Annotated in this window: 115 protein-coding genes and 1 pseudogene (1 of these 116 cut by a window edge); 82 read left to right on the top strand and 34 right to left on the bottom strand. The window is 54.5% G+C overall.

Annotated elements, in window-relative coordinates:
- Window positions 1-19: 19 nt before the first annotated feature.
- Window positions 20-1,477 (bottom strand): Asp-tRNA(Asn)/Glu-tRNA(Gln) amidotransferase subunit GatA, encoded by a 1,458-nt coding sequence (gene gatA, locus M8010_RS14735; RefSeq protein ID WP_250092654.1) that lies wholly within the window; start codon window positions 1,475-1,477, stop codon window positions 20-22.
- A gap of 50 nt (window positions 1,478-1,527) precedes the next feature.
- Entirely contained in the window at window positions 1,528-1,815 is a 288-nt protein-coding gene (gene gatC / locus M8010_RS14730; RefSeq protein ID WP_250092652.1) for an Asp-tRNA(Asn)/Glu-tRNA(Gln) amidotransferase subunit GatC, read from the bottom strand.
- 373 nt (window positions 1,816-2,188) lie between these two features.
- Here gatC and M8010_RS14725 point away from each other — a divergent pair, with 373 nt between their 5' ends.
- The 7 genes from M8010_RS14725 to M8010_RS14695 all read left to right on the top strand — a co-directional run bounded on the left by M8010_RS14725 (window position 2,189) and on the right by M8010_RS14695 (window position 11,488).
- Window positions 2,189-3,229, top strand: coding sequence for a rod shape-determining protein (locus tag M8010_RS14725; protein ID WP_250092645.1), 1,041 nt, complete (start codon window positions 2,189-2,191; stop codon window positions 3,227-3,229).
- 183 nt (window positions 3,230-3,412) lie between these two features.
- Window positions 3,413-4,243: a rod shape-determining protein MreC gene (gene mreC, locus M8010_RS14720; protein WP_250092745.1), complete on the top strand. Its 831-nt coding sequence runs from the start codon at window positions 3,413-3,415 to the stop codon at window positions 4,241-4,243.
- On the top strand, window positions 4,243-4,719 hold the full coding sequence (mreD, locus tag M8010_RS14715; protein WP_250092640.1) for a rod shape-determining protein MreD: 477 nt from the start codon (window positions 4,243-4,245) through the stop codon (window positions 4,717-4,719). The genes mreC and mreD overlap by 1 nt, the downstream gene beginning before the upstream one ends.
- 18 nt (window positions 4,720-4,737) lie before the next feature.
- Window positions 4,738-5,343 carry a Maf family protein gene (locus M8010_RS14710; protein ID WP_250092639.1) on the top strand — a complete coding sequence of 202 codons (606 nt, stop codon included), beginning with the start codon at window positions 4,738-4,740 and terminating at the stop codon, window positions 5,341-5,343.
- A complete protein-coding gene (rng, locus tag M8010_RS14705) occupies window positions 5,336-6,817 on the top strand; it encodes a ribonuclease G (protein WP_250092638.1) in 1,482 nt (493 codons plus the stop codon). Before M8010_RS14710 ends, rng begins: the two co-directional genes overlap by 8 nt.
- Window positions 6,818-6,860: 43 nt before the next feature.
- Window positions 6,861-10,604, top strand: a complete 3,744-nt coding sequence (locus M8010_RS14700) for a YhdP family phospholipid transporter (RefSeq protein ID WP_250092636.1) — start codon at window positions 6,861-6,863, stop codon at window positions 10,602-10,604.
- Window positions 10,605-10,627: 23 nt separating this feature from the next.
- Window positions 10,628-11,488, top strand: a complete 861-nt coding sequence (locus M8010_RS14695) for a carbon-nitrogen hydrolase family protein (RefSeq protein WP_250092635.1) — start codon at window positions 10,628-10,630, stop codon at window positions 11,486-11,488.
- A 16-nt stretch (window positions 11,489-11,504) separates the two neighbouring features.
- On the opposite strand, the gene yjgA is transcribed toward M8010_RS14695, so the two are convergent.
- The 12 genes from yjgA to M8010_RS14635 all read right to left on the bottom strand — a co-directional run bounded on the left by yjgA (window position 11,505) and on the right by M8010_RS14635 (window position 20,671).
- Window positions 11,505-12,035: a ribosome biogenesis factor YjgA gene (yjgA, locus tag M8010_RS14690; RefSeq protein ID WP_250092633.1), complete on the bottom strand. Its 531-nt coding sequence runs from the start codon at window positions 12,033-12,035 to the stop codon at window positions 11,505-11,507.
- Between the two features lie 15 nt (window positions 12,036-12,050).
- Complete coding sequence (gene mgtE / locus M8010_RS14685) at window positions 12,051-13,412, bottom strand: magnesium transporter (RefSeq protein WP_250092632.1); 1,362 nt, start codon at window positions 13,410-13,412, stop codon at window positions 12,051-12,053.
- Window positions 13,413-13,507: 95 nt separating this feature from the next.
- The gene (locus M8010_RS14680) at window positions 13,508-13,777 is read right to left on the bottom strand and encodes an HPr family phosphocarrier protein (protein WP_250092591.1); all 270 of its coding nucleotides are present in this window, start codon (window positions 13,775-13,777) and stop codon (window positions 13,508-13,510) included.
- A 7-nt stretch (window positions 13,778-13,784) separates the two neighbouring features.
- Window positions 13,785-14,666 carry an RNase adapter RapZ gene (rapZ, locus tag M8010_RS14675; RefSeq protein ID WP_250092587.1) on the bottom strand — a complete coding sequence of 294 codons (882 nt, stop codon included), beginning with the start codon at window positions 14,664-14,666 and terminating at the stop codon, window positions 13,785-13,787.
- A 28-nt stretch (window positions 14,667-14,694) separates the two neighbouring features.
- Window positions 14,695-15,165, bottom strand: a complete 471-nt coding sequence (ptsN, locus tag M8010_RS14670; RefSeq protein ID WP_250092585.1) for a PTS IIA-like nitrogen regulatory protein PtsN — start codon at window positions 15,163-15,165, stop codon at window positions 14,695-14,697.
- A 96-nt stretch (window positions 15,166-15,261) separates the two neighbouring features.
- Entirely contained in the window at window positions 15,262-15,570 is a 309-nt protein-coding gene (hpf, locus tag M8010_RS14665) for a ribosome hibernation promoting factor (RefSeq protein ID WP_250092578.1), read from the bottom strand.
- A gap of 26 nt (window positions 15,571-15,596) precedes the next feature.
- On the bottom strand, window positions 15,597-17,123 hold the full coding sequence (locus M8010_RS14660; protein ID WP_250092743.1) for an RNA polymerase factor sigma-54: 1,527 nt from the start codon (window positions 17,121-17,123) through the stop codon (window positions 15,597-15,599).
- 119 nt (window positions 17,124-17,242) lie between these two features.
- Window positions 17,243-17,968 carry an LPS export ABC transporter ATP-binding protein gene (gene lptB / locus M8010_RS14655; protein WP_250092570.1) on the bottom strand — a complete coding sequence of 242 codons (726 nt, stop codon included), beginning with the start codon at window positions 17,966-17,968 and terminating at the stop codon, window positions 17,243-17,245.
- Window positions 17,946-18,536, bottom strand: a complete 591-nt coding sequence (lptA, locus tag M8010_RS14650) for a lipopolysaccharide transport periplasmic protein LptA (RefSeq protein ID WP_250092569.1) — start codon at window positions 18,534-18,536, stop codon at window positions 17,946-17,948. Before lptA ends, lptB begins: the two co-directional genes overlap by 23 nt.
- On the bottom strand, window positions 18,520-19,110 hold the full coding sequence (gene lptC, locus M8010_RS14645; RefSeq protein ID WP_250092567.1) for an LPS export ABC transporter periplasmic protein LptC: 591 nt from the start codon (window positions 19,108-19,110) through the stop codon (window positions 18,520-18,522). The genes lptA and lptC overlap by 17 nt, the downstream gene beginning before the upstream one ends.
- Window positions 19,110-19,691, bottom strand: a complete 582-nt coding sequence (locus M8010_RS14640; RefSeq protein WP_250092566.1) for a KdsC family phosphatase — start codon at window positions 19,689-19,691, stop codon at window positions 19,110-19,112. The genes lptC and M8010_RS14640 overlap by 1 nt, the downstream gene beginning before the upstream one ends.
- Window positions 19,691-20,671, bottom strand: coding sequence for a KpsF/GutQ family sugar-phosphate isomerase (locus tag M8010_RS14635; RefSeq protein WP_250092564.1), 981 nt, complete (start codon window positions 20,669-20,671; stop codon window positions 19,691-19,693). The genes M8010_RS14640 and M8010_RS14635 overlap by 1 nt, the downstream gene beginning before the upstream one ends.
- Window positions 20,672-20,908: 237 nt before the next feature.
- On the opposite strand from M8010_RS14635, the gene M8010_RS14630 reads away from it, so the two are divergent.
- The 11 genes from M8010_RS14630 (at window position 20,909) to M8010_RS14580 (ending at window position 29,771) form a co-directional block, all read left to right on the top strand.
- A complete protein-coding gene (locus M8010_RS14630; protein WP_250092735.1) occupies window positions 20,909-21,721 on the top strand; it encodes an ABC transporter ATP-binding protein in 813 nt (270 codons plus the stop codon).
- Complete coding sequence (gene mlaE / locus M8010_RS14625; protein WP_250092562.1) at window positions 21,721-22,500, top strand: lipid asymmetry maintenance ABC transporter permease subunit MlaE; 780 nt, start codon at window positions 21,721-21,723, stop codon at window positions 22,498-22,500. Before M8010_RS14630 ends, mlaE begins: the two co-directional genes overlap by 1 nt.
- Before the next feature lie 39 nt (window positions 22,501-22,539).
- Complete coding sequence (gene mlaD / locus M8010_RS14620; protein ID WP_250092560.1) at window positions 22,540-22,989, top strand: outer membrane lipid asymmetry maintenance protein MlaD; 450 nt, start codon at window positions 22,540-22,542, stop codon at window positions 22,987-22,989.
- A gap of 40 nt (window positions 22,990-23,029) precedes the next feature.
- Complete coding sequence (locus M8010_RS14615; RefSeq protein WP_502846225.1) at window positions 23,030-23,674, top strand: MlaC/ttg2D family ABC transporter substrate-binding protein; 645 nt, start codon at window positions 23,030-23,032, stop codon at window positions 23,672-23,674.
- Window positions 23,671-24,024 (top strand): STAS domain-containing protein, encoded by a 354-nt coding sequence (locus M8010_RS14610; protein ID WP_250092556.1) that lies wholly within the window; start codon window positions 23,671-23,673, stop codon window positions 24,022-24,024. Before M8010_RS14615 ends, M8010_RS14610 begins: the two co-directional genes overlap by 4 nt.
- 60 nt (window positions 24,025-24,084) lie before the next feature.
- Window positions 24,085-24,327 (top strand): BolA family protein, encoded by a 243-nt coding sequence (locus tag M8010_RS14605; RefSeq protein ID WP_250092554.1) that lies wholly within the window; start codon window positions 24,085-24,087, stop codon window positions 24,325-24,327.
- A 27-nt stretch (window positions 24,328-24,354) separates the two neighbouring features.
- Entirely contained in the window at window positions 24,355-25,617 is a 1,263-nt protein-coding gene (gene murA, locus M8010_RS14600; protein WP_250092552.1) for a UDP-N-acetylglucosamine 1-carboxyvinyltransferase, read from the top strand.
- Window positions 25,618-25,639: 22 nt separating this feature from the next.
- Window positions 25,640-26,287 carry an ATP phosphoribosyltransferase gene (gene hisG / locus M8010_RS14595; RefSeq protein WP_250092551.1) on the top strand — a complete coding sequence of 216 codons (648 nt, stop codon included), beginning with the start codon at window positions 25,640-25,642 and terminating at the stop codon, window positions 26,285-26,287.
- Between the two features lie 172 nt (window positions 26,288-26,459).
- Window positions 26,460-27,767 (top strand): histidinol dehydrogenase, encoded by a 1,308-nt coding sequence (hisD, locus tag M8010_RS14590; protein WP_250092550.1) that lies wholly within the window; start codon window positions 26,460-26,462, stop codon window positions 27,765-27,767.
- Window positions 27,768-27,962: 195 nt separating this feature from the next.
- Window positions 27,963-29,018: a histidinol-phosphate transaminase gene (gene hisC / locus M8010_RS14585; RefSeq protein WP_250092548.1), complete on the top strand. Its 1,056-nt coding sequence runs from the start codon at window positions 27,963-27,965 to the stop codon at window positions 29,016-29,018.
- 9 nt (window positions 29,019-29,027) lie between these two features.
- Complete coding sequence (locus tag M8010_RS14580) at window positions 29,028-29,771, top strand: Nif3-like dinuclear metal center hexameric protein (protein WP_250092546.1); 744 nt, start codon at window positions 29,028-29,030, stop codon at window positions 29,769-29,771.
- A gap of 16 nt (window positions 29,772-29,787) precedes the next feature.
- On the opposite strand, the gene M8010_RS14575 is transcribed toward M8010_RS14580, so the two are convergent.
- Window positions 29,788-30,231: a Z-ring associated ZapG family protein gene (locus M8010_RS14575; RefSeq protein ID WP_250092531.1), complete on the bottom strand. Its 444-nt coding sequence runs from the start codon at window positions 30,229-30,231 to the stop codon at window positions 29,788-29,790.
- 323 nt (window positions 30,232-30,554) lie between these two features.
- On the opposite strand from M8010_RS14575, the gene zapE reads away from it, so the two are divergent.
- From zapE to M8010_RS14550, 5 genes are all read left to right on the top strand, one after another.
- A complete protein-coding gene (gene zapE / locus M8010_RS14570; RefSeq protein WP_250092727.1) occupies window positions 30,555-31,652 on the top strand; it encodes a cell division protein ZapE in 1,098 nt (365 codons plus the stop codon).
- Between the two features lie 44 nt (window positions 31,653-31,696).
- Window positions 31,697-32,881, top strand: a complete 1,185-nt coding sequence (locus tag M8010_RS14565) for a thiolase family protein (protein ID WP_250092529.1) — start codon at window positions 31,697-31,699, stop codon at window positions 32,879-32,881.
- A gap of 269 nt (window positions 32,882-33,150) precedes the next feature.
- On the top strand, window positions 33,151-35,052 hold the full coding sequence (locus tag M8010_RS14560; RefSeq protein WP_250092515.1) for a DUF1302 domain-containing protein: 1,902 nt from the start codon (window positions 33,151-33,153) through the stop codon (window positions 35,050-35,052).
- A gap of 33 nt (window positions 35,053-35,085) precedes the next feature.
- Complete coding sequence (locus M8010_RS14555; RefSeq protein ID WP_250092509.1) at window positions 35,086-36,447, top strand: DUF1329 domain-containing protein; 1,362 nt, start codon at window positions 35,086-35,088, stop codon at window positions 36,445-36,447.
- Window positions 36,448-36,668: 221 nt separating this feature from the next.
- The gene (locus tag M8010_RS14550; protein ID WP_250092505.1) at window positions 36,669-39,395 is read left to right on the top strand and encodes a LuxR C-terminal-related transcriptional regulator; all 2,727 of its coding nucleotides are present in this window, start codon (window positions 36,669-36,671) and stop codon (window positions 39,393-39,395) included.
- Window positions 39,396-39,398: 3 nt separating this feature from the next.
- Here the strand turns inward: M8010_RS14550 and yihG are convergent, their stop codons facing one another.
- The 12 genes from yihG to pilB form a co-directional block, all read right to left on the bottom strand.
- Window positions 39,399-40,295, bottom strand: coding sequence for a 1-acylglycerol-3-phosphate O-acyltransferase, YihG family (gene yihG, locus M8010_RS14545; protein WP_250092504.1), 897 nt, complete (start codon window positions 40,293-40,295; stop codon window positions 39,399-39,401).
- A 49-nt stretch (window positions 40,296-40,344) separates the two neighbouring features.
- On the bottom strand, window positions 40,345-41,271 hold the full coding sequence (locus tag M8010_RS14540; RefSeq protein ID WP_250092502.1) for a glucosaminidase domain-containing protein: 927 nt from the start codon (window positions 41,269-41,271) through the stop codon (window positions 40,345-40,347).
- Window positions 41,272-41,349: 78 nt separating this feature from the next.
- Window positions 41,350-43,557, bottom strand: coding sequence for a hypothetical protein (locus M8010_RS14535; protein WP_250092500.1), 2,208 nt, complete (start codon window positions 43,555-43,557; stop codon window positions 41,350-41,352).
- Between the two features lie 101 nt (window positions 43,558-43,658).
- Window positions 43,659-44,213 (bottom strand): YfaZ family outer membrane protein, encoded by a 555-nt coding sequence (locus M8010_RS14530; RefSeq protein ID WP_250092495.1) that lies wholly within the window; start codon window positions 44,211-44,213, stop codon window positions 43,659-43,661.
- Between the two features lie 118 nt (window positions 44,214-44,331).
- Entirely contained in the window at window positions 44,332-44,520 is a 189-nt protein-coding gene (yacG, locus tag M8010_RS14525; protein ID WP_250092493.1) for a DNA gyrase inhibitor YacG, read from the bottom strand.
- A gap of 18 nt (window positions 44,521-44,538) precedes the next feature.
- Entirely contained in the window at window positions 44,539-46,899 is a 2,361-nt protein-coding gene (locus tag M8010_RS14520) for a hybrid sensor histidine kinase/response regulator (RefSeq protein ID WP_502846223.1), read from the bottom strand.
- Between the two features lie 37 nt (window positions 46,900-46,936).
- A complete protein-coding gene (tsaA, locus tag M8010_RS14515; RefSeq protein WP_250092492.1) occupies window positions 46,937-47,683 on the bottom strand; it encodes a tRNA (N6-threonylcarbamoyladenosine(37)-N6)-methyltransferase TrmO in 747 nt (248 codons plus the stop codon).
- Between the two features lie 176 nt (window positions 47,684-47,859).
- The gene (locus tag M8010_RS14510; RefSeq protein WP_250092480.1) at window positions 47,860-48,882 is read right to left on the bottom strand and encodes a hypothetical protein; all 1,023 of its coding nucleotides are present in this window, start codon (window positions 48,880-48,882) and stop codon (window positions 47,860-47,862) included.
- A gap of 61 nt (window positions 48,883-48,943) precedes the next feature.
- Window positions 48,944-49,546 (bottom strand): dephospho-CoA kinase, encoded by a 603-nt coding sequence (gene coaE / locus M8010_RS14505; protein ID WP_250092477.1) that lies wholly within the window; start codon window positions 49,544-49,546, stop codon window positions 48,944-48,946.
- Window positions 49,546-50,421: a prepilin peptidase gene (locus tag M8010_RS14500; protein WP_250092475.1), complete on the bottom strand. Its 876-nt coding sequence runs from the start codon at window positions 50,419-50,421 to the stop codon at window positions 49,546-49,548. The genes coaE and M8010_RS14500 overlap by 1 nt, the downstream gene beginning before the upstream one ends.
- A gap of 100 nt (window positions 50,422-50,521) precedes the next feature.
- Window positions 50,522-51,742 (bottom strand): type II secretion system F family protein, encoded by a 1,221-nt coding sequence (locus M8010_RS14495; protein WP_250092469.1) that lies wholly within the window; start codon window positions 51,740-51,742, stop codon window positions 50,522-50,524.
- 5 nt (window positions 51,743-51,747) lie between these two features.
- Window positions 51,748-53,463 carry a type IV-A pilus assembly ATPase PilB gene (gene pilB / locus M8010_RS14490; RefSeq protein ID WP_250092468.1) on the bottom strand — a complete coding sequence of 572 codons (1,716 nt, stop codon included), beginning with the start codon at window positions 53,461-53,463 and terminating at the stop codon, window positions 51,748-51,750.
- 391 nt (window positions 53,464-53,854) lie between these two features.
- Between pilB and M8010_RS14480 the strand changes: the two genes are divergently transcribed.
- Window positions 53,855-54,319 carry a pilin gene (locus M8010_RS14480; protein ID WP_502846222.1) on the top strand — a complete coding sequence of 155 codons (465 nt, stop codon included), beginning with the start codon at window positions 53,855-53,857 and terminating at the stop codon, window positions 54,317-54,319.
- A gap of 314 nt (window positions 54,320-54,633) precedes the next feature.
- On the top strand, window positions 54,634-54,918 hold the full coding sequence (locus M8010_RS14475) for a hypothetical protein (protein WP_250092467.1): 285 nt from the start codon (window positions 54,634-54,636) through the stop codon (window positions 54,916-54,918).
- A 129-nt stretch (window positions 54,919-55,047) separates the two neighbouring features.
- On the opposite strand, the gene M8010_RS14470 is transcribed toward M8010_RS14475, so the two are convergent.
- Genes M8010_RS14470 through abiEi form a run of 6 tightly spaced genes read right to left on the bottom strand, consistent with a single transcriptional unit; the run spans window position 55,048 to window position 59,003 of the window.
- Complete coding sequence (locus tag M8010_RS14470) at window positions 55,048-56,409, bottom strand: MBL fold metallo-hydrolase (RefSeq protein WP_250092465.1); 1,362 nt, start codon at window positions 56,407-56,409, stop codon at window positions 55,048-55,050.
- 38 nt (window positions 56,410-56,447) lie between these two features.
- Entirely contained in the window at window positions 56,448-56,717 is a 270-nt protein-coding gene (locus tag M8010_RS14465) for a nucleotidyltransferase family protein (RefSeq protein WP_250092464.1), read from the bottom strand.
- Window positions 56,718-56,760: 43 nt separating this feature from the next.
- Window positions 56,761-57,189, bottom strand: a complete 429-nt coding sequence (locus M8010_RS14460) for a nucleotidyltransferase substrate binding protein (protein WP_250092462.1) — start codon at window positions 57,187-57,189, stop codon at window positions 56,761-56,763.
- Window positions 57,190-57,229: 40 nt separating this feature from the next.
- Window positions 57,230-57,523, bottom strand: coding sequence for a nucleotidyl transferase AbiEii/AbiGii toxin family protein (locus M8010_RS14455; protein WP_250092461.1), 294 nt, complete (start codon window positions 57,521-57,523; stop codon window positions 57,230-57,232).
- Window positions 57,524-57,559: 36 nt separating this feature from the next.
- Complete coding sequence (locus M8010_RS14450) at window positions 57,560-58,465, bottom strand: nucleotidyl transferase AbiEii/AbiGii toxin family protein (RefSeq protein WP_250092459.1); 906 nt, start codon at window positions 58,463-58,465, stop codon at window positions 57,560-57,562.
- A complete protein-coding gene (abiEi, locus tag M8010_RS14445; protein WP_250092458.1) occupies window positions 58,452-59,003 on the bottom strand; it encodes a type IV toxin-antitoxin system AbiEi family antitoxin in 552 nt (183 codons plus the stop codon). Before abiEi ends, M8010_RS14450 begins: the two co-directional genes overlap by 14 nt.
- A gap of 204 nt (window positions 59,004-59,207) precedes the next feature.
- Between abiEi and M8010_RS14440 the strand changes: the two genes are divergently transcribed.
- The 3 genes from M8010_RS14440 to M8010_RS14430 all read left to right on the top strand — a co-directional run bounded on the left by M8010_RS14440 (window position 59,208) and on the right by M8010_RS14430 (window position 60,220).
- Window positions 59,208-59,447, top strand: coding sequence for a type II toxin-antitoxin system ParD family antitoxin (locus M8010_RS14440; protein WP_250092457.1), 240 nt, complete (start codon window positions 59,208-59,210; stop codon window positions 59,445-59,447).
- A gap of 8 nt (window positions 59,448-59,455) precedes the next feature.
- Window positions 59,456-59,740, top strand: a complete 285-nt coding sequence (locus tag M8010_RS14435) for a type II toxin-antitoxin system RelE/ParE family toxin (RefSeq protein ID WP_250092455.1) — start codon at window positions 59,456-59,458, stop codon at window positions 59,738-59,740.
- Window positions 59,741-59,914: 174 nt separating this feature from the next.
- A complete protein-coding gene (locus tag M8010_RS14430; protein ID WP_250092453.1) occupies window positions 59,915-60,220 on the top strand; it encodes a BrnA antitoxin family protein in 306 nt (101 codons plus the stop codon).
- A 9-nt stretch (window positions 60,221-60,229) separates the two neighbouring features.
- Here the strand turns inward: M8010_RS14430 and M8010_RS14425 are convergent, their stop codons facing one another.
- A complete protein-coding gene (locus tag M8010_RS14425) occupies window positions 60,230-60,877 on the bottom strand; it encodes a transposase (protein ID WP_250092450.1) in 648 nt (215 codons plus the stop codon).
- Window positions 60,878-61,081: 204 nt separating this feature from the next.
- On the opposite strand from M8010_RS14425, the gene M8010_RS14420 reads away from it, so the two are divergent.
- The 54 genes and pseudogenes from M8010_RS14420 to M8010_RS14155 all read left to right on the top strand — a co-directional run.
- Window positions 61,082-61,306 (top strand): hypothetical protein, encoded by a 225-nt coding sequence (locus tag M8010_RS14420; protein WP_250092443.1) that lies wholly within the window; start codon window positions 61,082-61,084, stop codon window positions 61,304-61,306.
- Window positions 61,296-61,661: a type II toxin-antitoxin system VapC family toxin gene (locus M8010_RS14415; protein WP_250092441.1), complete on the top strand. Its 366-nt coding sequence runs from the start codon at window positions 61,296-61,298 to the stop codon at window positions 61,659-61,661. The genes M8010_RS14420 and M8010_RS14415 overlap by 11 nt, the downstream gene beginning before the upstream one ends.
- A 93-nt stretch (window positions 61,662-61,754) precedes the next feature.
- Window positions 61,755-62,519, top strand: coding sequence for a 3'(2'),5'-bisphosphate nucleotidase CysQ (gene cysQ, locus M8010_RS14410; RefSeq protein ID WP_250092436.1), 765 nt, complete (start codon window positions 61,755-61,757; stop codon window positions 62,517-62,519).
- Between the two features lie 135 nt (window positions 62,520-62,654).
- Window positions 62,655-63,062: a TA system antitoxin ParD family protein gene (locus M8010_RS14405; protein ID WP_250092430.1), complete on the top strand. Its 408-nt coding sequence runs from the start codon at window positions 62,655-62,657 to the stop codon at window positions 63,060-63,062.
- A complete protein-coding gene (locus M8010_RS14400; RefSeq protein WP_250092429.1) occupies window positions 63,052-63,624 on the top strand; it encodes an ATPase in 573 nt (190 codons plus the stop codon). Before M8010_RS14405 ends, M8010_RS14400 begins: the two co-directional genes overlap by 11 nt.
- A 52-nt stretch (window positions 63,625-63,676) precedes the next feature.
- Window positions 63,677-63,910 carry a hypothetical protein gene (locus M8010_RS14395; RefSeq protein ID WP_250092427.1) on the top strand — a complete coding sequence of 78 codons (234 nt, stop codon included), beginning with the start codon at window positions 63,677-63,679 and terminating at the stop codon, window positions 63,908-63,910.
- A gap of 4 nt (window positions 63,911-63,914) precedes the next feature.
- Complete coding sequence (locus tag M8010_RS14390) at window positions 63,915-64,133, top strand: hypothetical protein (RefSeq protein ID WP_250092426.1); 219 nt, start codon at window positions 63,915-63,917, stop codon at window positions 64,131-64,133.
- Between the two features lie 154 nt (window positions 64,134-64,287).
- The gene (locus tag M8010_RS14385; protein WP_250092424.1) at window positions 64,288-64,563 is read left to right on the top strand and encodes a type II toxin-antitoxin system prevent-host-death family antitoxin; all 276 of its coding nucleotides are present in this window, start codon (window positions 64,288-64,290) and stop codon (window positions 64,561-64,563) included.
- 14 nt (window positions 64,564-64,577) lie between these two features.
- Window positions 64,578-65,009: a putative toxin-antitoxin system toxin component, PIN family gene (locus M8010_RS14380; RefSeq protein WP_250092422.1), complete on the top strand. Its 432-nt coding sequence runs from the start codon at window positions 64,578-64,580 to the stop codon at window positions 65,007-65,009.
- A gap of 77 nt (window positions 65,010-65,086) precedes the next feature.
- Entirely contained in the window at window positions 65,087-65,587 is a 501-nt protein-coding gene (gene rfaH, locus M8010_RS14375; protein WP_250092421.1) for a transcription/translation regulatory transformer protein RfaH, read from the top strand.
- Between the two features lie 275 nt (window positions 65,588-65,862).
- Window positions 65,863-67,275 (top strand): capsule assembly Wzi family protein, encoded by a 1,413-nt coding sequence (locus M8010_RS14370; RefSeq protein WP_250092419.1) that lies wholly within the window; start codon window positions 65,863-65,865, stop codon window positions 67,273-67,275.
- 31 nt (window positions 67,276-67,306) lie between these two features.
- Window positions 67,307-67,717, top strand: coding sequence for an RT0821/Lpp0805 family surface protein (locus M8010_RS14365; RefSeq protein WP_250092417.1), 411 nt, complete (start codon window positions 67,307-67,309; stop codon window positions 67,715-67,717).
- Window positions 67,714-69,453 carry a polysaccharide biosynthesis/export family protein gene (locus M8010_RS14360; protein WP_250092415.1) on the top strand — a complete coding sequence of 580 codons (1,740 nt, stop codon included), beginning with the start codon at window positions 67,714-67,716 and terminating at the stop codon, window positions 69,451-69,453. Before M8010_RS14365 ends, M8010_RS14360 begins: the two co-directional genes overlap by 4 nt.
- Window positions 69,453-70,247 carry an ABC transporter permease gene (locus tag M8010_RS14355; RefSeq protein ID WP_250092414.1) on the top strand — a complete coding sequence of 265 codons (795 nt, stop codon included), beginning with the start codon at window positions 69,453-69,455 and terminating at the stop codon, window positions 70,245-70,247. Before M8010_RS14360 ends, M8010_RS14355 begins: the two co-directional genes overlap by 1 nt.
- The gene (locus tag M8010_RS14350) at window positions 70,244-70,906 is read left to right on the top strand and encodes an ABC transporter ATP-binding protein (protein ID WP_250092411.1); all 663 of its coding nucleotides are present in this window, start codon (window positions 70,244-70,246) and stop codon (window positions 70,904-70,906) included. Before M8010_RS14355 ends, M8010_RS14350 begins: the two co-directional genes overlap by 4 nt.
- The gene (locus M8010_RS14345; RefSeq protein WP_250092409.1) at window positions 70,903-71,988 is read left to right on the top strand and encodes a KpsE/RkpR family capsule polysaccharide export protein; all 1,086 of its coding nucleotides are present in this window, start codon (window positions 70,903-70,905) and stop codon (window positions 71,986-71,988) included. The genes M8010_RS14350 and M8010_RS14345 overlap by 4 nt, the downstream gene beginning before the upstream one ends.
- Window positions 71,989-72,000: 12 nt before the next feature.
- Complete coding sequence (locus tag M8010_RS14340) at window positions 72,001-73,086, top strand: capsular polysaccharide export protein, LipB/KpsS family (RefSeq protein WP_250092408.1); 1,086 nt, start codon at window positions 72,001-72,003, stop codon at window positions 73,084-73,086.
- Window positions 73,002-74,264, top strand: coding sequence for a glycosyltransferase family 4 protein (locus tag M8010_RS14335; protein ID WP_250092406.1), 1,263 nt, complete (start codon window positions 73,002-73,004; stop codon window positions 74,262-74,264). Before M8010_RS14340 ends, M8010_RS14335 begins: the two co-directional genes overlap by 85 nt.
- Before the next feature lie 4 nt (window positions 74,265-74,268).
- On the top strand, window positions 74,269-75,393 hold the full coding sequence (rfbB, locus tag M8010_RS14330) for a dTDP-glucose 4,6-dehydratase (protein ID WP_250092394.1): 1,125 nt from the start codon (window positions 74,269-74,271) through the stop codon (window positions 75,391-75,393).
- Between the two features lie 53 nt (window positions 75,394-75,446).
- Window positions 75,447-75,812, top strand: a complete 366-nt coding sequence (locus M8010_RS14325) for a GxxExxY protein (protein WP_250092393.1) — start codon at window positions 75,447-75,449, stop codon at window positions 75,810-75,812.
- 88 nt (window positions 75,813-75,900) lie between these two features.
- On the top strand, window positions 75,901-76,776 hold the full coding sequence (gene rfbD, locus M8010_RS14320) for a dTDP-4-dehydrorhamnose reductase (protein WP_250092392.1): 876 nt from the start codon (window positions 75,901-75,903) through the stop codon (window positions 76,774-76,776).
- Window positions 76,773-77,645, top strand: a complete 873-nt coding sequence (rfbA, locus tag M8010_RS14315; protein WP_250092390.1) for a glucose-1-phosphate thymidylyltransferase RfbA — start codon at window positions 76,773-76,775, stop codon at window positions 77,643-77,645. The genes rfbD (M8010_RS14320) and rfbA (M8010_RS14315) overlap by 4 nt, the downstream gene beginning before the upstream one ends.
- A gap of 47 nt (window positions 77,646-77,692) precedes the next feature.
- Window positions 77,693-80,482, top strand: coding sequence for a glycosyltransferase (locus M8010_RS14310; protein WP_250092389.1), 2,790 nt, complete (start codon window positions 77,693-77,695; stop codon window positions 80,480-80,482).
- Window positions 80,483-80,540: 58 nt separating this feature from the next.
- Window positions 80,541-81,290, top strand: a complete 750-nt coding sequence (locus M8010_RS14305; protein ID WP_250092387.1) for a sulfotransferase family 2 domain-containing protein — start codon at window positions 80,541-80,543, stop codon at window positions 81,288-81,290.
- Window positions 81,277-82,401, top strand: coding sequence for a DegT/DnrJ/EryC1/StrS family aminotransferase (locus M8010_RS14300; protein WP_250092386.1), 1,125 nt, complete (start codon window positions 81,277-81,279; stop codon window positions 82,399-82,401). Before M8010_RS14305 ends, M8010_RS14300 begins: the two co-directional genes overlap by 14 nt.
- Window positions 82,391-84,067, top strand: coding sequence for a hypothetical protein (locus M8010_RS14295; RefSeq protein WP_250092385.1), 1,677 nt, complete (start codon window positions 82,391-82,393; stop codon window positions 84,065-84,067). Before M8010_RS14300 ends, M8010_RS14295 begins: the two co-directional genes overlap by 11 nt.
- Window positions 84,068-84,165: 98 nt before the next feature.
- The gene (locus M8010_RS14290; protein ID WP_250092383.1) at window positions 84,166-85,026 is read left to right on the top strand and encodes a hypothetical protein; all 861 of its coding nucleotides are present in this window, start codon (window positions 84,166-84,168) and stop codon (window positions 85,024-85,026) included.
- Window positions 85,027-85,432: 406 nt separating this feature from the next.
- Window positions 85,433-86,161: a dTDP-4-amino-4,6-dideoxyglucose formyltransferase gene (locus M8010_RS14285; protein ID WP_250092381.1), complete on the top strand. Its 729-nt coding sequence runs from the start codon at window positions 85,433-85,435 to the stop codon at window positions 86,159-86,161.
- 81 nt (window positions 86,162-86,242) lie between these two features.
- Entirely contained in the window at window positions 86,243-87,211 is a 969-nt protein-coding gene (locus M8010_RS14280) for a hypothetical protein (protein WP_250092379.1), read from the top strand.
- A 150-nt stretch (window positions 87,212-87,361) separates the two neighbouring features.
- On the top strand, window positions 87,362-88,972 hold the full coding sequence (locus tag M8010_RS14275) for a tetratricopeptide repeat protein (RefSeq protein WP_250092372.1): 1,611 nt from the start codon (window positions 87,362-87,364) through the stop codon (window positions 88,970-88,972).
- Between the two features lie 27 nt (window positions 88,973-88,999).
- A complete protein-coding gene (locus tag M8010_RS14270) occupies window positions 89,000-90,406 on the top strand; it encodes a mannose-1-phosphate guanylyltransferase/mannose-6-phosphate isomerase (RefSeq protein WP_250092367.1) in 1,407 nt (468 codons plus the stop codon).
- A 135-nt stretch (window positions 90,407-90,541) separates the two neighbouring features.
- Window positions 90,542-91,519 carry a sulfotransferase family 2 domain-containing protein gene (locus tag M8010_RS14265; protein WP_250092366.1) on the top strand — a complete coding sequence of 326 codons (978 nt, stop codon included), beginning with the start codon at window positions 90,542-90,544 and terminating at the stop codon, window positions 91,517-91,519.
- Entirely contained in the window at window positions 91,512-92,426 is a 915-nt protein-coding gene (locus tag M8010_RS14260) for a glycosyltransferase family 2 protein (protein WP_250092364.1), read from the top strand. Before M8010_RS14265 ends, M8010_RS14260 begins: the two co-directional genes overlap by 8 nt.
- A 30-nt stretch (window positions 92,427-92,456) precedes the next feature.
- A complete protein-coding gene (locus M8010_RS14255; RefSeq protein WP_250092357.1) occupies window positions 92,457-94,751 on the top strand; it encodes a glycosyltransferase family 2 protein in 2,295 nt (764 codons plus the stop codon).
- Between the two features lie 23 nt (window positions 94,752-94,774).
- On the top strand, window positions 94,775-96,343 hold the full coding sequence (locus M8010_RS14250; RefSeq protein WP_250092355.1) for a phosphoglucomutase: 1,569 nt from the start codon (window positions 94,775-94,777) through the stop codon (window positions 96,341-96,343).
- 20 nt (window positions 96,344-96,363) lie between these two features.
- A complete protein-coding gene (gene rfbC / locus M8010_RS14245) occupies window positions 96,364-96,909 on the top strand; it encodes a dTDP-4-dehydrorhamnose 3,5-epimerase (RefSeq protein WP_250092353.1) in 546 nt (181 codons plus the stop codon).
- Between the two features lie 48 nt (window positions 96,910-96,957).
- A complete protein-coding gene (locus M8010_RS14240) occupies window positions 96,958-97,224 on the top strand; it encodes a type II toxin-antitoxin system ParD family antitoxin (RefSeq protein ID WP_250092352.1) in 267 nt (88 codons plus the stop codon).
- Window positions 97,202-97,489 carry a type II toxin-antitoxin system RelE/ParE family toxin gene (locus M8010_RS14235; protein WP_250092350.1) on the top strand — a complete coding sequence of 96 codons (288 nt, stop codon included), beginning with the start codon at window positions 97,202-97,204 and terminating at the stop codon, window positions 97,487-97,489. The genes M8010_RS14240 and M8010_RS14235 overlap by 23 nt, the downstream gene beginning before the upstream one ends.
- 256 nt (window positions 97,490-97,745) lie before the next feature.
- Window positions 97,746-99,302 carry a Fic family protein gene (locus tag M8010_RS14230; protein ID WP_250092349.1) on the top strand — a complete coding sequence of 519 codons (1,557 nt, stop codon included), beginning with the start codon at window positions 97,746-97,748 and terminating at the stop codon, window positions 99,300-99,302.
- Between the two features lie 115 nt (window positions 99,303-99,417).
- Complete coding sequence (locus M8010_RS14225; RefSeq protein WP_250092722.1) at window positions 99,418-99,684, top strand: XRE family transcriptional regulator; 267 nt, start codon at window positions 99,418-99,420, stop codon at window positions 99,682-99,684.
- Window positions 99,681-100,973, top strand: a complete 1,293-nt coding sequence (locus M8010_RS14220; protein ID WP_250092335.1) for a type II toxin-antitoxin system HipA family toxin — start codon at window positions 99,681-99,683, stop codon at window positions 100,971-100,973. The genes M8010_RS14225 and M8010_RS14220 overlap by 4 nt, the downstream gene beginning before the upstream one ends.
- Window positions 100,970-101,881, top strand: a complete 912-nt coding sequence (locus M8010_RS14215) for a glycosyltransferase family protein (RefSeq protein WP_250092334.1) — start codon at window positions 100,970-100,972, stop codon at window positions 101,879-101,881. The genes M8010_RS14220 and M8010_RS14215 overlap by 4 nt, the downstream gene beginning before the upstream one ends.
- Before the next feature lie 33 nt (window positions 101,882-101,914).
- On the top strand, window positions 101,915-103,915 hold the full coding sequence (locus M8010_RS14210) for a capsule polysaccharide biogenesis protein (RefSeq protein WP_250092333.1): 2,001 nt from the start codon (window positions 101,915-101,917) through the stop codon (window positions 103,913-103,915).
- Between the two features lie 10 nt (window positions 103,916-103,925).
- The gene (locus M8010_RS14205; RefSeq protein WP_250092332.1) at window positions 103,926-104,888 is read left to right on the top strand and encodes a DHH family phosphoesterase; all 963 of its coding nucleotides are present in this window, start codon (window positions 103,926-103,928) and stop codon (window positions 104,886-104,888) included.
- 95 nt (window positions 104,889-104,983) lie between these two features.
- Window positions 104,984-105,889 (top strand): sulfate adenylyltransferase subunit CysD, encoded by a 906-nt coding sequence (cysD, locus tag M8010_RS14200; RefSeq protein WP_250092720.1) that lies wholly within the window; start codon window positions 104,984-104,986, stop codon window positions 105,887-105,889.
- A complete protein-coding gene (gene cysN / locus M8010_RS14195; protein WP_250092329.1) occupies window positions 105,889-107,301 on the top strand; it encodes a sulfate adenylyltransferase subunit CysN in 1,413 nt (470 codons plus the stop codon). Before cysD ends, cysN begins: the two co-directional genes overlap by 1 nt.
- Window positions 107,302-107,315: 14 nt before the next feature.
- Window positions 107,316-107,921 (top strand): adenylyl-sulfate kinase, encoded by a 606-nt coding sequence (gene cysC, locus M8010_RS14190; RefSeq protein WP_250092317.1) that lies wholly within the window; start codon window positions 107,316-107,318, stop codon window positions 107,919-107,921.
- Window positions 107,922-107,925: 4 nt separating this feature from the next.
- Window positions 107,926-109,692, top strand: coding sequence for an SLC13 family permease (locus M8010_RS14185; RefSeq protein WP_250092315.1), 1,767 nt, complete (start codon window positions 107,926-107,928; stop codon window positions 109,690-109,692).
- 405 nt (window positions 109,693-110,097) lie between these two features.
- Window positions 110,098-110,865 carry a Wzz/FepE/Etk N-terminal domain-containing protein gene (locus tag M8010_RS14180; protein WP_250092314.1) on the top strand — a complete coding sequence of 256 codons (768 nt, stop codon included), beginning with the start codon at window positions 110,098-110,100 and terminating at the stop codon, window positions 110,863-110,865.
- 118 nt (window positions 110,866-110,983) lie between these two features.
- The gene (gene rfbB / locus M8010_RS14175; RefSeq protein WP_250092312.1) at window positions 110,984-112,036 is read left to right on the top strand and encodes a dTDP-glucose 4,6-dehydratase; all 1,053 of its coding nucleotides are present in this window, start codon (window positions 110,984-110,986) and stop codon (window positions 112,034-112,036) included.
- Complete coding sequence (gene rfbD / locus M8010_RS14170) at window positions 112,033-112,881, top strand: dTDP-4-dehydrorhamnose reductase (protein WP_250092311.1); 849 nt, start codon at window positions 112,033-112,035, stop codon at window positions 112,879-112,881. The genes rfbB (M8010_RS14175) and rfbD (M8010_RS14170) overlap by 4 nt, the downstream gene beginning before the upstream one ends.
- A complete protein-coding gene (rfbA, locus tag M8010_RS14165; RefSeq protein WP_250092306.1) occupies window positions 112,882-113,751 on the top strand; it encodes a glucose-1-phosphate thymidylyltransferase RfbA in 870 nt (289 codons plus the stop codon).
- Between the two features lie 9 nt (window positions 113,752-113,760).
- Window positions 113,761-114,321: pseudogene (gene rfbC, locus M8010_RS14160) on the top strand (dTDP-4-dehydrorhamnose 3,5-epimerase).
- Window positions 114,322-114,364: 43 nt separating this feature from the next.
- Window positions 114,365-115,343: the 5' portion of a flippase gene (locus tag M8010_RS14155; protein ID WP_250092292.1), read on the top strand. It continues 341 nt past the right edge of the window; 979 of the gene's 1,320 nt are visible here — the first part of the coding sequence; it begins with the start codon at window positions 114,365-114,367; its stop codon lies beyond the right edge, outside the window.

Here is a 115,343-nt window from a genome sequence, read left to right as displayed (position 1 = left end):
TCGTTCTCCTTTTTCGGGCTTACTGCGGTTCACGCTGGTGCCAGTCGGTCACCTGCTGGAACTGATGGGCGGCGTTCAATAATCTTGCTTCGGAGAAGTAGTCCCCGATAATCTGCAGGCCAACTGGCAGGCCGTCAATAAACCCCGCCGGCACCGACATGGCTGGTATGCCCGCCAGGTTGATAGCCACGGTAAACACGTCCTCCAGGTACATGGTGACCGGGTCGTTGGACTTCTCGCCCTGAACGAAGGCCGGAGAGGGCGTGGTCGGGCTCATCAGCACATCCACTTCCTTGAAGGCGTCAATGAAATCCTGCTGGATCAGCCTGCGTACTTTCTGGGCCTTGAGATAATAGGCATCAAAATAACCGGCGGACAGCGCGTAAGTGCCCACCAGGATCCGTCGCTTCACCTCGGCACCGAAGCCCTCTGCCCGGGTGCGGGTGTACATGTCCATCAGATCTTTCGGATCGTCGCAACGGTAGCCATAGCGAGCACCATCAAAGCGGGACAGGTTGGCGGAAGCCTCTGCCGGAGCAATCACGTAATAGGCGGCAATCGCAAGGTTGGCGTGGGGCAGGGACACTTCCTTCACCGTGGCGCCCAGCTTCTCGTATTCCCGGATAGCGCTGCGAACCTGCTGCTCCATGGCCGAGTCGAGGTTGCCGGCAAAGTATTCCTTCGGCAGGCCAATGCGCAGGCCTTTCAGCGGCTCATTGAGCGTTGCAGTGTAGTCCGGTACTTCCCGTTCAAGGGATGTGGAATCCTTCGGGTCGAACCCCGCCATGACATTCAGCATCAGCGCTGCATCTTCAGCGGAGCGCGCCAAGGCGCCACCCTGGTCCAGGCTGGAAGCAAACGCAATCATCCCGTACCGGGATACACGGCCGTAGGTCGGCTTCAGTCCGGTCACGCCACACAGCGCGGCCGGCTGGCGGATGGAGCCACCGGTATCCGTCGCCGTCGCCGCCGGTACCAGTCGCGCCGCAACTGCTGCTGCTGAACCACCGGAAGAGCCGCCCGGCACACGCTTCTCGCCCCGGCTCAGGCCCCAGGGGTTGGTGGTAGCACCGAAGTAGCTGGACTCGGTCGACGAGCCCATGGCGAACTCGTCCATGTTGGTCTTGCCCAGACATACTGCCCCCGCCTGGCGGAAGTTCTCCGTGACGGTGGCATCGTAGGGCGGCACAAAGTTGGCCAGCATCTTTGACCCGCAGGTCGTCGCCACGCCGTTGGTACAGAAAATGTCCTTGTGGGCAAACGGCACACCAGTCCACGGCGTGGCCTTGCCCGCTGCCCGTTGCTCGTCCGCCGCATGGGCATCCGCCAGGGCCTGCTCTTCGGTAATGGAAATGAAACTGTTGAGCTGCTCGTCCTCTTTCTTGAGGCGGCCCAGATACTCCCGGGTCAGCTCCACACTGGAAATCTTGCCGCTTTCCAGTTCGCGGGAAAGCTCTGCTACGGATTTGTTATGCATGACACGTCCTGGTTACGTCGCTGTTCGTCAGATCACTCGATGCGCTTTCTTTATTCAATAACTCGTGGCACGAGATAGAGGCCATTCTCGGTAGCCGGCGCAATCGCCTGGAAAGCCTCCCGCTGATCGGTCTCCGTCACCTCATCGGCACGCAGGCGCTGAACCGCATTCAACGGGTGGGCCATGGGCTCCACCGAATCGGTATCCGCCGCACTCAACTGGTCCACCAGATCTAGGATGTTGCCCAGATCCTTCTCCAGCGCCGAAACCTGCTCATCATCCACCCGAATGCGTGCGAGCACAGCGACTTTCTCAATGTCTTCACGGGAAATGGTCACATTGCCTCCCAGGTTTAACTATGTGAAATGTCTTTAATAATACGGTTTTTCAATGAGGGGCACTCACCTGTCCGGGGGCGTTCGTCAGGTACTTTCCAAAACTGTGCGGAGCCAAGGATGGCGGAGCCCAAGCGCCACAGGGAAGTGCTTGAGCGTGTTTTGGAAAGTACCTGACGAACGGCCCTTCACCGCAGCCAAACGAATAAAAGCGCTATGGTAACAGATTCGAACAATCGCGGGAGGGGCCAAAACAAAGGCGAAAAGCGTGAAAGGCCCCTCGGGAGCCCCGATGGTGCCTTGCCTGCAGGGGTGCTCGCTGCTAAAGTTGCCGCATAATTTTTGCGACTGCAACTCTCAGGTTGAAACTACACGAATGTTGAAAAGACTCCGAGGATTATTCTCCAGCGACCTGTCCATCGACCTGGGCACCGCCAACACCCTTATTTATGTGCGCGACCGCGGCATTGTACTGAATGAGCCCTCAGTGGTGGCCATACGAACCCACGGTTCCCAGAAAATGGTCGCCGCCGTCGGTGCCGAAGCCAAGCGCATGCTGGGTCGCACACCGGGCAATATTACCGCCATCCGCCCGATGAAAGACGGCGTGATCGCAGATTTTGTCGTCACCGAAAAAATGCTCCAGCACTTTATTCACAAAGTGCACGAGAACAGCTTTATTACGCCCAGCCCCCGGGTTCTGGTCTGCGTGCCCAGCAAATCCACCCAGGTGGAACGCAAGGCCATCCGCGAGTCCGCCCTGGGTGCAGGCGCACGGGAAGTATTCCTGATTGAGGAGCCCATGGCAGCAGCCATCGGCGCAGGTCTGCCGGTCGAGGAAGCCAGCGGCTCCATGATCGTGGACATCGGAGGTGGTACCACCGAAATTGCGATTATCTCCCTGAACGGCATCGTTTATGCCGAATCCGTTCGTACCGGTGGTGACAAGTTTGACGAAGCCATCGTCACGTATGTGCGCCGAAACTACGGCAGCCTGATTGGTGACTCCACCGCCGAGCGTATCAAGCACGAAATCGGCTGTGCCTATGAAGGCCTGGATATCCGCGAAATTGACGTTCGCGGTCGTAACCTGGCTGAAGGCGTGCCGCGGGCCTTCACCCTGAACAGCGAGGAAATCCTCGACGCCCTTCAGGAGTCCCTGGCGCAGATCGTCCAGACAGTGAAAAGCGCGCTGGAACAGTCACCACCTGAGCTGGCGTCCGACATAGCCGAGCGCGGCATTGTTCTGACCGGCGGTGGTGCGTTGCTGCGGGGCCTGGACAAACTGATCAGCGAGGAAACCGGCCTGCCGGTGATCATTGCCGAAGATCCGCTTACCTGTGTCGCCCGTGGTGGCGGCAAGGCGCTGGAAGTGATTGACCGCGGTGGAATCGGAATGTTCTCCCAGGAGGGCTGACCTTGACCCCGGCTTTACGCCCCGACATTGCCTCTACCCGGCCGCCGCTCGTGAAACCTCATGGCGGCGGTTGTCGTATGGATGCCTGCAGGGATTGCGGCAGGGGGAGCGTGCGCCATTAAAACCATCTTCGTACAGGGTCCCGTTCCCGGCTTCAGGTTGTTGCTCGTTATTGTGCTTTCAATGGCGCTGATTGTGGCTGACGACCGTTTTGACCAGCTCACACCGGTTCGCAGCGCTATAGGCACGGGCCTGGCACCGGTTCACTGGCTTGGCAACGCACCCTCTGAGCTGACCGCATGGGTCGCCAGTCTGTTTACCTCCAAGGAAGATCTTCAGGCAGAAAATGAGGAACTTCGTGCCCGCCTCCTGATTCTGGAGCGGCGGGCCCTGAAATACGCGGCTCTGGCTTCCGAGAACAATGAGCTGCGTCAGCTGATGAATTCCTCGGAAGTGCTGGACGATCGCGTTATTGTCGGTGAGGTGGTGGCCGTTTCCCCCGATCCTTTCTCCCATGAAATCGTTATCAACAAAGGCAGCCGCGACGGCGTTGAAGTGGGCCAGGCGATTCTGGATGCCAACGGCCTGATGGGGCAGGTTCAACAAACCAGCAGTTTTACCTCAAGGGTATTGCTGGTGTCTGATAGCAGCCATGCCGTACCGGTTGAGGTAGTTCGCAACGGCTTGCGGGCGATTCTTCTGGGCAATGGCGATACTGGCACTCTGGAGTTGGTGCATGTACCCGATACCGCGGATATCCGCGAGGGTGACCTGCTGGTCAGTTCCGGCCTTGGGGGGCGTTTTCCCAAAGGCTATCCGGTTGCGGAAGTGGACAGTATTACCAAAGAACCGGGCGAGCCGTTTGTGAAAATCGAGGCAACACCGCTCGCGGAACTGACCAAGAGCCGCTTGCTACTGGTTGTGTTCTCGCCGGAACAGGAAGCAACTGATGAAGGCGGGAATACTGCCACTGCGGCTGAGGCCAGCCCGGCACAACAGGACGAGGTGCGCTGATGCTGTCGGTGATCAGTTATCCCGTTTTCGCCATGAGCATTGTGCTGGCCCTGGTACTCAGCAGTTCCCTGTTCCCGGTCGGCTGGTTCGAGTTCCGGCCGGAATGGCTGGGGTTGATGGTGTTCTACTGGACCTTCCGGGCGCCCGCCCAGTTTGGCATCCTTCTGGCTTGGTGTCTGGGCCTGCTGCTGGATGTGCTGGAGGCGACACCGCTGGGTGTCAACGCCCTGGCCATGGGGGTTATTGCGTTTCTCGTGCTGACTATTCATCAGCGGTTGCGCATGTACCCTCTGCCCCAGCAGTGCCTTATGGTGTTCCTGTTGCTGGGTATCAACCAGATGCTGGTACATTTCATCAAGCAGACCCTGGGAGCGGATGACTCGGGCTTCAGTTATCTCTGGCCGGCACTGACCAGCGCAATAATATGGCCTGTCGTCTGCGTGCTCCTGGACAACCTCAATCGGAAACTGGGATAACGGAGGCCTGAAGGTTACATGGCATCGATCGTTCTCGCCTCCGCCTCGCCGCGGCGGGCCGAACTGCTGCGGCAGATCGGGCTGTCCTTTCATGTTCGCCCGGCTGATATTGATGAAACTCCGGGCACCGGTGAGTCACCAGTGCATTATGTTGAGCGGCTGGCACGGGGGAAAGCATTGGCGGTCCAGGCGGCGGAACCCAGTGCCACAGTGATCGGCTCGGACACATCCGTCGTTCTCGGGGGCCGGATTCTCGGTAAACCACAGAACAGTCAGGACGCCGCTGACATGCTGAGGCGACTGTCAGGCACGACCCATCAGGTGTTGACTGCCGTTGCCATTGCCAGTGTTAATGCCTGTGAGTCCAGGGTTTCGGTTACGGATGTTCGCTTTCGCGGGCTATCGGACGAAGAAATAAACGCCTATGTAGCGACCGGAGAACCTATGGATAAGGCTGGCGGCTATGGTATTCAGGGGCTGGGTGGTATTTTTGTAGAGGAACTCCGTGGCAGCTACAGCGCCGTGGTTGGTTTACCCCTTCAGGAAACCGCAGAATTACTTGCCGGCGCCGGATACCCGGTCTGGGAAAGCTGGAACAGCAGGCAGGAGAGCCGCAATGAGTGAAGAGATACTGATCAACGTTACTCCGGTGGAAACCCGGGTGGCTCTCGTGGAGAACGGCATGCTCCAGGAGGCCTACATTGAGCGCACAAGCCGCAAGGGCATTGTGGGCAATATCTACAGCGGCAAGGTGGTTCGTGTGCTGCCCGGCATGGAGGCTGCGTTTGTGGATATCGGTCTCGAGCGGGCTGCGTTCATTCACGCCTCTGATGTGGTGCCTGTTCAGCAGCCGCCCAATGAATCCTCCGATGGCCCGAAATCTGTCCCCGATATTCGCACTCTGCTTCGAGAAGGGCAGTCACTGGTGGTGCAGGTCACCAAGGACCCCATCGGCACCAAGGGAGCGCGGCTGACAACCCAGCTGTCTCTCCCCTCCCGTTATCTGGTGTTTATGCCTGGTGTCAGCCATGTGGGAATTTCCCAGCGAATCGAGGACGAAAACGAGCGCTCGCGTCTGAAAACCCTTCTGGAAGAGGGCGCTGCTGCCGACCCCGAGGTGAGCGGTGGCTACATAATCCGCACTGCCGCAGAGGGCGCGTCGGAGGAGGATCTGCTTGGTGATATGAATTATCTGCATCGCCTCAATCAGGCGATTGAGGAGCGTATTACCCGCAGCATGGCCCCGGCTGCGGCCTATCAGGACCTGCCGTTGTTTATCCGCACTATTCGTGACCTGATTCGCCCCCAGACTGAAAAAGTGCGCATCGACAGCCGGGAGAGTTACGAGCGGGTTATGGAATTTGTGAATGAATTCGTCACCGAGTTTTCCGATAAAGTGGAGTACTATCCCGGTGAGCGCCCCATTTTTGACCTCTATTCAGTTGAGGACGAAATTCAGAAAGCCCTGAGCCGCAAGGTTCAGCTGAAGTCGGGCGGGTATGTGATCATTGACCAGACCGAGGCAATGACCACAATTGATATCAACACGGGTGCCTTTGTGGGTCATCGCAACCTTGAAGAAACCATCTTCAAAACCAACCTGGAGGCGGCCCGCGCCATCAGCCGTCAGCTCCGGTTGCGCAACCTGGGTGGTATCATCATCATCGACTTTATCGATATGGAGGATGCCGAGCATCAGCGCCAGGTACACCGGATGCTGGAAAAGATGCTGGAGCGGGATCATGCCAAAACCAAGATTACCGGAGTCTCGGAGCTGGGCCTGGTGGAGATGACCCGAAAACGCACCACGGAAAGCCTCGGCCAGATACTCTGTGAGCCCTGTCCGATCTGTGATGGTCGTGGTTTCCTGAAAACCAGTGAGACGGTCTGTTACGAGGTGTTCCGGGAGATACTACGGGTCAATCGTGCCTATGATGCAGAAAGCTATCTCGTCATGGCCTCTCAGAGTGTGGTGGATCGCTTGCTGGATGAGGAATCCGATAACGTTGCAGACCTCGAGACGTTTATCAGTAAAACCATTCGCTTCCAGGTTGAGCCATTCTACAGTCAGGAGCAGTATGATGTGGTGCTGCTGTAACGCCGGATCGGCAGGTATTCACTAGGCGTGGCGGTTACCCCTGATGGCATCCAGTGTCGCTGATCAACAAAACAGACATATTATTGTTCGATTGCTTTCAGGCCTTGCCAGCCTGATCTGGTGGCTGTTGCTGGCGGTCATTGTCCTGCTCGCACTGTACGCCGGTCTTGGCCGGCAACTCACGCAGAATATAGACGATTACCGCGCCAATATCGAACAGGTGCTGTCTTCGGAGCTTGGCCAGGAAGTGCGTATCGGTTCCCTGTCGTCAAGCTGGAACTGGCTCAACCCGACCATCATTGCCCGCGAAATCGTGCTGCTGTCCGACGGCAAAGGCGATGATGCGGCGGGCTCGCTGCAGAGCGTTCGCATCGGCCTTGATTTTCTGGCATCCCTGAGCCGTTTGCGCATTGTGTTTACCAACTTTGAAGCGGACGGGCTCGAGCTGACGGTCAACCAGACCCGGCGCGGAGAAGTGATGGTTGAAGGCGTTGATATCCCCGGGCCGGTGGTCAACGACATTGAGCGCTGGCTTGACCTTGCCGGAACCTGGCTTTCCGACCCCTCCGTAAAAATAACCCGGGTTCATCTTGGTGTCCGGGATAACAATGACCAGTTGAGGCATGTGGAGATCCCCCAGTTGGATCTGGTCTATCAGCGTGGTCTGTTTCACGCATCAGGCCGGGCCATGAGCCCCGGTACTACCCAGCAGTTGGCCAGTTTCGGGCTGGTCGGCCGGCACTTTTTCCGCGGCGATTTTACCGGCCAGATCTACGCTGATATCAACTCCGGGCGGCTGTTCGACGGACTCATTGAAGAATATGCCTGGCGGAATATACGGGTGGAAGGGTTTGATCTGGGTGGCCAGGTCTGGTTGACCTTTCGTGACGGCGTGATGGAGCAGGTCAGCGGTAAGGTGGAAACGCCTTACCTCCAGATCGGTACTGGCAGCGAATCCCTGGCGCCCCTCGAGGATATCAGTGCAAGCTTTGGCTGGCGCCGGCAGGGTACATCAGGTGCTTCACAGGAAAATCCTGCAAACCAGCCCTGGTACGCTACCGGAGAATTCCACCTGAAAAAACTGCAGTGGCAATGGAATGGTGACGCCGTTCCTCCGTTCAGCGTGCGTTTCCGGCACGATCAGGCCGGCCCCAGAATCATCGCCGACGAACTCTCGCTGCAACCTGTTCGGCGGCTGGTAACTGGTCTGAACCTGCTACCAGCCAGGGCCACCACTGCTCTCGAAAACTACCGACCGGCCGGAAGGCTGAATCAACTTCTGCTCAACCTGCCTTCGGATGGGAGCCGACAGTTTGAGCTGACGGCGCTGTTGAACGATGTTGATGTCCGGGCTTATGGCGGAGCGCCGGAAGTGTCGGGTCTGGATGGCAGTCTGGTCGTCAATAACCAGGGCGGCTACGTAGAGGCCCGGAGCGATGAACTGACACTGGGCTTTCCTGATCTGTTCCGTGGCCCCTGGGATTTGCGGGATTTCCGCGCGGGCGTGGCCTGGCGTTTCGAGGGAGACATAACCCGGATCTACTCTGACGACATCGGTATGGTTTATGGCGATGCCACGGACCTGACTGGCGCGTTCGACTTGCGTATGGATCGTGAGGGGGAAGACAGTCTCGGCCTCAGGGTGGGGGTTCAGAACGGGACCGCTGAAATGCTTGCGGACTTCGTGCCTGTCAAGGCCGTGGATCCCGGCCTGTATGAGTGGTTGACCGCGGCGATAGAGGCTGCGGATGTGACCGACGGGGAATATTTTGGTCACGGGCTGGTTAACCGTAACGCCCCGCCCGGTTCGTTCGTGTCTTCCATGGTTTATCGCTTTCAGAATGCGACCGTTCGCTACGACGAACGCTGGCCGGAGGTCACTGACGCCTCTGGCACGGTTCATGTTCAGAATGGCCGTACTCGGGTTGATGTGGACTCCGGACGAACCGGCGGGCTGGAGCTTCAGCCGGGGCAGGTGAGAGTTGAGCCGGAAGGCAGCGATGTTCGCGTCTATGTGAATGTCGCCGCACCTTTTAAAGGTGAAGCGCTGGCTTACTGGCTGGAGAACAGTCCACTGGGCGAAATGACCGGGGAAGCGGGCAAAAGTATCCGGCTGGATGGCGATTATTATCTTGACCTGGGGCTTGGTCTGCTGCTGGATTCCGATTCGCCACCTGACATAAACGCGACCGTCCGCGCCAATGCCGGCACACTGAGTTACGCCCCGGCCGACCTGGAATGGACCCGGATCAGTGGTGATCTGAGCTTCAGTACCGACGATGGATTCTCCGACACGCCTGTTCAGGCGAGTTTCATGGGGGCTCCAGTGACGGTTCGGTTGCGGCGCGCTGAGGGTAGCGACGGACTCGATATCCGCCAGTATGGTCGCCTCGATATCGGCAATCTGTTGGCCCGGACCGCATTGCCGGAGGGAACAGATCTTGGGCTGAGTGGGGAGGTCAGCTACCTGGCCACTCTGGATGTCGCGCCCGGTAAAACTTCTGCAGTGAAGCTGTACTCGGATCTGTCCGGACTTGCGATCAACTGGCCGGAGCCATATGCAAAGGATGCCGACGAAGAGGCGCCTCTGACCGCAACAATAGAGCCCGCGAGCAACGCCGGAATGAAAGTCTCCGTTGACTGGCCGGATCGCCTGAACCTGGATTTGTTGTGGCAGCCGGGTGATCTGGAGCTGGCTTTCCGCAATCTCTTTATCGGCGACCAGCGGTTGACTGGCGTAGACGTTTCCGCGCAGCAGATCAACGGGCAGTGGTCTGTTGAATCGGAGTCGGAGTGGCTGACAGGCATTATTTACTGGCCAGTGGATGACGGCCCGGTCATTGTGGATCTGGAGCGTCTCAAGCTGGCCCGGGGCGGCGACGAAGTTCAGGATGCGGAGGCTCCGCTGCCTGGGCCGGAAGAACAAGTTCGCGCCTTCAGGGAGCTTGGAATGGAGAACTGGCCGGATATCGACCTTCGCATCACCAGCCTGCAGCTCGACGAAGACGACGCCGGAACCTGGTCCATGGCGATTCGCCCCGAAGCCACACGGCTCCAGGTTCGGGATATATCGGGCATCCTGAGAACACTGACTTTGAACGGACAACTGACCTGGAGCATCGCCGGAGACCGGGAAACCACTCGTTTCGTCGGCGATATCACCGGGGAGTCCCTGGCGGATCTGGGTAATCTGTTTGGCACCGAGATTCCGTTTCGCAGCCAGGGCACCGCTGTGAATATGGATATCGACTGGCCGGGGCGGCCCAATACGTTTGACCTGTCGGGGCTCAGCGGGTCAGTGAGTGTGCGCTTCGACGACGGAGTCATTCTCGAGGGCAACAACACTGCGCAGCTGTTCCGGGTTTTCAATCTGCTGAACTCTGACACCTTGTGGCGGCGGCTGAAGCTGGATTTCTCCGACCTGTACGAGGCCGGCGTGGCATTTGATGCAATATCCGGCAAGGCAACCATGATCAACGGCCTGCTGACGCTGGACCCGGAACTTCAGGTGGTTGGCCCGTCCGGAGCGTTCAAACTTACCGGTACCAGTAACATGATGGAAGAATCACTCGATATGAACATGGTGGTGGTTCTGCCTCTGACCCAGAACCTGCCTTTGGCGGCACTGCTGATGGGGGCGGGCGCGCCCATCGGCGGTGCACTGTTTGTGCTCGATAAAGTATTGGGCGACCCATTGAGTAAACTGACCAGTGCAACTTATAGTGTCAGTGGAAGCTGGGATGAGCCGGAAGTTCGGCTCAGGCGGGTATTTGATACCGGTCAGTAATGATTTTACCCGGAGGGCAGTAGATGTCAGCACAGGCGCATCAGGCGGTGAACAGGCAGGCAAACAGGGTAGCGGCCATTCAGATGGTAAGTACCCATGATATTGCTGCAAATCTCAGGGAAGCGGGGCGTTTGCTGGCAGAGGCCGCAGCTGCCGGCGCCAGCATGGCGGTGCTACCGGAGAACTTCGCCGTTCTGGCAACGCGGCAGATGATTGGTTGTGGTCGTCGCGAGGCGGACCCGGATAACCTGATTCGGCATTTTCTGGCAGAGCAATCCGCCGAACTGGGTATCTGGATTGTCGGCGGGTCACTGCCGATTGCTTCACGCCCGGACGGCTCTACCGTGAGGGATCGGGTCAGGGCCTGCTGTCTTGTCTATAACGACCAGGGCGAGGAAGTTGCCCGCTATGACAAGATCCACCTGTTTGATGCGATGGTGGAGGACGCCCAGGGCCAGTACCGGGAGTCAGATACCTTTGAGCCCGGCGAAGATGTGGTGGTGATTGACACCCCCGCCGGGCGCTTGGGGCTGGCCATCTGCTACGATCTTCGCTTCCCCGAGCTGTTCCGCAAGTTGCGCGAGCAGGGCGCCGAATGGGTGTCGCTGCCCAGTGCCTTTACCTGGAACACCGGCGATGCCCACTGGCATGTGCTGCTGCGGGCCCGTGCCATTGAAAACCAGCTCTGGATGGTGGCGCCGGGGCAGGGTGGCCAGAACAGTGAGCGCCGGCGCACCTACGGCCACAGCATGATTGTCGACCCCTGGGGGCGCGTAATGTCCGAGATCGGCGAAGGGTCCGGGGTAGTTACGGCTGACCTCGACATGGAGCGGCTTCGGGAGATACGGGCGCGAATGCCGGTCTGGGAGCACCGCAAGCTCTAGTGTCCGGTGACACTAGTCAGCTGTCGGCCGCCTCGACGTCGTCAATGCATTCCCGCAGGTAGCGGAACAGTTTTCTTGGCTGGCCGGTGTTCTTCTCGTTCTGCACATCCCGACGGGCATTCCGGGCCAGGTTGCGCAGGTGTTGGATGTCAGCCGTTGAGCAGTAATTCAGGAATTCACCCACGGCAGAATCACCCTCTTCGATCATCCGGTCGCGCCAGCGCTCGGCGAGGTGATGGCGGCGGGTATGCTCCTCGCTGCCGGCATCGAACGCATCAATGGCGCGGGTCAGACCTACAGGGTTGTCCTCCTGGCGAATGATCTTGCCGATGTACTGCAGGTGCCTCCGCCGGGCTTCGTTCTGGCGGATGCGGCGTGACTCCTCGATAGCCGCCCTGAGGGTCCCGCTGATGGGCAGTGTGTCGAGCTTTTCATTGCTCAGCTCCAGCATGCGCTTACCCAGATCCTGCAGCTGATGCATGTCCCGCTTCAGTTGGGATTTGCTGGGGCCTGAGTATTCAGGGGAGTCATCTTGGGTGTCGTTCATGAAGTGCCTGTGTTGTCAGCCATAAAATATCGTCGCCAGACCAAGGAACGCCATAAAGCCCACCACGTCCGTCACGGTTGTCAGTATAACGCTACCGGCCAGCGCCGGATCAATGTTGCGGGATTTGAGGAACAGGGGCAACACAGTGCCCACGAGAGCTGCGGCAATCAGGTTGATAATCAGCGCGGCGGCAATAATGGCACCGATCATGATGTCCTTGAACCAGAGCGTAGCAGCCGAGGCTACCACCACTGCCCAGAGCAAGCCATTCAGCACGCCGGCCACAAACTCACGGTTCAGCAGCCAGCCGACGTTGGCGCCACTGATCTGCCCCACGGCCATACCGCGGATGACCAGTGTCAGGGTCTGGCTGCCGGCTATACCGCCCATGGAAGCCACGATAGGCATCAGTACAGCCAGGGCGACGACTTTCTCGATGGTGGCTTCGAACAGACCGATCACAGCGGACGCCGTAAAGGCAGTAATCAGATTGATGCCCAACCAGACAGCCCGGCGCCGGGTGGTCTTGAAAATCGGCGCAAAGGTGTCTTCATCCTCGTCCAGGCCGGCCATGCTCATCAGGGAGTGATCCGCATCCTCGCGAATAACGTCAACCACGTCATCGATGGTGATGCGACCCAGCAGCTTGCCTTCCTCGCTGACCACCGGTGCCGAGATCAGGTCATAACGTTCGAACAGGGTGGCAACCTTGGTGTCGGACAGGGTGACCGGTATCGGCTCGATATCCGTGTCCATCACTTCCCGCACCGTCGCCGCCAGGTTGGATACCAGCATTTTGGTGATCGGCAGCATACCGATGAATTCGTCCCGCCGGCTTACCACGATCAGGCTGTCGGTCATTGGTGGCAGGTTGCGGTGACGGCGCAGGTAACGCAGAACCACGTCGATACTGATGTCCGGGCGCACCGTGATGGTGTCGGTGTTCATCAGGCCGCCGGCGGTGTCTTCCGGGTAGGAGAGCACTTCCTCAACCCGCTGGCGGTCCTGTTCGTCCATGGTGTCCAGGACTTCCTGGATCACCGTATCCGGCAGCTGTTGCAGCAAGTCGGCCAGGTCGTCCGACTCAAAATCTTCAATGATGTTCGCCAGTTCCTGGGCGTTCAGCTGGCTCAGGAAATAGCCACGGATATCATCACTGAGGTACTGGAGAACTTCGCCTTCCAGTTGTTTGTCCACCAGGTTCCAAAGCAGCGCCCTCTGGCGGGGTGGCGAGGACTCCAGCAGGTGGGCAATATCGCTGGGGCTCAGGCCGCCGTTGAGGATGCGGGCAACCTGTTTCAGGGCGCCACTGTCCAGCGCTTCGCTCAGAGAGCGAAGGCGTTGGCGAGCCTGGCTTTTTTCCAGAATATCGGTCATGGATCACCCACAGTCAGAAAACTCTCGTATTATAGCGGAGTTAGGTTACACAGGTGAGAAAGAGTTGTAGGTGAATGCCGTGGTCGTGCTGGCAGCTATTCGCCTTCGCCGAAATAATCGTCAACAAGCGCTGCCAGCGCTTCAATGGCTTCGGACTCGTCAGGCCCGTCTGCAATCAGTTCTACCTCTGTCCCCTGGCTGGCGGCCAGCATCATCACCGGCATGATGCTCTTGGCGTCCACCTTGCGATCGTTTCGGCTGATCTGAACGCTGCTCTCGAAGTCCGATGCCGTTGCAACCAGTTTGGCCGCAGCGCGGGCATGGAGTCCAAGTTTGTTGATGATGGTAACGGGGCGGCGAATCATAAACCGTTCAGCTTTCCCGGCTCTGCAAGTGTGGGAGTTCGGCGTGCCGAACCTGCACATTGTTGTATTTTTCCGAGAAATAACGGCCCAGCTGTTCGCAGACATAAACCGAACGGTGCTGGCCACCAGTACAGCCGATGGAAATCGTCATATAGCTGCGATTGCTGTCGGCAAAGGAGGGTAGCCAGCTTTCCAGGAAGCTGGTCAGGTCTTCCACCATTTTCCGACTCAGTGGTTCCTTTTCCAGGAAGTCGATCACCGGCTGATCGGTGCCGACAAACTGTCGCAGGCTGGTGTCCCAGTAAGGGTTGGGCAGACAGCGAACATCGAACACATAATCTGAATCCAGCGGTACGCCATGCTTGAAGCCGAAAGACTGGAATAACAGCGCCAGTTCCTGCTGGCGACGCCCTGCCACCCGCTGCTTGACCATGTCCCTCAGTTCGTACATGGACAGGCCGGTGGTATCGATATAGAGGTCGGCCAGTTTCGACAGAGGTTCCAGCAGCTTCTTCTCATTACCGATCGCTTCGCGCAGTGAGGTCTTGTCGTCGCTCAGCGGATGCTTTCGTCGTGTGGCGTGGAATCGCTGGAGCAGGGACTGTTCATCGGCATCCAGGTAAATTACCTCAATGGTGACGCCGGTTTCCTGAAGGCTGCTGTAGATGTCTTCGAAGTTGCTGAGTTCGCCGGACAGGTTGCGAGCGTCGATGCTGACCGCCATTTTGCCCAGCCGGCCCGGTGAGCTCTGGTTGGCGGCTTCCCGTGTCAGTGGAAACAGCAACCCGATGGGCAGGTTGTCGATGCAGTAGAAACCCAGGTCTTCCAGCACATGCAGCGCTGTACTTTTACCGGAGCCCGATCGGCCGCTGACGATGATCAGTTTCATAGCCCATTCACCTCGAATCTGTAGTGGTTCAGCTTCCTTCGGCCGTCATCCGGCGATAGAGAGAGTCCGCATCGGTGCACTGGCGGAGTTGATCGCAGAATGCCTTTTCATTGAACTTTTCGGCCAGCTGGCTCAGCAGTTCAAGGTGTTCACTGGTCGCTTCCTTGGGGACAATCAGGGCAAACACCAGATCCACCGGCTGATTGTCGATGGCATCGAAGGCCACGCCCTCTTCCAGTGTCAGCAGAACCCCCACAACGCGATCGAGCCCTTCCAGGCGACAGTGGGGGATGGCAATACCCTGGCCAATACCCGTACTCCCCAGTCGCTCCCGGGCCACCAGGTTGTTGAATATTTCGGTATCACTGAGCGACGGATCATGTTGCTGGATCTGCTCGGCGATGGTTTCCATAACCCGCTTTTTGCTGGAGCTGGGAGCCCTGCATAGGGTCAGTTCCGGCGCGAGAATGTTCTCGATAGTCAGGGATGTGTCGGTCATGAATCGACTGCAGTTCCGTAAAAAAAGGCTGCGGCACCTTTTATAATTTAACCAGCGCCGCAGCTCGATTAACTGTTATGCAGGAAGCTGGATTCCCTAGCGGGCTCCGTTTCCATGCATCCGGTCAACGTTCTTTTCCTTGTGCTTCAGGATCTGCCTGTCCAGCTTGTCCACCAGCGCATCAATGGCGGCATACATATCGCTGTCTTCGGCCTTTGCGTGAATCTCACCACCAATCACGTGAAGCGTAGCCTCCGCCATCTGGCGCACTTTTTCCACCTCAAGGGTGACCTGGCAATTGCTGATGTGGTCAAAGTGGCGTTCGAGCTTTTCAAACTTGCCTGTTATGTAATCTTTCAGCGCGGGGGTCAGTTCTACGTGATGGCCTGAAATATTGAGTTGCATAGGCTTCTCCTGTTATCGGATGTTTACTACACCAGTCGCTTTCTCTCGTTGGACGGAGGGATGTGCATTGCCTCACGGTACTTGGCCACGGTTCGTCTCGCTACCTTGATACCCTGTTCTCCTAGCATGGCTGCAATTTTGCTATCGCTCAATGGCTTTTTCGGGGTTTCCGTTGCAATCAGCTTTTTGATCATCGCCCTGATGGCCGTGGAAGAACACTCTCCGCCCTCGTCAGTACCGACATGGCTGGAGAAAAAATACTTGAGCTCGAAAATGCCCCGTGGCGTGTGCATGTATTTCTGGGTCGTTACCCTGGAAATGGTCGATTCATGCATTTCCACCGCCTGGGCAATGTCCGACAGAATCAGCGGCTTCATGTGCTCCTCGCCATGATCCAGAAACCCCTGTTGGTGCTCGACAATCCGCGTGGCCACCTTGAGCAGGGTTTCGTTACGGCTTTGCAGGCTTTTGATAAACCATTTCGCTTCCTGCAGCTGATCCCGCAGATAGGTGTTATCGGCACTGCTGTCCGCACGCTTTATCAGTGAAGCATAGCTGGCATTGACGCGAATGCGCGGTGCAATTTCCGGATTCAGCTCCACACGCCAGCGTTCATTGTGTTTGCGCACGATGACGTCCGGGATAACGTAGTCCGGTTCCGCCTGGTCCAGTGTGTCGCCCGGCCTGGGGTTCAGCCCGGTAATCAGTGCCAGCACGTCCCGCAACTGATCTTCCTTCAGGCGGCTGCGGCGCAGCAGCTGGGCGTAGTCGCGATTGCCCAGCAGGCTGATGTAGTGGGTGATAACCAGCCGCGCCTGAGCCAGCCAGGGTGTATCCGGGGGCAACTGGTTGAGCTGGATCAGCAGGCATTCCTGCAGGTCCCGGGCGAAGACGCCGGGCGGGTCGAAATGCTGCAGGCGGTGCAGTACCGCTTCCACTTCATCCAGTTCCAGTGGATCCTCATCGGACTCCTCCACCATCCCTGAATGGATCTCTTCGAGGGGCGAGGTCAGGTACCCGTGATTATCAACCGCATCCAACAGCGCGTGGGCGATAGCCTGGTCCCGTTCGCTCATGGGGGTCAGGTTGAGTTGCCACTCCAGATGATCGTGCAGGGTTTCCGTGGGCGAGTTGCGGGTTTCGAAATCGTTGTCGTTTTCGTCGTCGTTACGGGCCGATGATGCCGGGGCCGACTGGTAAATGTCGTCCCAGGCAGTATCAACCGGAAGATCATCGGGAATGGTGTCAGGGCTGTCGGTCTCCGACGACCAGTCGGGCCCGTTTTCGGATTCGTCCCAGTCAGGGGAGGATTCCGAGGCGGCGTTCGACTCTTCGGCCGATGATGATTCCTCGTTGTCATGTTCGTTTTCGGTCGATTCCGGATTCTGGTTATCGTCGTCTTCCGAGGTTTCCAGCATGGGGTTGGATTCCAGCGCCTGCTGGATTTCCTGCTGGAGGTCTAGGGTGGAGAGCTGCAGAAGCCTGATTGCCTGTTGCAGCTGGGGCGTCATGGTCAGGCTTTGACCCAGCTTTAACTGTAATGAGGCTTTCATAACCATGATTCAGAGTCCGTCACTCGGTATCTCTCGGTCTGATTCGGGAGTTGTGGTTGCAAAAAAACTCTTTGTATGCTGGCTACTTGCCGTGCCAAGCAAGTTCTTTGCCGAGTGTACTACAGGCGAAACTCGTTGCCCAGATACACTTCCTTGACCTGTTGGTTGGCCAGTATATCGTTTGAATTACCCGAGGCAATGATATGCCCTCCGCTGACGATATAGGCATTCTCGCAAATGTCGAGGGTTTCCCTCACATTGTGATCGGTGATCAGCACGCCAATGCCTTTATCCCGCAGGTGGCGGATAATGTGCTTGATATCGCTCACCGAGATCGGATCCACTCCCGCGAAAGGTTCATCCAGGAGAATAAATGCAGGCTCCATGGCCAGGGCCCGGGCGATTTCCACCCGCCGACGTTCGCCGCCAGACAAGGCCATGCCCAGGCTGTCGCGGATGTGAGTGATGTGAAACTCTTCCAGCAGTTCTTCCAGCTTGGCATCCCGGCTACTGCGGTTGAGCCCCTGGCGGGTCTCGAGGATGGCCATGATATTGTCGCGAACCGTCAGTTTGCGAAATACCGACGCTTCCTGGGGCAAATAGCCGATACCTTTGCGGGCTCTGCCATGCATTGGCAGCGGCGTGATGTCCTGGTTGTCGATGGTGATCCGGCCATTGTCGGCGGGAACCAGCCCCACGATCATATAGAAACAAGTGGTTTTGCCGGCCCCGTTGGGGCCTAACAGCCCGACAATCTCACCACTGCGGATTTCCAGGGAAACGTCGATAACAACCTTAATCTGTTTATAGCTTTTTGCCAGGTTACTGGCTCTGAGAACTGCCATCGGTATCCTGTCCGTCTGATTTCTTGCGTGGCTGTATGACCATTTCAACGCGACCACTACCTTCGCCGTCGTCATCGGCGCCTTCGGCAGTCACGATGCGCTCGGCGCTGTCATAGTGGATAATATCGCCGCGGAACAGGTTGCCGTCCTGTTCAATCACGGCCTCGCGCTCGAACGTGACCCGGCTTTCAGCGGCCGACCAGGTGATGTTGAGGGCGCGGGCGTCGGTTTCTCCCTGTCCTTCCGTCGCTGGCTGCCGGTAATGTGCGGGCTGGCCCGTTGCTTCTATCCGGCTGACACCAGTTTCGTCCCGGTACAATACAACCTTGTCTGCAGTCAGGTTTGTCCGGCCCTGAGTCATTTCCACTGCACCGGTGTAGGTGGCTACGCCCTGGCCGTCATCGAGCCGCGCGCTGTCAGCACTGACCCTGATGGGGGCGTCTGACTCAAGGTCGAACGCCAGAGATGCCGGCGCAAACAGCGCCAGACAAACGGCGGTCAAAACTACCGGGTTCGCGGCGAGCCAAAACGGCTTGCCACTGGGCAAAAATTCAGTTGCCAGGCTCATAGCGTCCTTCCACCTGCGATTCGAGTTCAAGAATGCGGTCATCAATCCAGGCCTTCATGCCGGTAGCCGTGGTCTGGCTGACGGCGTCGGTCAGTTCCACCGGCTTATCCGTGTACACAGTGCGATCACGGTTGTTCATCGTCAAAGCCGTTGTTGTCAGGGTCAGCGGGCGGCCACCTTCGGCTTCCCGGATTACCTTTACATCCCCGGTCAGATGAACCAGGTCGTCGGTTTCTAGAAAGCGCCCCTCAGTGGCCTCAACCTGCCAGGGTGGGTCGCCGCCTTGGCCATAAAGTGTCGCCCGGGGGGAGTCCATCACGGTTTCACTGCGGGACTCGAACTGTTCAATCCTCGGACTGCGGAACCGCGTTGTCAGGCGGCCGGTTTCGTCGTACGACAGATAATGGCCGTTAACCACGAATCCATCGGGCTCGGATTCGCCCCGCAGGGATGCCGCTTCTGTTGGCTCCGATGGCTCGTCACTTTGCCAGAGCAGAAAGAACAGCGCCACTATCGTGCCAGCCAGGCTCAGTGTTCTTACCCAGGGGCGGTGAAGTAAGGGCTGGGCGGACATCACTCCTGCTCCAGGTAGGGGTGCAGGCTGGCTTCGAGTTGGCCGTGGGCGCTCAACAGCAATTCGCAGGCTTCCCTGACGGCACCGCTGCCACCGGGGGCAGCGGTGCACACATCCGCGTGTTGGCGAACAAACCAGTAGCCATTGGGGACTGAAATACCAAGCCCGGCATAACGGATGGCGGGCAGATCCGGCAGGTCATCGCCCATATAGGCAATCTGCTGCGGGGAAAGGCCGAGCTGCCCGGCCAGCTCCACAAGTGCAACCTTTTTGTCCTCCCGACCCTGCATCAGGTGAGGAATGCCCAGGTCGTTCATTCGTTTCTCGGTGAGGGGTGAGCGTCGGCCGGTAATGACCGCAACATCAATGCCGGCAGCCATCACTTGCTTGAGCCCGAGGCCGTCGAGGATATTGAAGCCTTTAAGCTCGTCTCCAGAGGCGCTGAAAAACAGTTTGCCGTCGGTCATGATGCCGTCGACGTCCAGCGCCAGCAGGCGGATGGCAGCTGCTTTTTCCAGCAGATCGACCGGCCATTGTAGCCGCTGCGGGCCTGCCATCGGATCACTCATCAGATTACTCATTAGATAACCCCGGCCCGCAGCAGGTCATGCATGTTGATGGCGCCGGTCAGCTTGCCGTCACGGGCAATCACCGGCAGGGCGTTGATCTTCAGTTCTTCCATCATATTCAGGGCTTCGGCAGCCAGCTGGTCGTCGTGGATAATGCGACCGTTGCGGGTCATCACTTCGGCAATCGGAGTGTTGTGGATATCCACGGAGCGGTCCAGGGTGCGGCGCAGGTCACCATCCGTGAACACACCCACCAGGTCGCCACCGGCATTGATGACCGTGGTCATACCAAGGCCCTTGCGGGAGATTTCCAACAGAGCGCCGCTGAGGGGAGTGTCTTCCTGCACGCGAGGAATGCGGTCACCCGTGTGCATGATTTCGGAAACCCGCAGCAGAAGCTTGCGGCCCAGGCTGCCACCGGGGTGGGATAGTGCAAAGTCTTCAGTGCTGAAACCACGCGCTTCCAGCAGGGCGACCGCGAGAGCATCCCCCATCACCAGGGTCGCGGTGGTGCTGGAGGTAGGGGCCAGGCCGAGAGGACAGGCTTCCAGGGCAACACTGACATCCAGATTGGCAACTGCTTCCCGTGCCAGGGTGGAATTTTCGTTGCCGGTCATGCTGATCAGCGGGGCGCCCATACGTTTGATCAGCGGCAGAATGGTCAGCACTTCACTGGTGTTGCCACTGTTGGAGATGCCCAGAACCACGTCCTGGCTGGTTATCATACCCAGGTCACCATGGCTGGCTTCCCCCGGGTGTACAAAGAAAGAAGGCGTACCAGTGCTGGCCAGGGTAGCGGCAATCTTGTTGCCGATGTGGCCGGACTTACCCATGCCGGTCACCACCACGCGGCCCTTACAGGCCATAATGACTTCGCAGGCGCGAACGAAGTGATCATCGATTCTGTCGGTCAGTGCCTGAATGGCTTCAAGTTCGATCTCGATGGCCCGCAGGGCGGATTCTCTGAACTTATGGCTGGTTTCGGTGGTCATCGGCTACCCGGGTCTGGAATGTTGATGCGTTTCATCGTGGCGAGAGTATATCACTTCAAGGGCTTTGGCTGCCTTCATGACAAGAGGTTCAGCAAAACTGATCATTGACATCAGTTCATTTTGTGCAGGATGGATTGAGGTTGTCAGCAGGTTGGCATAATGTACGCACACATCGAGGGCCGCAGCCTGTTCCGCGAGGCAGGCCCTGTAACACCCGGGCGGTTACTGGAAACAGGTATGGACACTTCTCCCTACATTGAGCTCAGAGACGTGGTTTTCTCCCGCGGAGATCACCGTATTTTCGATGGTGTCAGCCTGGATATCCCCCGGGGTAAGATCACCGCTATCATGGGGCCGAGCGGCACCGGAAAAACCACCCTGCTGAGGCTGATCGGCGGCCAGCTACGGCCGGACTCGGGCACCATTACGGTGGCTGGCGAGGATGTGCCGGGGCTGAAACGCAAGGCTCTGTACCGCCTGAGGGAGAAAATGGGCATGCTGTTCCAGAGCGGAGCCCTGTTTACCGACATCAGCGTGTTCGAAAACGTCGCCTTCCCGTTGCGGGTGCATACCTCCCTGCCAGAAGACATGATCCGTGACATCGTTTTGATGAAGCTGGAGGCCGTTGGCCTGCGCGGAGCCCGCGATCTGATGCCGGCGGAGCTGTCCGGGGGAATGACCCGTCGGGTCGCTCTGGCCCGCAGCATCGCGCTGGACCCGGAACTGATCATGTACGACGAGCCCTTTACCGGGCAAGACCCGATAGCCATGGGGGTGTTGATCAAGCTGATACGGGATCTCAACAGCTCAATGGGCCTGACCAGCGTCATGGTTTCCCACGATGTGAAGGAGTCCCTCAGCATCTGCCACTACGCGTGCATCGTGGCGGATGGCCAGATCATCGGCGAGGGCACCCCGGAGGAGATTCAGGCGCATCCGTCGGAGCAGGTCCAGCAGTTCTTGCACGGCCATCCGGATGGCCCGGTGCCCTTCCATTACCCGGCCGTGGATGCCGGTCAGGACTGGGGTATTACCGGGAGGAGCCGTTAATGGAAAAACTGGCGGCAATTGGCCGGCTGGGGCTCGATATTTTTGCCTCGCTGGGGCGTTCTGGCCGTTTTCTGGCGGGAGTCCTGGGTGGTGTTTCGAAACCGTCGGTAGCCTTCCCGCTGCTGCTCAAACAGCTGTATTCGATCGGTGTGCTATCGCTGGCGATCATTGTGGTCTCCGGATTGTTCATCGGCATGGTGCTGGGGCTTCAGGGTTATACCATTCTCAGCGATTACGGCTCGGAAGCGGCCATCGGCCAGATGATTGCTCTGACGCTGGTGAGGGAGCTGGGACCGGTGGTGACAGCCCTGCTGTTCGCTGGCCGCGCTGGCTCGGCGCTGACCGCTGAAATCGGGCTAATGAAGACCACCGAACAGCTTTCCAGTATGGAAATGATGGGAGTGGACCCGCTTCGCCGGGTCATTGCCCCGAGGCTTTGGGCCGGATTCATTGCGGTGCCCATCCTGGCGGCCGTGTTCTCGGTGGTCGGGATCTGGGGCGGCATGCTGGTAGGCGTTGAGTGGCTCGGGGTGTTCGAGGGCTCGTTCTGGGGCAATATGCAGTCCTCGGTGAGCTTCACCAAGGACGTACTCAACGGCGTTATCAAAAGCGTGGTTTTCGGTTTTGTCTGCTCCTGGATTGCGGTCTACCAGGGCTATGACTGTGTACCCACGTCTGCCGGTATCAGCTCTGCCACCACCAAAACCGTGGTGTATTCGTCGCTGGCGGTGTTGGGGCTGGATTTTGTGCTCACCGCTGTCATGTTTGGCGACTTCTGATCGCGGTATACTGAATCAATAGAACACAGGGGGCCGCAAATGGCACAGAGAACGACAGAAGTCATCGTAGGGCTGTTTATGCTCGCCGGTATCGCGGCCATCATGTTTCTGGCGCTGCAGGTCAGCGGACTGACGCCAAAAGCACCGGAGAGCTCCTACACGCTCTACGCCAACTTTAACGACGCCGGAGGCCTGACGCCCCGTGCCAAGGTATCCATGGCCGGTGTAACGGTAGGCGAAATCAGGGAGATCACGCTGGACCGGGAAACCTTTCAGGCGCGGGTGGTCATTGATGTGAACCAGAGTGTGGACAACATCCCCGCCGACAGCTCCGCAGTAATACGTACATCCGGTCTGCTCGGTGAGCAGTACATTGATATTTCGGTGGGTGGCGACATGGAGTCACTGGGAGACGGAGATACCTTTTACTCCACACAGTCCGCCATGAACCTTGAACGAATGATATCCAACTTTGCCTCCGGGCAGTAAAACGACCGCAAGTGGTTAACAGGAGACAACCATGGTTCTGATGAGACGCAGCCTGCTGCTCGTTACATTACTGATGATCGCTCTGGCGCTGCCGGTCCATGCCAGCCCGGAGGAGGATCTGCGCGAGTATGTGGATGAGAACACTCAGCGGCTTGTCGACAAGCTAAACAACGAAAAAGGTTTGTATGAGGAAGATCCGCAGGCCTTTTACCGGAGCATGGACGAAGAGCTCAGGGACTTTGTGGATTTCCGCCGGATCGCAGCGCGGGTGATGGGTCGTTACGCGCGGCAGACATCTCCGGAGCAGCGCGACGAGTTCGTGGAAAAATTCAAGCGCAGCCTGTTCGACAGTTACGCTCAGGCCCTGGTGAGCACGGATGACTTCACCATCGAAGTGAAGGACGCCACCATCAATCCCGGCAATGACGAGCGTGCGTCTGTGCGCATGGAAGTCATCAGCGCCTCCGGCAACCGGTATCCGGTGACCTACTCCATGTACCAGGCAAAAGAAGGTCGCTGGATGATGGAGAATGTCATTGTCGAAGGGGTGAACATTGGCCTGGCGTTCCGTGATCGCTTTAGCCAGGAAATGGAGAAGAATGGCGGTCAGGTCCAGGTCGTGATCGACGGCTGGGGCGATGCTGTCGAATCCCTGAACCTGGAAGGCGAAGTCGACAACTCATGACGCCGGCTCAGGCAACAGTTACCCTGGATAATGACAGGCTGACGGTCAGTGGTGCGATCGATCCGCTGGCCGTGGTTGCCCTCAGAAAAGAGGGTGAGACACTGATTCTGAGCAGCAAAGCGGACCTGACCGTCGATCTCACGGCAATGACAACCGCACACAGCGTGGTGTTGTCCCTTCTGCTTTGCTGGCAGCGCCTGGCGCGGGGTCGCAGCCAAACGCTTTATTTTACCGGTGTCAGCGAACGCCTCGGCTCACTTGCGGCCCTGAGCGGCCTTGATGAACAGCTGCCGGGCTTCCCGTCGCAGGCACCGTTACAGGCGCCCCGTGAAAACCAGCACCAGAGCTGACCCGGGCGCCATAATTGGTTACAATCTCGCCCCTGATTCAAAAACGCCCGAGGATTATATATGGAAGCCACCGAAGTTGCCGAGCTGGTCAAAGAGGCATTGCCCGATTGCGAAGTTCAGGTGCAGATTGACGGCAATCATTATCTCGTCGTTGTGGTGGGTGACGTTTTTGAAGGGTTGCCGACCATCAAACGGCAACAAATGATCAATAAGGCGCTTTTCCAGCATATTCTTGACGGCACCATTCACGCCCTGCATCCGAAAGCCTTTACCCCGGCTGAATGGGCCGCGCGCCAAGGCTGATACGCCCGCAAACAACAGGACATAATTGTGGATAAACTTCTGATCAGGGGCCGCAAGCCTCTTGACGGCGAAATCCGGATTTCCGGCGCCAAAAACGCTGCGCTACCGATTCTGGCTGCCACTCTGCTGGCGGACGAACCGGTTACCGTGGGCAACCTGCCGCACCTGAACGACATCACCACGATGATCGAGCTGCTGGGCCGGATGGGCGTCGAACTGATGATCGACGAGAAGATGAGCGTTGAAGTTCACGCCAATACCATCAAGCAGTTCCATGCGCCCTACGAGCTGGTGAAAACCATGCGCGCCTCGATACTGGTGCTTGGTCCCCTGGTGGCGCACTTTGGTGAGGCAGAAGTGTCTCTGCCTGGTGGTTGTGCCATTGGCAGCCGGCCAGTGAACCTGCACATCCACGGCCTGGAAATGATGGGTGCCGAGATCAAGGTCGAAAACGGTTATATCAAGGCGAAAACCAATGGTCGCCTGAAGGGTGCCCATATTTTCCTCGACACTGTCACCGTAACCGGTACCGAAAACCTGATGATGGCCGCAGCGCTGGCGGATGGAAAAACCATCCTTGAAAACGCCGCGCGGGAACCGGAAGTGGTGGACCTGGCCGAATGCCTGATTGCCATGGGTGCGGACATCAAGGGCCATGGCACCGCTACTATCGAAATCAATGGTGTTGAGAGGCTCCACGGCTGCCATTACGACGTGTTGCCGGACCGTGTTGAAACCGGCACCTATCTGGTTGCTGCGGCCGCATCCCGGGGCCGGGTCAAGCTGAAGGATACCCGCGAGGAGCTACTGGAAGCTGTACTGCTGAAACTGGAAGAAGCTGGTGCCCATATCGATACCGGCAAGGACTGGATTTCCCTGGATATGAAGGGAAATCAGCCCAAGGCAGTCAGTATCCGGACTGCGCCATATCCGGCGTTCCCGACTGACATGCAGGCCCAGTTTGCGGCCATGAATGCGGTGGCAGAAGGTACCGGAACCATCGTGGAAACGGTCTTCGAAAACCGCTTCATGCATCTGCAGGAACTTATCCGCATGGGTGCGGACATCACCCTTGAAGGCAATGCCGCCATTATCAAGGGCGTCGACCACCTGACCGGTGCCCCGGTTATGGCAACGGACCTGCGGGCCTCGGCCAGCCTGGTTATTGCAGGGCTGGTGGCTGACGGCGATACCATCGTGGACCGTATTTACCACATCGACCGTGGTTACGAATGCATCGAAGAGAAGCTGCAGCTGCTGGGCGCCAGTATCCGCCGCCTGCCAGCCTGAATACATTAAACCGGAAGGACGCATGACCGAATCCATCACCATCGCACTGTCGAAGGGGCGAATCCTCGACGAGACTCTGCCGTTACTGAAAGAAGCGGGCATCGAGCTGGTCGACGACGTGAACAAGTCTCGGAAACTGGTGTTTCCCACTACCGATCCGAACGTGCGTGTGTTGATTCTGCGCGCAACCGATGTGCCTACCTATGTTCAGTATGGCGGCGCGGATCTGGGTGTCACCGGTAAGGATGTGTTGATGGAGCATGGCGGCGAGGGGCTTTATGAGCCGCTGGATCTGAATATTTCCCGCTGTCGGTTGATGACGGCGGGGAAGAAGGATACCAAGTCTCCGGAAGGTCGCCTGCGAGTCGCCACAAAGTTTGTGAACCTGGCGCGCCAATATTACGCGGCCCAGGGCCGTCAGGCTGACATCATTAAACTGTATGGTGCAATGGAGCTTGCTCCGATTCTTGGTCTTGCCGACGAGATTGTCGATATCGTGGATACCGGTAATACGTTGAAGGCTAATGGTCTCGAGGCAAGAGAGCTTATTGAGTACATAAGCAGTCGATTGGTTGTCAATCGGGCCTCGATGAAGATGAAACATGCGGGCATTAATCCCATAATTGAGATGATGTCCGCGGCTGTTGAGAAGCGACGGACTCTGGAGTAAGAAGCGCTCAGGGACGGCTTTCCAAAACACGCTCCTTCGGCACGTCCATGTGACGCTTGGACTCCGCCATCCATGGCTCCGTACAGTTTTGGAAAGCCGTCCCTGATCACTTCCCATACCAAGGCGTTGCCTTCAACAGACTTGAGTTAACAATTCGGAACAGGATTCAGTGATGACCGAGATCAGCATCAAACGATTGAATGCTTCCCAAAGTGACTTCGATAGTGAACTGGCCAGGCTGCTGGCGTGGGATGACAGTGTTGATCATCAGGTAAATGAGTCGGTGCGTCATATCCTGCATCAGGTGAAAACCCGTGGTGATGCAGCCGTCCTGGAATTTACCGAGAAGTTTGACCGGTTGAAGGTTGGCTCTGTGGCCGAGCTGGAGATGGGCCAGGACCGCTTGCAGAAGGCTTTGGGCGCTATTCTCCAGGATCAGCGGGTTGCCCTGGAAAAAGCCGCTGACCGGGTGCGGGACTATCATGAGCGCCAGAATCAGAAGTCCTGGCAGTATGAGGATGAAGACGGCACGGTGTTGGGGCAGAAAGTGACGCCGGTGGACCGGGCTGGCTTATATGTGCCTGGTGGAAAGGCGGCCTATCCGTCGTCCGTATTGATGAACGCCATTCCTGCTAAAGTTGCCGGTGTTGGTGAGGTGATTATGGTAGTTCCCACACCGGATGGTGTGGTTAACGATATGGTTTTAGCTTCGGCTGCAATTGCGGGTGTAGATCGCGTGTTCTGTGTGGGTGGTGCCCAGGCGGTTGGTGCGTTGGCTTATGGAACCGAAACCATTCCCGCTGTTGATAAAATTGTCGGTCCCGGCAATATTTTTGTCGCCACTGCCAAGCGCGAGGTCTTCGGTACCGTCGGCATCGATATGATCGCCGGTCCATCCGAGATACTGGTGATCTGCGACGGCCAGACCGATCCGGACTGGATTGCCATGGACCTGTTCTCGCAGGCCGAGCATGACGAGCAGGCGCAATCCATTCTGATTAGCCCGGATGCAGAGTTCCTGGATGCGGTGGAAGCCAGTATTAACAAACTGCTGCCAACCATGGAGCGGGCGGAGATTATTGCCACCTCAATGACCGACCGTGCTGCAATGATTCAAGTGGCTGATCTTTCCGAGGCGGCGAAGGTTTCCAATCGAATTGCGCCCGAGCACCTTGAGCTTTCCGTGGAAGATCCGGAAAGTCTGGTTGAAGAGATACGCCATGCTGGCGCCATTTTTATGGGCCGCTTCACCGCAGAAGCCCTGGGTGACTACTGCGCCGGCCCCAACCACGTGTTGCCGACGTCAGGTACTGCTCGTTTTTCCTCGCCGTTGGGGGTTTATGACTTCCAGAAGCGGTCCTCCATTATCGGGTTTTCCGCCGATGGCGCGGACCGGATGGGCCGGGTCGCTTCGGTTCTGGCCCGCGGTGAGGGCTTGACGGCTCATGCTCGATCGGCGGAGTACAGGATCAAAGAGTAGGCTTTGTTGTCGGATTACGCCTTTGGGTAATCCGACCTTGTGAATGCCATTGCCCAAGTTTGCGAGGGTGGTGTGGATGGGCTCCCGGGGATGTCTCCGGCCAAGGATGGCCGGAGTCAAGCGCACATGGATGTGCTTGTAGCGTGCCCCGGGAGCCCATCCGCACCGCCCGATCCCTCAGGAGTCAGGTAAAAAATGAGCAAGTTCTGGAGCCCGTTGGTCAAAAATCTGACCCCCTATGTACCGGGGGAACAGCCCAAAATGGCCAATCTGGTGAAGTTGAATACCAATGAAAATCCCTTTGGGCCGTCACCGAAAGTTGTTGAAGCCATTACTGCTGAGCTGAACGATAATCTGCGCCTCTACCCGGACCCCGAAGGCGATGCCCTGAAAAGCACCATTGCCCGATATTACGGAGTTCAGAGCGATCAGGTCTTCCTTGGTAACGGCTCTGATGAAGTGCTGGCGCATATCTTCTACGGCCTGTTCCAGCACGGACAGCCCGTTCTGTATCCGGACATTACCTACAGCTTCTACCCGGTTTACTGCGGCCTCTATAACATCGACGGCAAAACCGTACCGTTGACTGACAGCTTCGAAATAAACCCCGATGACTACAAACAGCCCAATGGCGGCATTATTTTCCCCAATCCTAATGCCCCCACGGGTCGTTACCTGGCATTGGACAAGGTTGAAGCCATCGTCGCCGCCAATCCGGAACATGTTGTCGTAGTGGACGAGGCTTACGTGGATTTTGGCGGCGAAAGCGCCATCAAACTGGTGGGGCAGTATCCCAATCTCCTGGTCACCCAGACGCTTTCCAAGGCTCGCTCACTGGCCGGACTAAGAGTTGGTTTTGCCGTCGGCAGCGCCGAGCTGATCGAAGCCTTGAACCGGGTGAAGAACAGCTTCAACTCCTACCCCCTGGATCGCCTTGCCCTGGCAGGCGCCATTGCCGCATTTGACGATGAAAACTGGTTCCGTGCGACCACTGAGGGTGTCATTGGCGAGCGGGACTGGGTCACGTCGAAGCTTGAGGCGCTGGGTTTCGAGGTGCTGCCTTCGAAAGCCAACTTTGTCTTTGCCCGTCATCCTGACCACGCCGGTGAAACCCTGGCCAAAGGGCTCAGAGAGCAGGGAGTGATTGTGCGCCATTTCAACAAACCCCGAATTTCCGACTTCCTGCGTATCACCACCGGCACAGCGGATCAGAACAAACGTCTGATCGAATGCCTCGTCACACTGGTGTAGTGAGAACCCATGGCGTCACGCAACGAGATCCTTCGCACTCTGAATGAATGGCTTGTCCCGGACAATTTCCAGGACTATTGCCCCAATGGCCTGCAGGTTGAAGGCACCGAAGAGGTCTCCACGATTATCAGTGGCGTGACCGCCTCGCAGGCGTTGATCGATGCGGCTATCGACGCGGGCGCTGATATGATCCTGGTACACCATGGCTACTTCTGGAAAGGCGAGGACCAGGCCATTCGCGGCATGAAACGCGAGCGGATCAAGCGCCTGCTGGACCACGATATCAATCTGGTGGCTTACCATCTGCCGCTGGATGATCACCCGGACTACGGTAACAATCGCCAACTGGCAGATGTGCTGGGCATTCGTGACCCTCGGCCGCTGGGCGGCCTGGTATGGCAAGGCGAGCTGGAAGCTCCCATGAGCCCGGATGCCTTTGCGGAACTGATTGGTGAGCGGCTTGCCCGCGTGCCCTTAAGGGTAGGAGAAGGGCCAGCACAGATATCTCGGGTTGGCTGGTGCACTGGCGCCGCGCAGGGATTCATTGGCAAGGCGTTAGAGGCCGGGCTCGACGCCTACATCAGTGGCGAGATTTCGGAACCGACAACTCATACCGCCCGCGAATGTGGCATTCACTACTACGCAGCAGGCCACCACGCCACGGAGCGCTACGGGGTTCAGGTCCTGGCGCGGGCCCTTGAGGAAACGTTCGGGGTGAGCCACCGGTTTATCGACTGCGACAACCCTGTCTAGAAACCCCGTTTAACCGTCAGGCTTTCTGCTCTTTCTCTTTGTCGGCCAGCCCGAAGTCCTCGGCCAGCGTGCCTTTTTCTTTCGGGTCGCTCTTGGGTGCGTAGTCTCGTGGTGGTTCTGCATCCTCATTATTGCCGGCGCCTTCCAGGCGTGCCCGCGCATTTTCCTTTTCCAGCTCAAGCAGCCAGTCTTCGTCATTGCACAGGCGGTTGGCGCCGCGGGCCATGTGTTGGTTGACGTCACGATAGGTGTCATTGAATCGGCGCAGCAGGTGAGCAGATTCCATGAAGTGCTCGTTAACCTGTGCCTGATAGCGGGTGTACTCGTTTCTCAGTTCTTCAATCTGCTGTTCAGCCCGGCGCTGCCGCAAGGTTGAGCCCTGGCCAGAGCGTCCAAACAGTACCCCGATGACAATGCCAACAATCAATGCGGCGATAGCTGCCAGAATCAGGTTTGTCATAAGCTGTGTCGTCCTTTTGATGAGTCTGCCATGCCGGTGCAGTGACTACGCCGACTGGTGCTGAATACGCCAGATCCGCTGGCTATTATCAATGCGGTTGTAATCCCTTCCCAGAGTATAACGCCCGAAAGCGTCTGCGCACACGAGTGGCACGTGCGCCAATCGTCGTATTGCATCGTATCTCTGGCCTGCAGTCACTGCTGAGGGAGCGCCGGAACCTTCCGGAACATGGCGAAAATAGCCAAAATCGGCCACAATACGCCGCCGTAATGAATGACCATACTTCGGGAAACGCATTAATGACACCCCAAAAGTGCATCCATATGACCCCATGGGAACGATATCAGCAGGACCTGGAACGGCCGGAATTCCAGCACGACCCGGCTCAGGAAGACGCAGTGCGCCGTTTGCAGTCACTGTACGACAAACTGGTGGCGGCGGAAAGGGATCGCGAAAAACCGATGGTTAAGCTCCGGCTCAAACTCAAGAAGGGCAAGGAGGCACCGGTCAAGGGCCTGTACTTCTGGGGCGGTGTTGGCCGCGGCAAGACTTACCTGATGGATACTTTCTACGAATCCCTTCCGTTTGATCGCAAGATGCGGGTGCACTTCCACCGTTTCATGCAGCGGGTTCACAAGGAGCTCAGAAGCCTGAAAGGCGAGAAGAACCCGCTGGAGCTCGTCGCAAAACAGTTTGCGGGCGAAACCCGGGTAATCTGCTTTGACGAGTTTTTTGTCTCGGATATTGGTGATGCCATGATACTGGCCACACTGATGGACGGTCTGTTCAGCCGGGGTGTCACCCTGGTCTGTACCTCCAATATTGTGCCGGACGGGCTTTATAAGGATGGTCTGCAGCGGGCCCGGTTCCTGCCAGCGATTGAGCTGGTGAAGAAGCACACCGATGTGGTCAACGTGGATGGTGGCGTGGACTATCGCCTGCGAAGTCTGGAGCAGGCGGAGCTTTACCACCACCCGCTGGACGAGGAGGCAGACAGCAGCCTGCAGAATAGCTACCACAGCCTCGCAGTGGAAGCCGGCAGCCACAGCCTGGAACTGGAAATCAATGGCCGCACGCTGAAGGCGGTCAATCATGCAGACGACGTGGTCTGGTTCGACTTCAAAACACTGTGCGATGGCCCCAGAAGCCAGAACGATTACATCGAACTGGCCCGGGAGTTTCATGCTGTGATCATCAGCAACGTACCCGTCCTCGGCAAAGACAGGGAGGACCAGGCGCGGCGGTTTATCAACATGATCGACGAGTTTTACGACCGCAACGTGAAAGTCATTATCTCCGCAGAAGCCGCCATTACCGACCTTTACGCCGGCGGCCGGCTTGAGTTCGAGTTCGAGCGTACCGAATCGCGATTATTGGAAATGCAGTCCCGGGAGTACCTGGAGGCGCCGCACAGGGCGTGACGGGGATCCGACAACCAGTTTTTACTTAACGCAGAGGCCAGAACATGACCACAGACAATGTTGTAATCGTAAGCGGTGTACGCACCCCCATGGGCGGCTTCCAGGGCAGCCTGGCAGCAGTTTCCGCGCCGGAGCTGGGCGCCATCAGCATCGCTGAAGCCATTCGCCGCGCCGGCCTTCAGCCAACTGATGTGCAGGAAGTCATTATGGGCAACGTTCTGCCCGCCGGCCTGAAGCAGGGCCCGGCGCGCCAGGCCATGCGGCAGGCTGGCCTGCCGGACAGCACCGGCGCCACCACCATTAACAAGCTCTGTGGTTCCGGCATGAAAGCCGCCATGTTCGCCCACGATGTCATCAAGGCTGGCAGCAACGACATCATGGTAGCCGGTGGCATGGAGAGCATGTCCAACGCCCCCTACATTCTTCAGGGTGCGCGCAGCGGCTATCGCATGGGGCCGGGCCAGGCGCCCCAGGACCACATGTTCCTTGACGGTCTCGAAGACGCGGAAACCGGCCGCCTGATGGGCGCGTTCGCCCAGGAGATGGCCGACAAAAAAGGCTACACCCGTGAGGAAATGGACGAGTATGCCATCACGTCTCTTACCCGGGCCAAGACAGCCATTGAAAAAGGCCTGCTCAAAGATGAAATCATCCCGGTTACCGTAAAAACCCGTAAAGGGGATGTGGTTGTTGAAGACGACGAGCAGCCTCACAACGCCAATATCGACAAGATCCCGAGCCTGCGTCCTGCGTTCAGTAAAGACGGCACGGTAACCGCAGCAAATGCCTCTTCAATTTCCGACGGCGCCTCTGCCCTGGTGTTGATGCGGGAATCCGAGGCCGAAAAGCGCGGCCTCAAACCCCTGGCGAGGATTGTTGCCCACAGCACCCAGTCCCAGCATCCATCGGAGTTCACCTCCGCCCCGGTGGGTGCCATCGAGACCCTGTTCAGCAAAACCGGCTGGACCAAAGATGACGTCGACCTGTTCGAGATCAACGAAGCCTTCGCCATGGTCGCGATGATGCCGACTCGCGAACTCGGCCTGGATCCGGAGAAGGTCAACATCCACGGCGGTGCCTGCGCCCAGGGCCACCCCGTTGGCTCCACCGGCTCCCGCCTTCTGGTAACGCTGATGCATTCCCTTAAGCATTACGGCAAGAAGAAGGGTGTTGCGGCGCTGTGTATCGGCGGTGGTGAGGCTACGGCTATGGCAATTGAAATGCTGTGATGTAGGCAACTCTCAGGTTTTGCGGCGAAGCTAAATCCGATAGGGGGCAGGCTGGTTGCAACCAAAAATGTTGACTATAGTGATTCTGTGCGAGGGAAGCCTGCCGCGGAGAGGGGTGTAATTCGTAAAATCATACTTTTGACTGATCAAAGCGTCCGATGGCGTTAGCTATAGTGCCAGCATCACGAGCACTGTGCATGAAGCCTCCAAACATCGTGAACACCAATAATCAGAGCAGCGACTCAGAACAACAATGGAGTAGCCTTCCAATGACAAGAAAAACACAGCAATGGCAGCAGTGGACCAAATTGCCGCTGGCCGTAGCAGTTGCCGCCGGAATGTCCGGCCAGGCAGCTGCCTATTCGTTTTATGTGGGGGACGTCGAAGCCTCTCTCGACACCACGCTTTCCGCTGGTGCCACCTGGCGGACCCAGGATTCGGACAAAAGGTTGATTGCCCAGGGTAATCTCGGCCCGGAGTACGCTCCAGGTGGGTCAAAGGCAAACATTGGTGCCTCTACCAACAACTACGACGACGGTAACCTGAATTTCGAAAAAGGGGATACTGTTTCCAAGATCGTAAAGGGCAACAGTGACCTGTTCCTGAACTACAACGTTGGTGGCGACTATCTGGATCGCGTTGGTGGTTTTATTCGCGGCCGTTACTGGTACGACTTTGAACTGAAAGACGAGAACCGGGCCGTAGACCCTGTGGGGCAGCGCCGGTCCTTGAACGAAGAGGCCAAAAAGGGCGCATCAGGCGGCGAGATTCTTGACGCCTACGTTTTCTCTGACTGGTGGCTGGGTGAAACACCTGTCAGTCTGCGCTACGGCAAACAGGTGGTCAGCTGGGGCGAGAGCACGTTTATCCAGGGTGGCATAAACACCGTCAACCCGATCGATGTGCAGGCTTTCCGGGCTCCCGGTTCAGAATTGAAAGATGCGTTGCTACCTGTTGAGATGCTCTACACGTCTGTGGGTCTCACTCAGGACGTGACGGTTGAAGCCTTTGTTCAGGCCGACTGGGAACCGGTGCGTCCGGATGATTGCGGCACCTTCTTCTCAACCAACGACTTTGCGCCTGACGGCTGTGGCCCGGTTTTGCTGGCTGGCACACTGCCTGATTCGCAAGCACTGGCCCAGGGTTTCGTAGCACCGCGTCTGGCCGATGAAGAGGCCGATGCCAAGGATCAGTTCGGTGTAGCTGTGCGCTGGTTTGTTCCTGAGCTGAACAATTCAGAAATTGGCTTCTACTACATCAAGTACAACAGCCGTCTGCCGTACGTCAGCGGTCTGGTGAACAATCCTTCATCGCCGAGTGCAACACAGCAGAGTGATCCCAACGAACCGAACGCTGCGTTCCCCAGCTACTTTATCGAGTATCCGGAGAACATAAATTTGTATGGCATCAGTATCAACACCACGACCCCAGGTGGCTGGTCTCTGGGCGCGGAGTACAGCTTCCGCGACAACGTCCCGCTGCAGTGGAACGCGTTTGAGCTGATCTTCGGTGGCCTGCAACAACGTGGCCCTGACGGTCAGATCCTGAGCAAGCTGGAAGCACAGCGTCTTGAAGAAAACCCGGGTGCAAACCTGGCCGGCAAGCCCGTCGATGGTTATGACCGCTTCAACGTGTCACAAGCGCAGTTCACACTGATCAAATTCTTCGACCAGGTGATGGGTGCCAGCCGTCTGTCTCTGATCACCGAATTTGGTGCGACCTACGTGCACGATCTTCCTGACGAAGATGAAGCCCGCTACGGCCGTTCCGGTACTTTTGGTATCGGCGAGCTCCCGCTTAATGGCGCGAACTTTACCGGTGATTTCTGTGCGGCCGGTGCCAACATCAATACCAACTACTGTAACAACGAAGGCTTTACCACTTCCTTCTCCTGGGGCTATCGTACGCGTCTGGTCTGGGACTATCCGAGCGCGATTGCCGGCATCAACCTGTCACCGCAGCTGGCCTGGAGCCATGATGTGCAGGGCTACGCACCGCAGCCGGGCGGTAACTTCAACGAAGGTAACAAGGCTATTGGGGTGTCGCTCCAGGGCGTATACCAGAACCGCATAACCGGCAACATCGGTTATACAAACTTTTTCGGTGGCAAGCCGTATAACGAGTTAACCGACCGCGATTTTGTGAGTGCGAGCGTTTCCTACTCATTCTGATTCGGCCTGAATTCGTTTAACGAGGTAATTTAAATGAAACTGAACAAGAAGCTACTGGCCACTGGCATCCTGTCCGCATCCATGTTTGCGGGCAACGCCTTCGGCGCGGTTTCCGCAGAGGAAGCGGCCAAGCTGGGCGATTCGCTCACGCCGATGGGCGCGGAGAAGGCTGGCAATGGTGATGAAATCCCGGCATGGGATGGCGGCCTGACCTCATCACCGGCGGGCTATAACAATGACGGAATCTATGTCCATCCGTTCCCGGATGAACAGCCGCTGTTTACCATCGATCAGAGTAACGTTGAGGAGTATTCAGACAAGCTGTCTCCGGGTCAGGTTGCCATGATCGAGCGGTACGATAACTACAAGATTCCGGTCTATAAGACGCATCGTACGGCCGCTTATCCGGACCAGGTGATGGAAGAGACGGTCGAGAATGCGACTACCGTTGAGCTGATCAAGGATGGTAACGGCCTGGGTAACTATCAGACGGCGACACCATTCCCGATCCCGCAAAATGGCCTGGAAGCAATCTGGAACCATATCACCCGTTATCGCGGTGGCTCTGTCCAGCGTAATGTTGGCCAGGTAACGCCGCAGGAAAATGGTAACTACAGTGTTGTGAAGTTCCAGGATGAACTGACATGGCGCACCTACCTGGAAGATTACGAGCCGGGTGAAGATGCCAACGTACTGTTCTATTTCAAGCAGGCCATTACCGCTCCGGCGCGTCTGGCCGGTAACGTGCTGCTGGTTCATGAGACCATCGACCAGGTCGCAGAGCCACGTCGCGCCTGGGTATACAACGCGGGTCAGCGTCGTGTGCGCCGGGCTCCGCAGGTAGCCTACGACGGGCCGGGTACTGCGGCAGACGGTATGCGTACCTCAGACAACTTCGATATGTTCAACGGGGCGCCTGACCGGTACAACTGGGAGTTGATCGGCAAGAAGGAAATGTACATTCCGTACAACTCCTACAAGCTGGTGGACCGCGACCTGAGCTACGACCAGATCATCAAGGCAGGGCATATCAACCAGGATCTGACTCGCTACGAGCTGCATCGTGTGTGGCATGTGCGTGCGACTCTGAAGGATGGTGAGCGCCATATCTATGCTCAGCGTGATTTCTACATCGATGAAGATTCCTGGCAGGCAGCAGTTATCGATCATTATGACGGACGCGGCGAGCTCTGGCGTGTGGCTGAGGCTCACAGCATGCAGTTTTATGATCAGATTGTTCCCTGGTATGCCATCGAGACCCTGTACGATCTGCTGTCTGGTCGCTACCTTGTTCTGGGCTTGACCAATGAAGAATCAAATCCCTATTCATTTGGTGTTGAGCGATCTTCCCGCGAATACACCCCGGCGGCTCTGCGCCGGGCTGGCACGCGGTAAAGCAAAGGGTTCCCCCGGAAGTTATTCCGGTTTTTGAGAACGGCGGGCTCTGGCCCGCCGTTTTTGTTTTTGCAGCCTACCCCTCCTTTAGTTTAATCTCTTCCTACTCATACTAAAGGCGTACCCACGCAGGTCGCCATGATTACCACAAGGCAGAGATCACATTTGCCGGACAATGGGCCGCCGCGCTCATGGATTCCGGGTTTTCAACGGGGCAAAGAGTGAAATCATTTGATGATGGCTGTGCGGCCAACGATGAATTCCAGTCGGCACTGGGTGGAGTACATCGTGGCGAGTTGATAAGGGATTTGTTGCGTCAGCGGGTGCGGATGCCAGAGCCCGTCCCCAACTACCTGAGAAGAAAGGCACTTACGGAAAAAATCACCTCGGTTATCAAGCCGGGGCAGGTGCTGTTCGTTGAAGCACCCTCAGGTTACGGTAAGTCCCACGCATTAAGCGCAGCCTTCCGCGAAACCGACCGTAGTCCTGAAACTCTGAGATGGCTGAGCCTGACCGGGCAGGAGAATGATGCGGGCAGGCTCATGGCGCTGCTTGATATTGCATTGGCGTCCCCTCGCACTGCATCCCGGCCCTCCGGTCAGCAAAAAGCGGCCAGTTATAGCGATGCTCTGGCAATGCTGTTGTCTGACCCTTACTGGAATAATCGGGAAAGCAACGATCAGGGTAGCGACGAGTCGGAAACTGCCAGTGTACTGGTGATCGACAATATCGGCACAGTTGCCAATCCCGCCGCCATTGCCCTGTTGCAGCAACTTGCAGCCAACACGCCCGACGGCCTGGCACTCGTACTGGTGTCCAGAAAACCATTGCCCTTTGAGACCCACACCTACGAACTGGAAGGCCGCTTCCACCGGATCGGCACTGAGTCCCTGGAGCTGACCCGCGCTGAGACCTTCGAGTTTTTTCAGACCGCCGTCAGCCGTAATCAGCTGACGACGGTTGCCGTTGAGCACCTGTATTCACTGACCGAAGGTTGGATCACCCCGCTGGGGCTATACCAGAGAGAGCTGGAGTCTTCCTCCGAAGCCCGGCTGCCGATCCAGGAAACTTTCAGTGTTGAGCGTTTCCTCAGGGATGCGGTGCTGGTTCATCTTACCCCGGGGCAGCAGCGTTCCTTGCGCATCATGGCGGAAATGGAGATTGTCTCGGACGAGCTCTTCCTCGCCCTGGCCGACGCCGGATGTGACCACGCATTCAGGCCATCCACCGCCGCGGAGACAGGTATACCTCTGCGCCCGCTTCCGGGTAGGGGGCGCTGGTTCCGCCTCAACCCGCTGTTGCACGACTGGCTGCAGACACCTGCGCTGGATGGCTCCCGCGAACGTGCACTCAAGGCCAGCCGCTGGTTCAGCGAGCGTAACCAGTTCCCTGAGGCGTTGCGCTATGCACTGGTAAGCGGTGATGTGGAGGAGTCTGTACGCATTGCCTCGGAAGGGTCAGAGGCGCTGCTGATTGGTCAGGATACGGCCTCGCTGCTGCGGCTGCGCCGGTCACTGCCCGCGGGCCTGCTGGAAAGGAGCGCGCGGTTAAAAATCGTCTACGGCTGGGTTCATGCCATTGGCGGACAGTTCAACCAGGCGCGATTGCTGATCAGTGATCTGGATGCGGGAAATTATCCTGAACTGGTGGGCCGTATCGACGCTCTGAGAGCCTTTATCCTTCGTGGTGAAGGCAGCATTGACGAAGCTTTGGAGGTGGCGGACCGAGCGTTGCAGGCGGAGGCACTGTCGACGCAGGGGCAGTTGGTGACGCAGCTGGTTCGCTCCAGCGCCCTGTGTGCGGCGGGTAATTTCAGTGAGGCGAGGGAAGCCAACCGTATTGCTGCAAAGCTGGCCAGGGAAGCCGGTGATGCCGGTTCGGAAATTCTGGCGGTGTATGCCCACGCGCGAATCGAGCTGGGCAAGGGTTCGCTGAAACACGCCGAGCAACTGCTGAGGACCGGCCTGGATACCGCGATGAACGAATCCTCTCGTCCGGCTCGGGTTGGGGAAACGCGGCTCCAGCTAAACCTGGTAATGGTATTGTGGCATCAGGGCAGGGAAGCGGAAGCGGACCGCCTGCTGGTAACCTGCATACGTCATGCGGAACAGACCCGCGACCTGGGGCTGCTGCTGGCCATGGCACTCCGGGTGCTTATCTGCCGTACCCAGAACCGGATGGATGATGCCTTTGCCTGGATAGGCCGTGCTGAGCGCACCATGCAGTCCTGGCGAGTGGATCAGGCGGTGTACGTTCCGGTACTGGAAGCGCTGAAAATCAGTGGCTGGCTGTCGTTGGGGCAACCTGATACGGCAGCCCATGCGATGGAGCGTCTGAATCCCTGGCGGGAAGTAAACTGTGTACCGGAAATGTTCCCGATGATGCCGGGAATGCTCGATTGCCTGCAGGCGAGGATTGAACTGGCACGGGGTGACGATATAAAGGCGGCGCAAACCGTCAGCAATATCCGCCACAACAATGGCGAGACACTGCCGTTCGGGCTGGATATCCACTCAAGGTTGCTGGAGAGCGTCGTCAGCTGGCGCCAGAAAGGCCCTGCGGCTGCCCAGAAGCTACTCGCCACGGCTATCACCATGGCCGGGGAAGAACACTACATCAGCCCGTTTGCCGAGCTCAGGGGCGAACTTCAGGAGCTGCTGGAAAAAACCTGGCAGCAGTTGCCAGACACGCCTTTTACCGAGTCCGTGGGAAGGCTTTACGGACTGTCCGACATGAAAGTGCAGGCGCCTTTGGCCGAGCCCATCAGTGAACGGGAGCAGGGCGTGCTGGAGCTGATCGCTCAGGGCCTGTCCAACCAGGACATTGGCGACCGCCTGCACATCTCCCTGCACACGGTCAAAACCCATGCCCGTCGCATCAACGCCAAGCTTGAGGTCAAATCCCGTACCCAGGCCATCGTGCGCGCCCGGGAGCTTGGGCTGTTATAGAGCTCAGGCGGACCGTTTCAGCTCTTCGATCCGGGCGTCCTTCTCTTCCCAGAGCTGGCTTACCCAGCGCTGGAAATCAACGCGGATGTCGCGATCATTCTGGTAGTCCATGCCCAGAAACCGCTGTGGAATTTCCCGGGTTCGTATATCAATGACAATTTTCTGCACTCGCCCGCACAGGTAACTCCAGATACCGCTCTTGCCCTCCGGGTAAAGGATCGTCACATCCAGCATGGTATGAAGTGATTCGCCCATCGCCTCCAGCACAAAGGCGGTGCCACCGGCACGGGGTTTAAGCAGATGCCGGTAGGGTGAATTCTGGCTCTTGTGCTTCGCTGGCGTCAGCCGGGTGCCTTCCATGAAATTGAAGATGGTCACCGGGGTATAACGAAACTTCTCGCAGGCCGCGCGGGTGGTTTCGACATCCTGGCCTTTCAGTTCCGGTCGGCGGGCAATCTGTTCCTTGGTGTGCCGTTTCATGAACGGAAAATCCAGCGCCCACCAGGCAATACCCAGAAAAGGCACCCAGATCAACTGTTGCTTCAGGAAGAACTTGAGCAGTGGAATACGGCTGTTCAGCACATGCTGAATGGCCGGAATGTCAGTCCAGCTCTGATGGTTGCAGGTCACGAAATACCAGTGCTCCCGGCTCAGGCCCTCGGCCCCGCGCACGTCCCATTCAATATCGTGCAGCACATCGGCCAGCACATTGTTGAAGCCGATCCACAGCCAGGCAATGCGATTGAGAACAATGGTGCAGCCTTTTCGGATCGGGGTAGCCGGAATCACCAGTTTGATAATCGCGAAGACCATCAGAATCGGAAAAAGCCACAGGGTGTTCAGCAGGACAAGCACGATTGCAAGCACACCTTTGACTGGTGCAGGCAAGAAACTGAGCATGGACAGGTATCTCCGGAATACAAGTCTCGACGATTATCGGGTGGCTGAATCAGCCTTCGCTGTCGTTGGTGGCATCCGCTTTACTGCCTCGCAAAAGCGCCTCTTCTTCTCGGGCCGAGGCCAGCGCCAGCAGTTCCTGTTGGCTGCTATCCCGGACACTGAGGAACTTCTCATCGTAGTAGGACAGATTGTTGTAGCGGATCATGCTTCTGATTTCTTTCACGTATTCCTCGCCGCGCTCTGAGTAATCAAGCAGGCCGGCAGCCAGGCTGGAACCAGTGGCATTATCGCCGCTGTTGCGGGCGTTAAGGCGGACATCCCGAAGTTTCTGGTAGGCAGGGTGACGATTCAGGTTCTGAATGTACGAGCGCACCGAGAGATACGGTGAGTCGAAATCGGCCACCTCATGGCTGGCGCCCTCAACGCGGCTTTGGGGTACCAGGCCACAGCCTTTCGAAAAGCACCACTGGCCGAACAGGTTATTACCCCGGCGGGCGAAGCGGGAGGTGCCCCAGGCGGATTCGTTGGCGGCCTGCGCCATAATAAGGGACGGTGGAATTACATCGAGACGATTCCCCAGCCGCCGGAACATGTCCGCGCTGCCCGGTTCCTCATCCACCCGCAAACGTTCCGCATGTTTTTTCAGCCAGGTCAGTTCGGATTGACTGAGCTCGTCCTTGCTAGATAGGCTTTGCAGGTACTCGCGTTCAATCAGAATGCGGGCGTTTGCCAGCACAATGCGTGGATAGAGAAACGAGAAAAACGCCGCCTTCTTCTCAGTGGTATCGCGGTAGTTGGAGAAATCCGGCAGGTCAGTTTTGGACCAACTGGGCAGCGGTGGCAAGGTGGCCAGCGCGACGTCCTCTGTTTCAGCTGTGTCCCGGTCAAGGTCAGGATCCGGAGTGTGCAGTGCTCCCCAGAAACCAAACACCACCATTGGAAAAATCAGCAAAAACGCCCGAATACCAGAAGACATAAAACCTCTCGTTGTAATCGATATGACAGCGATTATAACAGGTAATACGGCCGCGTCGCCCGGGCGGTTTGGTGCCAGTCAGTCCGGCAGGCGCGTGGCCATTACCAGGCCCAGTACTTCTTCATTGCCCTGGGTGTCTCTGATTTGCAGGAAAAACTGGTTCTGGTCGTTGGTGAAGAATCCGTTCATTGTCAGAGTGCTATCCGTGTTGGTGAATGTTGCCGTCCCATCGTTGCTCGCACTATAGGTGAGGGCAACGTCCTCTGGTTCCCGGGCTATCGGGGCGGATACGGTTTCGGCATCCACCCGGTGAACAGTGTCCAGCCGCCGGCCTTCCAGGCGCGCACTGCCTGACGATTCGATCACCAGCAGGGCGTTATCGAAATGCGCCAGTCTGTTGCGGCCCTGTGACAGGCCAAGGGTTGCGCCCTGAAGCCGGTACTGTCCGCTTGTGGGCGGCGCGGTTTCGGCTTGCTCCGCGGCCACCATCAGGCCGTCACCGATGGCGTTGGTGTCCAGATTGAAGCCCAGCAGCGTGCCATCCGGGGTGGCGGCGCCAATGGCAATGTCGGGCGTCTCATCCAGGTCGGGGGCGGCGTTTGTGTCAAGGTTCAGGCGGCCGTTGCTGACAATACGGTTGCCATCGTTGGGATCCCAGACCCGCGACCGTCGCTCACTGATCACCCAACTGGCGTTGCGGGTTCCGGGGGAGACGGATACGGTTCCGGTGTTGCCTCTGTGAAGCGCGGTGGTTGTCGCCGCCTGGGTGACGGTCTGGCCGTTGATCTGCCAGTCTCCGACTCCGCTTTCTACCACCATGGGTTGGTTTTCGTCGCCTATGCGGATGGCCAGGTAAACCAGGTTGTAGCTCTTCCCGTTCAGTGCCTGCTGCCTGTCAAATCCTTCTTGCCGCAGCAGATTCAGTTCAAACACCGAGAGATAATGGTCCTCCAGGGTACGTTCCCGCTTCAGTTCACCGCCCTCGGAACGCAGCTCGATGGCCTTTCCGGCGGTGAAATATCCACTGAGAAAACGGTCAGGCTGTTCGCTGCCACCGCCCACATAGGCGTCCAGATGATAAGGATTGCGGGTCCAGCCAATGATTTCCGAGCTGCTGCGGCCGGTGATGCTCTGGAACAGCGCGCGACCGGCCAGAAGGCGGATATCGTCTTCCAGGGTTGCGGCCCCCGGAGACGAGGAATGGGTATTCCGGTCCCAGTCTGTACGGTTGAAAAATTCGTTGTCGCTTCTATGCACCAGTGTTTTGCGGTCATAGGGTATATCACTAGCCAGGGAGGTTACCTTGATATTGAAGGCATCGAAGGACGTCAGCGTCAGGCCCGGGTAGACATAACCGGTGCCGTTCTGGTCGGTGACTGTCTCTTCACGTGCCAGGCGAACGCCCCACTGGCCGGAACCGGCAAGACTGGATTCCCGGAAGGTCTGGCCCAGCTCCACGCCCCAGAATACTGAGTGATAATCCGCGGAGCTGGCTTCGATCCTGCCGGTAGACTCCTCCCCCAGCAGCGCCAGATCGGTCATGGACGACACATAGCGGGCAAAGTCTCCCCGCTCTTCCAGCAGCGTTATTGCCCCCCGGGCACCCAGGTTATCGGGGATATCAATTTCAAAATCGTGAACCTGGTCGGCGAGGGTGGGCCACACATATTTATTCAGGCACAGGGTGCTGTCGGCATCGTTCACACAGTCCATGACCCGGTTGAACTCATCGGCTGAGTAAGAGCCAAGCGCATTGGCAACCAGGTATTCCGAGAACGGGTTGATCTTCACATCCCGGTCCGCATCGGCAGCCAGGGCCCGCAGCCGGGTGTTGCCGTAGCTTGCTTCTATGATCACGTCCGGGCCCAGGGGCAGGCCGCCCCTGAAGGCGATGACGGTGCGCCCGGAATTTTCCGTGCGGGAACGGGCGTCTACAGAGGCAAGCTCGCGGAGAGACTGGTCGGTTCGGTAGACAGTGATGGTGTCAGGCTCGATGATTCTGAGGTTGCGGCGGGTAGGCTCTCCGTCCGGGGCAACGGATGTCGGTACTTCCATCGTCACCCGCACTTCGTTACGTTCAAGCCCGGAGGCATTGCTGGAATCGCCCGTGGTGCCGGAGGTGAAATCGTCGTTGGCGTTCTTGGCTGGTGGGAAGCTGTTGTCGCGGTCTCTTGCGTCGTCGATGGCATCATCACCACCACCACAACCCGCGATGAGCGCGAATACAGATGCCGCTGAAAGAAGCCAGAGGCCCCGCCTGGTTGTTTGTCCTGAAAGGTTGTCCATGCATGATAAACCATTCCCGAAGCGTGAGCGAAAAGTCTATCAAGATGGACCAAGGCAAAGAGTGAGGCAGGGCACGATTTCGGGTGTGGCAGCCCTGCCGATCAGAAGAAGATCTTCATGCCTGCCATAACACCTTCATCCAGGTTGAGGTCGCCGCGGCCCTCAAAGTTGGTATTCAGGTAGCGGTAACCGGCAAAGAGCTCGGCATTGCGGATCACGCGGTAGCTGCCCCGAAGTTCCAGGCTGGTCATGTCGTCGGAATCGCCGAACGACAGGATGCTCGGTGCATAGTGAAGCCCGCCGGTGAAGGACAGCCCCGGCACGTCGGGAACGTTCACGGTGGCGAACCCGCCAAGGGCAACCGCACCGCCGTCTACACGGTCGTCATCCCAGCCGATGGCACGAACGCCAATGCCCGCTGTGGTAGGCAGGTTGCCAAGCGCCGTGCGGCCCTGGGCGTGGAAATCCACGTTGCCGATATGGCGGCTGCCTTCGTGATAGGTGTAGCCAGTGCCCACCTGCAGATCAGAGTTGGTCTCGAAAAAATTCACCTGGCCCTTTACGGAGTCGTTGGTCAGGCTCAGATCCGCATCGGCAGCAAAAACCGGCGCTGCGGCAAGGGACAGAACGATAAAAGGAATACGGGACACTTTCATTCTTATACCTTCTCTATTGATTGAATGTAACCGGATCAGGATTGATTTGGTTGAATGGTAACGGGCAGCCCCGGCGCGCTCAACTTAAAACGGGTTAAGGGCCGGTTAATACGGGCTTTTAGTGGCTGGTTGTATCATCACCCTGGTCGAGATCGTCTGGCGAGACGTTTTCGGCAGGCACCCGGTATTCCTCGTTCGCCCAGGCGCCCAGATCGATCAGCTTACAGCGTTCGGAGCAGAAAGGGCGAAAAGGATTGCTCTCGGTCCATTCCACGGACTTCTTACAGGTGGGACATTCTACGTTCATGACAGCCTTTGGAGATGTTCAGGTGGATGCGGACGCCTTGCAGTATTGTTCCAGAACCGCCCGCAGCATTTCAATATTGACAGGCTTGGCAACAAAGGAATCCATGCCGGCTTCACGGCAGCGTTCCTCGTCCTTTTCCATGGCGCTGGCTGTCAAAGCCACCACCGGAACGGGGCTGCGATTGTGGTCCTTCTCCCACCGGCGCAGGCGCCTTGTAGCTTCAAAGCCGTCTACCCGGGGCATGATGCAGTCCATAAAAATCAGGTCGAAGGGATGCCATTGCCACAGGCTGGTGGCCGCTTCGCCGTCATTGGCTGTCATCACATCACAGCCGAGTTTTTCCAGCAGCCGGCGCGAGAGCGTGCGGTTAACCGGGTTGTCCTCCACCAAAAGAACCTTCATGCGGCCACAGGGCAGCTCCCGGCGGCGGGTGTTGTCACTGACGGCCTGCAGGGAGAAACGGGTCAGGAAACGGCGATCGTCTTTGGCCGCATCCGCAAACAGTTGATGCAGGATCGGTGTCAGGCAGGATTCCCGCAGGGACTTGCTCAGGAACGCATCGGCTCCTGCCTGGCGGAAGTGCTCCGCGTCGCCGCGCTGGGGGTTGGACGACAGAATCAGCAGCCGGGTGTGGCCCCACTCCGGATTGCTGCGAATCTGGCGGCACAGCAAATCGCTGTCCATATCCGGCACAAACCCATCCAGCGCAATGGCATCAAAGGGTTCGAGGTTATCGGAGGCCAGGCGCAGGGACGTCAGTGCTTCCCCGGCGGATTTAACCGCTTCAATGTCCAGCTCGTGCCGTGACAGCATCTCCAGGGTAATCTTGCGGGACAGCTCATAGGAGTCCACCACCAGAATGCGCTTGCCGCGGATCATGCTGGTATCCGGCCGGCTACGGGAGGCACTCTCGGCGGCGACCGGCAACGTCAGCTCCATCCAGAAGGTGGAGCCGTCCCCCGGCTTGCTCTCCAGGGCCAGAGAACCGCTCATCAGATGAACCAGCTGGCGGCAGATCGTCAGCCCCAGGCCCGCCCCGGGCAGCTGGCGCTGGAAACGCTGGCCCAGCTGAACATAAGGCTCATACACCAGCGGAACGTCCTCCGGGTTGATACCGACCCCGGTATCCTCAACCGCCACCCTTAGCCGCACGTTGTCGTCGCGGCGGCCCAGCACCTCAATGCTGATCAGCACGTGGCCGGAGTCCGTAAACTTGATGGCATTGGACGTCAGATTCAACAGAATCTGCCGCAGCCGCACCGGATCGCCCCTCAGTGCCCAGGGCAGGTTCTCGTCAATGCGCAATTCCAGGGCCAGGCCTTTTTCACGGGCCCGGGCGCCCAGCATGTGCACCAGATCATTCAGGGTGTCCCGCAGATCGAAGGGGATGTCCTCCAGCACCAGCTTGCCGGCCTCCATGCTGGAAATATCCAGCAGGTCATTGATGATGGACGACAGGCTCTCGGAGGCATTCAGCAGGGTATGAACATACTCGCGCTGGTCCTGGTCCAGCGGAGTGTCGGAAAGCAGGTTGGCGTAACCCAGAACGGATTGCAGCGGAATCCGCAATTCATGGCTGACATTGGCCAGGAACTGGTTCTTGGCGTGGTTGGCCCGCACCGCTTCGTCCCGTTCATCCTGGGACTGAATCGATGTCTGGCGCAGGGAACGGGTATCCTCCAGCAATTGCAGGCGCATGGTGTTCAGGGCCTGCTCCAGCTCGCTAAGCTCATCCCCACGCTTTGGGGGGTTGCGGCGCAGCCGCAGTGGCTCAATCAACGCATCCAGATTCAGCCGCGCGGCATAATCAGCAATGGTCTCCAGGTGCCGCGACAAAGTGAGCCGAACAATAATCAGCAGCCCCAGCGTACCCAGCATCACAATCATCGACTGGAACAACAGCGTCAGCAACGCGCGTTCCATCAGCTCGTTGTAAACCGTCTCCACGGACGAGGTTACCGTAAGCGTACCCATGGCTTCCGGGTTATCGAGAGACGCGCGGTTAAACACCAGAGGGAAAGACTCGGAGATCACCCGGCCCTCCGGGTAGGTGCCGGTACTGAATTCCTCACCCGCGGCGGTGATCACCCGGGCGTGCTGAATCACCGGAATGGCCCGCATGTCGTCCAGACTGTTGGCCACCTCACTGTAATTCATCAGCCACAGATTGTTGCTCATCGCACCGGAAACAAGCTCTGCCGCACGCTCCTGAGTGCTGCGAAGCTCCTCCGTACGGCGGTCGAGCTCGCCAATCATCTGCACACCCGTTGCCGCCAGCGACAGGATCAGACTGAACAACAGCACATAAACCAACAGCCTGGCAGCCAGTGGCCGTACACCTATTCGTTTGAATAACCGGATCGGAGGCAAGGCACGCATTCCCTGTGTCGTGTCGATAAAATAACCGACTTGCAGTTTAACAGACGGTTAGCACTTCGACACGCTCCTGTGATTCGTTATGGACAAACCGGAAACGCACATTCAGATCATAGAAATGCGCCCCATAGATCCGCTCCTCATCCCGACCCCGCCGGAACGAAGGCCTTGGATCGTAACTCACCACATCCTCAATCAACCCCCGCAGATCCGGATATTCAACCGCCGGCAATCCCGCAAGCTGCTGCTCTGCCTCATCCAGAAACACCACCGGCAGTCGCTCCGTAGGCGCCGAATCCGCCCACCCCAGCGACGCCTCCGGCACCGAATCCGCAAACGGCAGATACGGCTTTATATCCAGAATTGGCGTACCGTCAATCAGATCATGATCACCAACCCGCAACACCAACCGCCCGCCATCATCGCGACAAAGCCCCTCATTCCGCACCACCGAAAGCCCCAGACTGTTCGGCCGAAACGGCGACCGACTGGCAAACACCCCGATCTTCTTATTTCCCCCCAACCGCGGCGGCCGAACCACCGGCCGCCACTCGGCCCTAACCGCCTCATGAAACTGAAACGTCAACCACAAATGACTCGCCGACTCCAGGCCCCGAAACGCATCCTCCCGATCAAACGGCGGTTGAATCACCAGATCGGCATGGGCAAAACGGGTCAACCCCGGCTGGCGGGGCACCCCGAACTTGTCCCGAAAACATGAGCGGGTAAGGGCAATCGGCGTAAGCGTTAACGCCTCATTGGCAGGACGAGAAAGATGACGGCTCATAAAAGTAAGAAGCTTTAGGTAACTCGAGTTAGAGATTCAGGCGGTGAGCCCTTCCAAAACTGTCTTCGGCCAAGGACGGCCGAAGTCAAGCGCACATGGATGTGCTCGTAGCGTGTTTTGGAAGGGCACATCGGTTGAAGCTCGGCCAGAAAGCACAGAATTTGATGAGTAGCACCTTAATAGGGCCTCTCAATACTGCCAGAAAAATACAACTCTATCCGCAAAACCAACGACCCCCGATCCTTGAAACTCTCATCCCGCGGAAACTCCAACGCCGGAATGATTTCCCCATACAACCAGTCACTGTGCAACCGATACCGATAAGTCACATCCGTAAAATACGACGTAGGCCGCCAACTAGGCTGACTCTCACCCAGAACACCCACCCGAGGATTGATGGTAGACCGGTTATTCAGCCGCTTGTAAAAATTCGCCGTCTGGGAAAGCTCGAATTTACGCTCATCGTGAACCCACTCCACCTCCGACGAAATCAGCGTATTCCAACCATTGCCCAGGCTCCGCCCGGCACCAAACCACGACCTCGTGCCCCAGCCATCCTGGTGAAAGTAATACACTCGCTGCTCCACCGCCAGCCTCCAGTCTTCCCCCGGCTGCCAGCTCTTTTCCGCTTTCGCCCGCCAGAACGCATCAGGCGGCAAACGCAGGCGCACACCCAAATCATTACTCAGATTGATCGCATCGCCGACAGTCGAGAGAAAGCGAAACGCACCGGTGGCCTGGGTATCGGTCCGCTCATCCTCGGTAAGCTGTCGACTCCGCCGCCGCTCGGAAAGGGGGATAAGCTCATCACTTTCACTCTCGATAACCAGCCGCAGTTTTTCCTCAGTCGTCGGAATATCCAGCCGGAACCGCGCTTCTGGATCAAACTGGGCCGGGTCGCCGTATTCCGATTCGGTGGCAAAACCGACGCGCAGATAACTTTCATTATCCGGCAACGCCTGGGTACTGCCGGAAAGCGTGCGGTCCGCCCATTCACCCAGCGCCTGAACGCGATCGCTGTGGGAGCGTTCCTGAGTCAGAACCCAGTTGCTGAACCTGAGCCAATAGGAATCGTTGGGCTCGGCCCAGAATTCGTCCGGAGAAAAGGTAAAAAATGAGGGCGGCAGGTTTTCAGGGATCAGAACATCCTTTGCCACAGGGTCGGTAATGGTAAGCAGTCGATCCTGAGCCGTAGACATACCGGGAACCGCTGCAAGCAGGGCAGCACAAACACGGAGAATAGTGCGGAGATAACGAACGTCAGCGGTCAAACGCCACCATAAACTGCTTGTGTAACGCCTCAACGCGATGTTCAACCTCTGAAACGGGCCGGTTGTTGTCCACTATCTCATCAGCCCTTTGCAGCCGTTTTTCACGGGGGATCTGGGCGTCAATGATTCGCTGAACCTGATCCCGCGCATTATCATCCCTGGCCATGGTTCGTTCAAGCTGCACATCCACGGGCACATCGACTACAACCACCTTGTCCACCAGCTGATGCTGGTCCGTTTCCAGCAACAACGGCGACACCAGCAAAACATAGGGCAGGGCATAGTCCGCCGGCTGCAGCTGACGTACCAATTCCTCACGAATCACCGGGTGCAACAACCCTTCCAGCCAGGCCCGTTCCTCTGGCGCATCAAATACAACCTGCCGTAGTGCCGCGCGGTTGAGGCCACCGTCCGGCAGCAGAATGTCACGCCCGAAATGCTCCGCAATCTGCTCCAGTGCGGGAGTGCCAGGCTCCACAACCGCACGGGCAACATCATCCGCGTCCACCCAGTGCACGCCAAGGGCGCCAAACATTCGCACCACAGTGGATTTACCGGAACCAATACCGCCAGTGAGCCCAACGACAGCCATTAAACCCCCAAATACCCATGCCACGCGGCCAGAATTTCTGCCCCAAACCAGAGACAAAGCAACCCCGCCGCCGCCAAATACGGCCCAAACGGAATCGGCACCTCACGCCCATGCTTGCGGAACACCATCAAACTGATCCCCACCACGGCACCAACCACCGACGACAACAAAATCACCGCCGGCAACAACTCCCAGCCCAGCCAGGCACCGAGTGCAGCTAATAACTTGAAATCCCCATGGCCCATGCCTTCCTTGCCCGTTACCAGCTTGAACAACCAGTACACCGACCAGAGTGACAGATACCCGGCCACAGCGCCCCAGAAGGCACCGTTAAAGTCCGTGAGCACGCCAAAGTAATTCAATACCAACCCGAGCCACAACAACGGCAGTGTGATGCTATCCGGCAACAACTGGGTATCAAAATCAATCACCGTCAGCGCAATCAGCGCCCACACCAGCAACAACGCCCACAGCGCCGCCTCAGTTGGCCCGATGATAAATATCGTCACCACCGAAAACAGCGCCGTAATGGCCTCAATAATCGGATAGCGCGGGGAAATACCGGTTTTGCAGGAAGCACACTTTCCACGCAGCACCAGGTAACTGATCACCGGAATATTCTCCCAGGCGCGGATTTTGTGGCCACAGGAAGGGCAGGTGGACGCCGGCTTGGAGAGTGTGACCGTCTCTTCTTCCTTTCGTTGTTCCTCCGGTAATTCCAGAAACTCTTCACACTGGCAGCGCCAGTCTTGTTGCATTATTTTTGGCAGGCGGAGGATGACGACGTTTAGGAAGCTGCCTATGCAGAGGGAGACAAAGATAACAACGATATAAAGTAGCCAGGGCGTGGCAAGCAAGGTGTCTAGAGTGAGCATAGATTATCCGAAATGCGGGAAGCGGCGATCGAGTCGAAATCTTCACTAGAGTAGGTCGGATTAGGCCCGAGAGGGCCGTAATCCGACAAAATGGCACAATTCAACCAACTACCTGACCCATCTGGAAGATTGGCAGGTACATGCCAATGATTAAGCCGCCCACCAGGACGCCCAGAACCGCCATAATCATCGGCTCCATCAAGGCAGTCAGGTTATCTACCATATCGTCAACAACACCCTCGTAGTGGTCAGCAACCTTCTCCAGCATCTCATCCAGGTTACCGGACTCTTCGCCGATTGAGGTTAACTGCACGGCCATCACCGGGAACACACCGGTCGTTTTCATGGACGCTTGCAACTGGGTACCACTGGACACATCATCCCTAATCTTCATTACAGCGTCGCGATACACCGCATTACCGGTCGCGCCAGCAACTGACTCAAGGGCATCCACCAGCGGAACACCGGATGCGAAGGTAGTCGAAAGTACCCGACCAAACTTGGCAACGGCAGACTTATCAAGAATCTCACCGACCACCGGCAGTTTCAGGACATATTTATCAACAAGGTCCGAGAATTTGAGCGATTTCTTCTTGGCCTCCTTAAATAAGAATACAAAGCCCACGATGCCCAGCAGTACAATAAACCACCACTTCTGCATCCATTCCGATATCCCAATAATAAACTGGGTAAACAGAGGCAGATCGGCACCAAAGCCCTGGAACAGGCTTTCGAACTGCGGAACCACTTTAACGAGTAGAATAGCGGTTACAACAATAGCGACCACGATAACCGCGATCGGATAGGTCATAGCCTTCTTGACCTTTTTCTTGAGGGTTTCCGTTTTCTCAAGATACATCGCAATCCGGTCGAGCATCTGCTCCAATGCACCGGCTTTTTCACCGGAGTCCACCAGGTTGCAATAGAGGTTGTCGAAGTGCTTGGGGTGACGACGAAGGGCGTTGGCAAAACTGGTACCGGAGGCAACATCGTTACGAACCGCTGCAATCAAGTCTCTCAGTCCCTGATTCTCCAGACCATCCGTGACAATGTCAAAGCTCTGAACCAAAGGCACACCCGCCTTCATCATCGTCGCCATCTGCCGCGTAAACAAGGCGATATCAAATGGCGTGATCTTCTTGCTGCCCCCGAACAACGGCTTGGGCTTTTTCTTGACCTTGTCCGGAATAATGCCCTGCTTACGCAACTGCGCTTTCACCAGCGCCAGGTTGGTGCCGGATACTTCGCCCTTGGACTTGTTGCCCTTGCGGTCTTTGCCTTCCCAGACAAATGCCTGAAGTTTTTCTGTTTTCGCAGCCATACTTCTTAATCCTTCGTCACGCGGTTAGCTTCCTCAAGGCTGGTCACACCCTCGATTACCTTCCTAAGGGCGGATTGCCGCAGATTTCGGAAGCCTTCGGCCTGAGCCTGCTTTGCAATTTTAATGGAACTGGCCTCTTCCATAATCATGTTTGCCAGCTCTTCGGTGATCTTGACCACCTCGTAAATCCCGACGCGGCCTTTATATCCATTAGTGCATTTATCACAGCCCTTGGGGCGGTACAACGTGAACTCTGTATCAATTTGTTCCTGTGTGAACCCCTCCTCTAAAAGGATCTGGTTGGGAACGGTTGCAGGCTGTTTGCAGGATTTACACAAACGACGGCCCAGCCGCTGCGCAATGATCAGGCTAACCGACGTTGCAATGTTGAACGCAGGTACCCCCATATTCATCATCCGCGTCAGTGTTTCTGCGGCGCTGTTGGTGTGAAGGGTAGACAAAACAAGGTGGCCGGTTTGGGCGGCCTTGATGGCAATGTTGGCGGTTTCCAGGTCCCGTATCTCGCCCACCATGATAATGTCCGGGTCCTGTCGCAGGAACGCGCGAAGGGCTTCCGCAAAACCCAGTCCCACTTTGTTATTTACGTTAACCTGGTTAACACCTTCCAGGTTGATTTCGGCAGGGTCCTCGGCGGTAGAGATATTCAGCTCAGGCGTATTCAGGATGTTCAGGCCGGTATAAAGGGAGACCGTCTTACCAGAGCCTGTCGGCCCGGTTACCAGAATCATGCCCTGGGGCTGCTCAAGGGCATCCATGTAAAGCTTCTTCTGGTCGTCCTCATAACCAAGCGCGTCAATGCCCATCTGGGCCTGGCTCGGGTCCAGAATCCGCAGAACAATCTTCTCACCCCAAAGGGTGGGCAGGGTGTTTACCCGGAAATCGATGGCCTTGGTTTTTGACAGCTTCATCTTGATCCGGCCATCTTGGGGTACCCGGCGCTCAGAGATGTCCAGTTGCGCCATGATCTTTATGCGGGCGGATATCTTTGGCGCCAGCTTGATCGAGGGGCGAGACATTTCTTTAAGAATGCCATCAGTCCGGTAACGAACCCGGTAGGTCTTTTCATAAGGCTCGAAGTGCACATCCGATGCGCCACCGCGAATAGCATCAAGCAGCATCTTGTTGACATACTTAACAATAGGCGCGTCGTCTACGTCTGTGGCAGCAACAACAGCGTCGTCTTCCTGCTCTCCACCCTCAGTCTCTACGCCCTCAAGGTCAGCATCGTCCAGGTCTCCCATGCTGCTGTCCTGGGATTCGAGATACTTATCTATCGCAGCCCGAAGTTTGGCATCGTCCACCAGAATGGCATCGGTGCTCAGGCCGGTATTGAACTTGATCTCATCCAGCGCCTGGATATTGGTCGGGTCCGAAACCGCAATAAACAACCGATTGCCTCGCTTATAAAGTGGCAGTGCGTTGTGCTTGCGGACCAATTTTTCGTCGACAACCTTCTCCGGCATCATTTCCGGCAGGAAAGAGGTCAGATCCAGCACTGACACCCCGAACTCCATGGCGGCAGAAAAGGCGAGGCCGCTGCTGTTCGCCAGTTCGTTCTGAACCAGATAAGTAATCAGGGGGATCTTGTTCTGGGATGCCTGAATAAAGGCGTCTTTGGCGGTGTCTTCATCCAGAAGCCCATCGTCCACAAATCGACGGGCAAGGCCCGTTAGCGTCACGTTTCGGTTGCTGCTCGCCATAAATGCTCTGAGGAAAGTCTTATAAGTGGCTGAATATGAGTTCTATGTACCAGAGTTTAGATGTATGGCCTGGGTTTGGAAAGCAGGGTGGGTCTCAGGGTTGATGTTTCTCAAAGACAGCGTGCTGAACATGCATGCCGATAGGTGATAGTGTGGGTGACAAAAAGTGTCACTTCTGGACGTCTTGGGGCGACGGCCAGGCCTGGTGAGCCTGTGTGGTCTCTGTCGCATTGGGATGGCAAGTTACTGAATAGCCGACTTTTTTTAACATTATGTTGCAATTGGCACGGTGGCTGCTTAGGTTACCGTGGGCTCAATGCGGACCCGGGGCAATGCTCCACCGCCCCGGAGCTGGTAAAAACGAGGAACGACAACGCTAGAGGTTGATTTTATGCAAAAGATTCAAATGAAGAAGGGTCAGCAGGGTTTTACTCTGATTGAACTGATGATCGTTGTGGCGATTATTGGTATTCTCGCAGCCGTGGCGATCCCTGCGTATCAGGATTACACTAATCGTGCTAAGGCTTCTGAGGTGGTATTGGCGGCTAGTAGTGTAAGAACCTGCGTTACAGAGATTAATCAATCAGGTTTTGCTAATTACAGTTCATGTAATAACGAACCTGCTGCTGCTGGCGGAAACATAACTCAGTATGTTGAAAGAGTTACTGCTGCAGATGACACTGGCGTGATTACAGCCGAAGGTTTTGATGATATGGCCGGATTTGATATCGTTCTAACGCCTGATCCGGCTATTGCGGCAGCGGGCGATATGATTGAGGGGTGGGCGTGCTCAGCCACAATTGATGCTGCCACCAATGCGTCGGCAAATTGGGCTCCTGCAAACTGCAGACCGTAAATCATCGAGGACAGGCACAACATAGCCTGACCTAATCCCCAAAGGCTCGGCGGTTACGACCCCGGGCCTTTGTCGTTTCTGGCGGCGTCTAATTCGGGGTTGTGGTACATAATTGATCATGGACACATTAGCCTCCTTAGCCATTTGGGATGACAACACAGCTTCCTCCCAGATTCGGTCTTTCTAAAAATTGACTATCCTTCCTCTTTTAGCAATTCAGCCCAGTGTCAGAATTGGGTATTGGTAGAAATGGTCACTGCATTGTAATCATCCCCTAAAATCGCTACGTCGCTCTGATCAACGCTGAAACGCGTTTGGAAGGGATAGAGTTTGACGCCGAGTTTACGATGGTCGGCAAGCTGATTGACTCTTCGGTTGGAGGGTATGTCCAGATATCGACACATACTCCAGTCGGCATCTCCGACTATCAAGCCTGTCCAAATGAGGGGCGCATCCGCGTTTCCAGCGATGGTTCTTCGGAAGTCCGGTATGGCAGCAGTGCTACGGGCACGGCAGATGCCTTAGCTGTGTGGATTGATGGCCAGATTGTTGAAGTTTATGCCGATTGCAGCACCGTTGGCTTTGCTCCGATTTATTGATGACTGGCCGTTAGGTGGGTTGATCCTCGCCGCGCTCTTCCATAGCGTTGAGTGTATACGCTTTCAACAACAACGAGAGAAAACATTAATGCACCTAAACTGGCAATAGGAGGTCATCTGATCCCATGTTCATACCTCCACTTCCTCAAACAACTCCGCCACCTCAACATCCCACCCAAACCGGTCTCTAACCCGTTTCCTCATCACATCACTAGCCACAACCTCACCGTGCGTAATATAAACCTTCTCCGGCTTCAGCGAACCCTCACTTAGCCACTGCAAGATCTCCTCATAATCTCCATGTGCAGACAGTGAATCCAGATTATGAACCTCCGCCTTAACCGGCCAGTACTCCCCATGAATCTTCACCGATTCGGCCCCGTTCACCAAGGCATCCCCACGGGTTCCCGGGGCCTGGAAGCCGGCAAACACAATGCTGTTCCTTGGATTCGGCAGCAGGGTTTTCAGATGGTGCAGCACGCGGCCACCACTGGCCATGCCGCTGGCCGAGATGATCACGCAAGGGTAGCGCACACTGTTGAGCTCGATGGACTCGTCCACGGTGCGCACAAACTCAGTATTCTCGTCGATCATGTCGCATTGTGCGCCGGTTAAACGATGTTCCTTGTGGTGCCGGGAAAAGATCTCGGTGGCCTTTATCGCCATAGGGCTGTTCAGGTAGACCGGCATTTTCGGTATCCGGCCTTCGGCCATGATCTTGTGAATCAGGTACAACAGCATCTGCGCCCGGCCGACGGCAAATGAGGGCATAAGCACAATGCCACCGCGCCCTGCGGTCTTGGTGATGATCTCTGCCAGTACCCTCTCCGGGTCAGTTTCTCCATGTAGCCGGTCGCCATAGGTAGATTCGCACACCAGCACGTCTGCTTTGCTGATTGGCTCCGGTGGCCGCATGATCACGTCATTCTGGCGCCCCACATCGCCGCTGAATACCACCGTGCGGTCGCTGCTCCGGTGGTGCACATGCACGCAGGAAGACCCCAGGATATGGCCCGCCGGGGTGAAGGTAACCTCCATGCCTTTCACTGGCTCGATTTTTTCATGGAAGTGCACAGACTCGAAGTGCTTCAGGGCTTCGTGTGCGTCCTTCACAGTAAAGAGCGGTTCCGGCTTGTCGTGCTTGGAGAATCCTTTGCGGAAGGCGTATTTGGCGTCCTCTTCTTGAAGGTAGCCGGCATCGGGCAGCAAAACTTTGCATAGCTCGTGGGTGGCCTTGGTGCAGTAGATTTTTCCATTGAAGCCATTCTTTACCAGGGCGGGCAGGTAGCCGGTATGGTCGATGTGCGCATGGGTAAGAACCACCGCATTGATGGATGACGGCTCTACAGGGAAAGGCGCCCAGTTGCGCTTGCGCAGGTTCTTGACACCCTGATACATCCCGCAGTCCACCAGGAGCCGGTGTTTCTCATCCGACAGTAAATAGCGTGAACCGGTAACCGTGCCCGCACCGCCGAGGAATTTCAGCTTCATGGAGTTATCCTTGTACTATAGTGGGGTCAGACCCCAAGCTACCCAACCGGAGTGCCAACTCGTCTGACGTGCTCAAGCAGGGCGGGGTTATCAACCTGGTGTTTCAGTGCCAGATCCACCTTCCAGGGCAGTAATAGGTCATCAATCTCGAGTTCGATTTCATTGAACTCTGGCCGCGAAAGCCCGGGTGCGGTTAGCATCAGATCAATATCGGAGTTGTATCGATAGTTTCCTTTGGCTCGGGAGCCGTAGAGGGTAACTTCTTCTATTCCAGGGTGCCTGGCGAATACGGATTTTAATTCCGTCATCACGTGGCTTGGGAGTCCGAACGTATCCACAGGTTCGGCTGTTTCAGGCAAGGCCATGTTTCTTTACCTCATCGCCCATGCGTGTCTGTAGTTTCTCGAACAGGCTGTGGTATTGCATGAGTATGTTGTTCAGTATTGCGCGTGCCGTATCTTCGTTATAAGTGTGCGATGTGCGGTTCCGATCTTGCAGCATTCGCATCCAGCCTTCACCTTCCTCCAGCAGTCCGTTGGCAAACGCTTCGCGGATTGCATCCCGGGAGCCTGTAATTGACGTGTTGCCTTGCCACCGAAAATAATCCCGGATCACATTCCAGGATAATTCGTACGTATACTCGAATGCCTGAATCAGCCCCTGTTTCTCCAGATCGGACAATTCCCGTGTTTTGCATAACTGTACGGCGGAATCGAGCTGATTGAACGCTTTTTTGAAATTACTGAAGCGTTGAAGCCAACGAATATCGGAGTCTGGCATTTTATTTCCTTTCGCAGTGTTTAAGCTCCAGTCCACCATGCTATCCAAAAGAGCGGCTGTTTCCCAGTGCCACCGAGAGTGTGGGGGCTGACCCCAGTTCACACAGCTCTTTGAAATCGGCGCAGCCGGTGAAATACGGGTCCTCACTCATGCGGTTGGAGGCGTAGCAGGCCCGCAAGCAGGTTCCGCCAATGAATGTGAGTCTCTGGAGCAGGTCTGCGTGGCTCAATTCGCGCAGAATGTCGTGGTGCAGGATCTCTTTCTCCACCACCGGGCGAAGCACGGAAAGCCCGCTCTGGTTCCGTGGGCAATTTGGGGTCAGACCCCAAGACATTTTGCCTGGTCAAATGTACTGGGGTCTGACCCCGGCTTACATTGGAAATGGGGGAGCACTGTTACGTGATGGCTTGCCCTCGAGCTGCTTTTGCGCTTCGCGGATCTTTTCCGTGGTGGTGTTGATCAGATACGACCAAAAGCCGTCCTGCCGGACTGTTTGGTTGAGTCGGTCTGGCGGAATAAACCGGGACATTTCGAATATGAAATCCTTTTGCTGCTGTTCTAGTTCAAGCATCTTCAGTCGATCTTCAGCGCGTTCAAGGAAGGCGGTCTCTGATTGTCCGTGATCCGCCAGTTTCGCATTGATAAGCTCATACGCCGGTACAACACCACCCTGGGTCAGCCAGGCGATATCCCAGAGATCCCGATGTTTTAGCCGCCCCGGTCTCATGGCAAATGCCACCAGCTTATCGGCAAAGATTTCTTCTCGCGTCTGGGCATTGATGATGAGAGACTCAGTGCCCAAGTTGATTCCGTAGTGATTTCGAAGAGTCCTTGGTGTTACCTGGTAACTGGGTACAGCGCAGATGTCTAGATGGATTTTCTGTGCCTGCCTGTCTGGCCGCTCAGGCTGCGTGTTCACGCTAAGCTTCCAGGTATCCACGTTCCCCTGTTTCTCTGCCTTTGGCTCCGTTACGGTTATGGGCAGTTCATACTTCTCCTGCAGGCGTGTTTCGAGCGTTTCCTTGAGCCTGTCCAGTACAGCCTTGTTGAAGCCGGCGCCGCCGGTGAAATCCAGGTCCTCACTTAGGCGGTTGGAGCCGTAGCAGGCCCGCAAGCAGGTTCCGCCAATGAATGTGAGTCTCTGGAGCAGGTCTGCGTGGCTCAATTCGCGCAGAATGTCGTGGTGCAGTATCTCTTTCTCCACCACCGGGCGAAGCACGGAAAGCCCGCTCTGGTTCCGTATGGCTTCGTCAACCAGTGAGTCAAATAGTCCCATCGTCAGATCCCGGAATCAGGTCAATTGTAGAGCGGTTGAACCGGTGCATGTCCGCCAACGCCAATTTGGGCGAAGCTCTGTACAGGTGCCGGTCGGCGTCATAACTCAATTCATCAATGATATGAGACATTGCGCGTTCCGTATGCACAAACTCGATCATGCCGAAACGACCGCAGTCGACCGTGGCCGAGCGACCAGTACTTACCAGGGTAATCCAGGCCATGGGTATTTGGGAGATCAGTCCTGCTTCGCTGAGCGCGGTTTCCAGACTGATGTAGTTAAAGTGTCTGGTACGCAAGAGCGCGGCGGCATGGAACAGGATCAGCCCGCTGTTATCGGGTGCGCCCGCGTATTGGTAAATGCCCTGGCACACTCGTTCCAGAAGCCCGCGCTTTTCTGCACGGTGAAGTAGCGCCCGATACGCTCCCTGGCTCAGGTCCGGGAATAGTGATCGGAACGATGCCGTTGAATACAGGCCCACGGGGCTGGCCGAGTGGGAAGTGAGTAACCATCGCTCCAGTCGCTGTATTGGTTGCATAGTTTTAATCCGCGTTTTGTTATTAATAGTGTAATAAAGCGCGGAGCTTATGCAAGCAGACATTTATGGGGTCAGACCCCAAGACATTTCGCCTGACCAAATGCATTGGGGTCTGACCCCAAAATCCATGCCTTGGTCAGACTTCCATGTATGGCAAAAATTGGCAATAATTGTCATGAAGTGCAAGCAAACAGAGAGGTGTCTATGGCCACAATGAACGTTTCATTGCCGGAACCAATGAAGGAGTGGGTGGAAACGCAGACAAAGTCTGGCCGATATTCCAATACCAGCGATTACGTGCGGGATTTGATCCGGAGAGATCAAGACCGGGCAGAGAAAATCGAAAATATGCAGCGGCGGATTAGTGAAGGGTTGGAGAGTGGCGAGGGTAACCAGTCGATGGATGGGCTGCGTAACCGGGCTATGGAGTTGGCGAAAGGATAACAAACATAATGGAATATGTGCTCAGTCGTAAAGCTGAAGAGGACGTCATTGGCATATTTTTGGATGGGATTGAAAAATTTGGGTTGGCGCAATCAGACGAGTATCACTCGAAGTTAAAGGAGTGTTTTGAGTTTCTTGCGGCTAACCCCCTTGCGGCAGCAGAGCGTAAAGAGTTTCGACCAGTAGTACGTATACATCCTGTAGGTGTTCATTTGGTCATCTATCGGCAGGAAACGTACCAGAGAATCTTGATTATTCGTGTGAGGCATAGTCGGGAGGACTGGTTGCCCTGACAAGTTGCCAAGAGTCTTATAGGTCGGACTCGAAGACATTTCATCTGGCCAAATGTACCGGGGTTTGAGCCTAAATTCCGAAGCGGCTTTAATAGAACGGGGGTTGATGTCGGCCACCGAGGACGCTTGCATTAATCCGTCTCCGAAAGACAAATCGACGAGAGGTGAGGCTTTATGCAGATAAAATCTAAATCGGGACGGGATTTTGAGCTGCCGTCGGATCAGGAAGAGGCAGATATTAACGCCGGCATAGCGGCAGACCCAGACACCCGGGAGCTTACGGATAAGGAGTTCCGGCGTCTTCGCCCCATGGGGCGGCCAAAAGCAGAGATCACAAAGGAGCGGATAACCATTCGGCTCTCACCCGACGTTGTTGCTAAATTTCGAGCCACGGGTAGCGGTTGGCAGTCCCGTATGGATAAGGCATTGCAGGAGTACCTGCAAGACCACAGCCCGGAAGATATTGAGAGGCTAGGTTAGGAGCTGGGGTCAGACCCCAAACCGAGCCTCCATCCTCTCCTGAAATTCCCTAGACCCCAACGCCTTGCCGGCAATGGCCGCGTATCGAATCATATCGTCCGTGCCCTCCGGCGACGGAGTAGCCACAAAAGACCGGTAACCCTCAAAACGCCTGTCCGGATCCGGCTGGTAATTCAGGTAGCAAGCGTGGGGCGTGTGCCACTTCGCCCCCAGCCCGTAGGCATGGCAACGGTAGCTAGACCACTGGTAATCTCCGGCATACTCCATCATCCCCGCTTTCACCGGGTTCAGTTCGATATACCGCTGGCATTGGAGGAAGTAGCTCTCTGTATCCACAAGGCAAGACTTGAATCGCCCCTCCCAGAGGGTTCCAGATCGCTCGTATTTGTAATTAAAGTACTGCGCATAGCGCTGGCCGAGGGCCTTCATGAACGCTGATAGCGCCTGATCCGTTCGTGGTGTCACTAATAGGTGGGTGTGATTGCTCATCAAAACCCAGGCGTGAATATCCACCTCATGTTCTTCCCGGTAGCGGGAGAGAAACGCTATGTAGGCGGCTCTGTCTGGAAAATCCTGAAAACAAACCTGCCGGTTATTACCCCGCTGAATCACATGCTGGGGCATCCCGGCCGGGCAAATCCTTTGGCGGCGGGGCATTTCACATTCCTTGTGAACTGATTTGTAAAAGCAACAATCTGCCGCAATTGAGTTCCAATTTCAAGTTGGGGTCAGACCCCAAGACATTTAGCCTTACTAAATGCACTGGGGTCAGACCCCAAATCAACCCGGTTGCTGGAGAACAAGAGGAAGGAATGCGACAATGCGGAATGTGTCGCTTAAGAGCGAAATCTGGAGGCTTGGATGTACGCGATAGAGTTTGAAACGGATATAAAGGATGGCGTGTTACGAATCCCAGAGAAATATCGGCAGCTTAAAGATGGCCATGCCAGGGTAGTGATTATGGTGCAAGAGGATCTGAAGCCAGAAATCGAAGAACTATCTCTGGATCTGAGTGGTTGCGAGGTTCAAGCCTTCTCGAACATCGATGCTCTAAAGATTCAGAGGGAAATGAGGGATGAGTGGTAAATATCTGCTTGATACTAACGCCATCATCTATGCAATTAATCGCAAACTAAAATTACCCCTTAACAGCTACGCCGTTTCTGTCATAACGAAGCTGGAGCTCCTGTCTTGGCCCTCTCTCACACGGGACGATGAGCGGCAACTGGAAGCAGTGCTTCAAAAGATCCCTGTCATTGAATTGGAAGCGCCGATACAGGATGCGGCGATAAAGATTCGAAGAACAACCTCACTGAAGCTTCCCGATAGCATCATTTCTGCCACTGCTATCGTCGGCGATTTTGTTCTTGTCACAGATGATGAGAAGCTAAGCAACCGACATGTGGGCAAGACCATTTCGCTTGCAGAGTTGGTGCCGTAACTGTGACTTCGCTCTGGGGTCAGACCCCAAGACATTTCACCCAACAAAATGCACTGGGGTCTGACCCCAAATTAACTCAGGAATTTAACCCACATGCACTACAGCTCCATGCTTCCGGATGTCCTCAAGATTGCCGATGCCGCCAGTGAAAAGGTCATGAGCATCTACATGACGGACTTTAAAGTGGATTTCAAAGCCGATGAGTCGCCGATTACGGCAGCAGACATTGCCAGCCACCGGGTAATTGCGGAGGGCTTACGCAATCTCAGTCATGATATCCCCGTGCTATCGGAAGAGGGTGCGGAGATCCCCTGGAGTGAGCGTAAAAGCTGGCACAGGTTCTGGTTGATTGATCCGATTGATGGCACCAAGGATTTCACCCAGCGTACCGGCGAGTTCACCGTCAACATCGCACTTATCGAAAACGGCGAGCCGATTCTGGGCGTTGTTACCGCCCCTGCATTAAAAGAAGCCTACTGGGGCCTGAAAGGCGAGGGCGCCTACAAGCGGGACCGTACTGGCAAAGTGCATCGCATCAGCGTAGCCGTCCCGAAAGAGGCCAAACGCGTAGTGGCCAGCAAAAACCACCTTAACGAAGAAACCCGCGCTTTTATCGACAAGCTGGGCGAACACGAATTGGTCCAGGCTGGCAGTTCTCTCAAATTCTGCAAAATCGCCGAAGGCCATGCGGACATCTATCCAAGGCTGGGGCCAACCTGTGAATGGGATACCGGCGCAGCTCATGCCGTGCTGTCAGCTGCCGGCGGCAAGGTGGAAACAATGGATCGCAAGCCTCTGCAGTACGGCAAGGAAGATGTACTGAACCCGCACTTCGTGGCATCCGGCGACTGGTACTGAGTTCGGTTGGGGTCAGACCCCAAGACATTTGGCCTGGCAAAATGCACTGGGGTCTGACCCCAGGTAAGTGTGTTGCAAGATGCAACGGCTGTGGTAATATGCAATGAATATTTGGCCACGCTACAGGAGGCTGCCATGACAACTGCCGTTCGTCTCGACGATACACTGGTTCGCCAGGCTGCTGCCGAGGGTGCGGTTCAACGGCGCTCGACCCCCAAGCAAATCGAATACTGGGCGGACATTGGTCGGGCTGTTGCTGGTGAGGTGAGTGCCGAGGACCTGATTGCCATCGTGCAGGGTATTCGCCAGATCAGGGTAGAGCCTGTGGTGGCTGAGCCGCTCACCAGTGAGGATTTGTGGGCCGAGGTGGATCAGGCTCGCGAAAGCGGCGAGCTGAGTCGCTCCATTGCCCATGGGCGTGTGGTGTATCAGGCCTCTGATGACAAACCCGGTTATCTGGAAGCACTCTATCCAGATGGTACGCGGGAAGTCGGGCAGTTCCGCAACGGGCGTTTCGAGGCACTGGGTAACCGTGCAGCCTGAACTATGGCTGCTGGTTGGTGGTAACGGTGCCGGCAAGACAACTTTCCATGAGCGGTTTCTCGCCCGCCGCAGGATCCCCCTGGTAAACGCCGACAACATTGCCCGCACTCTATGGCCGGATGCCCCCGAGAAACACAGCTATGAAGCAGCGCTGATTGCGGAAAAGGAACGGCATCGACTGCTTGAAGAGCGTCAAAGCTTCTGTTTTGAGACCGTCTTCTCTCATCCGTCGAAGGTCGATTTTGTAGGCGTTGCCAAGGCCGCTGGTTTTCGAATCCGGCTGTTTTATTTTCACCTGGAACTGACCTCACTGAATAAAGCCCGGGTGGCATCCAGAGTGAAATCCGGAGGGCATAATGTGCCGGAGGCCAAAATTGAGGCACGAATTCCAAGAACCCTGGTGAATCTTCGCCAATGCATAGGGCTGGCGGACGAGCTTCATCTTGTCGATAACAGCAGTCTTGATCGGCCTTATCTTCGGGTTGCGGTCTGGGAAGCTGGGCATTGGCGCACCTGCCAGGAAACCATACCGGACTGGGCGAAAAATCTCATCGACACCTGAATGCACTGGGGTCAGACCCCGACTGGTGTAGGAATCATGGAAGAGCCAAATCGTGAATTTTAAAATTACCGGGCCTATCCGGCAGCCAGAAACATTCGCTCAAGGCTCTGGTATCCGCGAACTTAAGCGCCTAAAGCGGGTATACGGCGATGCTCATTGGCGAAAACGCAAAGGCAATGCGACAATTTGCCTTGATAGCGGCGTAATCCTGGAGGCTGAAATCCACTGGTACGAAGCTTCCGGTATTGGTAAACGAGAGTTTAAAATTAAGCAAATCCTGGAATAAAGCTATGTCTCACCATTTTGTAGTATGCACAAAAAACACAGGCTACGAGGCTTCCCTGGAGCCTCGTAAGCTCTATGAAGTTGTTGAGGACTCTGCGGCCAGTGATTTGGATATGATCCGCGTTATCGATGAATCCGGTGAGAGTTACCTGTATCCGAAGGATTTATTTCTTCCAATCCCGCTGCCAAAGAGCATCGAAGAGCAAATTGCTCACGTCGCATGACTCCATGGTCAGTTTCGGCCTCGAAAAACGCCCACACCCGCTCAACATCATAGGTTTGGGGTCAGACCCCAAGACATTTGGTATGGCAAAATGCACTGGGGTCTGACCCCGACTGGTGATATGATCAGTATGGTCGATATGGTTGGAGGTCATTATGATAACGGAAACCAGTGCAGTGAAATTTCGCCAGAATCTGGGCGAGATGATTAATCAGGTCCAGTACCGTCACGATAGTGTCTTGATAAAAAAAGACGGCAAACCGGTGGCTGCCTTGGTTGATGCGCGCCTGTTTGGGCGGATCAGAAGGATGGAGGCGCGCTTTGAGGCCTTGAGCTCCCGCCTGGAACATGGGTTTGCCGCTGTACCTCAGGACGAGGGTATGCGGGAAATTGAAGAAGCGATCAGGAACGAACGCTCCGCAGACAAATAGGGAACATTCCAGGGATGGCATCCATTCAGGTAGTACTCGACACGAATGTCATTTTTTCCGGCATGGCGTACACGTCCAGCGTTCCAGGAAAGATCATGCAGGCTTGGCGCAGCGGGCATATCGAGGTTTTTCTTTCAGACTACATCCTTGATGAAGTTCGCAGAGTTCTTCCCCGGCTACGCCACCGCCATGGGTTGTCGGACGCGGAAGTTGATGACCTTGTGGATATTCTGTCTTTTCTCGCAGAGGTTATCGAACCTGAGGATTTACCCGGAGAGTCAGCAAGAGATATGAACGACACGCCAATGCTGGGAACGCTGGTGACAGGTATACGGCACCACTGTGTGAATTACCTGATCACCGATGACAAAGACCTGCTCGCTTTGGCTGACAGCTATCCCGTCATCACACCGTCGGAATTCTGGAGCCGCCATGGGGGATTGTAATTTGGGGTCAGACCCCAAGACATTTGGTATGGCAAAATGCATTGGGGTCTGACCCCAAATTGGTTTCAAGGGTATAAATGACCTGGTACGCGTTACAGCATAAACCTGCGCAGGGCGACCGTGCCCTGGCGCACCTGCAAAATCAGGATATCGTCTGCTTCTACCCGAAAGTCACGGTTGAGAAGATCAGGGCGGGTAAGCGCACTAAGAAGCTGGAGCCTTTGTTTCCTGGCTACCTGTTTGTGAATCTGGAACAGACCGATCCCCAGTGGGCGAAATTGCGCTCTACGCGGGGTGTTATCCGTGTGGTGAGTTTTGCGAACAAGCCCGCGGGCATCCCGGATGATGTCATTCAGCACGTCAAAGATAGCCTGGATGCGGTGGCAGAGCAGGGCGGTATCAAGCCCGGTCAGCAGGTGGAGCTGGACGATGGTCCGTTTAAAGGCATCAGCGCCATCTTCCAGGCCTACGACGGCGAGGAGCGCGCCATTGTGTTGATCAGCTTCATGCAGAAGCAACAAACCGTCAAAGTCCCCCTCTCTGCGCTCCACACCAAAAGCACCAGTAGGTCGGATTAGCAAAGCGTAATCCGACAACCCCTCCCCATTAACCACCAACCCCCAATAAACACCCAATTCATATGCATCTACGAAGCTTTCACAAAAAATTACACCGATAACAGCCTGAAACCATATGTCCGCAGTTTTGTCACTTGCTTGCCGTTCAAGATGCCGTAGAATCTGCGTCCTTCCAAGATGTACTAACTTTCAGCCAGACAGGGATTGAGTCCGGGAACGTCATTGCTGCAGTTTTCGTCCCTGTCTCTATCTCCCTTTGTTAAAAAATAAATCCTATGACCTCAAAACACTGGACCCTGGTCGGTGGGGCGGTAGCGTGCCTGACTGGCGCGATCTTCTCACCAAGCCTTTACGCCGCGCCCTGGGTTTCAACCGGTAGTATTCAGGAACGGCATGCGTTCCAGGCTCAGGCGGATGAGGGGGAGCTCAACCGCACCGTAACCACCTGGCCGATGATGCGGCCGGCTGAACAACGGCGCAACGGCCGGGAAGGCCAAATCAGGATTGCGGGCACAACGGACCCTTTCTTCCTGCGAGGGTTTGAAGCGCAGCCCAGAGAGTCGGTTGAGTCAAGCGCGAGTATGGAATGGCAAAGCGACCACCTGGCTGCAAAGCTTGAAGTAGGTTATGCGGCAGATCCCGAAGACGACGAAAGCCTGCGAGGCGACGGCTCCTATATAGCAGGCCTGGCCGCGAACTGGGTGGTCGGAGCCGGCTATATCGACCGCTGGTGGGGCCCTGGCTGGCAATCCAGCCTGATACTTTCCAATAACGCGCGGCCAGTACCAGCACTCTGGATCAACAGGGACAACCCGAAAGCATTTGATACGCCCTGGCTTTCCTGGATTGGCCCCTGGCAATTTACAGCCTTCCTGGGCCAGCTTGAGGAAGAACGCCACGTGCCGGATGCCTACCTCGCCGGTGCCCGCGTTACCTTTCGCCCGGTCCAGGGGCTCGATATCGGCTTGTCGCGCACCTTCATAATCGGTGGCGAAGGTCGCTCAGCCAGCAGCGAAACATTCTGGGATGCCATTATCGGTAACGACAATCCCCGGGATGCTGCTGAAGACCCAAGCAACCAGCTCGGCGCTGTTGATGTTCGCTATGGTTTTCCAGTCGGTGGTCAAACGGCGGGTATTTATGCCCAGATGATGGGTGAAGACGAGGCTGGGGGCTTCCCCGCCCGCAAATCCTGGCTAGTGGGTACGGACTGGACAACGCGAATCGCAGGCATGGATCAGCAGTGGTTTCTGGAAGGTGCTGATACACTCGCTGACAACCTGCTCGGCGACCCAATGCCGGATGTGTCCTATGAGCACAGGGTTTACCGTTCTGGCTATCGTTACAAGGGAAGAAACCTGGCAACAAGCATAGAAGCCGACGCCCAGGCAGTAACCCTTGGGGTATTCAACTTTACTGAAACCGGCCAACAACTTGGCTTGTCATTATCCTGGCTGGATCTCGCCGGAAAAGATGAAAGCCGTGTCTCCAACCCGGATCCGAATGTACAATACAGCGTCCCGCGCTGGAACCGGGAACTCGTTACACTGTCGGCCTCGTACAGCCAGCCGTTACCCATTGGAACGCTGAGCCTGCAGGCAATGCTCGCCGATGAAAAGATAGAGCTCATAGGGGGCAAAGAGCGAGACCAATGGTCCGCCTCTGCGTCCTGGCGATATGCCTTCTGATTCAAACACTGATAAGCGGCTACTACTATTAATGTCTGAAAAAACAAAGATGACCAGTGCCAGATGCATTGCTTTCATAGGCGCCTTCCTGGTGCTCGGGGGCTGCGCGTCCTATCCGGGCGGTGTGCACCCGGCAGATTCCTCTCAGAAATGGGGGTATACGGGGTCCACGGTTACCTATCTTCCCGATGAAGCCGGGCCGAGGCTTGAAGACGCCGTCGCTGGGCAGACAGTTCAGGTCGGTGACACGCCCTGGGGAGTTGCAACCGCACTTGTTGTCGAAAGCCGCTATTTCGCAGCGTCAGGCAAACGATGCCTGGCGGCCGAAATGAGTGCCGAAAGTAAGGAAAAAAAGCCCGTTAATGTCTGCGAATACGCCAATGGTACCTGGGGCGCCACCAAAGCAATCCGGCATAGCGCACGCAGTGGAGGCGCCAAATGACTAACCAACGCCCCGTTAGGACAGGTTACGGCCTCCTGCTGCTGATTCTGGCCATGCTGGCCCCGACAATGGCAGCCGGCCAAAGCTTCGGCGACATCCCCCAAAGCCAGCGCGACCAAGTGCTACAGGCCATGGAAAGCGGCTCCGTTCCCGATTCGGCTTCCAAAGGCGGCAGTTCGGAGCCCCAATCCAACACCAACTGGAAAACCGGCGCCACTTACGGCCCGGTTCTAACAGATGAAGAGCGTGAAGAAGTCCGCCCCTTTGGTGCAGAACTGTTCAGTGGTGGCTTCCGCGGCCTTCGCTCGGATGGTCTGAACCCCGATTATCGTGTACTTCCCGGGGACCAGGTCACGCTGCGGATCTGGGGAGCGGTGGATATTGACCAGGTAATGCCGGTCGACGCCCAGGGCAACATCTTTATTCCAGCCGTTGGGCCCGTGCAGGTCGAAGGCGTGAGCCACAGCCAGCTGGATGCTGTCGTTCGCCAAGCCGTGCAAGAGGTCTATCCGAACAACGTCAACGTTTACACAAACCTGCAAGGCGTTCAGCCAGTCGCGGTTTTTGTCACGGGTTATGTCGAGAAACCCGGCCGTTATGCCGGCGTGCCAAGTGATTCCGTACTCTACTTACTGGACCAGGCCTCAGGCGTGGACGACGAGCTGGGCAGCTACCGCAAGATCCGCCTGATCCGTGATGGTGAAACCATCGCCCGGGTCGATCTTTACGATTTCCTTCGCACCGGCACATTGAATCATCCACAGCTTCAGGAAGGCGACACGGTGCTGGTTGAGCCCCGTGGTCCGTCAGTTCTGGTTTCCGGGGATGTCGGGCGCCCGCATCACTTCGAGTTATTGCAAGACGAACTGAACGGCGAGAGCCTGGTCGATCTGGTTCAGCTGAAATCCGGCGTGTCGCATGTATTGCTGAGAGGCGATCGCAGGTCAGGGCCGTTCTTCGACTACCAGGAACTGGAAAAATTTGAAGAAAAAGAGATCTCTAATGGCGATGAAATTGTATTCCTGGCCGATCAGCGTTCGGACGAAATCGTCGTCCAGCTAGAGGGTGCCTACCTCGGTAGTTCCTATTTCGTGCTCTCCAAAGGCACTACGTTGCATGAACTGCTGAACGCTGTTGCTGTCGACCCCAACGAAACCGCCTTTGAAAGCATATCCATACGCCGCGAAAGCGTCGCCGAACAGCAGCGTACCGCCTTGGAAGAGAGTTTGCGCCGGCTTGAAACCACCTACCTCGGCGCGTCGTCTTCAACCGCTGAAGAGTCGGCAATTCGCATTCAGGAAGCCGAACTCATCAGCCAGTTTGTTCAGCGGGCCAGGGAAGTGGAACCCAACGGCCGGCTGGTTGTTGCCAACGAAGGCGAACTGGTTGATATCCGCCTGCAGGATAAAGACGTCGTAACACTGCCCCAGCGCACGGATTCCATCCTTGTGTCCGGTGAAGTCTACATACCGCAATCAGTGGTGTTCGTGGCTGGCAAGAATGCGATGGATTACATCGAAGGCGCTGGCGGCTTCAGCCAGCACGCCGATGAAGACCATATTCTTGTCGCCCGCCAGAACGGTGAGGTCCGCCGCGCCAGTGATGTACCCTTGCGCCCGGGTGACCAGATACTGGTGATGCCAAAAGTGGAAACCAAGAATCTGCAGATTGCCTCTACCGTCACCCAGATTCTTTATCAGATTGCAGTGGCAACCAAGGTAGCGCTGGATATCTAGTGACTGAAGCAACTTCCCGCAACCCCTGGCAGGTAACCGCCCACGTCTGGCACGCCCTGTTTCTGCGCGAGGCCATGGCCAGGGTGACGGCGGACCGCATCGCCTGGTTCTGGTTGCTAGCCGAACCCATCGCCCACGTATTGCTACTGGTGGGGGTTCGCACCATGATCGGTCGTGTGCGAATCATTCCCGGTGCCGAATTCATACCCTGGCTGGTAGTGGGGGTTACGTCCTTTATTCTGTTTCGCAACCAGATGACCAAAGGGATGCACGCCATCTCTGCGAACCGCGCATTGTTCGCCTACCGGCAGGTGCACCCAGCAGATACAGTTCTGGTGCGCTCGGGCCTTGAAGGCACCTTAAGCTCTATCGTAATGATCATTCTGGTGTGTGTGTTTACGCTGCTGGGCCAGGACATCATTCCGGTAGACCCCATGAAAGTCATGGGGTTCTGGGTGCTTATTTGGCTGTTCGGCATGGGCACTGGGCTGATTAGCTCGGTACTGGTGACGGTGCTTCCAGAGTCGCAAAAGTTCCTGTCGATGATTATGTTGCCATTGTATTTCCTGTCAGGCGTCATGATTCCGATCCAGTATTTCCCCCACGGCATCCGGGAATACCTTATGTACAATCCTTTGGTGCACGCGATTGAGTTTGTGCGATCTGGATTTTTCGAAGGCTATCGCATGGTTGATGGAGTGAGCGTGCTCTACCTCGGCTATTGGGTTGTCGGGGCCCTACTCCTGGGGCTACTGCTACAGGTCAGGTTCAAATCCAGGCTGATGTCCGAATGATTGAAGTCAGCCATCTGTACAAACGCTACCACGGCCCGTTTGGCGGTGACTGGGTGCTAAACGACATCAGCTTCACCATTCCCAGGAACGTCAGCGTTGGCATCGTTGGGCGCAACGGCGCTGGCAAATCCACTCTGCTCAGGTTGATAGGCGGCATGGACACACCAGATCGCGGCAGTGTTACCCGCCATTGCCGGGTATCCTGGCCCATCGGCCTGGGTGGCGGTTTCCAGGGCTCAATGACCGGCCGCCAGAACGTCAAGTTTGTTGCCCGTATCCACGGCGGCAACGACCGCATTCCGGACCTGATCGAAAAAGTGCAGGACTTTGCAGAAATCGGCAAAGCCTTCGACCAGCCGGTAAAAACCTATTCCTCCGGTATGCGCAGCCGCCTTGCGTTTGGCCTGTCGCTGGCCTTCAACTTCGATGTCTACCTGTCGGATGAAGCCACGGCCGTCGGCGACGTCGCGTTCAAAAAAAAGGCCACCCAAGCCTTCCGAGACCGGGTAGGCCAAGCCAGTATCATCATGGTGTCCCACCAGGAAGGCATGCTCAAAGACCTGTGCCAGGCAGGCATTCTGCTTCAGGAGGGCCAGGCCCTCTGGTTCGATGACATCAAAGACGCCATAAACCAATACCACGAGAGCCTCGGTAAATGATTCGCTTTTTCAAGAAGAACCCTTTCTGGCTTGTCGCTTTTGCCGCCATCGCTATTGCTGCGATTTACTGGGGCATTGTGGCTACTGATCGTTATGTTTCCCGCGCTCACGTGGTACTTCAGTCGCCAGAAATCAATCCGGCCTCTCTTAATGTGTCGTCATTGCTTTCCGGTACTAGTGGCTCTGGCGACCTGTTGTTGCTTAAAGACCATCTTGAATCCGTTCACATGCTCAAAACGCTTGATAAGAAACTGGACCTTCGTGAGCATTTCAGTAGCCCGGATATCGACTGGGTTGCCCGGTTAGACGGTACGGATGTACCCATTGAAACCTTCTACGACTACATGCAGGGGCGCATCAAGATCACGTTTGATGATTACTCCAGCTTGCTGAAAATAGAGGTACAGGCGTACACGCCGGAAATGGCCCAGAACATGACCCAGGCACTGCTGGATGAGGGCGAAAAGCACATGAACCTCATGGGGCAGCGGCTCGCGCAGGAGCAGGTCGAGTTCATCGACCAGCAGGCAAAAGAACTCGAAAAGCGGCTATTCGCGGCCCGGGACACCATTCTGGAATACCAGAACGAATACGGCCTTGTGGCACCCACACAAACCGTTGAGGCCATATTCACCACCGTGTCCCGCCTCCAGGCAGAGCTCGCATTGCTTGAGGCCAGAATAAAGTCCGAACTGAGCTACCAGAGTGAAGGCGCAGCGGAGATCAAGCGGCTGCGCAATGAAGCCAAAGCACTGGAACAGCAAATTGAAATCGAGCGTAGCAAGCTGGCCAGGGAAGACGGCGAGTCGCTAAACCGGGTATCCGCCGAGTACGAAACCCTGGAAATGCGGGCAAAGTTTGCCCTGGAACTCTATTCCAATGCCCTGACAGCGCTGGAAACCACACGCGTGGAGGCCTCCCGCAAGCTAAAGCAGATTTCAGTGTTGGAATACCCAACCCTCGCGGAATTCCCCACCAAACCGGAACGCCTGTACAACATCACCGTGTTCCTGATTATGGCCATTGTGATCGCCGGCATAGTGCACCTGATTGTTTCCGTGGTTCGGGATCACCGCGATTAAAGGCCGGGTATGATGGCTGAAGTGCCTGAGGAGTCGTTTAACAGCTGGGAGTCATTCTGCGAACATCGGGGCCTGGGCAACCGATCAGCCTATGCCATCGGTTTTAATCCCCACTGGCGCAGCACTCTTGCCCGATTTATCCAGAACAGCAAAATCAACCACGTGCGCGGGGCGAATCAGGTTCCAGCGGGTGCGATTGCCCTGATCTGGGGCCGGAAAGATATCAGTGAAAGCCTGGCGCAGAACATTACCCTGGTGCGGCTCGAGGACGGGTTCCTTCGTTCCGTGGGCCTTGGAGCCCAGTTTGCCCAACCCCTCTCATGGGTGTTGGATGACCAGAGCCTTTACTTCGATGCCACTGCCCCGTCCAGGCTGGAATCCCTGTTATCCGGGCATCAATACACCGACGGAGAAAAAAACCGGGCACGGAACCTGCTGGAACAAATCAGGCAGGCCGGCATCAGCAAGTACAACACTGGCTCTGGCGAATGGAGCAGGCCTAAAACATCCCAACGGGTCATTCTGGTGCCCGGGCAGGTCGAAAGTGATGCATCCATCCGTTTCGGTGCACCAGAAGTAAACACTAACTTCGCTTTGGTAAAAGCCGTTAGGCAGACAAATCCTGATGCGTGGATTATCTACAAACCCCATCCGGATGTGGTTGCCGGGGCAAGAAAGCCGGGCAGCGAAGAGAGCCGAACGCAAGACTACGTTGATGAAAGTGTTGCTCACCTGAACATCACCGCGTTACTGGATGACGTCGACGAAGTCCACACGATGACGTCCCTCACGGGTTTTGAAGCGATCATCCGAAATAAACCGGTAACCTGTTATGGGCTACCGTTCTACGCAGGCTGGGGGCTGACCAACGACAAGGTCTCCTGCCGCCGGCGCCATCGACAATTAACACTGGAAGAACTGGCGTATTCAACCCTGGTGCAATACCCGCTTTACGTCAGCCGGTATACAGGCCAGTACACATCGCCGGAACGCATTCTCCAAGAGCTGAAACAATGGCACGAACAGCCAACAACCTGGCAAGACAGCTTAAAGAAAGCGGCGAGAAAGGGTATCAACCTGCTCAGCGGCGCGAAGTAGCCGCAAACCAGGAGCAGGCCGAGTCTCCCGTAAACCACCAGCGGATAGCCATTGTGGGTACCCTGGTGGACACCATGCTCGGATTTCGTGGTGAGCTTATCCGCGAAATGGTAACAGCGGGCCATACGGTATTTGCGTTTGCTACTGATTACACCAAGGAGACCAGGGCAGCGATACGGGAAATGGGCGCGGAGCCAGTGCTTTACCGGATGGGGCAGGTAAGCACCAATCCCCTGGGTGACATTGCCGCGGTGTGGCAGCTTTATCGGCTTTTCAAGCGACACAACATTAGCCTCAGTTTTTGCTACTTCTCCAAACCCTCCATCTACGGAACAATCGCCGCCAAAATGGCGGGCGTGCCATTTAGGGTCGCCAAAATAGAGGGCCTGGGCCGCATATTTACCGTTGGGCCGAAGGGCGACAGTTTCCGCAAGCGCTTTGTCCGCAAGTTAATGATCCGCCTGTTCCGCTTCAGCCTCCCAATGGCGCACCGGTTGTTGGTACTGAACCAGGGCGATAAAGAAGACCTTGAAAGCTTTGGTATTCGTTCGCCAGAGCCAGAAATGCTGGGTGGCATCGGTGTGTGCCTGGAAAGGTATTCCTTCCGTCCACCCATTACCGACCCCGTGCGCTTCATCTTCATAGGCCGCTTGCTGCATGAAAAAGGCGTGCGCTATTACATCGAAGCTGCCCGCGCGCTTCGGCGCAGCTACCCGAAAACGGAATTTATCCTGCTGGGAGCACCAGATGCCAAGCCGGGCGCGATAAACCGCGACGAGCTGAAACAGCTTGTAGAAGAAGGCCTGATTATTTATCCGGGCCTGGTGAAAGACGTTGTGCCGTGGCTGGCAGACAGCAGTGTATTCGTATTGCCAACCTATTACCGGGAAGGCGTACCCCGCAGCACCCAGGAAGCGCTCGCCATGGGGCGGCCGGTTATAACCACCAGCATGCCCGGATGCCGCAAAACCGTCGTAGAAGGTGAAAACGGCTTCCTGGTTCCACCACATAACCAGGCCGCGCTGGAGAAAGCCATGCTGCGCTTCATTCAGGAGCCAGAGCTTATCCGCCCCATGGGCCTGGCCAGCTACCATCTGGCAAGAGAGCGTTTCGACGTGCGCGAAATCAACAAAACGATTTTCCGCCTGCTAGATCTTAATCCAGTCCACTTAAAGTAAGACTATGACCCAGACCAAAACCTTCCTGATCACCGGCGGCGCCGGCTTTATTGGCTCCGCCGTTGTCCGTGAACTGATCAAAAACACCGCACATACGGTAGTGAACGTCGACAAACTCACCTACGCCGGCAACCTAGAATCCCTTGCCAGCGTAGAGGGCGACAACCGTTACCGCTTCGTTCAGGCCGACATCTGTAACGCCGAAGCCATGAGCGCGATATTCAGCGAGCACCAGCCAGACATCATCATGCACCTGGCCGCCGAAAGCCACGTAGACCGCTCCATAGACGGCCCCGCCGCCTTCATGGAAACCAACATCATCGGCACCTACACCCTGCTGGAAGCCGCAAGAAGCTACTGGAAAACCCTGCAAACCAACAACCCGGGAAAAGCCAACAACTTCCGCTTCCACCACATAAGCACCGACGAAGTCTACGGCGACCTGGCCGAAAACGTAGGTCGGATAGAGCAAAGCGAAATCCGACAAGATCCCCAACAACCCAATTTGCCATTATTCACCGAACAAACCCCCTACGCCCCAAGCAGCCCCTATTCAGCCAGCAAAGCCAGCTCAGACCACCTAGTCAGAGCCTGGCAACGCACCTACGGCCTGCCAACCGTTATCACCAACTGCAGCAACAACTACGGCCCCTATCACTTCCCGGAAAAACTTATCCCGCTGGTCATCCTCAACGCCTTGGCCGGCAAACCTCTACCGGTTTACGGCGACGGCAGCCAAATCCGCGACTGGCTCTACGTAGAAGACCACGCCCGCGCTCTGATTCTGGTGGCGCAAAAGGGCGGAATAGCCGAGACCTACAACATCGGCGGCCACAACGAAAAGAAAAACCTGGAAGTGGTGGAAACCATCTGCGATGTCCTTCAAGACCTGGTCCCCAAAGAAACCAGCTACCGCGACCAGATCACCTTCGTAAAAGACCGCCCCGGCCACGACCTGCGCTACGCCATAGACGCCAGCAAGATCGAAAAAGACCTGGGTTGGAAGCCCGAAGAAACCTTCGAAACCGGCCTGCGCAAAACCGTACAGTGGTATTTGGACAACAAAACCTGGTGGCAACGGGTGCAGGACGGCAGCTACCAAGGCCAGAGGCTGGGAGTAAACGCTTAAAGTCTTTTTTGCCACGGACACTCACTGACGCTCACGGACGAGAAGAGAGAAAAATGATTAGGGAAGAAGATATTACCTACAGGATACGTGGGGCGATTTTTGAGGTTAATAAAGTGCTGGGCCCCGGTTTTCTCGAGGGGGTTTATCAAAAGGCGCTTGAATTTGAATTAAAGCAGAGGGGGCTGGCGGTTCAATCAGAAGTGCCACTCAACATAACCTACAAAGGCCAACTGGTAGGCGAACATCGTCTGGACTTACTGGTTAACAACCTGGTTATTCTCGAACTGAAAGCACAACAACGGCTGCCGCTCTCAGCGGAACCCCAGTTAATCAATTATCTGAAAGCCACCGGAAAGTCAGTCGGCATGCTCGTAAACTTCACTTTCCCGAAAGCGTTTATTAAAAGAATTGTTTTATAGCCACGGACCCACACGGACAAAACATTAATTGGTTTTTCTTTTCGTCCGTGAGCGTCAGTGAGTGTCCGTGGCAAAAAAAGGTTTAAAAATGAAAATCCTACTCCTAGGCAAAACCGGCCAAGTCGGCTTCGAGCTCCACCGAACCCTCTCCCCCCTGGGCACCATCACCGCCCCAGGCAGGGCAGAGCTCGATCTGACCAACGAACATGCCGTAGCCGACTACCTGGAAGCCCACCAGCCAGACCTGATCGCCAACGCCTCCGCCTGGACTGCAGTCGATGCCGCTGAAGACCATCAGCGTGAAGCCTTCAGACTGAACGCGGGCCTGCCTGAGCAGCTGGCCAGGTTCGCCGCAGAGCAGGGCGCTTTCCTGGTGCACTACAGCAGCGACTATGTGTACCCGGGTAATGGCGATCAGCCATGGCAAGAGACAAGCGCGACCGGGCCCCTGAGCGTCTACGGTGCCTCCAAGCTGGCCGGCGACGAGGCGATCCAGCAAAGTGGTGCAGAACACTTCATCTTCCGCACCAGCTGGGTCTACAGTGCCCGCGGCAACAACTTCATGAAAACCATGCTGCGGCTGGCCAAAAGCAAAACCGAACTCAACATAGTGGCAGACCAGATCGGCGCACCCACACCGGCACGGCTGATTGCCCAGATAACTGCCATGGCTGTCCACAGCAACATAGCCGGTGGGCTTTACCACCTGGCCCCTGCCGGAGAAACCAGCTGGCATGGCTTTGCACAGGAAATTTTTCGCCTGGCCAACGACCACGGTGAACATTTAACCATGGGCCCCGAAAACGCCCACCCCATCCCCACCAGCGACTACCCGACACCAGCACAAAGGCCGCTGAACGCAAGGATGGACCTGACCAAACTGGAAACCGCCCTGAACATCCAGCTACCACACTGGCAAAGCCAACTGGCACTGACCCTGGGCGAATACCTGGAGAACAAATGAAAGGCATCATCCTCGCCGGAGGTTCCGGCACACGTCTACACCCCATCACCCACGGCGTATCCAAGCAGCTTCTGCCAGTGTACGACAAACCGATGATCTACTATCCCATCTCGGTGCTAATGCTGGCAGGTATACGCGATATCTTGGTTATTTCCACCCCCGACGACCTGCCTCAATACGAGAAACTACTGGGTGACGGCAATCAGTTTGGCATCAACTTCAGTTACGCTGAGCAACCCAGCCCGGACGGGCTCGCACAGGCCTTCATCATCGGTGAGGAATTCATCGGCAACGATTCCGTCTGCCTGGTGCTGGGCGACAATATCTTCCACGGCCAGCACTTTTCCGATCAGTTAAAACGTGCGGCCGCCAAAACCAGTGGCGCGACTATATTCGGCTACATGGTCAGAGACCCCGAACGGTTTGGTGTTGTGGACTTTGATGAGAGCGGTACTGCGCTGTCTATCGAAGAAAAGCCAGCGAAGCCGAAATCCAGTTACGCGGTAACCGGCCTCTACTTTTACGATAACGACGTGGTAGAAATCGCTAAAAACGTAACGCCGTCCACCCGAGGCGAGCTGGAAATTACTTGCATAAACAACGCCTACCTTGAACGTGGCGATCTTAATGTAGAACGGCTTGGGCGAGGCTTCGCATGGCTGGACACTGGTACTCACGACAGTCTGCTGGAAGCCAGTAGCTATGTGCAGACCATTGAACACAGGCAGGGATTGAAAGTCGCTTGCCTAGAGGAAATAGCGTGGACACAAGGGTGGATCTCCGATGCATTCCTGGCTGAGTGTGCAGAAAAGCTGAGAAAAACTAATTACGGAGCTTATTTGGAAGCGCTGCTGATCAGCCGGCGCTGAATTCCAAAAAGAACTGAAGAATTGTTATTAATTAATGGATTATTTGTATGAAGAAGATCTTTTCCTCAGAAGTAACTAAGCCAAAAGAGATAGACTACGAGGGCTGTATCGATGTTTTCAAAGACGGGCATGTCACCGGCTGGGCATGGTGCCCCAGTGCCCCTGAGGAAAGCCTTGATCTGGAGGTGGTTACCAAGTCAGGCAAGATCCTGGGGCGTGGTATGGCGAGTGGTTTTAGGGAAGACCTGAAAAAACAGGATATTGGCACCGGGAAATACGGCTTCAGCATAAAAATCTCTATTCCAGATGGTGAAGAAAACCTTGAACTCATGCTGCTGGAGTCGAGTTCAAGAAAAATGGTTTCGGCAAAGCCGTTAACGTTGGAAAACCTGCGAAAGTTTGAAATCAGTTTTGAACATATCGAGTGGTCACACCTGCGCGGCACCATTCATGCTCCAAGCCTCGAAGATGAAAGCATAGGCTTAATACTAACCAATGAGCACGGAGAGAAAGTTGGTGAGAGCGGTGCCGTGCTCAGTGACAGTGGTATATATAAGTTCAATATTGCGTTACCTACAATCATTTGTGACGGCAATTTCCATGCATTAACGGTCTCGACGGTGGGAGGGCCCATTGCAGAAGCCACCTATCTAGATGTGTTCCCTAACATTCAGACTCCCTGGGAACACCTTGTAGGCAGCGCAAAAGAGTTGAATTACGCAGCACTCTCGAAAACAGCTGGTTATCGTTACGCTTCTCTACGCAAGCAGCTCGAAGAAATAAGCCAGATGACGGACGCTGCCGAAGCTCGTGTAAGAACCGAAAACGTTATTTGCGCGCACGACCTGGTTGTTGAGGGGTGGCAGGGCCGCAAGAAGTACCCCAAGCTAAAGCTCCCAAAAGTCGCCAACCCAGACGTGACTATCGTAATCCCGGTACACAACAAGTTCGAGCTGACCTACCATGCGCTGGCCTCCATTATTTTGGCCTGGAACAAAGCAAGCTTTGAAGTCGTCGTGGTTGATGATTGCTCCACCGACAAGACCACAGAACTTGCTGATATCGTTGAGAACGTGGACGTTATTGTAAACGAGCAAAACCTTGGCTTCCTGCGAAATTGCAACAAAGCCGCGAGAGAGGCCAAAGGCCAATACCTGGTGATGCTGAACAATGACACTGAAGTAACCTCAGGCTGGCTGGATGAGCAGATAGCCACATTTGCGCGTTTCGACGATGTGGGTATGACCGGCTCCAAACTGATTTACCCGAACGGAGTGCTTCAGGAAGCCGGCGGAATTGTGTGGGATAAAGGCAATCCATGGAACTTGGGTAATGGGCAGAACGCAGAGGCGCCGGAATGGAACTACGCCCGTCAGGCTGATTACCTTTCCGGTGCCTCACTGATGATACCCACCAAGGTGTGGGAAGAAGTGGGCGGCTTCAGTGACGAGTTCGCACCAGCGTATTATGAAGATACAGATCTTGCCTTTAAGATCAGGGATGCTGGTTTCAAAACCGTATATGTGCCCCACTCGGTGGTTGTACATTTTGAAGGCATGAGCAACGGTCGGGACCTTACCCAAGGTATCAAGAAAAACCAGGCCATTAATGCTCCGAAATTCCGCGCCAAATGGGTAGACGCCTATATGGGCAACGGCCAGGCATACCTGGATAACGTTCGCTTCAATAAAGATCGCAACGTTGCCTACCGGGTTTTGATGATCGACTACGCAGTTCCGCGCCCCGACCATGACGCAGGTTCTTACGCAGCAATTCAGGAAATGCGGATGCTCCAGGCCAATGGCTGCAAGGTCAGCTTTGTGGCTGAAAACATGGCTCACATGGGCAAATACACTGATAATCTCCACCGCATGGGGATTGAAACTTTCTACGCACCTTTTAGCACTTCCATTGATCAGGTTCTTCACGAACGCGGTGATGAGTTCGATATTGTTTACATCACCCGCTACGACGTTGCCGAACGGCATCTCCCCACAATACGCAAGTACACCAAAGCCAAAGTATTGTTCAATAATGCAGACCTTCATTTCCTCAGGGAACTGCGCGCAGCCCTGGCCGCTAAAAAGTCCGACCTCTCGGGCCCACTAGCGACCCGGGATAGGGAACTGACGTTGATGCGGAAAGTAGATGGAATCCTCTCCTATAACCCGACAGAGCACGCAGTGATCCTCAGCCACAACCTTAAAGGCGATAATCTCTTTATTTGCCCATGGGTATTGGATGGCCGTGGACATAAAACACCGTTTGAAAAGCGGGCCGGCATTGGCTTCCTTGGCGGCTTTAAGCACCTGCCAAATATTGAAGCAGTTGAATTTTTTGTCGAAACAGTGATGCCACTCCTGCGAAAGCAGCTACCTGGCGCTAAATTCCATGTCTACGGTAGCGGCATGCCGGAAAACTTTAAAAAGTTTGAGGCGGATGATGTGATACTGGAAGGGTTTGTAGAAAATCTGGATGAGGTGTTTGAAACCCATCGGGTGATTGTTGCGCCCCTGCTTTCCGGCGCTGGTATCAAGGGTAAAGTACTGGAAGGAATGTCATCAGGTGTTCCTCAGGTGCTTAGCCCGGTAGCAGCAGAAGCAACAGGATTGACCCATGGTGTCAGCGCAATGATTGTAGAAGAGCCCCAAGCCTGGGTTGATGCAATTAAAGAACTTTACGAAAACGAAGAGCGTTGGCAGCAGATATCAGAAAATGCATTGGCGTTGGCGAGAAATAACTTTAGCCTGAGCAACGGGATCAAGGGGATGAAAGGCGTTCTGGAAGGCATTGGCGTGTACCCTCCCAATCGCATCAGGGCGTTATTGAGCGCTTGAGCTATTGATTCATGGTCACCTGGTAGGTTTAAGGTGAAAGAACTCCGGAAGAAAGAATATGCGAAAAGTAATCCTGCACTACCACCTCTTTAAAAACGCTGGCACGTCCCTGGACGCGGCGTTTAAAGAAAACTTTGCAGATGGTGAATGGGTCACCAAAGAGTTTCCCGGGAATCCGAGGGAGAACAGGGAGCAGGTCGCAAAATGGATTGCGGAGAATCCCCAGGCGAAAGTTTTCTCATCGCATACGGCTTTCCTTCCTCCCCCTCAGATAGAAGGGGTAAAGGTATTGCCCGTCATCTTCGTACGCCACCCCATTGATCGAATAGCTTCTGCCTATACGTTTGAAACCAAACAGGGTGGCGACAGCTTCGGCGCTGTGCTGGCGCGCAATACCGATCTCTCCGGCTATATCGAGACCCGCCTGGCACTGCCAAACGACCGCCAGTGCCGCAACTTCCATATGCAGCGCTTGGCGATGATGTTTGGTGAGAAACAGGGCGACGAATTTACCCGCGCCAAGAAGGCGGTGCAGACATTGCCATTCGTCGGCATTGTCGAGTTATTCGTTGACTCAATGGCCCGCTTGGAGCAATTGCTGCAGAACGAAAGCTTCGAGGGCATACGCTTGAAGCCAGTTGAGAAGAACGTCACCCGCGATATCAAGAAAACTGTGAGCGAGAAGCTCAAAGAATTTGAAGAGCGGATTTCGCCAGAAGTGTTCGTCAAGCTGATGGAGGCGAACCAAGACGATCTGTCGCTCTACGACCTGCTTTTAGAGGAAAGAGGTAAAAATGGAACCGTTTGAAAAGCCAATTATGGTAACACGCCCTTTGTTCCCAGATTTGGAGCGATACTATGCGCAGCTTGAGAGTGTTTGGGAAAGCAAGTGGCTTTCCAATAACGGACCTAAGCATAAAGAGCTTGAAGCCAAGCTAAAAAGCTATATCAAAGCAACAAACATTTCACTTTTTAACAACGGCACCATTGCTTTAATGGTAGCAGTGCAGAGTCTTCGCCTTCAGGGTGAAGTGATTACTACACCCTTTACTTTCCCAGCGACGACCCATGTCTTAGCATGGAACAATATAACGCCAGTTTTTTGTGACATTCATCCTGAGCGATTAACAATTGACCCTCAAAAAATAGAAAGTTTGATTACTGCTAAAACTACAGCGATTCTGGCGACTCATGTCTATGGCATCCCTTGCCATGTAGAAGAAATACAGGATATTGCTAACCGCCACGGTTTGAAAGTGATTTATGACGCTGCCCATGCCTTTACTACCGAGTATAAAGGTAGACCAATAGCAGAGTATGGTGATATTTCGATGTTCAGTTTCCATCCTACTAAGTTATTCCATACGGGCGAAGGCGGGGCGCTCGTTTATAACGACCCCAACCTCAAAGAAAGAATAGAATATCTAAAAAACTTCGGAATTAAAAATGAAGAAGAGGTGATACTCCCCGGGATTAACGGCAAAATGGGCGAACTTCAGGCCTCGCTAGGTCTTGAAGTAATTGAATTGGTTTTAGAAGAGCAGGAAAAGAGAAGAAAAATCCGGAAAGGTTATATTGATTTGTTAGCGTCGGTCAAGACTGTGGTGCCTCTCTTAATGCCAAGTGACACAACTAATAGTTATCAATATTTTTGTGTGCGGATAGAATCATCGACAACACCGGGGGATCGACGGAATAAAATATTTGATGCGCTCAAAGTCAACAATGTATTTTCGCGAAAATATTTCTATCCTTTGGTTAGCGAATATCCTTGTTATAAGGGCAGCCCTACCTCAAGCTCAGGAAATTTAAAGGAGGCGACTGAAGTATCCAATGAGGTGCTTTGTTTACCTTTTTACGGAGATTTATCTTTTGAAGATCAAAAAGCTATAGTCAGGATAATTGAAGATGCAAGCTGAGATTATACGGTTTCAAGCTGAAAATTTGCTTTTAAATTATGACCAAGAAATCTTAAGAGCTGGCAGATCTCTTGGTATCCGCCCTAATTCCGACTTGGCCGAGCGTTTTCTGCTCTTTCTGATGCTTCTTACAGACAAAGACCAATATTCAGTCCTCAAGGTTTGTGATACCCCCGAATTTCGAGATTTTTTCTTAGGACAGCTCAGATATTTCAGGTTTAAGGAGCTCCTTGAAAAAGAGGGAGTATCTAATTGGACGATTCCAAAAAACTTTCTTCTAGCTGTTAAGCTTTCTAATCTTTATGGGTTAGGCAATGAGTTTTTTGTTGATTATTCTAACGAGATTTTTTCTGTTAAAGGTGGAGAAAATTTTGACTATCGTGGCCTTTATGCAACCTCAAAATTAGCAGACCAACGTCCACAATTTCTGTTCTTTAATGAAAACAAAAAAAAAGAATTTACCAGATGGGTCAATTTCTTTTCCACGCGCCTAGAGCTATTGGCTGAAAAAGCTTTGAGTGAGCCTTCAGATAAGAAGAAAAGTGAACGCGATAGCGTACTTTTCTTGTTGGGTCATGCGCAGCCACTGAAAAACGTAGGTAGTCATTGGAGGCAGGCCATATCATATGCCTATGGCTACGCTTTAGAGTTTCCGGAAACTGACGTTTATTTGGTTGTGACTAATGAATGTGCTACCAAAGATTTTGAATTCAACTTACATGCTTTGCCAAAAGATTGGCGAGTAATTTTGATGGGCCAGGTAAGCTCTGTAATAGGACAGACATTACCTGGTAACATGAAAATAAATCTTAAAGACCCATTTCAAGATAATTATCTTAGTGATATTTGTGAAACACTATTATGCATCAGACCTTCAATAACATTTTTCTGGCTCGGTTTTTTTCAATCAGAGATTCCTTTAAAAGGACTAGCAAAAATATCTAAATTGTTTGCAATCGAGTTCCAGGCTGGGAATGAGCCAAGTAAGTATTCAAAATATATTTTTTCGCAAGGAAAATTTGAAAATAGAGGGAATGATCAAGGAGAGTTTTTTTATATAGAGCATCCAATTCCCCTTATTCCTGAAAGTAAGTCTCTAGTAAGAAACAAAACGGACGTCTGTATAGGAAACCGGAAGGTCTTCGTAACTACATTAGGAAACGGACGAATTGAGTCTGCGTTACAGAGGTACAATGATAGATTCTTAACTAAGTTCCGTGACTTCGTAATTAAAAATAATATAATCTGGGTTTTTATTGGGGTAAAAGATAAATCAAAATGTCTCAACTCTGAAGTTTTAAATGATCTCTACGATAAAGGCTACCTCCATTTTTACCAGTTTGTGGACGACTTGAGGAGCTTTTATGAGCACTGTGAAGCCTATGTTCATTTACCTCTTTTGAACGGTGGAGGCTGGGGAATAGCTTTAGCCGCTATCGAAAAAGTTCCTTGTCTCGTCTCCCTTGGTACAGATGCAGATAATTTTTTACCAGATGAAGCTCTCTATAATCCAGAAGATGAGGATATATTTTGGTCTAAAGTTGAGGCACTTTTTAAAGATGATCAATTCCGCAATATTTTAGTTGAAAAGCAGGTTTCTTGCATTAATAACCATTCTCCAAGAAATGTTGCCAAAAGACTTTATTTCTCGGTGTCTCAACTTTGAATTATAAAGGATGCTTTGAATCATCGTGACTACGTCGATATTTACTTTAAAATTCCGAAGATGAAATAGTAAAATTAATGTAAAGGGATTTGAAAATTTTGACGATTCAAAAAATTTATGAAGATCATCATATAACCTGTTGCTTTCAGAATGGACAAAGAAATAATTCTTTGATCTTCACATTTGGTGGAATGTTTTCTAGACCCAATAACAGTCTTTTTTTATGGTCTGGTGAACCAATAAAGAAAATTGGATATCCTGCGTTCGGCTTTACTGCGAAGGCTCAAAATTGGTACCCAGCTGCGTCGGTACTTAAAGCAATTCAGTTGATAAAAAGTCATCCTCAATACCAAACCGAAAATAAGGTTGGCTATGGCTATTCAATGGGCGCTTATGCTGTACTCAAATATGGAGACGCATTAAGTTTATCGAGTGTTTTATCGCTCTCACCACAGTTCTCAATAGATCCATTTGATATTAAAGACCCAAGGTTCAATCGACACTTTAACCCCGAAAATAATAAAGATATGAAAGTTGCAGAGGGGGATTATAGTGGCAAAGCATTCTTAATTGTGGATCAGTATTCGAAGAGGGACTATGAACATGCTTTGCGGATCAGTAGTGCTTTGTTAGTCGATTTAATTCATTCGCCTAACTTTGGGCACGGTCTAATAAACGCATTTCGCGGAACTGAAATTCTTTCAGATCTTTTATTCTGTTGTATAAATAATGATCTGCGTGAGATTAAAGGCATTGTTTCTAAGCGACGTCGCTTCGCAAGTGCTCGCCCTGTGGGCATTGCAAATCGGCTTGCACCAAACCATCCAAACTTGGCGTTGGCTGTATTTGCGAAATATCAAGAGCATTTTACAGGGCGAGATCTTGAAATTTTCATTCGGCGCTTTAGTTCACCTCATCTTGCAGAGCGTGCAATAGTTGAAATTCGCGGAGCGATTTAAAAGAAAATGGCTTAATTTTTTAATAGTGTAGGTATTTTTTTCCAAGTTCAACAAGGTTTTCTTCAACCTAAAAGTAAAAATGAACGTTTTTTGGTTTTCTTGGAAATACGAGTTGGTAGAATTATGCCTTTTGCAATCACGTAAAGATTTTTTGTGTTTTTAAAAAAATCCAAACGGTGTCTTATTTAAGTGAGCTTTTGGATATTTTTTTTAATCTGTCGTAAAATAAACCTCTTTTAATAGTGACCTATATCTTATGTTGATGCTTAGCATGGCCGCAATCACCGTTTACCAAGGCTTGTGCGTGTTGAATGATTCTGCGAACGTAAAAAGAAAAATTTTAAACCCAAGATAAAAGGGAATTCCTGGGTTTTATTTATATATATTTAAGTTAGGAGGCTAATTTGTGTTTGAAAGAAAAAAAGTTTTCGTGCTTTCAGATAACTGTGAAATGGCGTCATTCATAAAGGCGTTGCTTGACGAAAGTTCAATGGTTGATGTGGATTATTTTTGTTCACCGGTTTCTCCGCTGCGGTCAAGCGGCTTCGATTGGGCCAGTCCGGTAAATCTAAAAAATAATGTAAATGTCTATTCCGGCTACGACATTGGTATTTCCTGTCATAGTAAACAAATTTTTCCCGAAGAACTGGTTAATTCTGTTCCGTGTTATAATGTTCATCCTGGGTATAATCCGTTCAATAAAGGTTGGTATCCTCAGGCTTTTTCAATTATAAATGGTTTGCCGGCTGGATGCACAATACATCGTATGACCGCGGATATTGATGGCGGTCCAATTGTAGACCAAGCGATGGTGCCTATATACTCAGACGATGTCTCTGAGACTGTTTATCGTAGAGTTTTGGAAAAGGAGAAGGAGCTTCTTCGACTTAATATAGATAATCTGATTTTTAGCTCTAAACCTCTCGGAAGGTTGGTCGAAGATAAAGGTAATTATAATTCCGTCTCAGATTTTCGTGCGCTGCAATTGATAGATCTTGATGAGGAAGTAAGGATCGGGGATTTTATAAATCGTATGCGAGCGCTTTCACATCCTCCTTACTGGAACGCATTTTTTGTTGACACTGAAGGTCAAAAAGTTTTTTTAAGGGTTGAGACGAAAAAAGGTATTCAATAAAAGGTTAATACTGTTTTCGGGTTAAGGTCAGGGCTGTTCTTAATCGCGCAAAATTCAAAAAAATTTTTTAAGAGATTTGTGATGACGAAACTCATTGTTCATTGCGGTATGCCTAAAACTGGAACCTCCCTTGCCCAGTTCTATTTTAATAAGTTGGGCAATAAAGGTTACATAAATTATTTTGATAAATTTAAAGCCGGGATTGCTCATCATAAGCTTGCAAATTCGGTTATTTCAGGCTCTCCAATCGATGATTTTTATAACGAGTTAATTAATTTCGGTTGTTCCGATAAGTGTTCCGTTATATCATCCGAGAGCTTCAGTAATGGATTTGGTAGCGATATTGGCAATATTTCAAATTTTTTTGATCGCTGCGGTAAAATCTCTGAATTGAAGGTTTATCTTGTGCTCCGCCGATTTGATTCATTTTTGGATAGCATGTATTGCCAACAAGTGAGATTCGGAAGCTTTAAAGGCGACATTTCCGTTTACATTAAGTCCAGAAGAAAATGGTTCGAAATGTTTTTGAGGGGAGTGGCGAAAATGAAGGCGCAGCACGCACAGTCCTTGAGTATACTGGCTTATACGAAACAGTTTGACGTTGTTGATGTTTTCTCGTCTATACTAGGTATAAATCAGAATGTAACGGAAAAAGCGCTTCTTGGTTTGAGGGATACTTCTAAATTTTCATATAAGTCACAATTATTTTTGCATTTTTTGGATGAGATCAACGAAAAGTTCGGTCTTAGGATAGATCGAAAAACTGCAGTCTCGGTTCTCTCGAATCCAGATTTTGAGTTTTTAGATGATGAGAAAAGATATACGTTCATTGGAAACGATGAAGCCAGAGAATTGAACAATTTTGCGCTACGTCTCGCGGAGGTGAATAACCTCAAAGAATATGCCGATGCTTTTGGTTCTAGTATTGATTTTTCAGATCGGGGCGCCGTTTTACCGATGGTATTTGATGCACTGTCCTCGACGGATGTTTTTGATGTGATTGAATATGCGAAAACAACCCATGATGAACGTTTCGCTCTCTTTAAGTAGCCGTAATTTTGTTCAGGTTTGGTGCGCGTTTAATTAAAAACTGATGTATTTAGGAATGCCCATGTTGAATGCGTCGGGTTTTTTTTAGCAGAAGTTTTTTAATTTAAACAATTGGAGATTTTGAGTTTTTAAAACCTAAAGATTTGGTCGATGGCTGGCACTAATTCTGTTTTCATAGTTGGGTTTCATCGTTCTGCGACTTCTTTGCTGTCAAGCATTCTTGAGAACAGCGGACTTTTCGTTGGCGCTTATTTGATGCCCGGCGCCTTGTCTAACCCCTTGGGCCACCATGAAGATATGGCGGTTGTTAACTTGCATGACGGTGCCCTTTTGGTGAATGGGGTTGATTGGAGGTGTGAGGGTAATATAGGGCCAATAGAAGGTTGGTTGTCGGATTTCTTTACTCGCTATCTCTATTATCGAAAAAAATTGTCTAAGGAGAAATATTTCGGAGTAAAGGACCCCAGAGCTTGCCTGTTCTTAGAAGAATGGCGTAAAGCAGCAGGGTCGTGTGGCAGATACATAGTGGTAGTGCGTCATTGGTCTGGAAATTTTCAATCTCTCTGCCGCCGACACAGCGGATCAATTTCGCTTTCCGAAGGCCCTAGTGAAATAGATGGCAGCTTTTGGTTCAATCCTCTGCTAGCTGCGGACATGTGGTTAACCTACAACCGGAATATTCTCGAATTTCTGCGGTCTTGCCCGGTTAATCAGAGGTTAACAATAACCCATCAGGCCGTGCTCTCGGGGCTCAATCTCCCAGCTCTGGTTAACGATCGGTTTGATCTAGACCTAGATGAGAGTGTCCCTAGTCCTATAAAGAAATCGCTGGTTCACGACCGGATAGAGCAGTCGGTGCGAGAGAGGCTCCCAGAATCCAAAATTGCCGAGATGGAAGAAGTCTGGCAGGCCTTGCTTCAGTTTGCGGACCACCGCGCCCCAAATGAGGAGCCAAACTGGATTCCAGATGTTGAGCTTAAATGCGATCAACTTTCAGTGTATGAGGGCTTGCTGTCAGCAGCAGAAAAGGTTGAACCAACGGTTGGGCTTGGCCCCATTCCTGAAGATCTTGAGGCACTACTTGATTACGCTCGTATTAATCCACTGGTAAAACTGTCGGTTGACGAGCTTTGGCAACGTGTAAAGCTCGAAGCTACTCACCATCCGGAGATGTGGGAAAAGCTTGCTACTGCACTGAAGGCTCGGGGCCATGTCGATAAGGCCGAGAATGCGTTGAATCAGGTTTTGCTTTCGGGAAAAACTCCACCATATATTTATATGCTTTTAGGCACCTGCCGCGAAGCGGAGTTCGACTTCGAGGGGGCGGAACATTTTTATAGAATCGCGCTTTCCCGCAATCCGGCAAATCCGGTTTTCCATGTTCGCATGGCTTATCTTTATTTGGTTCTTGCTCGGTATGAGGAGGCGGAAGCACTGCTGCGAAAAGGTATAGATAGTGGCAACACTAAGCCACTGATGTTCCACGCGCTGGCTAATGTGCTTGATCAACAAGGCAAGACTGAAGAGGCGCTGAAATTATTGGAGGCCCAGGCAGATAGGCCTGAGCTACTCGAAAAGCAGCGAATGACGCTGCTGATGAAAATTGATTACCCCGCGGGTCAAAAACTCTACAAAGAGTGGGCTCGGCAACGTACCCAACGCCCTGAGGTACGAGCACAGGTTGTAAAAACACTCGCCACCGTCCCCGACTTAGCCGCAAGGAAAGATCTGGCCCGCCGAATCGTGCTGGCGTGGCAGTAACTGTTCTATTACCCAAAGGATGTTTTGATGATTTACCCGGTAATTATGGCTGGCGGTAACGGCACCCGCCTATGGCCGATGTCCCGCCAGGCATACCCAAAACAGTTTTTGTCGCTCACGGGCAGTGAGCACTCAATGTTGCAGGAAACGGTGCGTCGGCTAGAAGGCCTGAACGTTGCAGAATCACTCTTGATCTGCAATGAAGAGCATAGGTTTCTGGCGGCCGAGCAAATGCGGCAACTGGGCCACCTCGACCACAACATTATTCTTGAGCCAGCCGGCAGAAATACGGCGCCGGCTATTGCCTTAGCGGCTTTGACCGCTCGACAAAAGAACCCTGAGGCCCTGCTTCTGGTTTTGGCCGCAGACCATACCATTTCCGATCCTGACGCCTTTCGTGACTCCGTAAAGAGCGCAGTTCCGCTCGCAAATGAGGGTGAGTTATTAACCTTTGGAATTGTTCCGACCCATCCCGAGACCGGGTACGGCTATATCCGTCGGGGAGAACCCAGGGACTGTGCCTATTCGGTAGCAGAGTTTGTAGAGAAACCCGATGCCGAAGCAGCACAGAATCACCTTGATAGCGGCAATTATTACTGGAACAGCGGCATGTTTTTGTTCCGGGCAGATACCTATCTGGAAGAACTGAGAACGTTCCGGCCAGATATCCTCGAGGCTTGTGAGTCGGCGTTTAACGATGCGAACGAAGACTTGGATTTTATCCGAGTTAATGAGAAGGCATTTCTTGCGTGCCCGTCGGAATCTGTGGATTACGCCGTCATGGAGCACACGAAAAGAGCGCTTGTGGTTCCCTTGGATGCGGGCTGGAGCGATGTAGGTTCCTGGTCAGCAATTTGGGACATCGCTGAAAAGGACATGAACGGCAATGCCAATCTGGGTGACGTGCTAAACCACCGATCATCAAATAATCTGGTCATGTCCGAAAATGCCTTGGTGGCGACTGTTGGGGTGAACGATCTTGTTGTTGTTCAGACGAAAGATTCGGTGCTGGTCGCTCATAAAAATCACGTGCAGGATGTGAAACACCTGGTTGACACCCTAAAGCAAAGTGACCGCCCAGAATATCGTCTTCATCGGGAAGTATACCGCCCGTGGGGCAGATACGATTCGGTCGATAAAGGCACTCGTTACCAGGTAAAACGTATAACGGTTAAGCCGGGAGAAAAGCTTTCTGTTCAGATGCATCATCATCGGGCAGAGCACTGGATCGTTGTTTCTGGTACAGCATCCGTCACAGTTGATGATGCCACGACTATGGTTACTGAGAATGAGTCCGTCTACATCCCTGTTGGGAAGGTACATTCTCTTGAAAATCCGGGTCGAATTCCGTTGGAGTTGATTGAGGTTCAGAGTGGTTCTTATCTTGGTGAGGATGACATTGTGAGGTTTGAGGATCGTTATGGGCGCAGCTAACTTACACTGTTGATATTAATATTTTGCAGGATTTTTCTTATCCTTGGTTGGAAGATCGAATCCTTAGCAGGATTCTGTATCCAAGGTTATGACTATATATCTACCATAATGGTCCGAAACGGCTTCGATTAATTATTGAAAGAAGGTGCTGCTTTTCAGATGTTGCCAATCTTTTTTGTTCATATTCCTAAAACTGCCGGAACAAGCTTTCGGAAGTCGGCTGAAAACTATTTTGGATCAGGTAACGTGGTTTATGATTACTCGCTAAAATCCAGTGAAACCTCAGAATTGGTGACTGAATTCATCTATGAAAATAAAGATCCGTTTGTCTTTGATCAGATTTTTGAACAGCATTCATACAGCTTTCTTAGTGGACACGTGCACGCAATAAAATATGTGCATTTATTTGGTGTTTCTCAAACGGTGACCTTTTTAAGAGACCCGATTCAAAGAGTGATGTCTGAATATAATCACTTTGTTAGAAACTATAATTATGAGGGTGATTTTCCGTCTTTTTACAGGAAGCCTGGTTTCATTAACCGTTTGTCCAAACTATTGCATCATGTGCCATTAGAGTCGATTGGTATGCTGGGGCTAACGGAGGACTATCAGGTTAGTCTGGATATTTTGAATGACACCTATTCATCAAAGATTGAATACTCCGTCATGAATATGGGGCGGCAAGACAGAGAGCAAAATTATCAAATTCCGCAAGAACAGTTGGATGAATTGCATGGACTCAATCAGCAAGACATCGAACTTTATGGACGGGGAGTAAGGATTTTTAATCAGCGAAAGCAGCTTTTTGATGACAAGCTCCCCTTTGTCCATGGCACCATCCAAAGTGTAAACAAGAAGAGCGTACAAGGGTGGGCGTGGTTTGCGGACAAGAGGATCCCAGTTGAAATCGACGTTTTCCTGAATGAAAAGAAATGCGCCACAGTTAAAGCCACGGATCTTCGCCCGGGATTGTTGCAGCTCGGCCCCCCTCGAAAAGGATACGTTGGCTTTCATTTGAATTTCCCGACTCCGGTTGACCCAGGTACGTTGGTGAGCGCGGTGGTTGCTGAGACCGGGCAGGTTCTCGCGGAAGTTGAATTTTCAGATGCATAATACATTTGCAGTGTTTTCAAAACTGTTCAGGAAAAAGGCAACTGTGGCTATCGGTGCGATCTTTAAAAATGAAGTTGACTACGTTCTGGAATGGTTAGCATGGCACCGAGTTCAGGGTATCCACCATTTCATTGTTTACGACAATGGTTCAGACGACGGAACTTTGGAGTTACTTTCTAAACTGGAAAAGCTGAAGTTCTTGAGGCTTCATACGATCGAAACGAAAGCTGGTGCACAACAGGAGGCATATCAGAGAGTTCTGAGAGACTATGAGGAGAGTTTCGATCTTATTGGTTTTATCGACGCCGATGAGTTTTTGATGCCGCAAGGCTCCTATACGGCAGCTGATTATCTTCGTAGACGCTTTAAGGACCCGGACGTTGGTGCCCTTGGAATTAATTGGCGGGTTTATGGAACGGGCAACCAGAAAAAACGAGGAGATGGGTTCGTATTAAAGCGCTTTAGTCATGCGGCGAGTGACATTCGCCACCGGAATTACTTTTTGAAATCGGTTTATCGACCGAAGGCGGTAAACAAGGTCTTCCCTCATAGAGCTGCGCTGAAACCAGGGTATGTGTACGTTAACACTCAGGGTGAACAGCTGAAGTTCGCAAATTTCAAGCAAGGAATAGAGCCGGTTCGTAAGGGTGCGACCACAGGTGTTTCGCTCACTGTGTGCAATGCCGGGCTGCGAGTTAATCACTACGCGCTCAAGTCTGAAGAGGAATTTATCGGCAAAAAGAAATATAAGGGCGATGCAGTGATTGGCAAAGACCATGTTCGAGGCGATGCGTATTTCCGGGAATTTAATTTGAATGATGAGGTAATACCCGTGGCAGAGACTTGGTTCAGAAAAATGTCGGTAGAGCACGATCGCATTGCACGTGCTTTGAGTAATGCCAAATGATGTTTTATTGCCGCAGCCAGGAGTTATAAGTTGAGAGTAAGGCAGGTTGTTCGTAAGGTACTTGTTGCCCTTCTAAACCGTTCACCTCTTGTGCGGAATGTTGCCGCAGATCTCGAGCCTCTGGCTCAGGTTGAGTTAGCCAGTATTGCCAGTAACCATCACCTGGTAGCTGTTGGGCCGGACCCGCAATTTATTACCCGGAATCGGTTGATGAAAAGTGGCTTTTACATGGTGGAGGTTAACGTACCGACCAATGCCACCAGTGCTGTAGCAAAGCTATATTTTGATACTGGTGAAGGTTTCACTGAGGCCTGTAGCTGTGTGTTCCCTTTGAAACGGGGCCGCTTAACAAAACGCTTGGTCAAAGTTCCGAAAGGTACTCGACGGTTTCGGTTTGACCCCATCGATTGCACCGGTGAGTTTTCGTTGGCGCGCCTGCGTTTTGCCTGGGCGCCCTGGCGATTTGCAAGCAAGCGAATATATCAGCGGTTGGTCAATCTTCACCCGGCTTATAAGGGGCTAAAGCCGTCGAAAGTTCCGGCAAGATTGGAGGAACTTGCACGGGAGAAAAGTACGGCCTCGTCCGATGATGTGCTTTCGCAGCATTACGAGCAAACCTTCGCCAAGACTAGCTCAACGCTCGATTACAATGAGTGGTTGGCCGCCCGGGATCAGATGTCGAAAATGGAGCGCAAAGCACTTTTGGATAGTATGGTGAAGCGGCCACTTTTTTCCGTGCTTGTGCCGGTGTACAACCCGACTATCGCATTTTTAGAATTGGCGATAGAGTCGGTGTTGTATCAAACCTATCCAAATTGGCAACTCTGTATTGCCAACGATGCTTCGACTGATCCCGAGGTAAGAAGAGTTCTCGATGATTACGCAGCCCTCGATACGCGAATCAATGTGGTGCATCGGTCCGTGAACGGGCACATTAGTATCGCGAGTAATTCGGCACTGGAAATTGCGGAGGGCGACTTCATTTCTTTACTGGATCACGATGATGAACTAGCGGCTGATGCACTGCTTTGGGTTGCCAAAGCGTTGAACGAACACCCGGATGCGCTTTTGGTTTATTCCGACGAAGATAAGCTGGATGAGTTCGGCCAGCGTTTTGACCCCCACTTCAAGCCTGACTGGAATCCTGAACTGCTGTTTGGTCAAAATTACATCAGCCATCTTGGTGTGTATCAAACCGAGCGCATTCGGCAGATTGGTGGTTTTCGTGAGGGTTTCGAGGGCAGCCAGGACCACGACTTGGTTTTGCGTTTTGCGAATGGGTTGGATGAACGGTATATCGTTCATATTCCCGAAGTGCTTTATCACTGGCGATCCCTTGAAGGATCCACTGCTAGGGCCAGCGGTGAGAAGCTCTATACAACGCAAGCAGGCCTGAATGCCGTGTCTGAGGCCGTTTCAAATATCCCCGGGGTATCCGTTCTGGAGGGGCCGGTACCCAACACTTATCGCGTGAAATACCCGTTGCCGGAAATGCCTCCCATGGTCAGTTTGCTGATTCCCACCCGTGATGGTGTTGATATTCTCAAACCCTGTGTGGATGCATTGCTCAGCCGAACGGATTATTCGAATTTCGAGGTTCTGATCCTGGATAACCAGTCCAGTTGCGAGCAAACACTGCAGTATATGGCTGAAGTGTCTGAGGATCCGCGGGTAAGGGTCTTACGCTGGGATTTTCCGTTCAATTACTCGGCTATTAATAACTTTGGTGCAGAGCAGGCGCGCGGTGAGATTATTGGCCTGGTAAATAACGATGTCGAGCCTATCAATGCCGACTGGCTGTGCGAGATGGTACGGCATGCAGCCCGCCCGGAAATAGGGTGTGTGGGAGCCAAATTGTATTACCCGAATAATACGATTCAACACGCCGGGGTGGTTCTGGGCATTGGAGGAGTAGCCGGGCATTCTCACAAGTATTTTGACCGTTATGCCGATGGTTATTTTTCACGTTTGCACCTGGTTCATAATATGTCGGCGGTAACAGGTGCATGTTTGTTGGTTAGAAAACCTGTTTTTGTTGAAGTCGGTGGTTTGGATGAAGACAACTTGGCTATCGCATTCAATGACGTTGATTTTTGCCTCAAAGTCCGTGAGGCGGGGTATCGAAATTTATGGACGCCCTTTGCAGAGGCATATCATCATGAATCGGTTTCCCGTGGCGCTGACGATACGCCGGAAAAACGGGATCGCCACAATGGTGAGGCAGATTATATGCGCAAGCGGTGGGGCGATGTTTTGTTCATTGATCCCGCCTACAATTCAAACTTGACGCTGATCCATGAAGATTTCTCTCTTCGTCCGCTCTGATCCGAAATTCAAGCGACTATCATATGATCATCTCTAAATTACTTTCCGCCTATAAGCAGTATACACCAAACCCGTTAAACTCCGCAGAACGCGTCACTTTCGGCACCTCGGGCCATCGTGGTTCCTCGCTGAATCGGAGTTTTAACCAGCCTCACATCCTCGCCATAACCCAGGCGGTGGTGGAGTGGCGTAGTCGCCAGGGTGTTGCCGGGCCGCTCTATGTTGGCAAAGATACCCACGGATTGTCCGGCGTTGCCATGGATACGGTTCTGGAAGTGCTTGCCGGCAATGGGGTGGTTACACGAGTCGATGCCAATGGTGGCTATACGCCTACACCGCTTGTCTCCCACGCCATTCTGGCCCACAACGCCGATAGCCCCGCTGGTCTGGCAGACGGGTTGATCATCACGCCCTCTCACAATCCGCCTGAAGACGGAGGGATCAAGTACAATGGCCCGGATGGTGGGCCGGCAGGCACGGACGCCACGGGCTGGATCGAGCAACGCGCAAACGAGATTCTGGCAGCGGGCCTTGATGGCGTAAAAACCTCTCCGCTTGGCAGTGCCGCTGTTGCTCCAGAACCCTGGGATTACGTGCAGCGCTATGTGCGTGCATTGCCGCAGGTGATCGATATGGCGGCCATTGCCGAGAGTGGTCTGAAGCTTGGTGTTGATCCCATGGGCGGCTCGGCACTGGCGGTTTGGCAGGCTGTTGCCGAGACCTATTGCCTGGACCTGGAGATCGTCAATCGCCAGCAGGACCCTGAGTTTGCGTTTATGCCGCCGGACCACGATGGGAAGATCCGTATGGATTGTTCCAGCCCGGCAGCGATGGCAAACCTTCTCAAGATCCGGGATCGCTTTGACCTGGCGTTCGGCAATGATCCGGATGCGGACCGGCATGGGGTTGTGGATGCTGGCGGCCTGATGAACCCGAACCATTATCTGGCCGTGTGCATCGATTATCTGCTCAGCCATCGGCCGGAATGGTCGCCGGATTTGAAAGTGGGTAAAACGTTGGTGTCCTCCTCAATGATCGACAGGGTGGTGGCCGGCCGAAGTGCGGGGCTTTACGAGGTTCCTGTTGGCTTCAAGTGGTTTGTAGAGGGCCTTCATGGAGGAAGCCTGGCCTTCGGCGGAGAGGAAAGCGCGGGTGCGAGTTTTCTGACGATGGACGGCAAGCCCTGGAGCACCGACAAAGATGGCATCATCCTTTGCCTTTTGGCCGCAGAAATCCGGGCAAAAACGGGCAAGCTGCCCAGTGAGTATTACAAGGAATTGACCGAGAAATACGGCGCCCCGGTGTATCGCCGCAAGGATTTTCCTGCCTCGGAGGCGCAAAAGCAGCGCCTGAAAACACTCAAACCAGCAGACTTGCCGTTTTCGGAGTTGGCGGGCGATCGCGTAATGGAAGTCTTTACGACGGCGCCAGGCAATAGCGCAGCCATTGGTGGCGTTAAGGTAACGACCAGAAACGGTTGGTTCGCAGCCAGACCGAGCGGAACGGAGAAATTGTGTAAGGTCTACGCCGAGAGTTTTGTGAACGAGGAACACCTGGCTCAGATTTTTGAGCAGGCTGAAACTTTATTGTAAACAAGGGTGAGAAGATTCGAATGGACTACCAACCACTGAAGATTCCCGATGTTGTGTTGATGACCCCCAAAGTATTCGGGGACGAGCGTGGCTTCTTCCTCGAAACCTTCCGCCAGAGCGAGTTTGAAAAGCACTGCGGTAACTACACTTTCGTGCAGGATAACCACAGCAAGTCCGCCAAGGGCATTTTGCGTGGCCTGCACTACCAGCTTGAAAACCCCCAGGGCAAGCTGGTTCGGGTGACCCGTGGTGAGGTGTTTGATGTGGCGGTGGATCTGCGCAAAAGCTCGCCCACCTTTGGCCAGTGGGTAGGTGCTACTTTGAGCGAAGAGAACAAGCAGATGCTGTGGGTTCCGCCCGGTTTTGCTCATGCGTTTTATGTGACCAGCGATGAGGCAGAGTTTCAGTACAAGTGCACGGATTATTATGCGCCGGGGGATGAGTATTCCATTCGCTGGGATGATCCGGATCTGGGGATTGACTGGCCGCTGAAGGGTGAGGCGCCACGGGTGTCTGAGAAGGATGGTAATGGGTTATTGTTTCGGGATGCGCCGGGTTTTGAATAATTGTGCTATTCTGCATCGATCGTATGAACATTGATGCATGGTGAAGATATGGCGACCATACGCAAGACAATTTCACTGACCGACCAACAAGGCGACTGGGTTAAGTCTCGTATTGCTAATGGCGGATTCACCAACGACAGCGAGTATTTTCGTGATTTGATCCGCCAGGATCAGGCTCGTAATGCGGGGGTTGAACAACTTCGGGCAGCTCTTGAGGAGGGTGAGCGAAGTGGTATCAGCAATCGTACCCCGCAGGAAATTCGCCAGGCGGCCAGGGAGAGGCTGGAAGCAGATGGTAAACTACCGGCTCAGTAAAAGAGCGGATGAGGATTTTGAATCTGTCTATTTGTTCGGTTTACTGAATTTTGGTCTGAGGCAAGCGGATGCTTATGCCGATGGCTTGGAAAAGCGCTTTGAGCAGATCGCAGCGCAGCCTGATTTATATCCTGCCATTGAACATATTAAGCCAGGATTCAGGTTCAGTGTTTATCAGAGTCATTCAATTTACTACAGGATTGATCAAACTGGAGTTCTTATTGTCCGTATCTTGCGTAATCAAGATGTTGGGGCCGCTTTATGAATTCAGTCATGGTCAGCCCGCGAGGGCATGATGCACTGGGATGGGCAGCGCTTCAGCCATTAGGCCCGCTACCTTCCCCGTCTGGTTGATTCGCTGTATCAGTGCACAGATTATTACGTGCCGGGTTTTGATTAATTCGCCTACTCCATGCTTGCGGTGTTCAGATATCCATTGGGATTATGTTGCCAGCACCTGCTAGAATTGTTTTTTATAAATAGCCGGCATTTTTAATCGTTTTTTTGGCAGGATAATCATTTTGAGCACGATAGCGGGTGATGAAATCGGCTATGCCTGGTTGGCGGCACGCTATAACGTGCAGGCGACCCAGCCGCTGCCGGTGGAGAGCCGTATTGGGCGTAGGCGCCAAACCTATGACCAGGCCGGCCGCCGCCTGGAATATTACACAGAGGCGATGCGTCCTCAAAGTACGCTGGGTGCGCATCTCACGTTCGCCTTGAAACACGAAGGTGTAGTGCTGGAATTCCTGGCACGGTTGTTTGTAGCGCTGCCCGCACAGGCGCTTGCTGAATGGATACGCTCCGAACCTACCGGCCAGTATGCCCGGCGTGCCGGGTTTCTCTACGAGTGGCTGACGAGCAATACCCTGAAAGTGGAGGGTGTTGGCGGCAACTATCGTCATGCTCTGGATCCCCAACTTTACGTCACGGCGGCCACTGGTGTGCGTCGCAACCGCCGCTGGCGGATTAATGACAACCTGCCAGGGACCCCTGAATTCTGCCCGCTCGTTCGGCGCACGCCGTTGTTGGCGGAAGCCCGCCAATACGCAATCGCTGACCGGCTTGCAGCGATGGAAGGCGAGTTCGGCCCGGATATTGTGCGTCGCAGCGCGGTGTGGCTGACCATTAAAGAGAGCCGTGCCAGTTTTGTGATAGAGCACGAAGGGCAGCACCAGGACCGCATACGCCGTTTCGCCACCGCCATGGAGCAGTACTGTGGCCGGCTGGACTCTCCCCTCGATGAGCGTGCCCTGAGTGAGTTTCAGTCGGCTATCCTGGGGACGACTACGATTCGGACGGGCCTGCGCCAGTCGCCGGTTTTCGTTGGGAGTAACTCGATCGACTACGGCGCGATTGTGCATTATGTGTGTCCGCACTGGGAATGGTTACCAGGCATGCTGGATGGGTTGCAGTGTTTTCTGGCACGAACCGAACCGGGGGAGGCATTGGTGCGTGCTGCCGTGGCGAGTTTCGGGTTTGTGTTTATTCATCCGCTGGCGGATGGCAATGGGCGAATCTCCCGTTTTCTGGTGAATGATACCCTCCGCCGCGACGGCGTGGTGCCCGAGCCCTTCATTTTGCCGATTTCAGCGGCGATAACATCATCGGCGGTGAGACGGGCTGAGTATGACCGAATTCTTGAGCGCTATTCTCGGCCTTTGATGTCGGCTTACCGCGATGCGGTCGATTTTACCCATGAACGCGTGGCGTATGCAGATGGCATTGAATCGGACTTTGCTTTTAATGCATATGACGAGGCGGCGTCTGTCTGGCGCTATCCGGACTTGACCGAACAAGCGGAATACTTGTTCGCGATCATTGGCCATACCCTGGAGCACGAGATGCACCATCAGGCCGCCTTTCAAAGGGCCTGGTACCGCACACGCGAGGCGATCAAGGATTGGGTTGAAGGCCCCGATGAACATATCGATCGCATGATCCGGGCAATACGCCAGCATGGCCGTGTCAGTGGCAAATTGATGAAGGAGTTTCCGGTGCTGGCGCAGGCTGGCCTTGCATCTGAAATAGAGCAGGCTGTGGCTGAAGGTTTCGCCGATCTGCCGGATGTGCAGTAGTCGGCGGAGAGAACAAGCAGATGCTGTGGGTTCCGCCTTTTTTTTGGATATCTTTGTATCTATTTTGGTATAATAATGCCTGTTTTGGATATGGGGGAGTCTAATTTTGAATCTTGTGTCGGGGCGGGATGTTCAAACTACGTTGGCAGGTTACGTGCAACAACGTCGGAAGGTCCTGAAGTGGTCCAGGGCGGCGCTGGCAGAGCGCAGCACGGTGCCGGCGCCAACGATCAAGAAATTTGAAACGACAGGGCAGATTTCATTGCGGCAATTTTTGTTGCTGTGGCAGTGTGTGGACGATCTTCAGCGTGTGCAAAGCCTGGCCCAGGGCCGCGAACAGAAGCCGCTGCCGCAGACTCTGGATGAGGTTCTTGCCCAGTGAGTTTTGCGCCTGTTCGACAGTTGACCGTTTGGCGTACATTCGGCAATGGTCAGCAAGCTCGGGTTGGTGGATTGGCGCAGAACCGGGAGGGTGTGTTTTTTCAGTATGATGCGAGCTATCTGGCGCAATTCAGCCCGCTTTCTCCTTTCACCCTGAAGTGGGATGCGAGCGTGCAGCTCGCACCGCGAGAGCCGCACGGCGGTTTGCACGGGGTATTCGCCGATTCCCTGCCTGATGGTTGGGGGTTGCTGTTGATGGATCGGGTTTTTCGCCAGCAGGGCGTTTTGCCGTCGCAGGTGACGCCGATGGACCGCTTGGCGTTTGTGGGGGCCAGCGGGAGTGGTGCGCTGAGTTATACCCCGGTGGCGGATTTTGCGCCTGCGGCAAATTCCAGGCTGTTCGACATGGCTGAGTTGGGGCTCCACGCGCAGGCCGTGTTTGATGGGCAAACGACGGATGTACTGGCGGAGCTGGTTACGGCAGGCAGCTCGGCAGGTGCCCGGCCAAAGGCGCAGTTGTATTTTGCCGCAGGGGAGTACGATGTTTGCCGTACCCGTGCAGTGGCAGGAGATGAAGCCTGGCTGGTGAAGTTTACTTCGGCCAACTTGCCTTTGGGGCACGAAGAAGGATTGTGTGAGGCGGTTTACCTGGCGCTGGCAGAGCGAGCGGGTTTGCAGCCACCGCGCTGGCAGTTGCTTGCGGCTCCGGAAGAATCTGGCGCCAGGGCGTGGCTGGCGGTTGAGCGGTTTGACCGGGTATGGCACGCGGATGATGTGCTGGGCTGTGTTCATTTGCACAGCGCCTGTGGTTTGCTGGATGCGGATTTCCGCGCACCGAGCCTGGATTATGAAGATTTGATCAAGGCCAGCGGCCAGTTATGCCGTGGTGCCAGGGCTTCGCAGTTACAGTTTTTGCGGGCGGTGTTTAATTTGTTCGCCTTGAACCAGGATGATCACAGCAAGAACTGGGCTTTCCTGCAGGGTGATGATGGCGACTGGCGTCCGGCGCCGTTTTACGATGTGACCTTCAGCCCCGGCCGTTTTGCGGAACACAGCACGGCGTATGCAGGTTTCGGTAAAAAACCTCCGTCAAAAGCGCTGCAGAAACTGGCGGCCGAAGCGGGTTATGCCAATTGGTCACAGGCCCGCCAGGAAATGCAGCGCGTGCTGGATGCCTTGGCCGGGTTTTCCTCGGTAGCCACAGAACTTGGCGTAAGCGCAGAGACCACCCGGTTGATACAGCAGCAGCTTGATCAAACATACCAGCAAAACATTCAGGATATCGGGTGACTCCGGTTTACGTTGTTCAGCAAAGCCAAAATCCCTCAACGGATTTCTTTATTGCCCCGCTGCTGCGCGCAGAAGGTTTAGGCGCCCGATTTTTTTCTTTCCATGAAGTTCCGGAAGCGCAAAGTCTGGCAAACGCCACTGTGGTGTTCGTACGTTACGTGCCCCCCGCCTGGAAAGCTTTGTTAAAGCAACAGCATCCCGCGAGGTTGGTGTTCTTCATGGATGATGATTTGTTCGACTTTCGCGCCTTTCGGGGTATGCCGTGGCATTATCAGCGCAAGTTGTTCCGCTTGGCGTGGCGTCATCGGCGGTGGTTGAAAAACGTTGGGGCGGAGCTATGGGTGTCATCGCCCTGGCTGGCGCAGAAGTATTCCGGTTGGCATCCAACGGTTCTGGAGCCAGGAAACCCACACGGCGCGGTCCCGGAGTTTACCGACCCGGCCATGAAAATCATTTTCTACCACGGGTCTGCCTCGCACCGGGGTGAACTGGAGTGGCTTGAGCCGGTGGTGGAGCGGGTACTGGCCGCCCGCAGCGATGTATGTTTTGAGGTAATAGGCGATAGGAAAGTGCGGGATCGCTTTGCCCATCTTTCTGGTGTGCACGTGGTTCACCCCATGAGCTGGCCCGCCTACAAAGCCTTTATTCAGCGCCCCGGGCGCACCATTGGCCTGGCGCCCTTGCTGGATACCCCGTTCAACGCTGCCCGTGCGCCCACCAAGTTTTTTGATATAACCGCTGCCGGCGCCGTGGGTGTGTATGCAGACACGCCGGTTTACCAGCGCCTGGTTCAGCATGGGTTTAACGGCGTGATGCTCCCGATGGAGTCCCCGGAGGCGTGGAGCCGGGAAATTCTCAGGCTGTTGGATTCGCCCGAGGTTCGGGGTGGGCTTTATGACAACGCCTAGGCAATCATTCAATAATGTGTTTCAGTGGGCTTCGTGCAACAAGATAACAATCACTACCTGACCACCTCCCCGGCTCTCCACAAGATTCCGAACCTGGAAATCTTCACAGGTATGCCGGTAAAGCGCTATCGCGCCGGTGTTTCATCACGATCCGCCAGTGCCGTCTTGGCCTGGGGCCGAAAGCCTTCAGCAGTAAAAGCCGAAGCCGCTGCCACTAAACTGGGCCTTCCCGTGTTTCGCCTGGAGGATGGGTTTCTTCGCTCTGTAGAGCCGGGCGCGGAGCATCCGCCGTTGTCGCTGGTCGGGGATGATGAGGGGATTTACTACGACGCCAGCCGGCCCTGCCGCCTGGACCGGCTTTTGGCGGAGCCTGTTTCACTGGAACAGGCCGACCGCGCCCGTTTGTTGATGCGACTGTGGCGTGAGGGCCGGGTTTCCAAGTACAACCATGCTCGGGAACGTCACTACGGGCAGTTGGCGCCTTACGTGCTGGTGGTGGACCAGACCGCTGGCGATGCCTCTGTTGGTTTTGGCCAGGCCGATGCCAGCAGTTTTGAGGCAATGCTGAAAGCGGCACTGGAACGATTCCCCGGCCATAGAGTATTGCTTAAGACCCACCCGGATGTGGTTGCGGGCCGGAAATCGGGTTACTTCAGCCAGTCTTCCGAAGCCCAATCGCCGCGTGTAACCTGGATTGGTGAAAATGTGCATGCGCCTTCATTGATTGAACAAGCTTCCGCTGTATTCTGCGTAACGTCTCAGGTGGGGTTTGAAGCTTTGCTTTGGGGTAAGTCCGTGCATGTGTTCGGGATGCCGTTTTACGCCGGGCGAGGGCTGACCGAAGATGCTCTGCCTGCTCCGGGCTTCCGCAAGCCGGTGCGTCTGGAAGCGCTGGTGTACGCAGCGCTTGTGGAGTACCCGTGGTATGTGGATCCGGAAAAAGCGGAACTCTGTCAGCCGGAACGAGTGCTGAGCTGGCTGTCTTTTCAGCGGGTTGAGCGAGAGCGGTTTCCCGAAAAGCTCTATTCGCCAAGAGTTTCGCTCTGGAAACGCAAGGCCCTGAGACGGTTCTTGGCCGGCAGCGAGTTGGTGGATGAGCGGGATAGCCCGCCACCCGAAGGGACGACTCGGGTCGTTTGGGGGCTGGCGGAATCTCGCGAACCGGTGGTTCGGGTTGAAGACGGGTTTATCCGTTCGGTTGGTCTCGGTGCGGATCTGGTGCAGCCGCAATCCTGGGTATTTGATGATGTGGGAATGTACTACGATGCCACGCGGCCTTCCAGGCTGGAGCAGATTCTTCAGACTGGAGAATTCGATGAGGCGTTGCTCGCCCGGGCCAGGGCGCTTATCGAAACGCTGGCACAATCCGGTACCACAAAATACAACTTGGGCTTGAAAAACTGGGCCCGTCCGGTGGGTCACCAGAGAGTCATTGTGGTGCCGGGGCAGGTGGAGTCTGATGCTTCCATCCGTTATGGTTCGCCGCTCGTGAAAAGCAATCTGGAGCTTCTCAAGCGCGTTCGCAGTGCCAATCCGGATGCCTGGGTTATCTATAAACCCCACCCTGATGTGGTGGCTGGTTTGCGAAAGCAGGGGCAAGGTGAAGATAACAGCATGAACTGGTGCGATGAGGTTGTGGTCGATCAGGACATGGCGCACCTGCTGGGATTGGTGGACGAGGTGCACACGTTGACCTCCCTTGCCGGGTTTGAGGCGCTTGTGAGAGGCGTGCCTGTGATCTGCTATGGCCAACCATTTTACAGTGGCTGGGGGCTGACGGACGATATCGATCCCTGTGAACGCCGCACTCGGACATTATCGCTAGAGGCACTTGTTGCGGGCGCACTGATTCTGTACCCCACCTACATCAGCCGGGTGACGGGCCAATACACAACGGTGGAAACGGTAATCCGTGAAATCCGCCAAGCCCGGGCGACCTCTGAACCCAGGGTTGGTATCCTCCTGCGTTTTTCAAGATCGCTTCGGCGAGCCTGGCGGTTTCGAGTGTTCGGCGAAAAAAGCAGTTATATCTGACAAGGAACCTATGCAAACCTACGACGTATTTAATGGCGATGCAGACGGCATCTGCGCGCTGATTCAGCTTCGCCTTGCTGAACCTTGCGAATCAGTTCTAATCACTGGCGTAAAACGCGATACCACCCTCGCGCGGCATGTTCCCGGAAGCGAGCCGGCTCAGGTCAACATCCTGGATGTTAGCCTGGATAAAAACCGGGACGCCGTGGATGCTCTGTTGGCTGCCGGTTGCCGTGTGTTCTATGTAGACCACCACTTCGCCGGTGATACCCTACCGGAGCATACCCATTTCACCGCACTGATCGATACTCAACCTACGACCTGCACCAGTCTGCTGGTGGATCAGCACCTTAAGAGCCGGTTCCATAACTGGGCGATTGCGGCTGCGTTTGGCGATAACCTCAATGCGGTTGGTGAGGACCTGGCAGCCAGGGCCGGTTTGTCATCCGATCAGACTGAGGCGCTTAAAACTCTCGGCGTTTGTATCAACTACAACGGCTATGGCGCCACGATTGAGGACCTGCACTTTCACCCGGCGGATTTGTACCGGGAATTCGTGACGTTTGCTGATCCCCTTGAGCTGATTGATTCTGAGCCTGCTGCCTGGCAGCAACTGCGGGATGGCTACGAGGCCGACATGGCGCAGGGCTTGGCTGCTTCTGTACTGGCGGAGACCGCCACATCTCTGGTGGTGAAATTGCCGGGTGAGGCTTGGGCCCGCCGTGTCAGTGGTGTGCTGGGTAATGAGCTGGCCAACCTTAATCCCGACAGAGCCTGTGCGATTGTTACGGAGCAAGCCGATAAGACGTATCTGGTGAGTATTCGTGCGCCCCTGAATAATCGCAGCGGTGCTGATGAAGTGGCCCGGCAGTTTCCCACCGGAGGTGGGCGCCAGGCGGCGGCCGGGATTAATGCGTTGCCAGCTGATCAGTTGGATGAGTTTCTTGGTGCTATGTCTGGCGCTTGGAGTTGAATTGAGAAGAAGGGTGGGGTCTGACCCCGTTCGGGGTCAGACCCCTTTGTTGCCTTCAAATTTTGATTTATTGCACGGATACTGAAATGACTTTAATCCCCCCAAAGAAAACCCACCTCAAGCAACTTGAGGCGGAATCCATCCATATCATCCGCGAAGTGGCCGCCGAGTTTGATAACCCGGTGATGCTGTATTCCATCGGTAAAGACTCTGCCGTGATGCTGCATCTGGCCATGAAGGCTTTTGCGCCGGGTAAGCCGCCGTTTCCGCTGATGCACGTGGATACTACCTGGAAGTTCCGGGAGATGATCAAGTTCCGGGATGAACTGACACAGCGGCTGGGGCTGAAGCTGATTGTGCACACTAACCAGGAAGGCGTTGCCCAGGGCGTTGGGCCGTTTACCCATGGCAGTGCCAAGCACACCGATGTGATGAAAACCCAGGCTTTGAAGCAGGCATTGGACCATTACGGCTTTGATGCCGCTTTCGGCGGTGCTCGCCGGGACGAGGAAAAGTCCCGGGCCAAGGAGCGTGTTTATTCCTTCCGGGACAAGTTCCACCGCTGGGATCCGAAAAACCAGCGCCCGGAGTTGTGGAATCTTTATAACGGCAAGGTGAACAAGGGCGAGAGCATTCGTGTGTTCCCCCTGTCCAACTGGACGGAGCTGGATATCTGGCAATACATCTACCTGGAAAACATCGACATTGTGCCGCTGTATTACGCTGCGGAGCGCCCGGTGGTGGAGCGCGACGGCACTCTGATTATGGTGGATGACGATCGCATGCCGCTGGAGCCGGGTGAAAAGCCGATGATGAAGAAGGTGCGGTTCCGTACGCTGGGGTGTTATCCGTTGACCGGGGCGGTTGAGTCTGAGGCAGCGACCTTGCCGGAGATTATTCAGGAGATGTTGTTGACCAAGACCTCCGAAAGGCAGGGGCGGGTGATTGATCACGATTCCGCTGCGTCCATGGAACAAAAGAAACGGGAAGGGTATTTCTAATGTCTCACGCCTCTGAATTAATTGAATCCGATATCCTCGCGTACCTGGACCAGCATGAGAACAAGGACCTGCTGCGTTTTCTGACCTGTGGCAGTGTCGACGACGGCAAATCCACGCTGATTGGCCGCCTGCTGTTTGATTCCAAGCTGATTTTTGAAGACCACCTGGCTACTCTGCACAAAGACAGCGAGCGCCAGGGTAATGCCGGCGAGTCGCTGGACCTGGCCTTGCTGGTGGATGGCCTGGCTTCCGAGCGGGAGCAGGGTATTACCATTGATGTGGCCTACCGGTATTTCTCCACCGACAAACGCAAGTTCATCATTGCCGATTGCCCGGGCCATGAGCAGTACACCCGCAATATGGCGACTGGAGCCTCTACCTGTGATCTGGCGGTGGTGATGATCGACGCCCGCAAAGGCGTGCTGACCCAGTCCCGCCGGCACAGCTTTATTGTCAGCCTGCTGGGGTTGAAGCATGTGGTGGTGGCGATCAATAAGATGGACCTGGTGGATTTCTCCGAAGAGGTGTTCAACAACATCCGCGAGGAATATCAGAAGCTGGCCACCCAGCTGGGGCTGGAAGATGTTTACTACGTGCCGATCTCTGCATTGAATGGCGATAATGTGGTGAACCGCAGCGAGCAAACGCCCTGGTACCACGGCGAAACCCTGATGAACATTCTGGAGCAGGTGGAGGTTCTGGAAGATCTGAACGTCACTGACCTGCGCTTCCCGGTGCAGTATGTGAATCGCCCGAACCTGGACTTCCGGGGCTATTGCGGCACGCTTGCCAGCGGTGTGGTGCACAAGGGTGATGAAGTGGCTGTGCTGCCCTCTGGGAAGACGTCCCGTGTGAAGAGCATTCACAACTATGAAGGCGAGATCGAGCGGGCCTGGCCGGGGGATGCCATTACGCTGACTCTGGAATACGAGGTGGATATTTCCCGTGGCGATCTTCTGGTGCACGCTAACAGCCAGCCAGCTCTGGGCAACCGCTTTGCAGCTCAAATCGTTTGGATGAACGAGCAGGCACTGAAGCCCGGCCGTGAATACGGCATCAAGATCGGCACACGGGTGACCAACTGTTACGTGAATGAGGTGCTTGAAGAGATTGATGTGAACACGCTGGAGCGTTATGCGGAGACGCAGGGCGGTCTTGAGCTGAATGCCATCGGCCGGTGTGATGTGGAACTGTCCGAGCCTGTGGTCGTGGAGGATTATCAGCGCCATCCTGGTACGGGGAGTTTTATCCTCATTGATAAGCTGACTAACGTGACGGTTGCGGCCGGCATGGTGGAGCGGGCTCTGGACGATTCCGGTAATGCACCGACGCGTGAATACACGGAAGCAGAGCGGAACCTGAACCGGTTTATTCGGGAGAATTATCCCGAGTGGGAATGTAAGGCTGTTTAAAAGTGAGAAAAGTTTTGGCTGAAAATATTGTCTGGCACGATCACAAAATTACCCGTGCCGAGCGTTCCGTGAATAAAAACCAGAAACCCTGCCTGCTGTGGTTTACCGGCCTCAGCGGTTCTGGCAAATCGACGATTGCCAATGCACTGGATGTGGCCCTGCACAAGCGTGGTTATCACACGTTCCTGTTGGATGGTGACAATGTTCGCCATGGGTTGTGCGAGGATCTGGGCTTCTCCGATGAGGACCGGGTGGAGAATATTCGGCGGATTGGTGAGGTGAGCAAGCTGTTCGCCGATGCCGGCCTGATTGTATTGAGTGCTTTCATTTCGCCGTTTACCAGTGATCGGCGTTTGGTAAGGAAGCTTTTCCCGGCGGGCGAGTTTATTGAGGTCTTCATGGACACGCCTCTGGCTACCTGTGAAGAGCGTGATCCAAAGGGGCTCTATCACAAGGCGCGGGCTGGGGAGATAAAGCATTTTACCGGTATTGATTCGCCTTACGAGGCTCCCTCCCATCCGGAGGTTTCTCTGGATACCTCAAGCATGTCGGTAGACGACTGCATCGAGGCCCTGATCACCTATCTGCTTCAGCGCGAGTTGATTACCCGCAAGGATTAATTCCATGGAGTGGCAAGGTGTAGTCACCTTGATAACACTGTTTTCGGTGTTGTCGGCGCTAACGCTTACCCGCGTGTCTGCTGATCTGGTTCTGATGTCGGCTTTGGCGTTCCTGCTGATTACGGGAATCCTCGGGCCGGCAGAGGCGCTGGCGGGATTTGGTAACCCGGGCGTGATTACCATCGCAACACTGTATGTAGTGGCGGCCGGATTGAAAGAAACCGGGGCGGTGCAGTGGATTGCCCGCCTGTTGCTGGGGCATCCCAAAACCGAAAAGGGTGCCCAGTTGCGGATGATCGCGCCCACCGGCATTCTCAGCGGCTTTATGAATAATACGGCCGTGGTTGCTATGTTTATTCCCGCCATTCAGGACTGGGCCCAGCGCCTGGGTATTCCCGCCTCAAAACTTCTGCTGCCCCTGAGCTATGCCGCCATTCTTGGCGGAACCTGTACGCTGATTGGTACCAGTACCAACCTGGTGGTGGATGGCATGCTGCAGAGCCGCCTGGACATCAATCTGGGTTTGTTCGAGTTAGCCTGGGTTGGTATTCCGTTGTTGCTCGTGGGTGGTACCTTCCTTGTGCTGTTTGCCTCCCGGATATTGCCGGACCGCGGTGGTGTCAGTGAAGAACTGGACCAGATACGTGAGTATGGGGTGGAAGTGGAGGTGATTGGGCCGGGGCCTTTGGTGGGCAAAACCATCGCCCAGGCGGGTTTGCGGGCTCTGAGTTATGGCTACCTCACAGAGATTGATCGCGGAGGGCGGCTGATTACCGCTGTTGAGCCGGACCGGACGTTGCAGGCTGGTGACCGGCTCTATTTCGTGGGTGCGCCTGAATGTGCCAGCGAGCTGCGGCGTATTCAGGGCCTTAAACCCGCCAATGGCAGTGTCCATAAGCTGAATATCGAAAATCATCAGCGCTGTCTTGTTGAAGTGGTGCTTGGGCCTGAATTTCCCGCACTGAACAAAACCATTCGGGACAGCCGGTTCCGTACCCGGTTTAATGCGGTGATTCTGTCGTTGTCCCGCGAGGGTAAACGGGTGTCTGGCAAGCTGGGGGATATTACCTTCCGGATGGGGGATACCCTTCTGCTGGAAGCCAGCCACCAGTTTGTTGAGCAGTACCAGTTCCGGCGGGACTTCCTGCTGGTCAGCGCACTGAATGATTCCACACCACCGGATTTCCACAAGGCGCCGCGAGCGCTGGGGATACTGGCGTCGATGGTGCTGGTGAGCGCTTCTGGCCTTTTGCAGATAATGGAGGCGGCCTTTCTGGCTGCAGGGGCGATGATTGTTTCCGGCTGTATTACCGCCAGCCGGGCCCGGCGCAGCGTCGATTTGCCGGTGCTGGTGGTGATTGCGGCGTCTTTTGCCTTGGGTAATGCCATGACAGAAACTGGAGCGGCGATCTGGGTTGCCAACGGATTTCTGGGCTTCGGGGCGCTGACTCCGTGGATGGCGCTGGCGCTGATTTATCTGCTGACTGCCATTTTTACCGAGCTGATAACCAATAACGCTGCCGCCGTGCTGATGTTCCCGATAGCACTGGCGCTTTCCGAGCAGTTGGGGGTAAGTTTCCTGCCGTTCGCGGTTGCGGTAATGTTCGCGGCGTCTGCCTCGTTCGTTACGCCGTTGGGGTATCAGACCAACCTGATGGTGTATGGCCCGGGGCGGTATCAGTTTACTGATTATATGCGGATTGGTTTGCCGTTGAGTTTGCTGGTGGGGAGTGTTGCTGTGGGGTTGATTCCGTTGGTTTGGGGGTTTTGAGTCGGCATTTGGTAAACTCCTCCGCCGTAATCAAGCTTTTCAGATGCAATCTTCACCCGATTATTGGTGCCGGAGCAGCCCAGTAGGATTAGCAAGCGTAACCCGACAATCCGCTTAAATTCTTGCCCCCGCCCCCAGTCATTTAACAATAATTAACCAAAATCGTTGATCCGATTTACAATGAACGGCGGGTCGCGGCTTGCCTGTAAGCTGCGATGCCGTAGAATTGCGCCTCATTATTGAACAAACTATACGCTACCTGGCTGGGATGCCGTTGGGAACGCTTCTCCTGTTTTCGTCGTCTGTATAGCCAAGCGTATTGAGCCCCAACGCACTGAATCCTGGTAGGTGGGGCGGTAGCGTGCCTGAACGAAAAATCAACCAGCAAATAACAGGTTCTAGTGAATGGACAACACACCCGAAAGACGCCCGACCTACGACGACGAGATCAGCCTTGTCGACCTGGCCACCACCTTTATCCGGCGCCGGCGCGTTTTTTACGTGGTTTTTCTCGCGACAACATTAGCTGGGCTCGCCTATGCATTATTGCTGGTGCCGGAAAAGTACGAATACGTAAGCCTTTATCAGATGGCCGAAGTGGGTTCAGGCAAAACAGTTGAAGCCCCAGCGACAACCATCGCAACGCTGCAAAACCGTTGGTTCCCTGAAATTCATGCCACCCACCGCCAGAAAGAAGACGCAAAGCTACCGTTTGAGATCAGTTTTTCCAACCCGAAAGACACTGGCCTGATACGGATGGCCTCTGAAGCATCACCGGAAAACGCTGCGCTGGTGGAGGAAACCCACGAAAAGCTGATCGACCAGATAAAAGAACGCCAGCAAGCGCTGCTGACCCGCGAAAAGCAGAGCCTGGAGAGCCGCATCGACGCCATAGACCGGGCATTAGAATCATTGCAGGGAGGTCAAGATACCGGTTCTGCTATTGCGGAAGCCTATGAAAAGCGGGTTGAGCTGGAAGGCAAATTGGAAGGGCTGAGCCCGGGGGAATCGCTGGTGGTCAGCCGGAAAAGTGCCGAGCGCAAGGGCGCCAGCAAGAGCCTGATTGTTATTTTGGCGGCGGTTCTTGGTGGAATGATGGGAGTGTTTCTTGCGTTTTTCTCTGAATTTATTGTGCTGGTCAGGGAGCAGCTTGGGGAAGGTGTTGGAGAGTAATGAATAAGACCAAGAGGCCAAAATTGGTGATAGCCCAACAAACCTACAAGGTCGGATAGAAAGCGAAATTCGACAACCAGGCCAGCACATTCCGCCGAAACTAAAAAACGACCTAACCATGAAGCTCCTGATAACTGGCGGCGCCGGCTTCATAGGCTCCGCAGTGATCCGCCACATCATCCGAAACACCCAGGATGAAGTCGTCAACCTCGACAAACTCACCTATGCAGGCAATCTCGAAAGCCTTGCCGAAGTGAGCGAAAGCGAGCGTTACGCCTTCGAACAGGTAGACATCTGCAACCGCGCCGAAGTTGACCGCGTACTGGCCCAACACCAGCCAGACGCCGTCATGCACCTGGCCGCCGAAAGCCACGTAGACCGCTCCATAGAAAGCCCCGCAGCCTTCATCGAAACCAACATAGTAGGCACCTGCTCCCTACTGGAGGCCGCCAGAGCCTACTGGAATACTCTGAAATCACCACGAAAAGACGCATTTCGCTTCCACCACATAAGCACAGACGAAGTCTACGGCGACCTTGAAGGATCGAGCGATTTCTTCACCGAGGTCACCCCCTACGCCCCAAGCAGCCCCTACAGCGCCAGCAAAGCCAGTTCAGACCACCTCGTTCGCGCCTGGCACCGAACCTACGGTCTGCCAGTCCTGATAACCAACTGCTCAAATAACTACGGCCCCTACCACTTCCCGGAAAAGCTAATTCCTTTAGTAATCCTCAACGCCCTGGAAGGCAAGCCACTACCCATTTATGGGCAAGGTGAGCAGATCCGCGACTGGCTTTATGTAGAAGACCACGCCCGCGCCCTCTATAAAGTGGTGACCGAGGGCAAACCCGGCGAAACCTACAATATCGGCGGCCATAACGAAAAACAGAACATCGAGGTAGTGCTCACCCTCTGCGACATCCTCCAGGAACTGCGCCCACAGAAATCACATTACCGAGGCCTGATCACCTATGTAATGGAGCGCCCCGGCCACGACATGCGCTACGCTGTAGACGCCAGCAAAATCGAGAAAGAACTGCGCTGGGTACCGGAAGAAACGTTCGAAACCGGCATACGAAAAACCGTGCAGTGGTATCTCAACAACCTCGAATGGTGTCAGCATGTACAGGATGGTAGCTACCAACGCGAGCGATTGGGAGAAAGTACATGAACATTTTATTGCTCGGCATAACCGGCCAAGTAGGCTTCGAGCTCCACCGCACCCTTTCTCCTCTGGGCACCATCACCGCCCCGGGCAGGGACGAGTTGAACCTGTTGAACGAACAAGCAGTCACTAACTACCTGGCCGTCAAAAAACCAGACTTGATTGTAAACGGCGCCGCCTGGACCGCCGTAGACGCCGCCGAAGTACACCAATCCGAAGCGTGGCGCCTCAATGCAGGCCTTCCCGAACAGCTTGCGGCCTACACAAAAGCCAATAACGCACGCCTGGTCCACTACAGCAGCGATTATGTCTACCCTGGCACCGGCGAAACGCCATGGCAGGAAACAAACCCTACGGGACCGGTAAGCCACTACGGTAAAACCAAGCTCAATGGGGATCGAGCTATTGAAAAAAGTGGCGCAGATTATCTTATTTTTCGGTCCAGCTGGGTTTACAGTGCCCGCGGCAACAACTTCATGAAAACCATGTTGCGACTGGCCGAAAGCAAAACCGAACTCAACATCGTGGCAGACCAGATCGGCGCGCCAACACCCGCCAGGCTTATCGCGCAGATAACTACCCTGGCAATCCACAGCAAACTTGAAACAGGTCTATACCACTTGGCCCCAGAAGGTGAAACCAGCTGGCATGGCTTCGCAAAAGAAATCTTTGGCCTGGCCGGTAAGAACACAAAAACATATCCCATCCCAACTAGTGACTACCCAACACCAGCCAAACGGCCGCTGAACTCAAGGGTGGATATGAGTAAACTCAAAAACGCCCTGAACGTAGAGCTCCCGCACTGGCAAAGTCAGCTCGCGCTGACTCTGCGCGAATACCTGGAGACGTAAATGAAAGGGATTATCCTAGCCGGCGGCTCCGGCACCCGTCTGTACCCCATCACCAGAGGCATATCAAAGCAGCTTCTCCCGGTGTATGACAAGCCCATGATCTATTACCCCCTGTCCGTCCTCATGCTGGCAGGAATTAGGGATGTTCTCGTCATAACTACCCCCGACGATCAGGATGGGTTCAAGCGCCTTCTTGGCGGTGGCGGTCAATGGGGTGTCAACTTGACCTATGCAGCACAACCCAGTCCGGATGGCCTTGCCCAAGCTTTCATTATTGGTGAAGAGTTCATAGGCGCCGACAGCGTCTGCCTGGTACTGGGTGATAATATTTATTATGGACAGGGCTTAAGTAAACTCCTGCAAACCGCAGCCGCCCGTGACAAGGGGGCTACCATATTTGGCTATCAGGTTACTGACCCCGAACGCTTCGGAGTGGTGGAATTCGATGATAATCACCGGGCGATTACCATCGAAGAAAAACCTGCCATTCCTAAATCCGATTACGCAGTAACCGGCCTTTACTTCTACGACAACGACGTGGTTGAACTCGCCAAACAGGTCAAGCCTTCGGACAGAGGGGAGCTGGAAATCACCAGTGTCAACCAAGCCTATCTGGAGAGGGGAGATCTGAACGTCGAATTGCTGGGCCGAGGCTTCGCCTGGCTGGACACCGGAACCTTCGATTCGCTACACGAAGCCAGCGGCTTTATAGAAACACTGGAAAAACGTCAGGGCCTGAAAATTGCCTGCCTTGAAGAAGTTGCCTATCGGATGGGTTTTATCGACGAAGAGCAGCTACTGGCGGAGGCAGAAAACCTCCAAAAGAACAGTTACGGAGCGTACTTGAAAAAACTTGTCAAAACCAGATAAGCAAATTCTATGAAAATTATCGAAACCAGAATTCCAGACGTAAAACTCATCGAGCCCGATGTGTTCGGCGATGAACGTGGTTTTTTCATGGAAACTTGGAATGAAAAGGCGTTCCGCTAGGCGGGCATTTACGCCACCTTCGTTCAGGACAATCATAGCCGCTCGGTGAAAAATACCTTGCGCGGACTTCATTACCAGATCAAACAGCCTCAGGGGAAGTTGGTGCGGGTAACACGCGGTGAAGTGCTCGACGTAGCAGTAGATCTGCGCACAAATTCAGCTATCTTTGGCCAGTGGATAGGGGAATATTTGTCTGAAGACAATAACCGCATGCTTTGGGTGCCACCAGGATTTGCCCATGGTTTTCTGGTGACAAGTGAAACGGCGGATTTTCAGTACAAGTGCACCGACTTTTATGCGCCAGAGTACGAGCGTTCGATTCTTTGGTCTGATGAGAGTATAGAGATAAGTTGGGGGCTGAAGGATGCAGAAAAACCATTGATTTCTAAAAAAGATAGTCAAGGGAGTTGTTTTGAGGATGCCCAGACAGAATTAAAGCTCTACTATTGATTGATACCCCGAAAAAGCACTTGAACTTTACCCCAAGCGACAAATGACTACCACCCATGAATATTCTGGACAGTTTTGTTTGAGCCTTAAAAGGAAATTAATAAAAAGTTTCATGGGTGTTGGGGCGATGAAATTAGTTTCAATCCCTGTAGGACTGGTGACGAGCATAATTTTGGCTCGAGTACTAGGGCCTGAAGAGTTTGGGCGCTACGCATTTATCATGGCACTGATTCCGCTTTTGGCGATTCCTGTCAGCGGAGGTATGCCGCAGCTTTTAACGCGAGAAGTGGCGGTATTCGTTCAATCAGGCAATTGGTCACTCTACAAGGGCGCGCTCAGAGCCGCCCACGGTTGGGTGCTGGTTTTTTCAGCTATGATCCTGGGAATATTCTGGATAGTTGGAGTTGGTTTTGAGTTGGTGCCGAAGGACGGTAAATGGGTTTTAGTTCCAATCGCAGTCCTAATGCTACCGTTCCTCGGTCTCGGAGCTGTTCGAAACGGTGCTATCAAAGGCTTAGGTATGCCTGCATATGCAGAAATACCCCAACAGTTTATTCAGCCAATTATAATGTTAGCATGCTTTGCAACTGCAGCTTGGTTCGGGCTCTTGGATACAAGAACAGCAATTTGGGGACAGGTTAGTGGTTCGATTATTGTATTCTTTATTGCCAGCTGGATGTTTCAAAGAGTGCACCCGGCTCAAGCAAATGAATTGAAACCGGATTATAGATGGGCCGATTGGTGGCGATCACTCGTACCTTTTAGTTTATTGGCGCTGGTGAGCACTTTTAATGCACAAATTGGCATCATTTTTCTCGGTGTATTAAGTTCTGACGAACAGGTTTCCGCTATGCGAATTGCCGAGCGTGGTGGTCAGTTTGTGATATTGTCATTGACGTTGGTTAATATGATCATTGCGCCTTATATCGTTCGGGCTCACCGTGAGAATGATAAAATAAAACTACAGAAATTGGCACGGAAATGCGCGCAAGGAAGTTTTTTACTATCACTGCCTGTGGCCT

This window comes from Marinobacter sp. ATCH36, assembly GCF_023555055.1.
In the GTDB taxonomy this organism is placed as follows: Bacteria; Pseudomonadota; Gammaproteobacteria; order Pseudomonadales; family Oleiphilaceae; genus Marinobacter.
The sequence above is the reverse complement of the archived record's forward strand: the minus strand, read 5'-3'. Positions and strand labels throughout refer to the sequence as shown.

Coding starts and splice junctions, on each gene's coding strand:
- gatA (WP_250092654.1), bottom strand. CDS start 1,477: ATGCATAACAAATCCGTAGCAGAGCTTTCCCGCGAACTGGAAAGCGGC.
- M8010_RS14725 (WP_250092645.1), top strand. CDS start 2,189: ATGTTGAAAAGACTCCGAGGATTATTCTCCAGCGACCTGTCCATCGAC.
- mreC (WP_250092745.1), top strand. CDS start 3,413: ATGGCGCTGATTGTGGCTGACGACCGTTTTGACCAGCTCACACCGGTT.
- mreD (WP_250092640.1), top strand. CDS start 4,243: ATGCTGTCGGTGATCAGTTATCCCGTTTTCGCCATGAGCATTGTGCTG.
- M8010_RS14710 (WP_250092639.1), top strand. CDS start 4,738: ATGGCATCGATCGTTCTCGCCTCCGCCTCGCCGCGGCGGGCCGAACTG.
- rng (WP_250092638.1), top strand. CDS start 5,336: ATGAGTGAAGAGATACTGATCAACGTTACTCCGGTGGAAACCCGGGTG.
- M8010_RS14700 (WP_250092636.1), top strand. CDS start 6,861: ATGGCATCCAGTGTCGCTGATCAACAAAACAGACATATTATTGTTCGA.
- M8010_RS14695 (WP_250092635.1), top strand. CDS start 10,628: ATGTCAGCACAGGCGCATCAGGCGGTGAACAGGCAGGCAAACAGGGTA.
- yjgA (WP_250092633.1), bottom strand. CDS start 12,035: ATGAACGACACCCAAGATGACTCCCCTGAATACTCAGGCCCCAGCAAA.
- mgtE (WP_250092632.1), bottom strand. CDS start 13,412: ATGACCGATATTCTGGAAAAAAGCCAGGCTCGCCAACGCCTTCGCTCT.
- M8010_RS14680 (WP_250092591.1), bottom strand. CDS start 13,777: ATGATTCGCCGCCCCGTTACCATCATCAACAAACTTGGACTCCATGCC.
- rapZ (WP_250092587.1), bottom strand. CDS start 14,666: ATGAAACTGATCATCGTCAGCGGCCGATCGGGCTCCGGTAAAAGTACA.
- ptsN (WP_250092585.1), bottom strand. CDS start 15,165: ATGACCGACACATCCCTGACTATCGAGAACATTCTCGCGCCGGAACTG.
- hpf (WP_250092578.1), bottom strand. CDS start 15,570: ATGCAACTCAATATTTCAGGCCATCACGTAGAACTGACCCCCGCGCTG.
- M8010_RS14660 (WP_250092743.1), bottom strand. CDS start 17,123: ATGAAAGCCTCATTACAGTTAAAGCTGGGTCAAAGCCTGACCATGACG.
- lptB (WP_250092570.1), bottom strand. CDS start 17,968: ATGGCAGTTCTCAGAGCCAGTAACCTGGCAAAAAGCTATAAACAGATT.
- lptA (WP_250092569.1), bottom strand. CDS start 18,536: ATGAGCCTGGCAACTGAATTTTTGCCCAGTGGCAAGCCGTTTTGGCTC.
- lptC (WP_250092567.1), bottom strand. CDS start 19,110: ATGTCCGCCCAGCCCTTACTTCACCGCCCCTGGGTAAGAACACTGAGC.
- M8010_RS14640 (WP_250092566.1), bottom strand. CDS start 19,691: ATGAGTAATCTGATGAGTGATCCGATGGCAGGCCCGCAGCGGCTACAA.
- M8010_RS14635 (WP_250092564.1), bottom strand. CDS start 20,671: ATGACCACCGAAACCAGCCATAAGTTCAGAGAATCCGCCCTGCGGGCC.
- M8010_RS14630 (WP_250092735.1), top strand. CDS start 20,909: ATGGACACTTCTCCCTACATTGAGCTCAGAGACGTGGTTTTCTCCCGC.
- mlaE (WP_250092562.1), top strand. CDS start 21,721: ATGGAAAAACTGGCGGCAATTGGCCGGCTGGGGCTCGATATTTTTGCC.
- mlaD (WP_250092560.1), top strand. CDS start 22,540: ATGGCACAGAGAACGACAGAAGTCATCGTAGGGCTGTTTATGCTCGCC.
- M8010_RS14615 (WP_502846225.1), top strand. CDS start 23,030: ATGAGACGCAGCCTGCTGCTCGTTACATTACTGATGATCGCTCTGGCG.
- M8010_RS14610 (WP_250092556.1), top strand. CDS start 23,671: ATGACGCCGGCTCAGGCAACAGTTACCCTGGATAATGACAGGCTGACG.
- M8010_RS14605 (WP_250092554.1), top strand. CDS start 24,085: ATGGAAGCCACCGAAGTTGCCGAGCTGGTCAAAGAGGCATTGCCCGAT.
- hisG (WP_250092551.1), top strand. CDS start 25,640: ATGACCGAATCCATCACCATCGCACTGTCGAAGGGGCGAATCCTCGAC.
- hisD (WP_250092550.1), top strand. CDS start 26,460: ATGACCGAGATCAGCATCAAACGATTGAATGCTTCCCAAAGTGACTTC.
- hisC (WP_250092548.1), top strand. CDS start 27,963: ATGAGCAAGTTCTGGAGCCCGTTGGTCAAAAATCTGACCCCCTATGTA.
- M8010_RS14580 (WP_250092546.1), top strand. CDS start 29,028: ATGGCGTCACGCAACGAGATCCTTCGCACTCTGAATGAATGGCTTGTC.
- M8010_RS14575 (WP_250092531.1), bottom strand. CDS start 30,231: ATGACAAACCTGATTCTGGCAGCTATCGCCGCATTGATTGTTGGCATT.
- zapE (WP_250092727.1), top strand. CDS start 30,555: ATGACCCCATGGGAACGATATCAGCAGGACCTGGAACGGCCGGAATTC.
- M8010_RS14565 (WP_250092529.1), top strand. CDS start 31,697: ATGACCACAGACAATGTTGTAATCGTAAGCGGTGTACGCACCCCCATG.
- M8010_RS14560 (WP_250092515.1), top strand. CDS start 33,151: ATGACAAGAAAAACACAGCAATGGCAGCAGTGGACCAAATTGCCGCTG.
- M8010_RS14555 (WP_250092509.1), top strand. CDS start 35,086: ATGAAACTGAACAAGAAGCTACTGGCCACTGGCATCCTGTCCGCATCC.
- yihG (WP_250092504.1), bottom strand. CDS start 40,295: ATGCTCAGTTTCTTGCCTGCACCAGTCAAAGGTGTGCTTGCAATCGTG.
- M8010_RS14540 (WP_250092502.1), bottom strand. CDS start 41,271: ATGTCTTCTGGTATTCGGGCGTTTTTGCTGATTTTTCCAATGGTGGTG.
- M8010_RS14535 (WP_250092500.1), bottom strand. CDS start 43,557: ATGGACAACCTTTCAGGACAAACAACCAGGCGGGGCCTCTGGCTTCTT.
- M8010_RS14530 (WP_250092495.1), bottom strand. CDS start 44,213: ATGAAAGTGTCCCGTATTCCTTTTATCGTTCTGTCCCTTGCCGCAGCG.
- yacG (WP_250092493.1), bottom strand. CDS start 44,520: ATGAACGTAGAATGTCCCACCTGTAAGAAGTCCGTGGAATGGACCGAG.
- M8010_RS14520 (WP_502846223.1), bottom strand. CDS start 46,899: ATGCGTGCCTTGCCTCCGATCCGGTTATTCAAACGAATAGGTGTACGG.
- tsaA (WP_250092492.1), bottom strand. CDS start 47,683: ATGAGCCGTCATCTTTCTCGTCCTGCCAATGAGGCGTTAACGCTTACG.
- M8010_RS14510 (WP_250092480.1), bottom strand. CDS start 48,882: ATGTCTACGGCTCAGGATCGACTGCTTACCATTACCGACCCTGTGGCA.
- coaE (WP_250092477.1), bottom strand. CDS start 49,546: ATGGCTGTCGTTGGGCTCACTGGCGGTATTGGTTCCGGTAAATCCACT.
- M8010_RS14500 (WP_250092475.1), bottom strand. CDS start 50,421: ATGCTCACTCTAGACACCTTGCTTGCCACGCCCTGGCTACTTTATATC.
- M8010_RS14495 (WP_250092469.1), bottom strand. CDS start 51,742: ATGGCTGCGAAAACAGAAAAACTTCAGGCATTTGTCTGGGAAGGCAAA.
- pilB (WP_250092468.1), bottom strand. CDS start 53,463: ATGGCGAGCAGCAACCGAAACGTGACGCTAACGGGCCTTGCCCGTCGA.
- M8010_RS14480 (WP_502846222.1), top strand. CDS start 53,855: ATGCAAAAGATTCAAATGAAGAAGGGTCAGCAGGGTTTTACTCTGATT.
- M8010_RS14470 (WP_250092465.1), bottom strand. CDS start 56,409: ATGAAGCTGAAATTCCTCGGCGGTGCGGGCACGGTTACCGGTTCACGC.
- M8010_RS14465 (WP_250092464.1), bottom strand. CDS start 56,717: ATGACGGAATTAAAATCCGTATTCGCCAGGCACCCTGGAATAGAAGAA.
- M8010_RS14460 (WP_250092462.1), bottom strand. CDS start 57,189: ATGCCAGACTCCGATATTCGTTGGCTTCAACGCTTCAGTAATTTCAAA.
- M8010_RS14455 (WP_250092461.1), bottom strand. CDS start 57,523: ATGTCTTGGGGTCTGACCCCAAATTGCCCACGGAACCAGAGCGGGCTT.
- M8010_RS14450 (WP_250092459.1), bottom strand. CDS start 58,465: ATGGGACTATTTGACTCACTGGTTGACGAAGCCATACGGAACCAGAGC.
- abiEi (WP_250092458.1), bottom strand. CDS start 59,003: ATGCAACCAATACAGCGACTGGAGCGATGGTTACTCACTTCCCACTCG.
- M8010_RS14440 (WP_250092457.1), top strand. CDS start 59,208: ATGGCCACAATGAACGTTTCATTGCCGGAACCAATGAAGGAGTGGGTG.
- M8010_RS14435 (WP_250092455.1), top strand. CDS start 59,456: ATGGAATATGTGCTCAGTCGTAAAGCTGAAGAGGACGTCATTGGCATA.
- M8010_RS14430 (WP_250092453.1), top strand. CDS start 59,915: ATGCAGATAAAATCTAAATCGGGACGGGATTTTGAGCTGCCGTCGGAT.
- M8010_RS14425 (WP_250092450.1), bottom strand. CDS start 60,877: ATGCCCCGCCGCCAAAGGATTTGCCCGGCCGGGATGCCCCAGCATGTG.
- M8010_RS14420 (WP_250092443.1), top strand. CDS start 61,082: ATGTACGCGATAGAGTTTGAAACGGATATAAAGGATGGCGTGTTACGA.
- M8010_RS14415 (WP_250092441.1), top strand. CDS start 61,296: ATGAGTGGTAAATATCTGCTTGATACTAACGCCATCATCTATGCAATT.
- cysQ (WP_250092436.1), top strand. CDS start 61,755: ATGCACTACAGCTCCATGCTTCCGGATGTCCTCAAGATTGCCGATGCC.
- M8010_RS14405 (WP_250092430.1), top strand. CDS start 62,655: ATGACAACTGCCGTTCGTCTCGACGATACACTGGTTCGCCAGGCTGCT.
- M8010_RS14390 (WP_250092426.1), top strand. CDS start 63,915: ATGTCTCACCATTTTGTAGTATGCACAAAAAACACAGGCTACGAGGCT.
- M8010_RS14385 (WP_250092424.1), top strand. CDS start 64,288: ATGATAACGGAAACCAGTGCAGTGAAATTTCGCCAGAATCTGGGCGAG.
- M8010_RS14380 (WP_250092422.1), top strand. CDS start 64,578: ATGGCATCCATTCAGGTAGTACTCGACACGAATGTCATTTTTTCCGGC.
- rfaH (WP_250092421.1), top strand. CDS start 65,087: ATGACCTGGTACGCGTTACAGCATAAACCTGCGCAGGGCGACCGTGCC.
- M8010_RS14370 (WP_250092419.1), top strand. CDS start 65,863: ATGACCTCAAAACACTGGACCCTGGTCGGTGGGGCGGTAGCGTGCCTG.
- M8010_RS14365 (WP_250092417.1), top strand. CDS start 67,307: ATGTCTGAAAAAACAAAGATGACCAGTGCCAGATGCATTGCTTTCATA.
- M8010_RS14360 (WP_250092415.1), top strand. CDS start 67,714: ATGACTAACCAACGCCCCGTTAGGACAGGTTACGGCCTCCTGCTGCTG.
- M8010_RS14350 (WP_250092411.1), top strand. CDS start 70,244: ATGATTGAAGTCAGCCATCTGTACAAACGCTACCACGGCCCGTTTGGC.
- M8010_RS14345 (WP_250092409.1), top strand. CDS start 70,903: ATGATTCGCTTTTTCAAGAAGAACCCTTTCTGGCTTGTCGCTTTTGCC.
- M8010_RS14340 (WP_250092408.1), top strand. CDS start 72,001: ATGGCTGAAGTGCCTGAGGAGTCGTTTAACAGCTGGGAGTCATTCTGC.
- M8010_RS14335 (WP_250092406.1), top strand. CDS start 73,002: ATGGCACGAACAGCCAACAACCTGGCAAGACAGCTTAAAGAAAGCGGC.
- rfbB (WP_250092394.1), top strand. CDS start 74,269: ATGACCCAGACCAAAACCTTCCTGATCACCGGCGGCGCCGGCTTTATT.
- M8010_RS14325 (WP_250092393.1), top strand. CDS start 75,447: ATGATTAGGGAAGAAGATATTACCTACAGGATACGTGGGGCGATTTTT.
- rfbD (WP_250092392.1), top strand. CDS start 75,901: ATGAAAATCCTACTCCTAGGCAAAACCGGCCAAGTCGGCTTCGAGCTC.
- rfbA (WP_250092390.1), top strand. CDS start 76,773: ATGAAAGGCATCATCCTCGCCGGAGGTTCCGGCACACGTCTACACCCC.
- M8010_RS14310 (WP_250092389.1), top strand. CDS start 77,693: ATGAAGAAGATCTTTTCCTCAGAAGTAACTAAGCCAAAAGAGATAGAC.
- M8010_RS14305 (WP_250092387.1), top strand. CDS start 80,541: ATGCGAAAAGTAATCCTGCACTACCACCTCTTTAAAAACGCTGGCACG.
- M8010_RS14300 (WP_250092386.1), top strand. CDS start 81,277: ATGGAACCGTTTGAAAAGCCAATTATGGTAACACGCCCTTTGTTCCCA.
- M8010_RS14295 (WP_250092385.1), top strand. CDS start 82,391: ATGCAAGCTGAGATTATACGGTTTCAAGCTGAAAATTTGCTTTTAAAT.
- M8010_RS14280 (WP_250092379.1), top strand. CDS start 86,243: ATGACGAAACTCATTGTTCATTGCGGTATGCCTAAAACTGGAACCTCC.
- M8010_RS14275 (WP_250092372.1), top strand. CDS start 87,362: ATGGCTGGCACTAATTCTGTTTTCATAGTTGGGTTTCATCGTTCTGCG.
- M8010_RS14270 (WP_250092367.1), top strand. CDS start 89,000: ATGATTTACCCGGTAATTATGGCTGGCGGTAACGGCACCCGCCTATGG.
- M8010_RS14260 (WP_250092364.1), top strand. CDS start 91,512: ATGCATAATACATTTGCAGTGTTTTCAAAACTGTTCAGGAAAAAGGCA.
- M8010_RS14250 (WP_250092355.1), top strand. CDS start 94,775: ATGATCATCTCTAAATTACTTTCCGCCTATAAGCAGTATACACCAAAC.
- rfbC (WP_250092353.1), top strand. CDS start 96,364: ATGGACTACCAACCACTGAAGATTCCCGATGTTGTGTTGATGACCCCC.
- M8010_RS14240 (WP_250092352.1), top strand. CDS start 96,958: ATGGCGACCATACGCAAGACAATTTCACTGACCGACCAACAAGGCGAC.
- M8010_RS14235 (WP_250092350.1), top strand. CDS start 97,202: ATGGTAAACTACCGGCTCAGTAAAAGAGCGGATGAGGATTTTGAATCT.
- M8010_RS14205 (WP_250092332.1), top strand. CDS start 103,926: ATGCAAACCTACGACGTATTTAATGGCGATGCAGACGGCATCTGCGCG.
- cysN (WP_250092329.1), top strand. CDS start 105,889: ATGTCTCACGCCTCTGAATTAATTGAATCCGATATCCTCGCGTACCTG.
- M8010_RS14185 (WP_250092315.1), top strand. CDS start 107,926: ATGGAGTGGCAAGGTGTAGTCACCTTGATAACACTGTTTTCGGTGTTG.
- M8010_RS14180 (WP_250092314.1), top strand. CDS start 110,098: ATGGACAACACACCCGAAAGACGCCCGACCTACGACGACGAGATCAGC.
- rfbB (WP_250092312.1), top strand. CDS start 110,984: ATGAAGCTCCTGATAACTGGCGGCGCCGGCTTCATAGGCTCCGCAGTG.
- rfbD (WP_250092311.1), top strand. CDS start 112,033: ATGAACATTTTATTGCTCGGCATAACCGGCCAAGTAGGCTTCGAGCTC.
- rfbA (WP_250092306.1), top strand. CDS start 112,882: ATGAAAGGGATTATCCTAGCCGGCGGCTCCGGCACCCGTCTGTACCCC.